This window comes from Sphingomonas sp. (genome assembly GCF_041661825.1).
In the GTDB taxonomy this organism is placed as follows: Bacteria; Pseudomonadota; Alphaproteobacteria; order Sphingomonadales; family Sphingomonadaceae; genus Sphingomonas.
This window is the reverse complement of record NZ_JBAZTU010000002.1, coordinates 1-115343: the sequence shown is the minus strand read 5'-3', so window position 1 is coordinate 115343 and position 115343 is coordinate 1. Positions and strand designations below refer to the sequence as shown.

89 protein-coding genes (1 of these 89 running past the window's edge) are annotated in these 115343 nt (G+C 65.8%); 33 read left to right on the top strand and 56 right to left on the bottom strand.

The features are described from left to right. From accD to WC729_RS07490, 14 genes are all read right to left on the bottom strand, one after another. Positions 1-151, bottom strand: partial view of an acetyl-CoA carboxylase, carboxyltransferase subunit beta gene (gene accD / locus WC729_RS07555; RefSeq protein ID WP_372851211.1) — the beginning only. Its footprint begins 704 nt before the window's first position; the window shows 151 of its 855 coding nt (coding positions 1-151); the start codon lies at positions 149-151; its stop codon lies beyond the left edge, outside the window. Further along, entirely contained in the window at positions 148-960 is an 813-nt protein-coding gene (gene trpA / locus WC729_RS07550) for a tryptophan synthase subunit alpha (RefSeq protein ID WP_372851209.1), read from the bottom strand. Before trpA ends, accD begins: the two co-directional genes overlap by 4 nt. After that, positions 957-1151, bottom strand: coding sequence for a hypothetical protein (locus WC729_RS07545; RefSeq protein ID WP_372851207.1), 195 nt, complete (start codon positions 1149-1151; stop codon positions 957-959). Before WC729_RS07545 ends, trpA begins: the two co-directional genes overlap by 4 nt. Continuing rightward, the gene (gene trpB / locus WC729_RS07540; RefSeq protein ID WP_372851205.1) at positions 1148-2377 is read right to left on the bottom strand and encodes a tryptophan synthase subunit beta; all 1230 of its coding nucleotides are present in this window, start codon (positions 2375-2377) and stop codon (positions 1148-1150) included. The genes WC729_RS07545 and trpB overlap by 4 nt, the downstream gene beginning before the upstream one ends. Before the next feature lie 74 nt (positions 2378-2451). Further along, positions 2452-3090, bottom strand: a complete 639-nt coding sequence (locus WC729_RS07535) for a phosphoribosylanthranilate isomerase (protein ID WP_372851203.1) — start codon at positions 3088-3090, stop codon at positions 2452-2454. Between the two features lie 16 nt (positions 3091-3106). Next, positions 3107-3616, bottom strand: coding sequence for a GNAT family N-acetyltransferase (locus WC729_RS07530; RefSeq protein ID WP_372851201.1), 510 nt, complete (start codon positions 3614-3616; stop codon positions 3107-3109). A gap of 3 nt (positions 3617-3619) precedes the next feature. Further along, complete coding sequence (gene pyrF / locus WC729_RS07525; protein WP_372851198.1) at positions 3620-4294, bottom strand: orotidine-5'-phosphate decarboxylase; 675 nt, start codon at positions 4292-4294, stop codon at positions 3620-3622. After that, positions 4291-4635: a hypothetical protein gene (locus WC729_RS07520; protein ID WP_372851196.1), complete on the bottom strand. Its 345-nt coding sequence runs from the start codon at positions 4633-4635 to the stop codon at positions 4291-4293. Before WC729_RS07520 ends, pyrF begins: the two co-directional genes overlap by 4 nt. Positions 4636-4825: 190 nt before the next feature. Further along, positions 4826-7120, bottom strand: coding sequence for a patatin-like protein (locus WC729_RS07515; protein ID WP_372851194.1), 2295 nt, complete (start codon positions 7118-7120; stop codon positions 4826-4828). Beyond that, the gene (locus tag WC729_RS07510) at positions 7120-7815 is read right to left on the bottom strand and encodes an endonuclease/exonuclease/phosphatase family protein (RefSeq protein WP_372851192.1); all 696 of its coding nucleotides are present in this window, start codon (positions 7813-7815) and stop codon (positions 7120-7122) included. Before WC729_RS07510 ends, WC729_RS07515 begins: the two co-directional genes overlap by 1 nt. 117 nt (positions 7816-7932) lie before the next feature. Beyond that, positions 7933-9420 (bottom strand): tryptophan halogenase family protein, encoded by a 1488-nt coding sequence (locus tag WC729_RS07505; RefSeq protein ID WP_372851190.1) that lies wholly within the window; start codon positions 9418-9420, stop codon positions 7933-7935. Between the two features lie 16 nt (positions 9421-9436). After that, positions 9437-10465 carry a cupin-like domain-containing protein gene (locus tag WC729_RS07500; protein ID WP_372851188.1) on the bottom strand — a complete coding sequence of 343 codons (1029 nt, stop codon included), beginning with the start codon at positions 10463-10465 and terminating at the stop codon, positions 9437-9439. Positions 10466-10481: 16 nt separating this feature from the next. Beyond that, positions 10482-11198 (bottom strand): SapC family protein, encoded by a 717-nt coding sequence (locus tag WC729_RS07495; RefSeq protein ID WP_372851186.1) that lies wholly within the window; start codon positions 11196-11198, stop codon positions 10482-10484. Between the two features lie 175 nt (positions 11199-11373). Next, complete coding sequence (locus WC729_RS07490; protein WP_372851184.1) at positions 11374-14553, bottom strand: TonB-dependent receptor; 3180 nt, start codon at positions 14551-14553, stop codon at positions 11374-11376. 545 nt (positions 14554-15098) lie between these two features. Here WC729_RS07490 and WC729_RS07485 point away from each other — a divergent pair. Further along, positions 15099-15443 carry a RidA family protein gene (locus tag WC729_RS07485; protein WP_372851182.1) on the top strand — a complete coding sequence of 115 codons (345 nt, stop codon included), beginning with the start codon at positions 15099-15101 and terminating at the stop codon, positions 15441-15443. A gap of 34 nt (positions 15444-15477) precedes the next feature. On the opposite strand, the gene WC729_RS07480 is transcribed toward WC729_RS07485, so the two are convergent. From WC729_RS07480 to WC729_RS07445, 8 genes are all read right to left on the bottom strand, one after another. Continuing rightward, complete coding sequence (locus WC729_RS07480) at positions 15478-15948, bottom strand: GNAT family N-acetyltransferase (RefSeq protein WP_372851180.1); 471 nt, start codon at positions 15946-15948, stop codon at positions 15478-15480. A gap of 46 nt (positions 15949-15994) precedes the next feature. Next, positions 15995-16462, bottom strand: a complete 468-nt coding sequence (locus WC729_RS07475; protein ID WP_372851178.1) for an N-acetyltransferase family protein — start codon at positions 16460-16462, stop codon at positions 15995-15997. Then, complete coding sequence (locus WC729_RS07470) at positions 16459-16743, bottom strand: hypothetical protein (RefSeq protein ID WP_372851176.1); 285 nt, start codon at positions 16741-16743, stop codon at positions 16459-16461. The genes WC729_RS07475 and WC729_RS07470 overlap by 4 nt, the downstream gene beginning before the upstream one ends. Further along, positions 16743-17807, bottom strand: coding sequence for a Glu/Leu/Phe/Val dehydrogenase (locus tag WC729_RS07465; RefSeq protein WP_372851174.1), 1065 nt, complete (start codon positions 17805-17807; stop codon positions 16743-16745). Before WC729_RS07465 ends, WC729_RS07470 begins: the two co-directional genes overlap by 1 nt. 319 nt (positions 17808-18126) lie before the next feature. Beyond that, entirely contained in the window at positions 18127-19767 is a 1641-nt protein-coding gene (nagE, locus tag WC729_RS07460; RefSeq protein ID WP_372851172.1) for an N-acetylglucosamine-specific PTS transporter subunit IIBC, read from the bottom strand. Beyond that, a complete protein-coding gene (gene ptsP, locus WC729_RS07455) occupies positions 19767-22217 on the bottom strand; it encodes a phosphoenolpyruvate--protein phosphotransferase (RefSeq protein ID WP_372851170.1) in 2451 nt (816 codons plus the stop codon). The genes nagE and ptsP overlap by 1 nt, the downstream gene beginning before the upstream one ends. Continuing rightward, positions 22214-24397, bottom strand: a complete 2184-nt coding sequence (locus WC729_RS07450; RefSeq protein WP_372851168.1) for a family 20 glycosylhydrolase — start codon at positions 24395-24397, stop codon at positions 22214-22216. Before WC729_RS07450 ends, ptsP begins: the two co-directional genes overlap by 4 nt. A 122-nt stretch (positions 24398-24519) precedes the next feature. Further along, positions 24520-27216, bottom strand: a complete 2697-nt coding sequence (locus WC729_RS07445) for a TonB-dependent receptor (protein WP_372851166.1) — start codon at positions 27214-27216, stop codon at positions 24520-24522. A 212-nt stretch (positions 27217-27428) separates the two neighbouring features. On the opposite strand from WC729_RS07445, the gene WC729_RS07440 reads away from it, so the two are divergent. The 3 genes from WC729_RS07440 to nagA are packed head-to-tail and all read left to right on the top strand — an operon-like array spanning position 27429 to position 30339. Next, a complete protein-coding gene (locus WC729_RS07440) occupies positions 27429-28172 on the top strand; it encodes a GntR family transcriptional regulator (protein WP_372851164.1) in 744 nt (247 codons plus the stop codon). Then, the gene (locus tag WC729_RS07435) at positions 28169-29203 is read left to right on the top strand and encodes an SIS domain-containing protein (RefSeq protein ID WP_372851162.1); all 1035 of its coding nucleotides are present in this window, start codon (positions 28169-28171) and stop codon (positions 29201-29203) included. The genes WC729_RS07440 and WC729_RS07435 overlap by 4 nt, the downstream gene beginning before the upstream one ends. After that, on the top strand, positions 29203-30339 hold the full coding sequence (gene nagA, locus WC729_RS07430) for an N-acetylglucosamine-6-phosphate deacetylase (protein ID WP_372851160.1): 1137 nt from the start codon (positions 29203-29205) through the stop codon (positions 30337-30339). Before WC729_RS07435 ends, nagA begins: the two co-directional genes overlap by 1 nt. 6 nt (positions 30340-30345) lie before the next feature. On the opposite strand, the gene WC729_RS07425 is transcribed toward nagA, so the two are convergent. The 6 genes from WC729_RS07425 to WC729_RS07400 all read right to left on the bottom strand — a co-directional run bounded on the left by WC729_RS07425 (position 30346) and on the right by WC729_RS07400 (position 42260). Beyond that, complete coding sequence (locus WC729_RS07425; protein ID WP_372851158.1) at positions 30346-32808, bottom strand: TIM-barrel domain-containing protein; 2463 nt, start codon at positions 32806-32808, stop codon at positions 30346-30348. A gap of 33 nt (positions 32809-32841) precedes the next feature. Next, complete coding sequence (locus WC729_RS07420) at positions 32842-33879, bottom strand: cupin-like domain-containing protein (RefSeq protein ID WP_372851155.1); 1038 nt, start codon at positions 33877-33879, stop codon at positions 32842-32844. Further along, on the bottom strand, positions 33876-35357 hold the full coding sequence (locus tag WC729_RS07415; protein ID WP_372851153.1) for a tryptophan 7-halogenase: 1482 nt from the start codon (positions 35355-35357) through the stop codon (positions 33876-33878). Before WC729_RS07415 ends, WC729_RS07420 begins: the two co-directional genes overlap by 4 nt. Then, on the bottom strand, positions 35354-36883 hold the full coding sequence (locus WC729_RS07410; RefSeq protein ID WP_372851151.1) for a tryptophan halogenase family protein: 1530 nt from the start codon (positions 36881-36883) through the stop codon (positions 35354-35356). The genes WC729_RS07415 and WC729_RS07410 overlap by 4 nt, the downstream gene beginning before the upstream one ends. A 68-nt stretch (positions 36884-36951) precedes the next feature. Further along, entirely contained in the window at positions 36952-40365 is a 3414-nt protein-coding gene (locus tag WC729_RS07405; protein ID WP_372851149.1) for a TonB-dependent receptor, read from the bottom strand. 353 nt (positions 40366-40718) lie between these two features. After that, positions 40719-42260 carry an MFS transporter gene (locus tag WC729_RS07400; protein ID WP_372851147.1) on the bottom strand — a complete coding sequence of 514 codons (1542 nt, stop codon included), beginning with the start codon at positions 42258-42260 and terminating at the stop codon, positions 40719-40721. Positions 42261-42315: 55 nt separating this feature from the next. Between WC729_RS07400 and WC729_RS07395 the strand changes: the two genes are divergently transcribed. Further along, complete coding sequence (locus WC729_RS07395) at positions 42316-43329, top strand: LacI family DNA-binding transcriptional regulator (RefSeq protein ID WP_372851145.1); 1014 nt, start codon at positions 42316-42318, stop codon at positions 43327-43329. Positions 43330-43504: 175 nt separating this feature from the next. On the opposite strand, the gene WC729_RS07390 is transcribed toward WC729_RS07395, so the two are convergent. After that, positions 43505-44005 carry a DUF5681 domain-containing protein gene (locus WC729_RS07390; RefSeq protein ID WP_372851143.1) on the bottom strand — a complete coding sequence of 167 codons (501 nt, stop codon included), beginning with the start codon at positions 44003-44005 and terminating at the stop codon, positions 43505-43507. 15 nt (positions 44006-44020) lie between these two features. Between WC729_RS07390 and WC729_RS07385 the strand changes: the two genes are divergently transcribed. The 5 genes from WC729_RS07385 (at position 44021) to WC729_RS07365 (ending at position 49512) form a co-directional block, all read left to right on the top strand. Beyond that, positions 44021-44305, top strand: a complete 285-nt coding sequence (locus tag WC729_RS07385) for a hypothetical protein (RefSeq protein WP_372851141.1) — start codon at positions 44021-44023, stop codon at positions 44303-44305. Positions 44306-44597: 292 nt separating this feature from the next. Continuing rightward, positions 44598-45236 carry a RibD family protein gene (locus WC729_RS07380; RefSeq protein WP_372851139.1) on the top strand — a complete coding sequence of 213 codons (639 nt, stop codon included), beginning with the start codon at positions 44598-44600 and terminating at the stop codon, positions 45234-45236. After that, entirely contained in the window at positions 45233-45991 is a 759-nt protein-coding gene (locus tag WC729_RS07375) for a hypothetical protein (RefSeq protein ID WP_372851137.1), read from the top strand. The genes WC729_RS07380 and WC729_RS07375 overlap by 4 nt, the downstream gene beginning before the upstream one ends. Before the next feature lie 10 nt (positions 45992-46001). Then, a complete protein-coding gene (locus tag WC729_RS07370) occupies positions 46002-47843 on the top strand; it encodes a WD40 repeat domain-containing protein (RefSeq protein ID WP_372851135.1) in 1842 nt (613 codons plus the stop codon). 67 nt (positions 47844-47910) lie between these two features. Further along, entirely contained in the window at positions 47911-49512 is a 1602-nt protein-coding gene (locus WC729_RS07365; RefSeq protein WP_372851133.1) for a hypothetical protein, read from the top strand. A 37-nt stretch (positions 49513-49549) separates the two neighbouring features. Here WC729_RS07365 and WC729_RS07360 read toward each other — a convergent pair whose 3' ends face one another. Continuing rightward, entirely contained in the window at positions 49550-50770 is a 1221-nt protein-coding gene (locus tag WC729_RS07360) for a hypothetical protein (RefSeq protein ID WP_372851131.1), read from the bottom strand. Positions 50771-50895: 125 nt separating this feature from the next. Between WC729_RS07360 and WC729_RS07355 the strand changes: the two genes are divergently transcribed. Beyond that, positions 50896-52047, top strand: coding sequence for a glycosyltransferase family 4 protein (locus WC729_RS07355; RefSeq protein WP_372851129.1), 1152 nt, complete (start codon positions 50896-50898; stop codon positions 52045-52047). Here the strand turns inward: WC729_RS07355 and WC729_RS07350 are convergent. Further along, positions 52044-52796, bottom strand: a complete 753-nt coding sequence (locus WC729_RS07350) for a hypothetical protein (RefSeq protein WP_372851127.1) — start codon at positions 52794-52796, stop codon at positions 52044-52046. The genes WC729_RS07355 and WC729_RS07350 overlap by 4 nt on opposite strands. A gap of 98 nt (positions 52797-52894) precedes the next feature. Here WC729_RS07350 and WC729_RS07345 point away from each other — a divergent pair, with 98 nt between their 5' ends. From WC729_RS07345 to WC729_RS07325, 5 genes are all read left to right on the top strand, one after another. Beyond that, positions 52895-53572 carry a class I SAM-dependent methyltransferase gene (locus WC729_RS07345; RefSeq protein WP_372851125.1) on the top strand — a complete coding sequence of 226 codons (678 nt, stop codon included), beginning with the start codon at positions 52895-52897 and terminating at the stop codon, positions 53570-53572. Then, on the top strand, positions 53569-55701 hold the full coding sequence (locus WC729_RS07340; protein WP_372851123.1) for a GNAT family N-acetyltransferase: 2133 nt from the start codon (positions 53569-53571) through the stop codon (positions 55699-55701). The genes WC729_RS07345 and WC729_RS07340 overlap by 4 nt, the downstream gene beginning before the upstream one ends. Continuing rightward, positions 55698-56561 carry a hypothetical protein gene (locus WC729_RS07335; RefSeq protein ID WP_372851121.1) on the top strand — a complete coding sequence of 288 codons (864 nt, stop codon included), beginning with the start codon at positions 55698-55700 and terminating at the stop codon, positions 56559-56561. Before WC729_RS07340 ends, WC729_RS07335 begins: the two co-directional genes overlap by 4 nt. A gap of 311 nt (positions 56562-56872) precedes the next feature. Then, a complete protein-coding gene (locus tag WC729_RS07330) occupies positions 56873-58435 on the top strand; it encodes a hypothetical protein (RefSeq protein WP_372851119.1) in 1563 nt (520 codons plus the stop codon). Positions 58436-58661: 226 nt separating this feature from the next. Continuing rightward, a complete protein-coding gene (locus tag WC729_RS07325; RefSeq protein ID WP_372851117.1) occupies positions 58662-59261 on the top strand; it encodes a hypothetical protein in 600 nt (199 codons plus the stop codon). A gap of 98 nt (positions 59262-59359) precedes the next feature. On the opposite strand, the gene WC729_RS07320 is transcribed toward WC729_RS07325, so the two are convergent. Both WC729_RS07320 and WC729_RS07315 read right to left on the bottom strand, forming a co-directional pair. Beyond that, on the bottom strand, positions 59360-59680 hold the full coding sequence (locus WC729_RS07320) for a hypothetical protein (RefSeq protein WP_372851115.1): 321 nt from the start codon (positions 59678-59680) through the stop codon (positions 59360-59362). Then, positions 59655-60275 (bottom strand): alpha/beta hydrolase, encoded by a 621-nt coding sequence (locus WC729_RS07315; RefSeq protein ID WP_372851113.1) that lies wholly within the window; start codon positions 60273-60275, stop codon positions 59655-59657. The genes WC729_RS07320 and WC729_RS07315 overlap by 26 nt, the downstream gene beginning before the upstream one ends. A 96-nt stretch (positions 60276-60371) precedes the next feature. On the opposite strand from WC729_RS07315, the gene WC729_RS07310 reads away from it, so the two are divergent. Next, on the top strand, positions 60372-61955 hold the full coding sequence (locus WC729_RS07310) for a M28 family metallopeptidase (protein WP_372851111.1): 1584 nt from the start codon (positions 60372-60374) through the stop codon (positions 61953-61955). Positions 61956-62340: 385 nt separating this feature from the next. Here WC729_RS07310 and WC729_RS07305 read toward each other — a convergent pair whose 3' ends face one another. From WC729_RS07305 to WC729_RS07280, 6 genes are read right to left on the bottom strand one after another with little or no spacing between them, the layout of a single operon-like run. Beyond that, a complete protein-coding gene (locus tag WC729_RS07305) occupies positions 62341-62760 on the bottom strand; it encodes an aconitase X swivel domain-containing protein (protein WP_372851109.1) in 420 nt (139 codons plus the stop codon). Next, positions 62757-63986, bottom strand: coding sequence for an aconitase X (locus WC729_RS07300; protein WP_372851107.1), 1230 nt, complete (start codon positions 63984-63986; stop codon positions 62757-62759). The genes WC729_RS07305 and WC729_RS07300 overlap by 4 nt, the downstream gene beginning before the upstream one ends. Next, positions 63983-64918 (bottom strand): ornithine cyclodeaminase family protein, encoded by a 936-nt coding sequence (locus WC729_RS07295; protein ID WP_372851105.1) that lies wholly within the window; start codon positions 64916-64918, stop codon positions 63983-63985. Before WC729_RS07295 ends, WC729_RS07300 begins: the two co-directional genes overlap by 4 nt. An 8-nt stretch (positions 64919-64926) precedes the next feature. Then, entirely contained in the window at positions 64927-65829 is a 903-nt protein-coding gene (locus WC729_RS07290; protein ID WP_372851103.1) for a 3-keto-5-aminohexanoate cleavage protein, read from the bottom strand. 2 nt (positions 65830-65831) lie between these two features. Further along, on the bottom strand, positions 65832-66590 hold the full coding sequence (locus WC729_RS07285; RefSeq protein WP_372851101.1) for an SDR family oxidoreductase: 759 nt from the start codon (positions 66588-66590) through the stop codon (positions 65832-65834). A 20-nt stretch (positions 66591-66610) separates the two neighbouring features. Then, entirely contained in the window at positions 66611-67060 is a 450-nt protein-coding gene (locus WC729_RS07280; protein WP_372851099.1) for an acyl-CoA thioesterase, read from the bottom strand. Positions 67061-67195: 135 nt separating this feature from the next. On the opposite strand from WC729_RS07280, the gene WC729_RS07275 reads away from it, so the two are divergent. From WC729_RS07275 to WC729_RS07265, 3 genes are all read left to right on the top strand, one after another. Further along, entirely contained in the window at positions 67196-69316 is a 2121-nt protein-coding gene (locus tag WC729_RS07275; RefSeq protein ID WP_372851097.1) for a TonB-dependent receptor, read from the top strand. Positions 69317-69377: 61 nt separating this feature from the next. After that, on the top strand, positions 69378-71372 hold the full coding sequence (locus tag WC729_RS07270) for a prolyl oligopeptidase family serine peptidase (RefSeq protein WP_372851095.1): 1995 nt from the start codon (positions 69378-69380) through the stop codon (positions 71370-71372). After that, complete coding sequence (locus WC729_RS07265) at positions 71350-72642, top strand: spinster family MFS transporter (RefSeq protein ID WP_372851093.1); 1293 nt, start codon at positions 71350-71352, stop codon at positions 72640-72642. The genes WC729_RS07270 and WC729_RS07265 overlap by 23 nt, the downstream gene beginning before the upstream one ends. On the opposite strand, the gene WC729_RS07260 is transcribed toward WC729_RS07265, so the two are convergent. Continuing rightward, complete coding sequence (locus tag WC729_RS07260) at positions 72639-73385, bottom strand: GntR family transcriptional regulator (protein WP_372851091.1); 747 nt, start codon at positions 73383-73385, stop codon at positions 72639-72641. The two genes, WC729_RS07265 and WC729_RS07260, sit on opposite strands and share 4 nt — an antisense overlap. 11 nt (positions 73386-73396) lie before the next feature. Continuing rightward, on the bottom strand, positions 73397-74593 hold the full coding sequence (argE, locus tag WC729_RS07255; RefSeq protein WP_372851089.1) for an acetylornithine deacetylase: 1197 nt from the start codon (positions 74591-74593) through the stop codon (positions 73397-73399). A gap of 188 nt (positions 74594-74781) precedes the next feature. Here argE and WC729_RS07250 point away from each other — a divergent pair, with 188 nt between their 5' ends. From WC729_RS07250 to WC729_RS07225, 6 genes are all read left to right on the top strand, one after another. After that, positions 74782-76131 carry a peptide MFS transporter gene (locus tag WC729_RS07250; protein ID WP_372851087.1) on the top strand — a complete coding sequence of 450 codons (1350 nt, stop codon included), beginning with the start codon at positions 74782-74784 and terminating at the stop codon, positions 76129-76131. Further along, entirely contained in the window at positions 76128-76661 is a 534-nt protein-coding gene (locus WC729_RS07245; RefSeq protein WP_372851085.1) for a GNAT family N-acetyltransferase, read from the top strand. Before WC729_RS07250 ends, WC729_RS07245 begins: the two co-directional genes overlap by 4 nt. A 13-nt stretch (positions 76662-76674) precedes the next feature. Next, the gene (locus tag WC729_RS07240; protein ID WP_372851083.1) at positions 76675-77427 is read left to right on the top strand and encodes an SDR family oxidoreductase; all 753 of its coding nucleotides are present in this window, start codon (positions 76675-76677) and stop codon (positions 77425-77427) included. A gap of 403 nt (positions 77428-77830) precedes the next feature. Further along, positions 77831-79009: a family 16 glycosylhydrolase gene (locus WC729_RS07235; RefSeq protein WP_372851081.1), complete on the top strand. Its 1179-nt coding sequence runs from the start codon at positions 77831-77833 to the stop codon at positions 79007-79009. Between the two features lie 42 nt (positions 79010-79051). Then, positions 79052-79309: a hypothetical protein gene (locus WC729_RS07230; RefSeq protein ID WP_372851079.1), complete on the top strand. Its 258-nt coding sequence runs from the start codon at positions 79052-79054 to the stop codon at positions 79307-79309. A 16-nt stretch (positions 79310-79325) separates the two neighbouring features. Next, entirely contained in the window at positions 79326-80348 is a 1023-nt protein-coding gene (locus WC729_RS07225; protein ID WP_372851077.1) for an alpha/beta hydrolase, read from the top strand. Positions 80349-80354: 6 nt separating this feature from the next. On the opposite strand, the gene WC729_RS07220 is transcribed toward WC729_RS07225, so the two are convergent. Genes WC729_RS07220 through WC729_RS07205 form a run of 4 tightly spaced genes read right to left on the bottom strand, consistent with a single transcriptional unit; the run spans position 80355 to position 84498 of the window. Further along, positions 80355-81629 carry an MFS transporter gene (locus tag WC729_RS07220; RefSeq protein ID WP_372851075.1) on the bottom strand — a complete coding sequence of 425 codons (1275 nt, stop codon included), beginning with the start codon at positions 81627-81629 and terminating at the stop codon, positions 80355-80357. 2 nt (positions 81630-81631) lie between these two features. Next, on the bottom strand, positions 81632-82354 hold the full coding sequence (locus WC729_RS07215) for an IclR family transcriptional regulator (RefSeq protein WP_372851073.1): 723 nt from the start codon (positions 82352-82354) through the stop codon (positions 81632-81634). Positions 82355-82408: 54 nt separating this feature from the next. After that, on the bottom strand, positions 82409-83575 hold the full coding sequence (locus WC729_RS07210) for a mandelate racemase/muconate lactonizing enzyme family protein (RefSeq protein WP_372851071.1): 1167 nt from the start codon (positions 83573-83575) through the stop codon (positions 82409-82411). Between the two features lie 2 nt (positions 83576-83577). Next, a complete protein-coding gene (locus WC729_RS07205) occupies positions 83578-84498 on the bottom strand; it encodes a dihydrodipicolinate synthase family protein (protein ID WP_372851069.1) in 921 nt (306 codons plus the stop codon). 207 nt (positions 84499-84705) lie between these two features. Between WC729_RS07205 and WC729_RS07200 the strand changes: the two genes are divergently transcribed. The 6 genes from WC729_RS07200 to WC729_RS07175 are packed head-to-tail and all read left to right on the top strand — an operon-like array spanning position 84706 to position 92090. Then, entirely contained in the window at positions 84706-87375 is a 2670-nt protein-coding gene (locus WC729_RS07200) for a TonB-dependent receptor (protein ID WP_372851067.1), read from the top strand. A gap of 32 nt (positions 87376-87407) precedes the next feature. Continuing rightward, positions 87408-88145, top strand: a complete 738-nt coding sequence (locus WC729_RS07195) for an SDR family NAD(P)-dependent oxidoreductase (protein ID WP_372851065.1) — start codon at positions 87408-87410, stop codon at positions 88143-88145. Then, positions 88129-89040, top strand: a complete 912-nt coding sequence (locus WC729_RS07190; protein WP_372851063.1) for a 2-dehydro-3-deoxygalactonokinase — start codon at positions 88129-88131, stop codon at positions 89038-89040. The genes WC729_RS07195 and WC729_RS07190 overlap by 17 nt, the downstream gene beginning before the upstream one ends. A 19-nt stretch (positions 89041-89059) precedes the next feature. Beyond that, positions 89060-89881, top strand: coding sequence for an SMP-30/gluconolactonase/LRE family protein (locus WC729_RS07185; RefSeq protein ID WP_372851061.1), 822 nt, complete (start codon positions 89060-89062; stop codon positions 89879-89881). Beyond that, positions 89878-90873, top strand: a complete 996-nt coding sequence (locus WC729_RS07180) for a glycoside hydrolase family 88 protein (protein ID WP_372851059.1) — start codon at positions 89878-89880, stop codon at positions 90871-90873. The genes WC729_RS07185 and WC729_RS07180 overlap by 4 nt, the downstream gene beginning before the upstream one ends. Next, on the top strand, positions 90870-92090 hold the full coding sequence (locus tag WC729_RS07175) for a mandelate racemase/muconate lactonizing enzyme family protein (RefSeq protein WP_372851057.1): 1221 nt from the start codon (positions 90870-90872) through the stop codon (positions 92088-92090). Before WC729_RS07180 ends, WC729_RS07175 begins: the two co-directional genes overlap by 4 nt. A 35-nt stretch (positions 92091-92125) precedes the next feature. Here the strand turns inward: WC729_RS07175 and WC729_RS07170 are convergent, their stop codons facing one another. The 11 genes from WC729_RS07170 to WC729_RS07120 form a co-directional block, all read right to left on the bottom strand. After that, positions 92126-92740 carry an OmpH family outer membrane protein gene (locus WC729_RS07170; RefSeq protein ID WP_372851055.1) on the bottom strand — a complete coding sequence of 205 codons (615 nt, stop codon included), beginning with the start codon at positions 92738-92740 and terminating at the stop codon, positions 92126-92128. Positions 92741-92744: 4 nt separating this feature from the next. Beyond that, entirely contained in the window at positions 92745-93557 is an 813-nt protein-coding gene (locus tag WC729_RS07165; protein WP_372851053.1) for a SapC family protein, read from the bottom strand. Positions 93558-93597: 40 nt separating this feature from the next. Next, the gene (locus WC729_RS07160; protein WP_372851051.1) at positions 93598-105993 is read right to left on the bottom strand and encodes a filamentous haemagglutinin family protein; all 12396 of its coding nucleotides are present in this window, start codon (positions 105991-105993) and stop codon (positions 93598-93600) included. A 37-nt stretch (positions 105994-106030) separates the two neighbouring features. Beyond that, on the bottom strand, positions 106031-106549 hold the full coding sequence (locus tag WC729_RS07155) for a hypothetical protein (protein WP_372851049.1): 519 nt from the start codon (positions 106547-106549) through the stop codon (positions 106031-106033). Between the two features lie 11 nt (positions 106550-106560). Next, positions 106561-108108, bottom strand: a complete 1548-nt coding sequence (locus WC729_RS07150) for a putative porin (RefSeq protein ID WP_372851047.1) — start codon at positions 108106-108108, stop codon at positions 106561-106563. Positions 108109-108139: 31 nt separating this feature from the next. Continuing rightward, positions 108140-108835, bottom strand: coding sequence for an energy transducer TonB (locus tag WC729_RS07145; RefSeq protein WP_372851045.1), 696 nt, complete (start codon positions 108833-108835; stop codon positions 108140-108142). Between the two features lie 6 nt (positions 108836-108841). Then, positions 108842-109249, bottom strand: a complete 408-nt coding sequence (locus tag WC729_RS07140; protein ID WP_372851043.1) for an ExbD/TolR family protein — start codon at positions 109247-109249, stop codon at positions 108842-108844. Positions 109250-109258: 9 nt separating this feature from the next. Continuing rightward, on the bottom strand, positions 109259-111043 hold the full coding sequence (locus WC729_RS07135) for a DUF2341 domain-containing protein (protein ID WP_372851041.1): 1785 nt from the start codon (positions 111041-111043) through the stop codon (positions 109259-109261). Positions 111044-111077: 34 nt separating this feature from the next. Then, positions 111078-112718: a ShlB/FhaC/HecB family hemolysin secretion/activation protein gene (locus WC729_RS07130; RefSeq protein WP_372851039.1), complete on the bottom strand. Its 1641-nt coding sequence runs from the start codon at positions 112716-112718 to the stop codon at positions 111078-111080. 361 nt (positions 112719-113079) lie between these two features. Continuing rightward, positions 113080-114054, bottom strand: a complete 975-nt coding sequence (locus WC729_RS07125; protein WP_372851037.1) for a FecR family protein — start codon at positions 114052-114054, stop codon at positions 113080-113082. Next, on the bottom strand, positions 114051-114533 hold the full coding sequence (locus WC729_RS07120; protein ID WP_372851035.1) for an RNA polymerase sigma factor: 483 nt from the start codon (positions 114531-114533) through the stop codon (positions 114051-114053). The genes WC729_RS07125 and WC729_RS07120 overlap by 4 nt, the downstream gene beginning before the upstream one ends. 665 nt (positions 114534-115198) lie before the next feature. Between WC729_RS07120 and WC729_RS07115 the strand changes: the two genes are divergently transcribed. Next, on the top strand, positions 115199-115343 hold a 145-nt coding region (locus WC729_RS07115), incomplete at its 3' end, for a 1-deoxy-D-xylulose-5-phosphate synthase N-terminal domain-containing protein (protein WP_372853276.1).

Here is a 115343-nt window from a genome sequence, read left to right as displayed (position 1 = left end):
GGCAGTTCGGGCAGACATGGAGGTTGTCCTCCAGCTCCTTCACGAAGACCATCTGCCCGCATCCCTTGCACTTGTGCCAGAGATTGTCGGGCGAATCCTTCTTGGGAACGACGAACGACAGTGCGTTCCGGACGCTGGTGAGCCAGCTCATAGTGTTTCCTTTCGGGCCGCGGCGATCGCCGTGGACAGGGAACGGATATAGGCCTCGACGGGCGCGCTTGCACCATCGCCGTGCTGGCCGACCAGCTCGACGATCGCCGAGCCGACCACGACGCCGTCGGCGACGCGGGCGATGGCGGCCGCCTGATCCGGCGTACGGATGCCGAATCCGACCGCGACGGGGATGTCGGTTGCCGCCTTGAGGCGCGCGACGGCGCTCTCGATCGAATCCTGCGCTGCCTGTTGCAGGCCGGTGATGCCGGCGACCGAGACATAATAGAGGAAGCCGCTTGCCCCATCGAGCACCCTGGGCAGGCGCGCCACGTCGGTGGTCGGGGTGGCGAGGCGGATCAGGTCGATGCCGGCGGCGCGCAGGTTCGGGCCGAGCTCGTCATCCTCCTCGGGCGGCAGGTCGACGCAGATGACGCCGTCGACGCCCGCATCGCGCGCGGCGTTGGCGAACCAGTCGGCACCACGGCGGAGCATCGGGTTGGCATAGCCCATCAGCACGACCGGCACGCCAGGATGGCGTTCGCGAAAGGCCTTGGCGATGGCGAGGATGTCGGCGGTGGTGGTGCCGGCGGCGAGGCTGCGCAGATTGGCGGCCTGGATCGCGGGGCCGTCAGCCATCGGATCGGTGAAGGGCATGCCCAGCTCGATCACGTCGGCGCCGCCGGCGACCAGCGCATCGAGTATCGCGCCGCTGGTCCAGGGTGCCGGATCGCCGGCGGTGACGAAGGTGACGAGCGCAGCGCGACGCTGTTCGCGGGCGCGGTCGAAGGCAGCGGAGAGGCGAGTCATCGTGCGGAGCGCCATTGGCTGAAGAGTTGGGAGAGAATGCCGACCAGGGCGCCCATTTCGACGGCTTCAAGCCCCCGGGGCAGCGGCAGGCGCCAATCGGAAAGGGCGAGGCCATATTGGTTCAGCTCGCGCACGATGAGCGCAGCCGCGGCACCCACCACGGCACCGGTCAGCAGGTTCGGGATGTTCATATCTCGACCCCCAGCGCCTCGGCGACGGTGAAGATGTCCTTGTCGCCGCGGCCGCACAGATTGCACAGGATGATTTGCTCGCGATCCATCTCGCGCGCGACGCGGGCAACGGCGGCGATGGCGTGGCTCGGCTCGAGCGCGGGGATGATGCCCTCAGTGCGGCAGAGCAGCTGGAAGGCGTCGAGCGCCTCGGTGTCGGTCGCGCTGGTATATTGCACGCGGCCGATCGAGTGGAGCCATGAATGCTCCGGGCCGATGCCGGGATAGTCGAGGCCTGCCGAGATCGAATGCGCCTCGGCGATCTGGCCGTCCTCATCCTGAAGCAGATAGGTCTTGTTGCCGTGGAGCACGCCGGGCGACCCGCCGGCAAGGCTCGCGGCATGCTGTTTGTCGAGGCCGTGGCCGGCCGCTTCCACGCCGAGCATCGCGACATCGGCGTCATCGAGGAACGGGTGGAACAGGCCGATCGCATTCGATCCGCCGCCGATCGCCGCGACGAGCAGGTCGGGCAGGCGATCGATGCGGCTCAGCATCTGCGCGCGCGCTTCCTTGCCGATCACGCTCTGGAAGTCGCGGACCAGCTCGGGATAGGGATGCGGGCCGGCGGCGGTGCCGATGATGTAGAAGGTGTCGTGGACGTTCGCGACCCAGTCGCGCAGGCCCTCGTTCATCGCGTCCTTCAGCGTCATCGCGCCGGAGGTGACCGGGCGAACTTCGGCGCCGAGCAGCTTCATGCGGAACACGTTCGGCTGCTGCCGCTCGATATCGCGCGCGCCCATATAGATGACGCAGGGCAGGCCGAAGCGCGCGCAGACCGTGGCGGTGGCGACGCCGTGCTGGCCGGCGCCGGTCTCGGCGATGATGCGGGTCTTGCCCATGCGCATGGCGAGCAGGATCTGACCGACGCAATTGTTGATCTTGTGCGCGCCGGTGTGGTTCAGTTCGTCGCGCTTGAACCAGACTTGGGCACCCTTGCCCTCGGGCGCGCTTTCGCGGAGCGTCTCGGTCAGCCGCTCGGCGTAATAGAGCGGGCTGGGGCGGCCGACATAATGTTCGAGCAGATCCTCGAACTCGGCGGTGAAGGCGGGATCGGCCTTGGCGGCGCGATAGGCCTGATCCAGCTCGAGGATCAGCGGCATCAGCGTCTCGGCGACGTAGCGGCCGCCGAATTCGCCGAAATGCCCGCGTTCGTCGGGCTGGGCGCGGAAGGAATTGGGGACGTTCATGGTGCGGGCGCTTTAGCACCTCGGATGAGCGTGTCGAGTTGAGTAAAACTCTTCGCCGGCGAAGCCCGGCCGCGTCAGAGGGTTTTGACGGTATCGAGGAAGGCGGCGATCTTCGTCACGTCCTTGATGCCGGGCGCGGATTCCACGCCTGAGGATACGTCGACCATCGTCGCGCCGGTCACCGCCACGGCTTCCTCGAGATTGAGCGGGTCGAGCCCGCCGGACAGCGCCCAGGGGAGGGGGTGGCGGAAACCCTGGAGCAGGGTCCAGTCGAAGCGCACGCCCATGCCGCCGGGCAGGGTTGCGCCGGGCGGGGTCTTGGCGTCGTAGAGAATGCGGTCGGCGGCGCCCGCATAGGTCGCAGCGGCGGCGAGATCGGCGCGGGTCTTGACCGCGACGGCCGCCCAGATGGCGAGGCCGGTGCGCGCCTTGATCGCCGCGGCGCGAATGGGGCTGGTATTGTGGAGCTGCAGCGCCTGGAGTTGGCCGGCGCCGATCGAGGCTTCGAGCAACATATCGTCGGGATCGACGAACACGCCGACGCGGGTGACATGGCCGGGCACGCGCGCGGCGAGCTGCGCAGCGCGTTCGCGGCTGAGAGTGCGCGGCGAGGGCGGGAAGAAGACGAAGCCGACATGGCTCGCACCGCCGCGGATTGCGACATCGAGGGTTTCGGGCGTCGAAAGGCCGCAGATCTTGGCGGTGACGGGCATGGCGCTGCCATAGGCGTCAGGCGAGGGGCTTGACCAGTACCGTCATGTAGAGTGGGGGCTCGACCAGTACCGGGAAGTCGCGCCGCTCCACTGTGCGGTGGTATCCGCGGCGTTCGTAATAGGCGATCAGCTCTGCCCGGTTTTCGATGACGGTCATCTCCATCGTCGAGGCGCCGAAAATGTCCCGGGCGAGCGTTTCCGCCGCCACGATCAGCTGCTTGCCGAGGCCGGCTGCCTGAAGCACGGGCTCGATGCAGAGCAGGCCGAGATAGGCGAGGCCGTCGCCGCGATCGGTGACCTCGACGCAGCCGATCGGCGTGTCGCCGTCGAGCGCGATCAGCAGGCGTTCGGCCGGGTTGGCCAGAGCGGCCTGGAGCGTGGCGAGCTCAGTGCGCGTTCCGTCGAGCAGATCGGCCTCATGCGTCCAGCCGGCTCGGGCCGTGTCGCCGCGATAGGCGCGCTCGATCACGGGATGCAGGCGCGGGAGATCGTCCGGCACGGCAAGGCGAATCACGGGATCGGACATGGCTTAAAGCGTCGCGCCGATCTCGCGCGCGGCGGTGTCGGGATCTTCGGCCTGAGTGATCGGGCGGCCGACCACCAGGATCGAAGCGCCGGCATCGAGCGCCTGGCGCGGCGTCACAACACGCTTCTGGTCGCCGGCAGCGCCATTGGCGGGGCGGACGCCGGGAACGACGAAGAAGCCCTTGGGCCACAACGCCTTGGCTGCTGCCACTTCAGCGCCGGAGCAGACCACGCCATCGACGCCAGCCTTCATCGCCAACTCGGTCAGGCGCAGCACCTGATCGTGCGGATCGTCCGGGCAGCCGATCGAGGCGAGATCGCGCGCGTCGAGGCTGGTGAGCGTGGTGACCGCGACGACCTTGGTCCCGGTCGGCGCGGCGGCCTTGGCATCCTCGAGCATTGAACGGCCGCCGGCGGCATGCACCGTCAGTATCGCCGGCTCGAGCGGGCGCAACGCCATGATCGCCTTGGCGACGGTGTTGGGGATGTCGTGGAATTTCAGGTCGAGGAAGATCGGCAGGCCGAGTTCGGCCATCTCGCGCACGCCGGCGCGACCGTTGGCCATGAAGAATTCGAGGCCGAGCTTGATGCCGCCGACATGGTGATGGACGCGCTGGGCGATCGCCTTGGCGCGTTCGAGATCAGGCGTGTCGAGCGCGACAAAAATGCGGCTGGTCATGCGCCCCCCGGCGGAACGGCAGTGGGCACGGCCGCAGGCGGGATGACCGGCGCATCGGGCTCGAGCGAGGCGGGCGCGGCCGGGGCGAGCACGCCGCGCAGATCGGCGAGAGTGCGTTCCGAGGTGGCCAGCCGGTTGCGCAGCCGCCAGCGGATCGCGTTGTAATAGAGCATGGTCGGCACCAGGCCGATCAGGAAGGTGACGAACAGCAGCAGCGGCAGGTTCACCTCGGCGATCAGGCCGCCCCATAGCTTGATCGGCACCGTGGTCCAGTTGCCCAGCGTGAACACCGCGGCAACGAAGGCGAGCAGGCACCAGAACAGGATCTTCAGGAACTGCATCGAGCGCTGTGGCCTCCAAAATTGCCCATATAGGGTAATTCTTACGTCTCCGGTGCCGCTTTGACCAGCCTAGCCCCCAAGTTCGTCATGCCGGACTTGTTCCGGCATCCATCGTGCCACAAGCGCCGTCACCGCGAGTGGAGAGATGGACCCCGGAACAAGTCCGGGGTGACGGGTGGAGAGGCAGTGGCTAGCCGATTTCCTTGCGCAGCGACGCAATCAGGCCCGGGATTGCCTGCAGCTTGGGTTCCTCCTCGTCGAGGATGGCGCAGAAGGCGGCGCGTTTGATGGCGGCGACGCGGCCGGGTTTCAGATTGGCGGTGGCGGGGAGTGAGGACAGCACGATGTCGATCATCCGCTCCGCACCATGGAGGCGGCCCCAGAGATAGTCGTTCTCGCGGTACGCGCGGCTGAAAAAGGCGCCGAAGCTGTTGAACTGGATGCCCTTTAGCGTCGCCTCGGCGCCGCCGGCGCGGATCGACTTGGCGTCGTCGGGCGCGATGCGATCGACCTTGATCGGATCGAACTCGTCGAGCCCTTCGCCCTGGAGCAGCGGCAGGGTGGCGACGTCGAAATAGGGGAAGCCGAGATAGGTGAGCAGGATCGGCCGCTTCAGCTCGCGCGCCAGGCCAGTGAAGGCGGCAGCGAGGCGCTCCTCCGTATCGGTATCGAGCTGTTTCAGGTCGAGCGACTCGGCGAGCCTGTCGAGCAGCGGGCCGGCATCGCCACGCAGCAGTCGCACATCCTTGCGCAAATGCGCGTGGCGGTCGGTGCGCTTGCATTCGAGATAGTCGGCGAGCGAGGCATAGACCGCGTCGCGGATCGGCTCGAGATCGGCCTCGTCGTGATCGGCTTCCAGCTCGGTCAGGCGGCGGGCGAGCAGGCGCAGGCGGCGGATGCGGAAGCCGAGATCATAGGAGCGCAGAAAGCCGATCGTGACCGCGCTCGCGCCATCCGAGAAGCTGGGCTTCAGATCGTCGAAGCCGCGTTCGCGTACGGCGTCGGCGATATGGCCGCGAATGCGTTCCCAGCGCTGAGGCCCCGGTTCGCCGCCGGCATGGTAGAGTAACGAGCTCAGGGCCTCGATCACGCCGGCGATCTTGAGATGGCCATAAGCGGCATAGCCATAGCCGGCGGCCTTGGCCGCGGCGGATTGCGCCCGGGCGCGCCATGTCGCGAGACGCGAAACGGTCGGGGAATCGAGGAACAGGGTATAGCCGAACAGCGCCTCGACGCGTGCCTCGACTTCGGGCCGGATGCTCGCGACGATGCCGCGCATCCGCTCGATCGTGCGGGAGCGCTCGGCGATATCCTCCAGATTGTCGCGGATCGGCTGCTGGCGCGGCAGCTCCGACACGGCGCCGATGATCGTCTGGAAGAAGCCCGGCGCGTTGGGGTTGTGCGGGCCGAAGCGCAGCTTCACGTTGGGCGAGGGGTCGATATAGACGAAACGGCGGTCGATCTCGCGGCGCGCGGGCCGCTCGCGCAGGGCCTCGATCGCGGGGCGGAACGGCGCATTGGCGAGCACCGAGCCGTCGATCAGCACGGCCTGGTCGGCCGCATTGGCGGCGAACTGGCGCGGCAGGACTCGCTTCAGGAAATCGGCGCGTTCGGGCCATTCGACCTTGCGATGCTTAAGCACCTTGTCGAGCTCGCCGACCATGAAGGGCGGGAAGGCACCGGGGAAGCTGGAGGTCGAGCGCGCGGCGAAGGCGAGCTCGGCCGGATGGGCGAGGGTGTCGCCGGCCGTGCCGTGATCGGTGAAGGGGACGACGAGGCGATGCTCGGTCTCGAGCACCTCGGGTGGCGAGTTGAGCATCAGGCGCTCGGGATGGCCGCGGAAATCGGTGACGGTGACGAACAGGTCGAGCGGTTGGCCTTCCGGCAGCAGGCGCGCGCCGCGTGGCGCCGACGCCATCGCATTGAGCGCGTCGAGGATCAGGCCAGTAAACAACGCGCCGCCAAAGGGCGGTTCGAACCAGCGCGAGCGGATGAAGTGCGACAGCTTGGCGCGCACCTCATCGCGCGCGCCGGCCTCGACCAGCTCGTCGATATTGTCGCCGCTGCGTTTCTCGGCGTACCAGGCGATCGGCAATGCCCATATCTTGGAGAAGCGCGAGGACGGCGCCTGGTGCGTGTCGATCAGCGCCTCGATATCGGCCGAATCGAGCCATAGCTTGGTCAGCGGCTCGAGCGACTGGCCGGTCGAGATCGCCTGGGCCAGGAACACGCCGTTGATGCCGCCGGCGCTGGCACCGGCGATGATGTCGACCAGCACGCGCATGCGCAGCCCGGTCTCTTCCTCGATCTCCTGGAGCAGGTCGCGATAGACGCCCTGGCTGCCGCCCGCCGGCGTCTCGCCCTTGTGGAAGGCCTGGCTCGCCCGGGCGAGGCGCCAGATCTCCTTGGTGATGCCATGCATGTAGACGGCAAGGCTGATGCCGCCATAGCAGACCAGCGCAAGGCGAAGCTCTTTCTGCCGCATCAGGTCAGCTCCACCGTCGCCCAGATCGGGAAATGATCCGATGCCTTGCGCGCGGTGGCGCTGTGATGGACGCCGCAATCGGTGATGCGCAGGTCGGACGAGACCATGATGCGGTCGAGCCGGACGACCGGGCGGCGGACGTGGAAGCTCGGGCCGGTGGCGGCGAAGCTGTAGTCGCGGCCGAAATCGCGCAGGCAACCGCTCTGCGCGCTCCATTCGTTGAGATCGCCCATCAGCACGGTCGGGCGGCGCTTGGTGCTCGAATCGACATGAGCGAGGATCGCATGCGCCTGGCGGCGGCGCCACAGGCCCGACAGGTCGAGATGCATGCCGACAATACGGACCGGCACGCCATCAGCGCGGACATCGGCCATCACCGCACCGCGCGGTTCGAGCGCGGGGAGGTGGATCGCCTCGCAGTCGATCACGACGGAATCCTTGCGGATCAGCAGGACATTGCCGTGCCAGCCCATGCTGCCGCTGTGCGCGCCGAGCGGCACCGCTTTCCAAGGACTATGCTCCTCCAGCGTGTGGAGGGGGATGACACCGGCCTTGGTGCCGAAGCGGCGATCCGCCTCCTGCAGGGCGATGATATCGGCATCCACCTCGCGCAGCACCTCGAGGATCCGGTTGGGATCGCGACGGCGGTCGAGGCCGATGCCCTTGTGGATATTGTAGCTGGCGACCTTGATCATGTGCGTAGTGCAACGCCGATCGGTAAAGTTGGTTCGCCGCGCGTCACGATACGCCCGGCTTTCCTGTCGTATATGCCCAGTTTCGCGCCAAACCAGCGCGAAAATCGCAGACGTGCCTTACGCGGCGGTGGCGCAGTAGCGCTGAAGGAAATCCTGGTGACTTGGCATCTTCGCCACCGCGCCCGAGATGCCGGTCTTCAGGTCTCCCAGCGCCTGGCGGAGCTGGCCCGGCGGCATCAGGCGGGCAAGATGGTGATAGCCGCGCGGCTCGATCCGCTGGCCAAGCATGACCTGCACCCAGGAATCCACCCGGAACAGCTCGTCCGATGCCTGATAGGCCTGCGCGTTTTCGCGGAACAGGGCAATGCGCCGCACCAGCGATTCCGGAAGCTCCATGGTCCGGCATCGCTGCCAGAAGGCACTGTCGTCGCGTTCGGTGAGGCAATAATGAAGGATGACGAAGTCCCGCACGCCCTCCAGCTCGGTGCGCGAGAGCTGGTTGTAGCGGTCGATCAGCGCCTCATCGAAGCCGTTGAACGGGAAGGACTGCATCAGCCGCGTCACCGCGATCATGATGAGGTGGATGCTGGTGGATTCGAGCGGCTCGATGAAACCGCTGGCCAAGCCAAGGGCGATGCAGTTTCGGTTCCAGACCTTGCGACGCGCGCCGGTGCGATAGCGGATCAGGCGCGGATCGAACAAGGGTTCGCCCTCGATCTGATCGAGCAGCAGGGCCTTGGCGTCTTCATCGGCCATATGGTCGCTGGAGAAGACCAGCCCGTTGCCGACGCGGTGCTGCAGTGGGATGCGCCAGCGCCAGCCGGCCTGGTGCGCGATCGCACGGGTATAGGGGACGGCGGGGCCGACCGATTCCGTCTGCACCGCATAGGCGCCGTTGGTGGTGAGCCAATGGCCCCAATCCTCATAACCGGTCTGAAGCGTCTGCTCGATCAGCAGCGCGCGGAAGCCAGTGCAATCGATGAACAGGTCGCCCGGGACGATTTGTCCGGACTCCAGCACAAGTGACTGGATAAACCCGGTTTCTGCGTCCTGTGCGACTCTGGCGATCTTGCCTTCTACGCGCTTGACCCCATCCGCTTCGCTGCGGGCGCGGAGGAAGCGGGCATAAAGCGTCGCATCGAGGTGATAGGCATAGTTGATCTGGCTATTCTCGCCCGTCGCGAACTTGCCCGCTTTCGCTGCCTGCAGCTCGAAGCAATAGTCGCCGATCTCGCCGCCAAAGCCTTCGGCGCGGGCCTGCAGCCAGAAATGGTGGAAATCGGCCATCCAGGTCGACTTGCCGAGCACGCCGAACGAATGGAGATAGTGGTCGCCGACCCTGCTCCAGTCATCGAAAACGATGCCCAGCTTGAAGCTCGACTGGGTGGCGCGCATGAAATCCTGCTCGTCGATGCCGAGCAGCGAGTGGAAGGCGCGGACGGTGGGGATGGTGGATTCGCCTACGCCGATCGTGCCGATCTCGTCGGATTCGACCAGGGTGATGTCCAGCAGCCCGCCGAGCTGTTTGGAGAGTGCGGCGGCGGCGAGCCAGCCGGCAGTGCCGCCACCGGCAATGACGACCTTGCGTACGACTTGTCCGTCCATGCCGGGGCTTTCCATGTCAGCGATTCAGGCGATTGAGCAGCATGGCGCGCAAGCGGCGCGCCCTGATCTCGTCGAGCGGGGCGAGGTTGCCACGGGCCGCCTCGGGCAGATGAGCGCCCGCCTGGTCGGCGGGACCGAAGACATAATAGTCGAACAGCGCGCGCCAGGCGCGCTTCTCCGGCTCCGGGCGGTCACGCAGACTGAGCAGCGCATGCAGCAGCGTATTCTGCGGCGTGTCCATGAAGGCGGGGGAGGCGTTCCACCAATAGTTGATCAGTATGTTGAAGCGATCGAGCGCCTCGACATGATGCCACCAGAGCGCCGGGTAGAAGAGGATGTCGCCTGGCTCCAGATCTGCCACCTGGCCCGCCGCCAGCGCCTTGGCGAAGCGGGGATGGCGATCGAGATCGGGATTGCGGAAATCGACCATGGAGACGACCTGGCCGCCGGGGGTCGGCTCGAGCGGCCCGGGGTAGAGATTGTGCACTTGTTCCGGCGGGAAGAGCGTGAAGCGGCGCCGGCCGACCATGCAGCAGGCGATGTTGTTCGACATGTCGTAGTGCGCCGACGCGGTCGTGCGATTGCCGATCCAGATGCTGACGATGGGCGGGCTGTCGCCAAGCTCCGCCTGATCGAGGCCGAGGTCGTTTTCCTGCCGCAAGCCCGGCAGATAGGTGTCGAGATCAGTGGAGCCGACATAATAGGAGGGCGGCCGGTCCTGGTGCCATTCCGCCTGAAGCCGGTCGAGCAGCTCGTCGAGGCGCACGCGGCCGGCCTCGAAATTCATCGCCGTCACGTCGTCATTGTAGAAGAAACGGCCTTCGATCTCGGGCTGGCCGACAAAACCGACAACCGGGTTTCCGCCGTAGTAGGATTTCAGATAAGCGATCGCGGCTTCCGGCGAGTCCAGTCCCGCGCGCACCAGCGGCCAGTCGCGGGCGACACCCTTCAGGATGACCGGCTCCTGGGCCTCCATCAGCGCGTCGAGCGGGATATCGTCCGATGCGACACCCTCGATCATCCTGGTTTTGCGGAGGCTGGTCATGATCTGTTCGCGCCGGTCAGGCGGCGCCGGCCTTTCGGTTCTTGAGATCGATGAGACGGCTCATATTGCCCATGGAAGCGATCACGAAAAAGGCGAGGGGCAGGAAGCCGCTGGCGTTCAACTGCTCGAGCCGGGCGCCGTCGAGCTGCGCCAGGGCGTTGCGGGAGATGGTGAAGAGATCGGGCAGGACATATTTGCGCGTCTCGTCCAGCTCGATCTCGACTGCTACGGCTTCGATCAGACCAGCCCGGTCGAACATGTCGAACATCGGCTGGTTGGCCTCTATTCCGGCATAGATCGTCCGTAAAATTCCAGCGATATGTTCAAGATAGGGTGCGTTCCCGCCATGAGGCAGGAAGAGCGGCAGCCCGTCGCTATGGCTGACGCGGGGATGGTCGAGATCGATATGGATCATCGGCTCGCCTTCTGTCCCGCCACCCTTGAAGCCGATCAGGAACGGCCCACGCTGCAACGTGGCCGGGACGTAGCGGCCCTGCCAGCCCGTCTCGCCAAGGAAGAGATTCTCGTCGCGGTCGAGCCCGAGCAGGGCGACTGCCTGGAACATGCCGCTTTCCTCGCGACGAAAGAAGATCGGATATTCGCGCTGGAGTTCCTCGAACTCGGTCGGGAAGACCAGCACCTGGTTGACGCTGTCGCCGAACTCGGCCCGATGATGGGCGATCACCTTCAGGTCCGGGTGATCGACATTGTTCAGCGGAACGCGGTTGGTCATGCGATACTATCCAGCCCATGCAATGTTCGGTCATGCAACCGGGCGGTTCTCCAACCGCCTGGACGGGCATTTGCGGCCATGATGGGACAAAGGGCGGCGAAGCTCAATTCCGGGCGGGAAAAAAGGCCGCTGCGAACAGCGGCCTTTCTCCCCCTCCTGGTGTCGGAACCTCGGATCAGAATTTGAACCGGGCACCCAACATGAAGCGACGATCGAGTTCCTGCGCGAACCACAGCTCGGATTTCGCGCGCGCATAGGTGCGGACGCTTTCCTCGAGCAGGTTGATGGCTTCCAGCGTGACCGACACGTTCTTCGTGACGTCATAGCTGATGTTCATGTCGAGCTGACCGAACGGTGCCGTAAACTCCGGATTGCGCGAGTCCTGGCGATTGATCCCCGAGAGGAACTTGTCGCGCCAGTTATAGGCAAGCCGGGCCGAGAGGCCGTTCTTGTCGTAGATCAGCGTCGCGTTGAACGTGTCGCTCAACCCGAGCAGCGCGAACTGGTCCTCGCTCGGGCTGGCGCCCAGGTTGAAGCCGACATCGCCCCGAACCATCGTATAGGCCGCCGATACACCGAAACCGGTATCGCCGAGGAAATACTGGCCGGCGACTTCGATGCCCCAGATCTTCGCGTCCTTGTTGTTGATCGGGCGCGATACCTGGAACTGGTAGAGCGGATCGGTCGCGTTCGCGTTCACGTCCAGCGTGCTGTTGATCGTCTGGACATAGGCGTCGTCGAGCGAGTGCGTCACGGGATTGAAGTGCGCATTGAACTGGGCCGTCGCCGCTGCCACCGAGCCGGTGCTCTGGATCAGCGCCGTCATCGCGAACAGGTTCACGTCGCTGGTATCAGCCCCAAGCCCCTGGAGCGCCGCCTTGGCGGCGCCCGAACGGGTCCCGGCCGCGCCCGAGCTGGGATCCCGAAGGCCGAACAGGTCAGAGGTGAACTGGCCGCGGCCGATGAAGTTGTGCACCCGCTTCTCGAACAGACCGACCGAGATGTAGCTGTCGGGCTTGAAATAATATTCGAGCGAGACGTCGAAATTGTCCGAGGTCAACGGGGAGAGGCGTGCGTTGCCGGTATTGCCCGAGGCAACGCCGCCATTGTTGATCGGCCGCGGCGGTCCGCCCACCGTGGTTGAGGTGAACAGGTCGCTGTAATTGGGCCGGGCGATCGTCTTGCTGAACGAGAAGCGTGCGATCAGGTTGTCCACCGGCTCGATCTGGAAATCGAACGAAGGCAACAGGTTGTTGTAGCTTCCCTTGTCCGTCAGGAAGCTGTTCTGGTTCGAAATGACGACGGTGAAGTCGTTGTCCGACACCCAGTTGATGGCGGCGGGGACGGCAACCAGCGAGGTCGATGTCGATTTCGTGCTCTCATAGCGCACGCCGGCGACCATGGCGGCCTTGCGCCCGGCGATTTCGCCCTTCCACGTCATCTGGCCATAGGCGGCCCAGATGGTTTCCTTCACACGGTTGTCCTGATTGGCGGTGACGCCGACGGCATTGCCCGCCTTGGCGTAATAAGGCGACAGGATGGAATAGATGTCGGACGCATTGCCGCGGAACGCGATCTGCGACGCCGGGTCGCCCCCCGGGTTGTATTGGTTGAACTTGCATTCCAGGCAGAAGCTCTGGAGCGCGCCCGGCGCAAGCTGGTTCACGTCGCCGGGGTGGGTGATACCCCAGTCGCCGAGCGTCTGCTGCGTGGCGACGAAGGTCTGGTGCATGTCCGAGCTGCGATAATTGCCGCCGAAATCGAAGCGGCTGCCGCCGCCGAGATCCCAGCCGAAATCGGCGCGGCCCTCGCGGATCGTCTGATCCTGGGTCGACCGGAACGTGCGTCCGACCTGCGAGCCGACATCGTTGATGTCGAGCTGGCCGTTCCCGTTGCTGCCGATGGTGATCGCCTGCCGCGGAATGCCGCCGCTACCATAGTCGACCGAATGCGCGGCAACGACGTTGGCGCCCATGCCGACCAGCGTCGAGCTGTTGCCGTTCGGATTGTCCGGCCGGCTCGACGACTTGCTGATGTGACCGTCCAGGTTCAGCGAGAAATTCTCTGCAAAGTCCCATTTGGCGTTCAGACCATAATCCTGGAGCTTGCTGCGCTGCGCGCGGTTCTGCGCCTCGAAGCCCTCGTCCTTCTGGCCGTTGATCGTCTCATGCAGATAGGTGGCGGTGGCGACCGTCGAGTTGCCGTCGAAGGTCACGACATCGAACGGCCGGCTGAACCAGTTGGACAGATCCGAGCGGACTTCGCGTTGCCTGTTCTCCGCATAGAGAGCGTCGGCGGTCAGCGTCAGTGAATCGGTCGGGCGGAATTGCAGGACCGCCTGGCCGTTGAAGCGCTCGCGCGTGCCCTCGGCATAGTGATACCGGCTGTCGTTCGGGATCGCGACCAGCTGGTTCGCGTTGGTCGGCGCCCCGTTGACGACGGTGCAGCCGGCGGTCGGCGTGCTGCCGGCGCAGATTGAGGGTACAGGGGCATCGTTCGGATTGGGCCCGGGCTTGGTGCGTACGAAGCCCCCCGAGAGAAAGGTGCTGTACGGAATTATGTTCCAGTTGTTCGACGTTGCGGCGATCGAGGTATAATTGCGCTTCTGATAGCTGCCGAACAGCGAGACGCCGAACATCTCGGACGGATCGGTCCAGTTCAGGACGCCGGAAACCTCGGGCGTGACCTTGGAACCGCAGTCGAGGCAGCCGTTCACGCTGGTGTCGTAGACCGCCTTGGCGCCGATGCTGCCCGAAATGCCGGAGGGGCCATCGAGCGGATGGCGCGAGACCACATTGATCGTCGCGCCGATGCCGCCGGACGGGATCGCGGCGCGGCCCGTCTTGTAGACCTCCAGCGTTTTCACGCCTTCCGCGGCGAGGTTCGAGAAGTCGAAGGAGCGGCTGGTGCCCTGCGCACCGTCGGAGTTCTGGTCGCCGCCAACCACCGACACGATCGAGGTCGCCAGGGTGCGGCCGTTGAGCGTGACGAGGTTGTAGTTAGGGCCGAAGCCACGCACCGTGACCAGCGCGCCCTCGCCGTTGGTGCGGTTGATCGACACGCCGGTGATGCGCTGAAGCGACTCCGCCAGGTTGGTGTCGGGGAACTTGCCGATGTCCTCGGCCGAAATCGCATCGACCACGCCCGACGAGTTGCGCTTGATCGCGATCGAGCGCTCCAGGCTGGCGCGGATGCCAGTGACAACGATGTCCTGCTCGCCATCGCCGGCCTGTCCATCGGCCGTTGCCGCCGGCGCGGCCTGCGCCAGCGCCGCACCCGGCATCATCAGACATACAGCGACCGCGATTGCGGATGTGGACCGCGCAAACGCCGACGAACGCCCAAAGTTTTTCATATTACCCCTCCTCAACGGCGCGCTGCGAAGGCGGCCGATATTGTTTTCTGCAAGCAGGATTCGCGCTGCTTGATGGTAACGGTACCAAAATGTCTGACGTTGTCAATCCGGCGGAATCGGGTTTTGCGGCGGTAATAAAACCAGAATGGCCACGTTTTTCCGGAAGATCAGCCTTGATCGAAAAAAGTTAGCGTGCGCAGCAAAGGCCATGGCACGCGCCGGTCAGTGTAAATCCCGCACAATTGCGCGGGTTGGCGTGTTGCTCGCGACATGAACCGCACCGCGAACGACGCGGCGCCACATTGTTCTACCCCGTTCTTCCTCCCAGGCTCAGTGTGGCAAGATCGCAACGCTGCCGATATTTCCGCCAGCGGCTCCAGCGCGCGGGATCACCCCTTCAATTCTACAGGCGCGTGCGCCTATCCCCCGTCAGGGGCGTTGCGCGCCGATGGCATCTCCGGCAGGCAGCGCGCGATCGACTCGCGGAATCGCGCGATCGTCCGTTGCACTTGTAAGAGAGCGCCCTGCGCCGGGAGATTTGAAGCATGACTATCACTCGCATCGACTCGGGCTCGCGGATGAGTCAGGCCGTGATTCACGGCGATACCGTGTATCTCGCGGGGCAGGTCGGTGCGCCGGGCGAGAGCGTGACGGCGCAGACCAAGGCAGTGCTGGCGCAGGTCGAGGATCTTCTGGCGCGCACCGGAAGCGACAAGTCGAAGCTTCTCTCGGCGACGATCTGGCTCGCCGACATGGCCGATTTCGGCGAAATGAATGCGGTGTGGGACGCATGGATCGGCGGCCAGGGCGCCCCGACGCGGGCCACCGGTGAGGCAAAGCTGGCGACGCCCGAGTACAAGGTCGAGATCATCATCGTCGCCGCGCGCTAAGCTGAAGGAGGCGCGGGGCCAGCACGGCTCCGCGCTATTCTTCGAGCGCCTTGCGCTGGGTCACCACCGGAATGCCATGCCCGTCGACTTCGAAGCCGGCGACATGGAAACCGTGGCGCAGGTTGAGCAGGATCATCGGGTTGTTCGCGGCGCGCGTGCGGGTTTCCACATGACGATAGCCCAGCGCCCGGGCCTCCTCATGCTGCCGCTCCATCATCAGCGCGGCGAGGCCGATACGGCGCGCCTCCGGTGCGACGCCGCCAAGCCAGCTGTAGAACAGGCTCTCGCCCCGCCGATAACCGAGCTTGAAGCCCACGGGCACGCCGTCCTCGCGCCGGGCGAGCAGCAAATGCGGATCGGCGACATGTGGCAGCCGATTGGCCAGATAGCCGGGGTCGAAACCGGGAAACACTGCCTCGCAGAGCGGCAGGAGCAACGCGACTGCCTCCGCCGCGGTGCCGGTGAACGTCTCAATGCGCGGAGCGTCGGTGGGAGAGAAGGGCATGGAGTCTTTCTGCCTTCTGATGCGGCCTTTCGCCAGTCTATGATGGTCAGAGGCGGACTTCGTACCGCCAGACATCGAGGCGGAAGATGCCGTCCGGGGTCGGCAGCTCGCTGGTGAAGACACCGGCGCGATGCCAGCCCGATTTCTCGTAGAAGCGCGCCGCGCGGTCGTTGCCGATCGCGCAGGCGAGCCATGCAACCTCCACGCCGGCCGCGCGCAACTGCTCCACCGCATCCGCCATCAGCGACGGGGCAACGTCGCTGCCGCGCGCTTCGGCCGAGACATAGAATTGATAGAGTTCGTCGCCCTTGAGCATCGAGAAGCCGAGAATCTTCCCGTCGCGCTCGCAGACGCGCACGCTGGTTAGTGCTTCCACGAGCCGCTTGCGGAAGCTCTCCAGCGTGCGCAGCCGCGCGAGTTCAGCCGGCAACACGGCGGCATGGCCGTCTTGCCAGCCATCGAACCACAAACGGGCGAGGGCGGTGACATCTGCTTCAAGCGCGTTCCTGATCATGCCGTCACACTGTCTCCACCATCTCCACCATCTCCACCATAGTCGAGCGTTACTTCCTCGATCAGGAACTGGGAACGCAAGGTCTCTGCGAGGATATGCGCGGTATGAGAGTCCGCGACGTCAGCCTCGATCTGCATCCTGATCAGCCCGGCTGAGCGGCGGATCAACGCGAATGCAGGCACAAGGCCGCGCCGCGCGAACTGGCCGAACACGCGTGGGACCAGTTCTGGATCGTCGGCACCGTGCACCCGGTACCGCGCGACGGGGCGCTGAAGCTCCATCACGGAAGCGCCATGGCCGGCGATCGGCCACGCGCGATGGTCGCGCGCGCCAGGCGGTCGGCGGCGACGTTGACGGCGAGGCCGTTGCGTTCGGCATCGGCCCAGACCTGGTGGAGGCGATCCGGGATCGCGTCGATCCGCGCGGCGACCTCCGCGCTGTCCCAGCCGAGATATTCGGCGCAGACATTGATGATCCCGCCGGCATTGACGACATAGTCCGGCGCATAGAGCACGCCGCGCTCGGCCAGCGCCGTGCCGTCCTCCTCGTTGCCGAGCTGGTTGTTCGCCGCGCCGCAGACTACGGTGGCGCGCAGCTTCGGGATGCTCCGCGCATTGAGCACGCCGCCCAGCGCGCAGGGCGCGAAGATGTCGCACCGCGCCTCCAGCACACCACCTAGCGACGCGACGTCAGCGCCGGTGCGTGTCGCCACCGCGGCGACGACAGCCGAGCGGGGTTCGGCGACGATCAGCCGTGCGCCGGCATCATGGAGCAGATAGGCCAGCGCCGCGCCGACCGAGCCGAGCCCCTGGATCGCGACCGTGCAGTCGCCGATCGGCCGTTCGAGCCGGTGCTCGGCCGCCGCCTGCATCGCGCGGAAGACGCCGAGCGCCGTCCAGGGCGACGGATCGCCGCCGGGCCGGCCATCCTGCGGCGGCAGGCCCGCGACATGGCGTGTCTGTCGCGCCACCTCGGCCATGTCGCCGACGGTGGTGCCGACATCCTCGGCGGTGACATAGCGGCCGCCAAGCTCCTCGACCGCTTCGCCAAAGGCACGGAACAGCGCGGCACGATCGAAATCGCCCTCGGGGCGGCGCAGCACTGCCTTGCCGCCGCCGAGCGGCAGGCCGGCCAGCGCGTTCTTGTAGCTCATCCCTTCGGCGAGGCGGAGCGCGTCCAGGGTGGCATGGTTGAAGTCGGGATAGGTCCATAAACGGCAACCGCCGGCGGCGGGGCCGAGATGGGTGGAATGAAGGGCGATGACGCCGTCCAGGCCGCTGGCGGAATCCTGCAGGCGCACGACCTGTTCGGGCGGATGCGCGTCACGCGCACGGGAAAAGTCCATGATGAAGCTCCGGGAATCACTGAATTATATAAGTCGGCGTGGCGGATGCGTCCCGCGCCAGCGCCTGTGACCGATGGGGTCAGATCGTCGCGATCTGCCCGGTCATAATTCGGGTCCGGATAATAAGTCGGATCGAGGCGCGAGCGGGGACGCCGGGCATTCGGGCGTGCGAAGACAGGGCGGAAGCCGCTGCTTTCTTCGTCACTGCCAACATGCCCTGCACGGTCCGGTGGTCCTCGTTTCGACGGCGCGATTCTTCATCGCTGGCGCAATCATAGACGGGCGAGAACGAAAAATCCGTAACTTTTTTCGAAAACGCTCACGTCAAGGCGTGTACGATACCGGGCGATACCTCGCTCCAGCCCCGCTGCGCGGCCTTGTCCAGCGCCGCGCGATCGATCGCTGCCATATCGGCGATCCGCGCTCGCACCCGCCCCGCGTTCACTGCAATCTCCAGGACATTTTGCCGGCCGCCGAGCGCTGCCAGCCACATGTCGTCCTTTGCCTCGATGACGGGGGTGGTTTTCCCCAATGCCCGCATTTCACCGGCGACCCGGTCGGCGATGGGGCCGAGCACGACCTGCAGCGCATTGCCGCCGGGACGCACGACACCGCGCGCGCCCAGCGCCTTGAGCGCGGCTTCATCGACCTTGGCCGGATCGACAAGGATCAGCCGCAGGCGCGTCGTGCAGGCGTCGATCGACTGGAGATTGGCGGCACCGCCCAGCGCAAGCACCAGTCCGGCCGCCTGGTCGCCCGCGGTGCCGGAGCCGGCTGGCTTGTCCACCTCCATTTCGCGCCCGGGCGTCTTCAAATTGAAGCGGACGATGCAGAAGCGGAAAGCGAAATAATAAATGGCGAAATAGGCAGCGCCGACCGGGAGCAGCAACAGCGGACGTGTCGCCAGGCCGTAGTTGAGGACATAATCGAACAGCCCCGCCGAAAAGCCGAAGCCGAGCCTGACGCCCAGCGCGTCCATGATCACCATCGCCAGCCCGGTCAGCACTGCGTGCACCGCATAGAGCAGCGGCGCGAGGAACATGAAGGTGAACTCGATCGGCTCAGTCACGCCGGTCAGCAGCGAGGTAAGCGCGAGGCTGAGCAGCATGCCGCCGACCGCCTTGCGCCGTTCCGGCAAGGCGGAGCGGTACATGGCGAGGCAGGCAGCGGGCAGGCCGAACATCATCACCGGGAAGAAGCCGCTCATGAACGCGCCCGCGCTCGGGTCGCCCGCGAAATAACGCTTCAGGTCGCCGGTCGCGCCGTTGAAATCGCCAAGGATGAACCAGGCGATATTGTTGAGGATATGGTGCAGGCCAGTGACGATCAGCAGCCGGTTGAGCGCGCCATAGATGAACAGGCCGACCGGGCCAGCGCTGACCACCCAGCGGCTCAGCGTATCGATCGCGGTTTCGAGTGCCGGGAATCCGAGACCGAACAAGGCCGCGCCGATCAGCCCCGCGAACCCCGCCGCGATCGGCACGAAGCGGCGTCCGCCGAAAAAGGCGAGATAGTCGGGCAGCTTGATTCCGGAATAGCGGTTGTAGAGCCAGCCCGAGACCAGCCCCGAGAGGATGCCCGCCGGTACGCTGAGCTTGCCCAGCTCCTTCGCTTTCCACGCGGCGGTGGCGAGATCGCGGGCGGCCTGGTCGGCAAAGGCGGCGGTTACCTCGGGCGGGACAGTGAGCAGGGCCTTGCCGCCCTCGACGGTGACGAGGAAGGCGACCGCGCCGGCCAGGCCCGCTGCGCCATTATTCTCGCGCGCCAGCCCGACCGCGACGCCGATCGCGAAGATCAGGCCGAGATTGGAGAAGATCGCCTCACCCGCGGCGGCGATGAAGGCGATGTCGAACATGTCCGGCTGGCCAAGGCGGAGCAGCAGGCCCGCCACCGGCAGCACCGCGATGGGCAGCATCAGCGCGCGGCCGAGCGGCTGGAGGGCGTCGATCCGCAGGCGCATCATCCGGTTCCTTCCAGCAGCTTGCGTACCCCGGCGGCGGTGGACATCGACAGCGCCTTTGCCGCGAGGGCGCGGCAGGTGGGCATGTCGAGCGCGCGGACCGCTGCCTTCAGCCCGGGGATGGTCGCGGGCGTTGCCGAGAGTTCAGTGACGCCGAGGCCGATCAGGATCGGCGCGGCGGCCAGATCGGAGGCGATGCCGCCGCACACGCCAAGCCAGCGGCCATGCGCTTTCGCACCTTCGGCGGCACGGGCGATGAGGTGGAGCACGGCCGGATGAAGCGCATCGACCATTGCCGCCACCGCCGGATTGCCGCGATCGGCGGCCAGCGCATATTGGGTGAGGTCGTTGCTGCCGATCGAGAGGAAATCGGCGTCTCGTGCGAGGCTGTCGGCGAGGAGTGCGGCGGCGGGCGTCTCGACCATCACACCGAGCGGGATGGGGATGTCGATGCCGAGGTCGGCCCGCACCCTGTTCAGGATCGCACGCGCGGCGGCAAGCTCGCCGGCATCGACCACCATCGGCAGCATGATGCGGCATTGCCCTGCCGGCACGCCGCGCAGGATCGCGCGGAACTGGATTGCGAGCAGGCCGGGATTGGCCAGCGAAAAGCGAATGCCGCGCGCGCCGAGCGCCGGATTCTCCTCGTGCGGGAACGGGAGATAGGCGACCGGCTTGTCGCCGCCGATATCGAGGGTCCGGACGATCAGCGGGCGGCCGGCGAGCCCCGCGGCAACGGCGGCATAAGCGGCGCGCTGCTCTTCCTCGTCGGGGGCCGAACTGCGATCGTGGAAGAGGAATTCAGTGCGCAACAGGCCGCAGCCCTCGGCGCCGAGCGCCACCGCCGGCGCCGCGTCTGCGCTGGCCGCAAGGTTGGCGAAGATCTCGATCCGCGTGCCATCGGCCATGACACACTCGTCCTGCGCGGCGGCGGTCTCGGCGGTGGCGCGGTCGCGCTGACGACGCAGCTGCGCGGCTGCTGCGTCACGCGCGGCGGGCTGGGGCGCTGGATCGAGTGTGGCGCGATCGGCATCGAGCAGGACTTCATTGCCCTCTTCCAGCTCAAGAACGGCCGTTCCCGTCGCGACGAGCATCGGGATGCCCGCCGATGCGGCAAGGATCGCGGCGTGTGCCGTCGGCCCGCCATAAGCGGTGCAGATGCCCGCGACTCCTGCGTCGGTGAGCGCGGCGAAGTGCGAGGGAAGCAGCTCGTCGGTGATCAGGATCGCGCCGCGCGGCGGTATGGGCATCGCGGTATCGGCACCGACGAGCAGCGCGACAATCTGGCGCTCGATATCCTTCAGGTCGGCGATGCGCTCGATCAGCAGGCGGTCGCCGGTCGCGCGGATCGCCTCGGCATGGCCGCGGATTGCGCCACGCCAGGCAAAGGCGGCGCTCTTGCCCTGAGCGATGAGGCGCTGCGCGGCGGCGAGCAATTCCGGGTCGTCGATCAAGGCGCGGTGCGCGGCCGCGATGTCCGCGCCGGGGCCATGGCCATTTCCGGCGGCCTGCAATTGCGTTCGGGCGGCGGCGAGGGCCCCACTCTCGGCGGGCGCACCGTTGCCCTGTTCCGGTACGGCGACGTCAGTGGGCCGGAACTGGAAGACCGGGCCGATCGCAAGGCCGGGAGCGGCGCGGACGCCGTGAATCAGACCGTCGGGCGCGGGCGCCGCGACGGGCGCGACAGGCTGGTGCGCTTCCTCGCTCATGCCCTTTTCGATCAAGGTGGCGAGCGCGGCGATGGCAGCGCGGGCATCGGGTCCGCGTCCGGCGATCTCGATCTCGTCGTCATGGCGGATGCCCGCCGACAGCAATGCGACGATGCTGCGCGCATTGGCGGTCTTGCCGTGCGCCGAGAGAGTCACCTCGGCGGTGAAAGGCTTCAGTGCGGTGACGATGCGGGCAGCGGGGCGGGCATGGATGCCGCTCGGCAGGGGCACGCGGATCGTGCAGCGGGCAGTGTCCTCACCTAGGTCGGCCGCTACGTCGGCGGTGGCGAGCGGGGCGATATCGGCAAGCGGGTCGCCCGCCTTCACGCGGGCATCAAGGCCGTGGAGCGTAACGGCAAAACCTTCGCTGGTGACGGTGATTGGGGTGATCAGGCTCCTGGCACGCGCTGCGACCGGATCGAGATCGACCTCCAGCAACACCTGGCCGAGCGTGACCGTTTCCCCGTCGCGCACTCTGGCGGTGAAACCGTCTCCGGCCAGTGCCACCGTCTCCAGCCCGACATGGATCAGCAGTTCGGCGCCGTTCGCCAGCTTCAGGGTGACGGAGTGGCGGGTCGGGGCGACGGCGATGACGGTGGCGTCGCAGGGCGCCCGGATGACTCCCTCGAGCGGGTCGATCGCGAAACCCTCACCCATCATGCGCTCGGCGAAGACCGGATCGGGCACCTGGGCCAGATCGAGCGCCCAGCCGGCCATGGGCGCGTGCAGGTGGACGATCACGGCGCGGTCACCAGTTGCACCGCGCTCACCGCCCAGAGCGGGTTCACGCCTTTGGCGGTATAGGTGACGCACAGGTCATGATCGCCTTTGAGCGGAGCGATCGGTGCGGTCAGCCGCGTGATCCCCGGCCGGAGGGCTGCCGGGGCAAGCGGGAGGGTAGCGATACGCGCACCGTCGCAGCCGTCGCGTATCTCGATCTCGCCGGCGGGCGTGGCGGGCGGGCGGAATCTGATCTTGTCCTTGTCCGCGCCGATCTGGAAGTTGAACGGCACTTGCCCGACCGAGACGGCGATCGACCGCACCCCGTCCATCGGTGCGGCATCGTAGATCCAGCAAGGATTGGCGACGTCGATCATCAGCGCAGCGCGCGGCTCCCTGGCCGGCGCATCGTCGGCCAGTCGCAGCGCGATGCCCTGCGAGCAGAGCTTGAGCTGCGTATCGTCGCGTCGGCGGATCGACCCGGGCGTGAGGGGCAGGTCGATCGCACCCGGCAGCGCCGCGCCGTCCAGCATGGTCGCGGCACGCAGGCGGGCCGGCATCTTCAGCGTCACCGGCCCTGAATAGAGCGGTGATGCGGGCCCGGGGAGAGTGCCGTCGATGGTATAGCGAACCGGCAGGTCCGATTGGCCGCTGAGGATGACCTTCGCGCCGTCGCCGTCCGGGGCAAGCCTCGCCACCGGACGGAACACCGCGGCACTTGGTTCGATGCCGAGCTTGCTCAGGCGTTGCATCTGTGGCGCGAGGCGCCGGACGAAATCGCCGAAATCGCGCTTTCCGCTCGACCAGCCCAGTTCCGCTATCGCTGCGCCGCGCGGGAAGGCAGCGGCCGCAACCAGGGACTCGTTGCGCAGATGCTCGGCCCAGATGTTGCCCTGAAGGCCTAGGATATGGCGCTGCTGCTCTGCGGGAATCGAGGCGGGCGCCGGATCGAAACCATAGACGGTCGCCAGCGTGATGAGATTGCCGCGCCCGGTGCCCTCGGCTGCGCTGACGCCCTGGCGGTTGTCGAGATAAAGCGTCGGCGCCGGGCTCAGCACGGCATCATGGCCGGCCTTGGCTGCGGCGACCGCGCCATCCAGACCGCGCCACGACATCACGGTTGCGTCAGGCATGATGCCGCCGTCGAGGATCTCGTCCCAGCCGATCAGCCGCCGGTCATGCGCGGCGAGATAGCGACCGATGCGCTGGATGAACCAGCTCTGCAATTTGTCTTCGGACGTGACGCCGAGCGCCTTCATCTTCGCCTGGATCGCGGGCGAGGCGGCCCATTGCTGCTTCACCGCCTCGTCGCCGCCGACATGGATATAGCGCGACGGGAACAGCGCCATCACCTCGTCGAGCACGTCCTGCAGGAAGGTGAAGGTCGCGTCGTCGGTGTTGTAGAGCCAGGGGAACACGCCCCAGTCGCTCTCCGTGCCCGGCGGGATCGGAACGCCCATGCCGAGCCGCGGATAGGCGCGGATTGCGCTCAGCGCGTGACCCGGCATCTCGATCTCGGGCACGATGGTGATGCCGCGCGCGGCGGCATAAGCGACCACGTCACGGATCTGCGCGCGGGTATAGAAACCGCCGATGACGGGCAGGGCGGGAGCGCCGGGCGCGGTGGCCGGGCGGCGCCATGCGCTGACGCTGGTCAGGCGCGGATATTTGGGTATCTCGATGCGCCAGCCCTGATCGTCGACCAGGTGCCAGTGCAAGGTGTTGAGCTTGTTCGCCGCCATCGCGTCGATCAGGCGCTTGACGAAGGCGGGCGACTGGAAATGCCGCGCGCTGTCGAGCATCAGCCCGCGCCATTTGAAGCGGGGCGCATCGTCGATCGTGACGGCGGGAATGAAGGGGCTGGCCTCGCCGGCGCTGGCGAGCTGCCAGAGCGTGACGGCGCCATAGAGAAGGCCGGCATCGTTGCTGGCGCTGATCGTCGCGCCATTGGCCGACGTCCTCAGGCGATAGCCTTCGGCGGGAAGGCCCGTGATACGTTCGAAACGGACCGTGCCACCGCTCGTCACCGAGAGTTTGGGGCCGCCAGTACGTGACAGCAGGTCGATCAGACGGTCGGCCGCGTTGCGTGCGCCGCTGTCGCCCGGTGGAACGAAGATGCCGCTGGTCGCCGTCAGCGTGAAGCCGCCCTCCGCCTGGCTCAACGATTGGGGTGCGGGCAGCAAAGCGACCGGCTGCGCCATCGCAGCGGAAGAGAGAAAGGCCCCGACTAGCGAAAGGGCCCGGAGGATCTGAATGCTCGACACGCCGGGCGCCTTTACGAACCTAGGATAGCGGGCCGGCACAGCCGGCCCGCTTATTCAGATCAGAACTTGAAGCGCGCGCCAACGAAGAACTGGCGCCCATTGTCGTAGATCGCCCGAACCCGGTCGCGCGTGCCCGAATATTGCACGATCTTCTGGTTGGTCAGGTTCACCGCGTCGGCCGTCAACGTGATGTTCTTCGTCACGTTGATGCCGAGCGACGCGTCGAGCGATGACAGTGCCGCCTGGTTGAGCGGTGCCGAGCGATCGATGTCGATGAAGAAGGCCGAACGGTAATTATACGAGAGCCGGGCGGTGAGCAGGTCGTTCTCGTAATAGCCGGTCACGTTCGCCGAATGCTTGCTGTTGCCGGGGATCTGGTCGCCGTTGCTCGCCTTGGCATCGGAGTAGGTATAGTTGGCGATCGCGCCGAACCCGCCCCAGATCGGCCGCGAGATCTGGAACTCGAAGCCCTGGTTCCGGCCCCCGGCGCCGTTGGAGCGGCGGTTGATCTGATAGGGGCAGTTGAACAGGTTCGGGTTACCGCCAGGTGCCACCACGCAGGATGCGGGCTGGGTACCGGGGACGAACACGCCGGGAAGGGTCTCGGTCGAGGTCCGGTTGACGATGTACGACTGGATATCCTTGTAGAACACCGCCAGCGCTACGATCGTCTCGTTGTCGGGGTACCATTCCAGCGACGCATCATATTGATTGGCGCGATACGGCTGGAGGTTCGGGTCGCCGCCCTGGCCGGTGAGCAGGGTGCCGTTGAGGTCGACGCCCGGGGTGATGTCGACGAAGTCCGGTCGCGTCACCGTCTTGCCGGCGGCAAAGCGCAGCACGAATTTCGGCGACAGGTCGATCGACAGGTTCGCGCTCGGCAGCACGTCCGTATAGGATCGGTCGGACGTGATCGGGGTGAAGCCGCCGAACGGGTTGGTGAACTGCGGGTTCGCGCCGCCGATCAGGCTGCCGGTCGATGTCTGGTCGGTCTTGATCACGCGGACGCCGACATTGCCGCGCCATCCCTCGCCGCCGAACTTGGCCATGGCATAGCCGCCATAGGCCTTTTCGTTGATTGAATAGGTGTTGCCGGGCACGACGAACTTCCCGCTGATCGCGGCTGCCTGCGATCCGTAGATCTGGCGGAGACGGGCGGGGTCGACCGTCCAATAGTCCTTCAGCGTTCCGGACGCCCCGATACCGTCGAGGAAGTCATCCGGCGTGCCGTGACCGCTTGCGAAACTGGCGGCGGTGCAGGGCGCACCGCTGCAAACCAGGCCGGGCGTGAGCGCGCCGCCATTGGTGGCAAGGCGAAGCGCCGTGCGATCGTGATCGGTATATTTCACGCCGACTTTCAGGGCGGTCATCGGGCCCCAATCGACCTGCTGTTCGAAATCGAGATAAGCGTATTTTTCCTCGTCCTTGTTGGTTACGGACTGGATGCGCGCGAAATCGATCAGTGCGCCGGCCGGCGAGGTCGGGTTGGGCGAAGTGAAGTGTACCTGGGGCGTCCCGCCGCGCAGATCATAGGTGAACGAGCCGGTGGACGCCGTTTCGAGGAAATTCTCGTTCGACGTTTCGCCGGTGGCCTTGGTCCAGCCCGCCTTGAGATGCACGGTCAGCTGGTCGGTCGGCTTGTAGTTCACGTCGAGATCGGCCGAATAGGTTTCGGCGAAGGCCTGGCGATCGATCGCGTCGAACACCATGGCACGCGCGCCGCCGGCGGCATTGTTGGTCGAAGTGACGGTACCGGCCACGGCGGTGCCGTTCTGGACGGTCACATTGGTGATCGTGCCGCCGCTGCCGAGCGCCCGGTCAGGCCAGGCGAGATAGTTCTGGTTGAAATTGTCGGCGCCGAACCGCGAATAGAGGCCCGTGACATTGATCTCCAGCGCGTCCGACGGGCGGAACTGGATGCCGATATTGCCGCCGTACCGCTCGCGCTCCTGCTGGAAGATCGTCGAGCCGATGAGCGTCGGCACATTCGCGGTCGCGCCGCCGCCGATCGCGAAGGGCGCGTAACCGAAGATCTCGATGCCGTCGCGGCGCGTCTGGCGTTTCTGGTAGATGCCGCCGATCAGGATGCCAAACGTCTCATCGGCATTCTTCCAGCTCACCAGGCCGGAAACCTGGGGATCGAATTTCCCCGACAGGTCGGAATAGACGCCCTGCACCGATGCTGAGAGGGTGAGCGGCTTCAGGTCGAGCGGATTGCGGGTGTGCACGTTGATCGTGCCGCCGACGCCGCCTTCCTCGATATCCGCCTGCGGGCTCTTGTACACTTCGAGCTGGCCGACGATTTCGGCGGGCAGGGTCAGATAGTTGAAGCTGCGGGTCGAGGCGACCTGATCGAGGATGAACCAGTCGGCGGTGGCGATCGAATGGCCGTTGACCAGCGTCTTGGTCAGGTTCGGCGCAGTGCCGCGCAGCGATACGCGCTCGCCATCGCCGAATTCGCGATTGATGACGATGCCGGGGATGCGCTGCAGCGCCTCGGCGACGTTCTTGTCGGGGAATTTGCCGATGTCTTCGGCCGTGAGCACATCGGAGATGACGCTCGAGTCGCGCTTGGCGGCAATCGATGCCTGGACCGATGCGCGGATGCCGGTGACGACGATGTCGGGCTCGGCGGTATCGCCCTCTGCGGTCTGGACTGGGCCGGGCTGTGTGTTGTTGGCGGTGCTCTGGGCCTGCGCGGTGGCGGCCAATGCTAACGAACTCACGGATGCAGCCAGAAGTCGTATTGCGGTCATTGCCGTTCTCCCCTTCTTATCCCTGTTGGCATGCCAATTGCGGACCAATCGCAGACCAATTATTGAAACATGTGTCATACCAATGACAGCGTCAAGCAGGATTTTTGCAAGTCCAGTCGAGTTGGTGCAATTTTCTTGTGGAAAATGGTATTTGATTGGTCTTATAGAGGTTGTGTCGGCAGTGGTCGGCGAACAGGAGCGGGGATGCGCGGATGACCAATCTGGCCGACAGGATCGGGTCGCTTGACGGCAATGCGCGGGCGCCGCTGTATCAGCAGATGCAGGATGCCTTGCGCCGCGGGATCGAGACCGGGTCGCTGCGGCCGCAGGAAGCGCTGCCGCCCGAGCGCGATATCGCCAAGGAATTCGGCATCTCGCGCATCACGGTGCGCAAGGCAGTCGACGGGCTGGTTGCCGACGGCATGCTGACCCGACGCCAGGGCGCGGGCACCTTTGTCGGCGGGCGAGTCGAGAAGCAATTCTCGAAGCTCACGTCCTTTTCCGAGGACATGGCGGCGCGTGGTCGCACCGCGCGCAGCGAATGGATCATGCAGACCGAGAGCACGGTGAACTCGGACGAATCGCTCACTTTGGGCCTCAGCCCCGGATCGCGCGTGTTCCGCTTCCACCGCATCCGCTATGCCGACGATCAACCCATGGCGCTGGAATATTCGACGGTGCCGGGCTTCGGTCTGCCGGGGCTCGATGTGGTCGGCGTGTCGCTCTACGAAGCGCTCGAAGGCGCCGGTCACCGCCCGGTGCGCGCGCTGCAGCGCTTGCGGGCGGTGCTGTTCGACAAGGACCAGGCGGCGCTGCTCGGCATCGAAGCCGGCGCGCCGGGCCTGTTCATCGAGCGCCGCGGTTTCCTGGAGGATGGCCGTGCGATCGAGATGACGCATAGCTGGTATCGGGGTGACGCTTATGATTTCGTCGCAGAGCTGAACGCGACGGCATGAGCATCGCGCCCGATTCCACATTGATGTTCGCCGAGGCGGCCGAATCGGCCGTGGTGATCACGCGTCAGCGCTCGGCCAATCGCGCCGTAGTCGATGCCCTTGTGACGCGGCTGCGCGCCGCGCCGCCACGCGCGGTAGCGACCTGCGCGCGCGGCTCCTCGGATCACGCGGCGACCTTCGCCAAATATCTGATCGAGACGATGATCGGCGTGCCGGTCAGCTCGGCCGCGCCGTCCGTTTCCTCGGTCTATCATGCCGCGGCGCAGCTCGACGACACGCTGCTCCTTGCCATTTCGCAATCCGGCCGCAGCCCCGATCTGTTGAGCATGGTCGAAGCGGGCAAGGCCGGCGGCGCCTATCTGGCGGCGATGGTCAATGACGCCACATCGCCGCTTGCGGCACTAGCCGATGCGTCGCTGCCGCTCCATGCCGGCGCGGAGAAGAGCGTGGCGGCGACCAAGAGCTATATCGCCTCGCTGGCGGCGATCGTCGGGCTTGTTGCCGCCTGGGCCGAGGACAGCGCGCTGTCGGCGGCGCTCGACGAAGCGCCGGCCTTGCTGACCCGGTCCTGGCAGGCGGACTGGAGTCCGCTGGTCGACGGACTCGCCGGCGCGCGGGGCCTTTATGTGATCGGGCGCGGCCTCGGTCTCGGCGTCGCGCAGGAAGCCGCGCTGAAGTTCAAGGAGACCTGCGGGCTTCATGCCGAGGCGTTCAGCGCGGCCGAGGTGCGGCACGGTCCGATGGCGCTGATCGGCCCCGACTTTCCCGTGCTGGTGTTCCGCCAGGACGACGAGACCGCGCCTGGCATCGACGATCTGGTGCGCGAGGCACTGGGGCAGGGCGGTGCCGTCTATTGCGCCGGGGGTGATATTTCGGGCGCGGTCACGCTGCCGACGGTCGACGCGGCACCGGCGATCCAGCCGATGCTGCAGATCCAGTCCTTCTACCGCGCGGTCAACGCGCTATCGGTGCGTCGCGGGTTCGATCCCGATTCGCCACCCCATCTGCGCAAAGTGACCGAAACCGTCTGATGGCCACTGCCCTTTTCAACTGCCGCATATTGATCGACGACGCGCTGGTCGACGGCCTGGCCGTCCTCGTTGAAGGCAGCTCCATCGCAGCCGTCATCGCCGAGCGGGACATCCCCGTGTCGGCCGAACGGCACGATCTGAACGGCGCGGTGCTGGCGCCGGGCCTGATCGATACGCAGGTCAATGGCGGCGGCGGCGTGCTGTTCAACGACGCGCCGACGGTGGAGACGATCGCGACGATCGGCGCTGCGCACCGGCGCTTCGGTACGACCGGGTTCCTGCCGACCCTGATCAGCGACGATCTCGCCACGGTGCGCGCCGCCGTCGCCGCCGTGGACGAGGCGATTGCGCGGGGCGTGCCCGGCGTGCTCGGCATCCATATCGAGGGCCCGTTCCTCAATATCGACCGCAAGGGCATCCACGATCCCGACAAGATCATCACCCTGGACGATGAGGGTTTTGCCGCGGTCACTGGCCTGAAGAACGGCGTCACGCTCGTCACGCTCGCGCCGGAAAAGACCAGCCCGGCGATGATCGTGCGACTGGCCGTAGCCGGCGTGATCGTCGCGGCAGGCCATACCAACGGCAGCTACGACGCGATCCGCGCTGCGCTGGATGCGGGCATGACCGGCTTCACCCATTTGTTCAACGCCATGTCGCCGCTCGCCTCGCGCGAGCCCGGCGCGGTCGGGGCGGCGCTCGAGGACCGGGAAAGCTGGTGCGGGCTGATCGTCGACGGACGGCACGTCCACCCCGCGACGATGCGCGTGGCGGTGAATGCGAAACCAGACCGTATCATGCTCGTCACCGATGCGATGCCGAGCGTCGGGCAGACCGACAAGAACTTCATCCTGCAGGGCCACCGCGTCGAGGTGATCGACGGGGTCTGCGTCAATGAGGACGGCACGCTTGCCGGGTCGGACCTCGACATGGCCCAGGCCGTGCGCAACGCCGAAACCATGCTGGGCGTATCCCAGGCGCAGGCGCTGACCATGGCGGGGCGCAATCCCGCACGTTTCCTGCGCCTCGATGGAAGCCATGGCCGCATCGCCCCCGGATACGCCGCCGATCTCGTCGCGCTCGATTCGGACGGGCTTACGCTGGCGACCTGGATTCGCGGTCACCTGGAAGGCTGATCGCTCCTACTTCACACCGCCGATGACGATTTCCGAAGTACCCGGCGTATAGGGCAGGGTGAAGCCGAGCGTTTGTGCCGCACCGTCATGGCGTGCCGCGACGATCTTTCCTCGCACGGAGATGCTGGCCTTTGCCGACATGCCATGCACCGTGACGGCGACGTCACGCCACCACGGACGGTAGGTGCCCTCGCCCTTGGCGAAGGCGATGCGCAGCCCGGTGTCTGACACCTCGCAGCGAATCGACTGGCGCAAATAGGCGCCGCGTTCGAACGCCATGCTGTGGCCGTCATCGGCATAGAGCGTGCCGGTGCAATCGGGCCCCGGATAGACATCGAGCGTCAGCGGCCCGGACGGCGTTTCCGACGTGCTTTGCACCAGCGGCTGGCGGGGCAGGATGGTGCCGGCTCGCACATAGACCGGCAAGCGGTCGAGCTTCGGCGTCTCCTTGATCGTATCGAACGCCGCGCCACCTGCAGCCGCTTTGGTCACCGGCATCCCGGTCCAAAGATCATACCAGCCACCCGAGGGCAGGCAGATGTCATATTGCTGCGGCGATTCGGGCTTGGGCGGCGGCGCGATCAGCAGCGCCTTGCCGAGCGTGAAGGCCATCGACTGGTCGCAATGCGCCGTGAGCGCTTGCGGATAATCGTAGAACACTGGCCGCATGATCGGATCGCCGGTGCGGGCATTCACATCGCCCAGTCCATAGAGATAGGGCATCAGCCGATAGCGCTCTTCGACGAAGCGGCGGCGGATCGCGAGATGCTCCGGCCCGTCCAGCCACGGCTCCACGCGCGGCGTATCCTTGGCGGAATGGTTGCGGAAGACCGGCGTGAAGGCAGCGATCTCGTACCAGCGAGTCAGCAGGTCCGGGCTCGGGCCGCCCGTGAAGCCGCCGACATCCGCGCCGGCGTAGGAGAAGCCGGACAGGCCCAGATTGATCAACTGCTGCACCGACAGCTTCAGATGGTCCCAGGTCGCGCTGTTGTCCCCGGTCCAGGTGGCTGAATAGCGCTGGCCGCCGGCATAGCTGGCGCGAGTCATGACGAAGGCGCGCTCATCTGGTTTCAGCGCGCGTAGCCCGTCATAAGTCGCCCGCGTATTCTGCATGCCATAGACATTGTGGATCTCGGCATGGCTGGCCGAACGCGGCGCGAAATCGTCGCTGGCGACTTTGTGCACCGTATCGAGCGGCATCGTCAGGTTCGGGGACTCGAACACCGACGGTTCGTTCATGTCGTTCCAGATGCCCGCGACCCCGTCGTCCAGCAGCGATGCGTGGAGCTTGCCCCACCAACTGCGCGTGGCCGCATCGGTGAAATCGGGAAACACCGAAGGCCCCGGCCACACCTTGCCGACGAAATTCGAGCCATCGGGGTTGTGGACGAAATGATTGCCCGCCGCACCGCTGTCGTACGGCGCATAGCCTTCGCCCGGTGCGGCGGCGACATGGAGATCGGCGATGGTGACGAGGCGGATACCCTGCTTGCCGAGATCGCTCGTCAGCCCCTTCAGGTCGGGAAAGGCAGTGCGGTTGATCGTGAAGGGCCGGTTGCGATCCTGGAAGTCGATGTCGAGCCAAACCACGTCGGTCGGGATCGCGTCTTTGCGCAGCCGGTCGGCGATCGCGCGGGTCTCGTCCGCAGACATATAGCTGTAGCGCGACTGCTGGTAACCGAGCGACCAGAGTGGGGCGAGCGGCGCCTTGCCGGTCAGGTCGGTATAGCGGCGCACCACCTCGGCGGTGCTTGGCCCGGCGATGACATAATAGTCGATCGGGCCGTCGGGCGCGCCGAAGGCGGTGACCTCATCCTCGCGGTGGCCGAAATCGAACCAGGCGCGCCAGGTATTGTCGAGCAGCACGCCGTAGCTGCCGCCCGCGCCGCCTGCGCTGACGAAGAAAGGGATCGATTTGTAGATCGGATCGGTCGATCCGGTGAAGGCATAGGCGTCGGTATTCCAGTCGACGAAGCTCTTGCCGCGGCGGTCGAGCCCGCCGGTCTTGTCGCCCAGCCCGAAGATATGCTCAGCCCGCGCCAGCGTCTTGCGCAAGGTGAAGCCCTTGCCGTCGAGTTTGATCGGCGCGGCATCATCGGCGGTGATGAGCTTGCCGTCCTTGTCCTCGATCCTGAGGCGCAGGTCGGGGCCGACATGAACCCGAAGCGCCGCCGTCGCAAAGCCGTCCGCCGTTCGCTGGACGGCAACCGATTGCGCGCGGAAATCCTTGGATACCGCCCAGCTCGCATCCTCGGGGAGGGTGCCGTCGCGCCCGATCCGCACCCGCAGGATCGAGTCGGTCAGTGCCTTCACGCTCAACAGCATCCGGCCCTGGCGGACCTCGATGGAGTCCGGCCGCGCCGCGAGACCCGTCGGCGCGGCCTGGCCCGCCTGCGCCAGGGCGGGCGCTGCCATGACCATCGCCGTCCCGAGCAGCAGGGAACGCAGGCACAGGCTCGATACGGACATGGAAAACTCCCGGTTACGGATACGCATCGGCGATCACGAGGATTTGAGGATGGTCAAACGAAGCTGACGCTTGAGCTCGGCCCGCTGGTCGGCGCGCATGTCCCCCAGCGGACCGCGCAGGGCAGGCGGGATATGAGCAACGGCCTCGCCGCCATCGTCGAACACATGCGCCTCGAACATCGCGCGCCAATATTGCCGCTCGCCCGGCGGCAGTGCCTTGATCGCGAGGATCGCGGTCAGGAACGCGTCCTGCGCATGGCCGAGCCCGCGCGGCACATCGCCCCACCAATAATTGACCATCGCATTCCACGGGGAGCGCGAGGTGACGTGATGCCACCAGTAGCGCGGCATCAGCAGCGCATCGCCCGGCCCGAGATGCGCCACCTGCGCAGCCTCCAGCGCCTCGCGGAAGCGCGGAAAGCGATCGAGATCGGGCGCCTCGGGGTCTACGAGCGAGAGTGGCGGGGGATTGTCGATCGGGCCGATATAGAGATTGGTCACCTGCTCTGGCGGGAACAGCACGAAGCGGCGTTGGCCTGCGATCACACAGGCGAGATTATGGTCGCGGTCATTGTGGATCTGAGTCTTCACCGCCCCGCCAAGCCACAGCCGCGGCTCGGTCCCCGGCGGCACGAGCGGCATCGGATTGTCGCGAACGAAATCCGGCAGCTGCGTCGCGAGCGGCAGCATCTGGACCGCGATATAAGGCCCGCCGGGTGCGGTGGTCGCACGCTCGATCCGGTCGAGCGTCTCGCCGAGTGGGCGCTGGCGCTTGGTGAAGCTGAACTCGCGCAGATCGGCGGCATAGCCGAACCGTCCGCCGCTGGCCGGCGACGCCTCCATCACCGGCACCGGCGCACCGCGATCCATCGCCCGGAGATAGGCGCCGAGCGCCGCCGGCGAACGGCGCCCGGCGGCCAGCGCCGGCCAATGTTCGGTCAGTCCCTTGAGGATCACCGGCGCCCCGGCGGTGAGCAATGCGTCGATATCCGCGGCGGATTGCACCGTCGCACTCGCTACCGGTGGCAACGCGTCGAGTGGATCGACGGGCGTGGCGAGCGCCGCGGTCATGCCGCTTCGCTCCGGCACAGGCTGCGCAGATAGACGTCGTGAGTCGGCTGCTCGAGCACCTTGCGCTTGATGAAGCTCAGGATGCGGCGGAAATCCTCCTTCATGCGCTCCGGCGGCGTGCGGTCGATCGCCGGCGGCCAGCTCTCCGGCACTTCCCCCAGCCCGATGAACAGCGCCTGCCAGAGGTCGGGCGCGAAGCTCTCATCCTCCATCGGCGCGATGTCGCCGCGCGCGCGGAACGTTGCGATCTTGTGCGCGACCGAGGCGGGGGCGGTGGCATTGTGAGCGGCCGACCAGAAGCCTGACGAGCCGAAGCGATTGACCGCATAAAAAGCCGACTGGAAATCGCGCACCCGCTCGAACGCGGATCGGGTGATGCGGTTATATTCGGTGCGCTCGGCGGCGACGGTGGAGGCCACCGGAAACAGCGACAGCAGATGCACGATGCCGAGCTGAATCGCGTGAAGCTCGACATCGAACAGCGGATCGAACACGCAGGCCGAAGCGCCGATCGCCACGCAATTGGCAGTCCAGGCCTGGTTCCGGATGCCCGGTTCGACGGAAGAAATCGACGCGTCCGACAGCTTCAGGCAGGTCAGCGCCTCGGCGGCAGCGAACGCCGCCTCGTCGTCCTGATCGCGGGAAGCGAAGGCGTGTGTGACATAGGTCCCGGCCTGCGTCGCATGGAGCGCGGCCCAGCCGGACGAGCCCGCCCGGATCTCGGCATAGGCCGGAACCGACGCGAAAGGTGCGGCGCGCGCCGTCAGGCGGCGGTCTGTGACGAAGGCGGAGCGCCAGCTGTCGACGGACTGGTCGGTCAGCACCGCCTCGGCGCCGCTTGCATCGACGAACAGGTCGCCTTCGATACGCGTGCCGTCGTCAAGCCGGATCGCGCCGATTGCGCCGCTCTCCGCCTGCCGCTCGACGTCGATCGCACGGCTATGGCGCACCCGGATGCCAAGCTTCGACGCGCGCGCCTTGAGGGTGGCGACATAGGCGAGGGCAGGCAGGTGATAGCCGTAATCGGTCCGGCCGAAGAGCTCGGTCTCCTCGTCCGGCAACAGCATGCGGCCCTGCCGCGCGGCCATCGCGGTCAGGCAGAAATCCTCGAACGCTGCCTCGAGCCCGAACTGCCGTGCCTTCAGCCAGAAGGGGAAGAAGCCCCCGCCATCGATCGGCGCGCCATAGGAACCATGGGCGAGGAAGAAGGGGCGGGACGGACCAACGATATTCTGCCCAAGCGAGAAGCTCCCGCCGGTCGCGCGAAGGAGCGCGGCTTCGTCCAGCCCGAGCTTGTTGTGCAGCGCCTCAAGCGGCGGGAGAGACGCATAAGCGCTCGCAGGGGTCAACTCGGTCGGCAGCTCGACCGCCACGACTGACACCCCCGCCTGCGCGAGCGCACGCCGCAACACCGTCGCGCTCAGCCACAGCGCCGCGTCGCGGCCGACGATGACGAGGCGGGTCGGCGCGCCGCTCATGCGACCGCTTCCGCCGCGCAATAGCTCGCGATGAAATCGGCATGCGATGGCATCGCCGCGACGCCGCTGCCGATCCGCCCCGCGAAATCGTCGAGCCTCGCCGCGACCATGTCGAGATCGAACGTGTCGGCCAGCCGGTCATATCCCTCGGGCATCACACCCTGGCCGACCAGCACCGACAGCCAGCTGTCCCGCGCGAACAGGCCATATTGGTAATTGGGCGCCGTCGCACGGGCGCGGAACAGCTCGAGCTTGTGCGCCAGGCTGTCCGGGATCGGCATGTGGCGCAGATAATCCCAGAACGGCTCGCCCTCGCGCCGGTTGGCGATGTAGTGCAGCACCAGGAAGTCGCGCACCCGTTCATATTGCATCACGGTGAGGCGATTGAACTCGTCTGCCAGCCGCGGATCGATGCCGTCCTTCGCCATGCGCGGCGTGGGCATCAAATTGATCAGGTCGATCACCGCCGCCTGGATCAGATAGATGCTGGTCGATTCGAGCGGTTCGAGGAACCCGCTGGCCAACCCGATCGCGACGCAATTGCTGCGCCAGGACAGCGCTCGGCGACCCGGTGAGAAGCGCAGCAATCGCGGCTCGGCGAGCGCCGCGCCGTCGAGATGGGCGAGCAGTGTCTCCTGCGCTGCCTCCTGCGACAGGAAGTTGCTCGAGAAGATATAGCCGTTGCCGATCCGGTGCTGCAGCGGGATGCGCCATTGCCACCCGGCCGGCCGCGCGGTCGCGCGGGTATAGGGCGTGAAGTCGCCGCCATGCGCACATGGCACCGCCAGCGCGCGGTCGCAGGGAAGCCAAGAGGTCCAGTCCTCCCAGCCCACGTCGAACTGACCCGCCAGCAGAAGCGAGCGGAACCCAGTGCAGTCGATGAACAGATCGCCCGGGATCGACTGGCCCGATTTCAGCGTGACCTGCGTGATCGCGCCCGACGTCGCATCGCGGTCGATCGCGTTCACCTGGCCTTCGATCCGCGTGATGCCGCGCGCGGTCGCCCAGCGCCGCAGGAACTCGGCATAAAGACCCGCATCGAAATGATAGGCGTAGGAATAGGTCGACCGGATCGACTTGGGGTTCTCGTCGGGCAGCTCGAACGCGTTGGCGCGCGCCGCGGCGACGGCATAGGAATAGGCCTCGAACGGCGCGCCCGCTCGCCCGCTCGCTCGGGCGCGAAGCCAGTGGTTCTGGAATTCGACCCCGCCCCAGGGCTCGCCGAACGCCCCGAACGGATGGATATAACGGTCGCCAGGCCGGTCCCAGTCGCAGAACTCGATGCCCAGCTTGAAGGTCGCCCGGGTCTCGCGCATGAACTGCGCCTCGTCGAGCCCGAGCATGTCGTTGAACAGCTTGATGTGCGGCAGCGTCGCTTCGCCCACGCCGACGGTACCGATCTCGTCGGATTCGACCAGGGTGACGCTATAGTCGGCCCCGGGCAATTGCCGGGCGAGGCCCGCGGCGGTCATCCATCCGGCGGTCCCGCCGCCGATGATGACGATGCGATATCGAGTGTCCTGCATCAGACTAACCTCTCACAAGGGCTGCGCTGCCGTCCATGGGACGACAGCGCAGTTAGGGAGGTGCCTCATCAGAACTTCGCGCGCACCCCGAACTGGAAGCGGCGGTCGACCCTGCTCCAGGCGGAGTCGCGGTAGACCGGCTTCGCGCCGGGCGTGACGGGGGAGTCGCCGAAGATCTGCTGCTGATAGACGCTGGTCGTATTCAGCAAATTGGTGCCCTCGACCGACAGCTCGATATAGCGGTTGACCGAGAAGCGGAGCGACCCGTCGAGGAACCCGGAAGCCTTCTGGAACACCGGCAGGCCGATGCAGCAGTCGAGATTCTGGGTCAGGTAACGCGACCGCCAGTTGTAAGCGAGACGGAAGCCGATCGGGCCCTTTTCATAGAGGCCGACCACGTTGAACGTGTGCTTGGAGATGCCCGCCAGCTGGTGCGAGTCGATCACCGGGCCGGCACCGCCGGCAGCCGGGATGCCGATGCCCACCGCGCCGACGTCGCCCCCCGAGGTCGCGTTGATCAGGTTCGAGTTGTTGATCCCCGATTGCTGCACGAAGGTGTAGTTCAGCTGCGCGCCCAACCCGTTCAGCAACCCGGGCAGGAAAGTGAAGAAGGTTTGGTACGACGCCTCGAAGCCGTACAGCTCGCCGCCGTTCTTGACGTTCTGCGGACCGTTCACCTGGACGAGCTGAGTCGTGCCGTTGTTGGTGAAATTGCGGAACGACTGGCCGTAGGCGATGCTGTTGCTCAGCTTCTTGTAGAAGGCGTCGATCGTGAAGGACGAGCTGTTGCCCATATAACGTTCGAACGAGAGATCGAACTGGTCCGCCATCATCGGCCGCAGCGCGGCGTTGCCGGCATTGGCCGAGAAGACGAAGTTATAGCCCGTGACATTGGCCGGAATATGCGCCGCCGTCGGCGAACTATAGACGACATAAGGCGAGTCCGGCGTGGTGTTGTAGGTCGGCGGGTTGATCGCGACATAGTTGCGCAACAGGCCGATATCGGGCCGTGACAGCGCCCTCGAATAGGCGAAGCGCACGAAGTTCTTGTCGTCCAGCCCGAACCGCACGTTGAAGCTCGGCAACCAGTTGGTGAAGGAGCTCTTGTACGTGTTCGGTGCCCCGCCGCCATTGGCGAAGTTGCGGAGCGCCTGGGTGACATAACAGCTCGGATTGACGACGCTGTTGCCCGACAGGGGCGTGCCGCAGGGCTGAAGCTGGTCGAAGATGTTGCTCTGCGGGAAACCCGCTGCGCCGTCGCTATGCTCCACCGTGCGGATCACGCGGACGCCGACATTGCCGAGCACGCTGACACCGCCGAAGATCGTCTTGTCGTCTCCGCCGAAGCGCAGCATCGCATAGGCCGCTTGGGTCTCCTCGCGCAGATGCATCACCTCGGACGGGGTGAAGCATTCGTCCACGGTCGCCTCGGGGCGGTCGCAGATCGGCGTATAGCCGGTGCCGAGCGGAGAATTGGTCGTCGCGCCGCTCAGGCCCGTCATCAGCGCCTGATAATTCGTCAGCATGTTCTGGTTGACGAAGGCGAGCGACCCGTTCGGGAAGACATTGCCGTCGTACAGGCCGCCCATCGGATAGGGGCCGAAGATGCCGGCGCCATAGCCTTTGAACGGCGCATGCCCGGCGGCGCAGGCGGGATAGGCGCCACCCGTCGTGTTGTCGGCATTGAAGCCCGGGCCGTTGCAGTTCCAGTTCGCCGCGATCGGCGTCCAGTTGAAGGTCGAATAGCGCACCGTCTGCTTGCGATCGGCATACCGCACGCCGACCTTCAGCGAGTCGAGCCAGCCGCCCTCGGCGAAATCATAGGCAACGTCGCCGCGGATCGCGAATTCTTCGGCGTCATTGTCCTCGACATGGCCCTGGATGAACGGGATCCAGTAATTGTGCGGGTTGGCCAGGCCGCCGGCCGCATAATTCACGTTGGAACCCGGCAGCATCTTGACCTGCGGCGTACCGTCCTTGTTCAAGCTATAGTCGAAATTGGCGATCGAGCCCGTCGCGACCAGGATGTCGTTGTTATAGGTCGACGCGGTGATGCGCTGGACGTCGAGATTGGCGTGGAGCCGGTCGCTGACATCCCATTGGATGTTGCCCGACAGATCCCTGGTGCCCTCGCGATGATCGAAATCGCGCGATTCATTCTGCAGATACAGGCCGTCGCGCAGCGTGGCGCAGTTCGCTCCGGCGCCGCAATAATTCACGAACGGCATGCCGGGGACGGCCGATCCCGTATTGATCGCGTCCTGGACGCTTGAATAGGAGCCCGCCCAATCGCCGTGCGGCCGGGTAAGCACGCCGGACCGCAGCATGCCGTCGGCACCGAAGGACAGGGCCGGGGTCCCGTCCGCCGCGCCCAGGACGCTTCCCGTGCGTGGATTATAGGAAGGCGTGTTGAAATAGCCCCCTTCGAAGATCGTGTGGCTCGCGCGTTCGAGCCAGGCATTGCGATATTGCGAGTCCGTATATTGCACCGACGCGCGGAAATTGCCGGCCGTGTTCTCGAACTGTCCGGCGATGACGAAGCCATGGCGCTTGCGGTCGTAATCGACTTCCGAAAAACGCACACCGTCCGGGACATAGGCCCAGCTGCTGCCGCCGAACGGATTGCCGCCGCACTGGGGCACGCCGTTGACGACGATCGCCTTGCCGTTGCCGTCGACCGCGCCCGTCGTGCAATAAGTGTCGATCTTGTCCATGATCACGCTCTCGGTGCGCGTGATGACGTGCGACCAGGCATAATCGCCGAGGAGGCCGAAGCGGCCGATGCCGGTTTCGAAGGTCTTGCTGATCAGGCCGGAGAATTCAGGCGTCCATTTGCCCGAGCGATCGGCATAGGTGGCCCGGGCGTTGACCGCGATGACCAGCCCTTTCTGGTCGAGCGGCATGCGGGTGCGCAGATTGACCGTACCGGCGATGCCGCCTTCGATCATCTCAGCGGTCTGGTTCTTGTAGGCATCGACGCCGGCCAGAAGCTCGGGCGAGATGTCGTTGAAGTTCAGCCCGCGCGCTGAATCGGCGGAGAAGCTGTCGCGCCCGTTGAACTCGGTGCGAACCTGAGTGAGGCCGCGGATGAGCACGCCGGTCGGTTCGCCCGAGGGATGGGTGCTGTCATCGGCCGACTGGAGCCGGTTGACGGTGATGCCGGGAACGCGCTGCAGCGCCTCGGCGGCCGATTTGTCGGGGAAGGCGCCGATATCGGTCGCGGTGATCGAATCGACGAAGGTGTCGGCGTTCTTCTTGATGTTCTGCGAAGTGGCGAGGGCCTGCTTCACGCCGACCACCACGATGTCCGATTCCGGCGCGGGGTCGTCTTCCGGCGCGGTGGTGGCGGATATCTTTTGCAGCCGGGCCGAATTGTCGGCCGTTTGGGCAAAAGCCGGTGCGGCAAGCGCCATCGCGGTGATGGCCAGCAGCGAAGCACTGCCCTGCAAGCCATAGCGACGCGTCGAAACGATGCGATTCATCCCTCTCCCCTCTCTTTTTCGCCCTTGTCGGGCTGTTGGCGCGCGAAAGACGAATCTGCCGCGGCTCAATTCTATTTGCGTAAATTTGCGCAAATTTGCTTTCTGCGCAAGCGTAATTGCGAGATTCAATTTTAGCGACTTGTTATCAGATGGATAATACAAGAATCACGCTCGGTCAGGTCGAGTCGTGCGGCAAAAATGCAACGCTGCTTTGCATCAGGATCGATCCAGAAACGGAGTTTATGCAAAAGTTTGCATAAAATGGAGCGTCGCGGTAAAGCGCAGGAATGAAGTCGATCCCTCTTTTCGACGGGAATGCCGGCGCGCGCCGGCCGCGCACCCGGCCTGCGCGCTCAGTCGCGGGCGCGGGGCCGGCCGGCGCGATCGGGGATGGTCAGTGCGATGACGGCGGCCAGCGCGAGCGAAACGCCGGCAAGCACCAGCGCGCGCGCCGGCTCGCCGCCCAGCAGGCGATCGACCGTCCAGCCGAGCAGGGCGGCCGCGACGAGTTGCGGCAGCACCAGGAACACATTGTGGATGCCCATATAGACGCCCATCCGGCTCGGCGGCACCGCACTGGAGACCATGGCATAGGGTGCGGACAGGATCGATGCCCAGGCAATGCCGATGCCCAGCGCCGGCACCCACAGCCATTGCGGATCGGTGATCAGGGCGAGGCCGAGCAGCCCCGCTGCGCCGAGCAACAGGCAGGCGGCATGCGCCTCGCGCCGGCCGATCCGCGCGACGAGAAAGGGCAGGGCGAATGCCCCGATCGCCGCCACACCATTGTAGAAGGCGAACATCACGCCGACCCAGTCGGCGCTGGCATTATAGGCGGCACTGGTCGGATCGCTGCCCGCGCCGCTGTCGACGGCGATCGCAGGCACTGCATAGATCCACATCGCGAACAGGCCGAACCAGGTGAAGAACTGCACCACCGCGAGCCGCCGCAGCACGTCGGGCATATGGATGATATCGTCGACGATCTCGAGCAGGCCGGTGGGCCGGATGCCGTGCCGCGCGCTCCAGGCCGTGGCCCATTGCCCTATCCCGAGCAGCCCGATGATGCCGGCGACCAGATACAGCTCGCGGCGATATCCCTCGAGTCCGGTGGCCAGCGCGATCGCGACGCCCGCGAGCAGCCACAGCGCCCCGTTGCGGACGAGCGAGGCCTGGCTGCCGCTCGCCCATTCGGCGCGCGCGAGCGGGGCGGGATCGGCGATAAGGCTTGCCGGCGGTCGCTCCCGGGTCGTCGCGACGGTGATCCCGACGCTGACGAGCAACCCGACCGCGCCGATATAGAAAGCGGCGCGGAGCGAGGGCGGCAGGATGCCGGGCGGTGCCTCGCTGGACAGGCCGACCCAGTTCGACAGCATCCACGGCATGGCCGAGGCGAACACCGCGCCCACGCCGATGAAGACGACCTGCAGCGAGAAGGCAGTCGTGCGCTGCTCCTCGGGCACGACATCGGCGACCAGCGCGCGGAACGGCTCCATCGCGACGTTGATCGATCCGGTGAGCAGCCACAGCATGACGCTGGCCGCCCACACGCTCTGCACATTGGGCATCAGCACGAGCGCGATCGCGCTGACCAGCGCCCCGCCGAGCAGATAGGGCCGCCTGCGGCCGAGCGGTCCCCAGGTCCGGTCGCTGAGATGGCCGATGATTGGCTGCACCAGCAGCCCGGTGATCGGCGCCGCGATCCACAGGATCGGCAGCTCGTCCAGATTGGCGCCCAAGGTCTGGAAGATGCGGCTGGTGTTGACGTTCTGCAGACCCCAGACGATCTGCACGCCGAGCAGGCCGCAGCACATATTGGCCAGCGCGATCCGCGAGAGCGCTGGTCTGGTGGCCGGATTTCCGGCTTCGCGCTCCGACGCCGCCCCCGCTTGCAAAGCCGCCCCTTCGGTGTCCTAAGTCCTCATCCTCTTACGGTTCAAACTGATCGCAATGACCGATAACAGCAACAGCAAAACGACCCTCGAGGATCTGGCCCGGCTCGCCGGCGTCTCCATCTCCACGGTGTCGCGCGCACTCAACGACCAGCCCCTGATCAGCATGCGCACCAAGCAGCGCATCTGGGCGCTGGCGCGCGACCACAATTATCCGTTCCGCGCCTCGATGCCGACCGCACCGATCGGGGCGGAGGGCTCGATCGCGATCGTCACGCCGCATATGCGCGGCCGGGCGCTGCCGCTGTCGCACCCCTTCTTCCTCGAACTGCTCGCCAGCATCGGCGAGGCAGCGCGCGCGCGCAGCTGCGATTTCACCGTCAGCCATGTCGCGCCGGCGAGCCTCGACGATCTGGTGCTGGCGACCACAACCAGCCGCGCCAGCGGCGTGATCTTCCTCGGCCAGAGCATGCTGCACGAGGAATTCAACCAACTCGCCGAGACCAACGCCCGCTTCGTGGTGTGGGGCGCGCATATGCCGGGGCAGAAATACCGTTCGATCGGGTCGGACAACCTGCTCGGCGGCCGGCGCGCGACCTCGCATCTGGCCCGGCTCGGCCGCAAGGCGATCCTGTTTATCGGTGGCAGCGATCCCGAGGCCGAGCAACGGCGGCGCGGCTATCTCGAGGCGCTGGCGGAAAACGGAATCGACTTCGACCCGAAGCTCGTCGCCCAGGTCGAGTTCGAACTGGAATCCGCCGAGGCGGCGATCACCCGGCTGCTGCGCCGCGGCATTGCGTTCGACGGCGTGGTGGCGGCCAGCGACCTCATCGCGCTCGGCGCGATCCGCGCCTTGCGCCAGGCGGGCCTGTCGGTCCCGTCCGACGTGTCGGTCGTCGGCTATGACGACATGCTGCTCAGCCGGCTCAGCACGCCGGCGCTCACCACGATCCGGCAGGACACCTTCCATGCGGGGCAATTGCTGGTGACCAGCATCCTCGAGCCGAGCCAGGACCGCTCGCCCGGCTATCTGCCGACCGAGCTGATCGTCCGGGAATCCTGCGGCGGGTAGGGCGCGCTGCCCACGAGCCTCCTTCTATTCTTCCCCGGCGAAGGCCGGGGTCCAGGTGGGGGACGCTGGCGAGGTGCGTTGCGCGCCGTTTCCTCTGCCATCCCACCTGGACCCCGGCCTTCGCCGGAGAAGAGCAAGGGCCGCGGCGCGCTCCGATCGCTCGGATTAAAGCGATCTACCCATCGCCCTCCTCACCCGACGCACCCCTGATCACCACGCGACCGGAGCGCGAATCCACCAGGATATCATCCTCATAGGAAGCCTCCGGCTCGCGGCCATAAGGCGCCCGCTCCATGAGATTATACAACGCGAGCTGGTCGCGCATCTGGTCGTTCTCGGCCTGCTGAACCATCTGGGTCCAGCGGCGCAGCGCGGCCTGGTTGCCCTTCATCGCGGCCTCGGTCAGTGATCGGAAGACGGCCCGATGCGCCGGCAGCTCGGTCGCGCCGTCGCTCATCGTCACGCGGCGATAGGCTTCCTCAAGGATCATCGCGCGTGTCGGCTGATCCGATCCAGGCAGGCGATCGCCCGGCGCACCCGTCGCGCGCCGCCCTGGCGGTCGCCCGGCCGGGTTGCCCGAACTGCCCTTGGCGAACCTCCCTTGGACGCGAAGCGCCCGCGGCGCATCGTCGTCATCCGCGTTGTCGACGCTTGATTCAAATCTGTGCCTGGTCATGTCATCGTTCCGGCCATGGTTGATCCCACCGCCTTCAGACCCCATTCCGCCGATGATTTGAATCAAGCCGCACCTGTTCCGGCGGCGATCTCACCTGTTATCGCACCTGTTCCCGCCTGTTCCGCGAATAACAGGTGGCGGGGCATAAGGCCTTCGATCAACACGATAAATCGGCACGTCGAATCCAACATAACAGGTGCAGAAAAAAATTCGGCCGAAAAACAGGTGATAACAGGTCCGCGCGATCGATTCGGCTCATCGACCGACCTTCGACTGAAGGAGTCCGGCACGGCAGCCTAATGTATATCTATATAGTAGGAAATGATCGCTGCAAATAAGCAAGCGAAAGTCTATACAAGATGTCACATGAATGGCGGTAATATATCACATAAATGGTGGTAAAATCCCGATCAACTATGACGCAGTAGTCACATTTGGCCGGCAATGCGCAGTTTCATTCTAAAGTGGTTGCAACACTTCTTTCTCGCTTTTCTCTCCATGCTATCCAGCCCCGGTGTGGTGCCCTGTTTCCTTCAAGAGCCCATTGTCACCGGCGACGGTGCTCCTGGACGGAAAAGCATTGGAGAAGTGAATGCGGAGGCCCTTCATCCACATCAACTTCGCCACGGAAGACGTGCGCAGCGTGTCCCGGCCGCAGGGCATTTCCGGGAACATCTCCTGCGGCGCCGACTGGCACCGGGTGCACATCCTGCGGGAACGCTACGACGCCATCGCCGTCGGCGGGAAGACCTGGAACATCGATCGCCCGCGGCTGACGGTTCGCCCGGAGAAACTCGGCCGCGAGCCGCGCCGCCAACCGAACCGGGTCATCTTCGCCGGGTCGCAGCCCTGCGCGATGTCGCACCCCGGGGCGCCCGCCTTCGTGATCAGCTCGCACGACCATGTCGACCCGAGCGCTGTCGCGCTGACGATGAGCGGCCATGACCTGCACGGGCCGCTGACCTCGCTTTACGATCACGGCATCGAAAGCCTGTTGGTCGAGGGCGGCCCCACGTTGCTGCGGTCCTTCTTCAACCAGGGGTTTGCCGACCGGGTGACGATCTATGTCCGCGCCGGCAATGCGGAAGGCGCCGACCGCGGCGCTCGCGATACGCTCGGCACCTTGCCCGTCGCGTTTCGGGCAAGCGCCTTCGGTGAGGGCTTCCTGCTTGAGTCCGGCCCCGAGTCCGGCAATGTGGAGGTTGCGGTCGCGGCGGGGGTGGGGCGATGAACGCTGGCCAGCCGGTCCGGTTCGTTATCTTCGCGGCGCCACGCACCGGCAGCAACCTGCTGTGCAGCCTGTTGAACGCGCATCCCGAAATGCTGTGCCATCACGGCCTGTTCAATCCCGACGGAATCCATTGGGCGCGGGACTGGCAGGGCAGTGGCAGCATGGCCGATCGGGATCGTGATCCGGCGGCGTTCATCGCCTCGGTCTGGGCTTCGGGCGGCGACGCCCGGGCGATCGGATTCAAGATGAACCGGGACGAGAATGACGACGCGGTCGGTGCCCTGCTGCGCGATCCGACGGTGCGCAAGATACTGCTCAGACGGCGCAATCGCGTGCGGACCTATGTGTCCGAGGAGATCGCGAAACTGACCGGCATCTGGGAAAGCTACGATGCGAGCGATGCGTCGCTGCCGGCGGTGCATGTCGAGGTGGACGACCTGATCCGGCACAGCGCCCTGAACGCGGTCTATTATGCTGCGATCGAGGACTCGCTCAGCGCGACCGGACAGCCCTGGCTCGACACGGATTATGAGACTTTGGACGATCCCGGCGAGATGGCCCGGATCCTCTCCTTCATCGGGGTAAAGGCGCAAGCGTCGCTGTCGGCCGCCAGCCACAAGCGCGGGCCAGCCGATCTGGGTGCCGTAGTGGAGAATTTCGACGAGCTGGCCGGCGCCCTGCGGGGAACGGCGCTGCTCGACGACCTCTACCGCCGCGACATGCCCGAACTCCATCACCATGACTTCACGCCGTAGGACGCCGCCGATGCTCAACGCCAGTCTTGCCCCGATCGCAGCCGATGGCTTCACCCGTCACCGCGGGCCCGTCACCTCGGTCGCCGCCATTCCAGGCCGCGCCGCGGCAGTCGCGGTCGCCTATGACGGCGCGGTCTCCCTGTTCGACCTGGATGCCGGCACCGCGGAACTGCTCGGCTATCACCGGCACCTCGCCAATCACGTGACGGTGAGCGACGACGGCGCCTGGGCTGCTTCTTCCTCCTCCGATTACGACATCCATGTCTGGGACCTCAGCGAGCGGAAGCTGGCTCTGGTGCTGCGCGGGCATAGCGACGACGTCGAGGGCTTCGCCTTTGTCGACGAGTCGACCGGCGTCTCCGCCTCGCGCGACCGGCGGATCATCGTGTGGGATCTCGTGACCGGTGCCATCCGCCGGACGATCGAGGGCCATGAGAAGGACGTGCTGTCGGTCGCCTGCCGCGATGGGCTGATCTATTCGTCGGGCGACGACATGACGCTCCGGCAATGGGATCTCGCCACCGGCGCGCTGATCCGCACCTGGGGGCCGTTCGAGACCGAAACCGACACCTGCGCCATCGACATGCTCAACGGCCGCGTAGTGCTGGGATGCGACGACGGCGTCATTCGCATCTTCGACAGCCGCGACGGCACGGCGCTGGCCGCGATCGAAGCGCATGGATCGGGGATCAAGAAGGTCGCCGTCTCGCCGGTCAATGGCGACATCCTGTCCTGCGCCTATGACCAGCGGATCAGGATCTGGGATGCGGCAACCTTTTCGCCCAAGGGCGATCTGGAAAACCATGCTGCAAAATGGGAGCGGTCCTTCGGTTGGTCGCCCGACGGCTGCACGATCCTGGCCGGCACCTTCGACGGCACCGTCGTGCAATGGGATGCGGCATCCGGCCGAATCCTGCGCGAGATCGGCGGTGCGCCGGGCGACCAGGGCAATGCCTGTTTCAACGAGGCCGCCGCTGCATCGGACGGCAGCGTCGCGCTGGTCGCCGACGATGGCATGGTGCGACTGATCCGCCTGACCGATCATGAGGCCGCCCTCGTCGCGCGCACCGCACCGCCGGGCGGGCGCCGGCTGATGAACGCGATCACGCGAGATCCTGGATCGGGCCGGGTGATCGCGGGGACGCACGACCACAAGCTGCATGTCTTCGGTGCCGGGCTGGAAAGCCAGGTCGAGGTGGCGCTGGGGCAGGGGCCGATCAATTCGATCCGGGTGGCGCAGTGCGCCGGCCATGAGGGCGCGATGTTCGCTGCCTGTTATAGCGGCGCCATCGTCCGCGTCTCGCCCGACGGGCGCGATGTGCAGGCGCATGCCTTGCACGACGGTGCGGTGAAGGCGCTCCGCCTGCATCCGAGCGAAGCGCTGGGCGTCAGTTGCAGCGCCGATGGCGGGCTGCTTTCCTGGACCCTCGACGGCGAGATCCTCAACCATTTCCCCGGCCACACCGCGATCGTCGACGATGTCGATATCTCGCCGACGGGCGACCGGATCGCCAGCGCGTCGCGCGATTTCACCCTGAACGTCTATGACGTGGCTGATGCCCGGCTGACTCATTCGATCGAGCTTGGCCGCCGTTCCCCCAAATCGCTCTGCTTCTGGGACGCCGATACCGTCATCGTCGGCGATTATTGGGGCGCGCTGGTCAAGGCCGATCTGCGCACCGGCCGGGTTACCCGCCAGACCATCGCCGCCAACGGCATCAGCTCGCTGTCGCGCAGTGGCGATGGGCTGGTCGCCTCCTCCTATGACGGCGGGGTCTATCTCGTGTCGATCTCCGATCTCGCCGTGCGCAACGTCTACCGCGCGATGACTCAGCGGGTCGGCGGCACCTAGCCCGGCAGCAATCGCCCAATCGTGTCAGCGTCCCAGATTTTCATCGGTTCTTGAAGGAGCAAACGAAATGAAACCGAGCAAATGGCTATTGTCGGCGTGCCTGTTTCTGTTCGTGGGCGTCGCCGCCAAATCATCCGTCCAGTCCCAGACGCCGGTCGGCCCCGCGCCGCTCTGCGCGGTCAGCAGCACGGAATTCGCCGGCTGGAAGGCCGGTGGCAATTTCATCCCGCCGGACAGCGCCAGCTTCGATCCGTCGTCCGATTGCGCTTTCTACAAATGGTCGTCGCAGATGTTCCTGTGGCTGACGACCAAGGACGCGCGCGGTAACCTGCTGATGTTCTCGCCCAAGTTCGACAATGCGGTCGAGGATGTCAGCACCGGTGCCTTCCAGCTGGTCAACAGCACCGGCCTCGATGCCCAGGGCAAGTCCAACGTCTCGTTCCGGGTGCGCGTCAACAAGGCCAAGGTGCTGCTGCTCAAATCAGCCAACACCGCCACCAACCTGGCCGCTGGCCCGGCGGGCGACACCGACTCGACCGGCCAGGCGGGCGGCGGCGTGCTGGTCGTCAATGGATCGCCCATCGCTGCGCCTGGCAAGCCCGGCCTCTCGACCTATCCGGTCGTCTATTATGCGATCCAGGAGAGTGACGTCTTCACCGCGCTGAAGGAGGATTGGCGCAAGGTGCCCTATTATCGGGCCGGCCCGAACAAGACGAATTTCCCGATCACGCTCGACCAGGCCAAGGAAATCCAGAAGGCCTCGGGCAAGACGCTTCCCAATCTCAGCCAGCTGGCGATCGAGGTGAAGAGCGCCTGGGTCGATACTGCCTATCTCACGACCGCCCAGGCCGGCAGCCTCATCCGGATCAAGTCGGACGTCCCGGCCTTCACGCAGTCGCTCAACGGCAAGGGGCAGTTGGTGCTGAGCTGGGACGGCGAGACCATGGTCACGCGTACCCTGGCGATGGTCGGCATGCATGTCGTCGGATCGGTCAACCATCACCCGGAAATGGTCTGGGCGACGTTCGAATCGAACTTCAACAGCCCCGATGCGACCTATTCCTATCTCAACCAGAACTACGATCCGACCGCCAAGGCGTGCAAATCGGGCACGACCTGCCTCAACACCGTCAGTTTCAGCACGACGAGCAGCCAGCCCTCGATTTTCTATAACGGGCCGAAGGGGGCGACGACCGCACCGGACGTGATCACCGAGACGGCGTCGTCCGGCGACGACAGCAGCGTCGTGTCGGCTGGCGCGACCCTGACGGCAACCAGCGTGGCGCGCCTCAATCCATGGGGGAGCCAGCAGCCGGCAACGCCGTCACCAACTGATCCGGCTGTGCTCAACAACACCCTGCTCGTCTCGCTGATGCAGTCGCTCCAGCCGAAGCTGGCCGCATCGGGTGGTGCCGGCAAGGCGCTGTCCAATTACTTCCTGGTCGGCGCGCTCTGGAGCAACCGGATCATCCCGCCCCAGCCGGGCAGCAAGCAGATCGGCTCGCTGTTCGTGGCGAACACCACCATGGAGACCTTCCAGCAGGTGCGGCCGGGCAACCCCGATCCCGAAGCAACGGCAAGCAACTGCTTCAGCTGCCATGGCGACTTCAACGGAACGCAGGGGACGAGCGTCAGCCACGTCTTCCCCAACACAGTGACGTTCCGCTGATCCTTACCTGACCCTGACCCCGCCGTTCGCGGCGGGGTCAGAACCTGATCGAATGCCGATGGAAAGCGCGGGCGAGCAGGGGGTCGCCGCCATGCGCGAAATAGCGGTCGTGATAGTCGCCCGCGGTGATGGCGTTGACGCTGCTGTTGCTGTGGTCCGATCCGTAGAGGAAGATGTCCGGCGCGGTCTCGGCGAGGCGGACGATCCAGTCCTCATAGATGCGGCGCTTCTGCTCCAGGCTGTAATGCGTCGCGCTGAAGATCGTGCAAAAGGCGTTGCTCCACCAGATCAGCGCACCGGGCTCGTTGCGAATCCGCGCGAGCAGCGCGTCGGCTTCGAGGATGTTGCAGAGCAGATACTCGCGCTTCAGCGTGCGGACCTGCTGCCAATGATGTTCGAAGCTTTCCACACCACCCCAGCGCGCCAGCTCGGCGGCCCATAGCCGTTCGAGCTCGGCCCAATCCATGTTGTCCGGCGAGGCACCCGGCCAGAGATAATAATGTGCGCCGTTTTGCTGCTCGAACAGGCCGCGCAGGAAATGGGGATAGTCGCGCCCGTCCCATTCGCCGTCGAGCCGGCGCCGGAAATCCAGCGCCTGTTGGCTGTAGTCGAAGAACACGACCTGGCTGTCCGCATCCACACCATGTGTCGCGAGGATGCGGTTGGGCTTCAGCCCGGCGGCGACGCAATAGAGGGTCGACACGGGCGCCGCGAAGCCGGGTGGGGGTTCGGCGACATCGTCATAGGATTCATAGTTCAGCACAAACACGCCGCGACTCGCCTTTTCGGACATCTCGTCGAGAAAGCCGAGGAATCCCGCCGCGTTGGTGAGGTCGGGCCGCAGGTCGATCAGATGCCCTTCCAGTCCGGGCCCGAACGGCGTTGTGGCGTCGAGGCCCGGCTCTCCGTTCCGCGTCCACGCATCCAGATCGACCAGCAGGCATCGGCCGGGCACGCCGGCGAAGATGAACTCATGGTCGCCGGTCCATTCCTCCAGCGCGTCGAAGAAGCTGCGCGCCTTGCCCCCATTCGGGCCGGCATGCTCGGCGACGACATGGCCGTAACCTTGGACGAGACAATAGCGGCAGCCCGTCTGCCGCGCGCGAGAGAGGATGGTGCCGAGATCGGCATCCTCGATGATCTCGCCGAAATAATGCCAGCGCAGCCACGATACGGTGAGGTCGCGCGCCCGGCCCGCCGCCGCACCTGCACCCGCGCTTTCCGGTGAACCGAGCAATCCGCAGATCAGGTCGCGCACATGTCTCTCCCCAGGTCGATGCCGAACTCTACCGGCCCGATCGGGCGAGACGCATAGTCGATGCCCCCATTTTGACCGGTAACCCGACTTGACCGCGGCGCGTGGCCAAAGGCCTAGTGCGGGCAATGGGCGCCACGATACTTCTGCTGCAGGATGCCGCGTATTTTCCGTCCTATGGCGGGGGCAACAAGGCCAACCGCCTCTTGCTGGCGGCGCTGGCCGCGCGCGGTTTCGATTGTCACGCCGTGTCGCGGATGCCCGCCGCTGGTCGGGTCCTGTCCGACCGATTCAGCGCTGAGGCTCTTGCTGCGCGCGGTATCGAGGTCGAAACCGGCCCGCGCAGCATGTCCTATCGCCACGACGGCGTGAGCGTTGAGGCACTCGATCTCGGCGCCCCCGAAGCGGCCGAGCGGACCGCTGAAGTGATTCGGAGGATCGAGCCCGACTGGATCCTCGTCTCCGACGATCGTCCCGCGATGCTGCTCGACATCGCGCTGGCCTGCGCGCCTGACCGGGTGGTGGCGCTGGTCCACACCCATTTCCACCTGCCGTTCGGCCCGGAGGCGGAAACCCATGATTCCGCGCAGCATGAGCGCTTGCGACGCGTGTGGGGCATCGTCGCGGTGAGCGAACACAGCCGCGCCTATCTGCGGGAATTCGGGGGCTTGGACTCGGTCGTTCTGCACTTCCCGGTCTTCGGCGACGGCCCGTTCGAGCCGCCCGAGCATCCCGACTCCGGCTATGTGACGATGATCAACCCCTGCCTGGTCAAAGGGCTGCCGATCTTCCTCGAACTGGCAGCGCTCTTTCCGGACACCCCCTTCGCCGCGGTGCCGACTTGGGGCGGCGATGCGGCCGTTCTGCGGGAGCTCTCCCATCTCCCGAACATGACGATACTCGATCCCGCCGACGATGTCGGTGCCGTGCTCCGAGACACCCGGATTCTGGTGGCGCCGTCGCTGGTTCCGGAAACCTTCGGCTATGTTGCGCTCGACGCAATGCTGCGCAGCATTCCGGTGCTCGCGGGCAATCTCGGCGGCCAGCCGGAAGCCAAGCTCGGGCTGGATTTCATCCTGCCAGTCGCGCCCGCCCGGCGAACGGCAACAGGCTATGCCGCGCCACCGCAGGACATCGCACCCTGGCAGGCCGCATTGCACGGCCTGTTGTCGGACGGCGAGACGTATCGACGCTGTTCGAGCCTCTCCCGGGAAGCAGCCTTGCGCTTCTTGCCGAAGACCGATGCCGGCCATTTCGCGCGCTATCTGGAATCGCTCTAGCGCGCGGTCTCATGCAATTCCGCTTCGAGCACGGTGCCCCGCAGTTCCTTGCTGAGTGCATCGAAATTCGCGATGGTTTCCCGCAGCGCGACCGGGGTCAGTTTCCAGGTCTGGCCTTCCGGCTGCGCGGGCCGGCCTTCGGCGCCCAGAAAGGCGAGGGCGGGCTCTACCCCGGTCGGAGAGAACAGGTCCTCATACCAGAGCAGTACATGCTCCTGACCTGTCTCGTGCAGCGCGCGCTCGGTCTCGGCATAGAAGCGCTCGTGCAGCGCGATGTTCTCGAACAATGCCGCCGGATCGACATGGACCTTCGGGCGGGGCGCAGGTGCGCCGCGATCATCATAGACGACCCATTCCCCGGTCTGCCGCGCCAACAGCAGCGACACGAAGCTCTTCACCCGGTTACGCCGCTTGAGGATGATCTTGCGCACCGAAGCGTCGGGCACGACCGCGTGATAGGCGGGTTCGTGCTGCCAGAGGCACATCTTGAACCCCACCGCGGCGCGCCCGAGGTCCGTGCGCCAGACCCGGTCGAGGAATGCCACCGGATCGCTTTCCCGCTCTTCCATGCTGCCCAGCCTGAAATCGCTGCCCTGCAGATGCCGGGCGACCCCGATTACGTGCGGGTTGAAGATTTCGTGATGGCACAGGATGCCCGGGTGAGAATTCAACACCGTGCACAGGAAATTGCTGCCGGTTCTGGTGGCATTCAAGATGATGAATCGAACCGCTTCCGGTGGTTTCGTCATCTTTCGCTCCAGGGAGGACTGCGCCAACAAGGCATGAACTGTTCGAGCGGGAAGTGTAGCCGCGCTCGCGGTGTCGGAGAAAGGGCCTTCTTCCTGTCATGGCGATCGAAGAGCATTATGCCGCGGCAAGCGTCTGGGATACCCGCTTCCGCAGGATCATTGTCGAGGGCGAGCCGGATCGGTCGAGCCAATGGCTCGAACCCTTCCTGCCGCTGCTGAACGAGCATGATTGCCGTCGCGTATTCGATCTCGGTTGCGGCACCGGCTATGACGCGCTGGCGCTCGCGCGGCGGGGATTCCAGGTCGAGGGCATGGATTTCGCGCAGGTCGCGATCGACCAGGCGAAGCGGCTCGCTGACAGCGAGGGGCTGGAGATCGATTTCCGCCAGGGCGATGTCGGCATGCCATTGCCCTATGCGGATGCGGCGTTCGACGCGGTGATCAGCAATCTGGTGCTGCACAGTTTCGACGACATTGCGCTTCGCCGCATCGTCGACGAGGTCGATCGCATCCTCCGGCCGGGCGGGCTTTTCCTGTTTCACGCCAATTCGACTGAGGATCTCGAACGGCGGCTCGCGGTGCAGCCACCCGAACGTCAGTTGGGGGCCCGATCCTATGTCCTGGCCGGCGGCCAGACCATGCACTTCCTCGGCCGCGATACGTGCGAGGCCCTGCTCGCCGATTGGGAGCAACTTGTGCTGGAGCCGGCAACGAGCTTCGATCCGGACGGCAACCCGATCAAGAATGTCTGGCGCGGGGCCTTCCGGAAATCGTGACAGTGCGCGCGGTCGCCATTGTCGATCCTTATGATGCGGGCTCGATGCTCGCCCCCGCCTTTGCCGAGCACGGCGTTGCCGCGGTGATGGTGGGAAGCGCGGCGGAGGTCCCCTCGGAAGCGCGCGCGGCGTTCGATCCCACCGCCTTTCGCGACCTGCTCTTCTGGCACGGCGATATCGCCGAAACTGTCGCCGTGCTCCGCGACCATGGGGTCAGTCACGTCCTCGCCGGCTCGGAGCGCGGCGTGATGCTGGCCGATCGGCTGAGCGAGGCGTTGGGCGTGGCGAGCAACGGCACGCGCCTTAGTCAGGCGCGTCGCGACAAGGCCCGCATGATCGAGGCGGTCGGCCGGTCCGGCGTCCGGGTGCCGCGGCAGATCGAATCCGGCAACCTCCATGACATCATGGCCTGGATCGATGCCGGCGGCCACTGGCCCGCCGTGCTCAAGCCGCGGCTGGCGAAAGGATCGGACGGCGTACATCTGTGCGCGACACGCGAGGAAGTGTCGCGCGCCTTTCATGCCGTTCACGACCATATCGACCGGCTCGGCTATCGCAACGAGACCGTGCTGGTGCAGGAGTTCCTGGTCGGCCGGGAATATGTGGTGGACACCGTCAGCCATGACGGGCGCCATCGCCTCGCGGCGCTGTGGGCCTATGGCAAGCCGGCGCCGGGCTTCGACTCGATCGGCCTCCTTTCCACCAAGGAGTTGCTGCCGTCGCAGGGTGAACTGGCCGATATGTTGTTCGGCTTTGCCGTGCGCGTTCTGGATGCGCTGGAGATCCGTCACGGCGCCGGGCATTGCGAGGTGATCGTCGATAAGGATGGCCCCGCCCTGGTGGAGATCGGCGCCCGCTTGCATGGCGGCCCCCCGGCGCATCTGATGTGTCGGGCGGCGACGGGGACCAGCCAGCTCGACCTGCTGGTACAATCCGTGCTCGATCCGACGGGTTTTCTCGACGGTATTTCGCGGCGCTACACGCTGGCGAGCGGCACCGCGATGGCGCTGCTGCGCGACGATCGTCTCAGGGGGCAGATTGAAGATCTTCCTTCCGCCCAGCGCATTGTCTGGAACGCCCCGCCCGGGGAGCCCCAGCCTCCCGTGGCGGGCGTCGTCACGCTGATCCATGCTGACCGGGACATGGTTTCGGCCGACCTCGAGATTGTCACGGGCGGGATCGCTTGCGAGCTGCTCGACTGCCGCGACGCGGTCGAGGCCATCGCGCCCGAGTGGCGCGCGCTGATCGGGCGCTCGCGATGCAACCGTGCCTTTGGCGGGCACACCTGGTATCTCGCGGCGCTCGACGCCTGGCCGGAGCTATCACCGCGAGTGATCACCGCTCGGCGAGCCGGGCGACTTGCCGGCATTTTCCCCCTGGTCTCGGATCCGAAGGATGAAACGGCGCGCTTCGCCACGCTGCTGAGTGATTATAACGACCTGATCGTGGCGGACGGCGACGTGGCGGCTGCTCGGCGGCTCATGATCTTCGCGCGGCACCACTTCCCGCGCCTCGACCTCACCTGCATCCGCGCCGACGCGAACTGCGCGACGGCCGAGGGCAGGACGCCGGTGCTCGTCGACAAGAAATTCACCTGCCCGATTGCTGACCTATCCGGTGGCTATGACGGCTGGTTCGCCGCGCGGACCCCGGGCTTCCGGCGCGAGCTGGCGCTGGTCGTCCGCCGAGCGGCGCGCAACGGCCTCATCGCTCGCCGCCTCGATCCCGCGCGTGACACGGCGGTCGACCTCGGTGCTTTCTTCCTCGAGATGCAGCGCGCGCGTTTTGGCGAGCGCAGCCTGTTCCTGCGCGATCCCGCGGCGCGGGCCTTTGCCACCACCATGCTTCCGGCGCTGTGGCGCGAAGGCACCGCACCGCTGTTCGGGCTCTGGGCCGGGGAGCAATTGATTGGAATGAACATCTGCATGCTGGGCGCCGATAGTCTCGGCAATTGGAATGCGGGGTTCGTCGCCGACTTCGCGACTTATTCCCCCGGCATGCTGATGGCCGATGCCGCGGTGCGCGAGGCGTGCGCGCTGGGCCTGGCCGAGTTTGACTATCTCCGCGGTCTCGAAACCTACAAGCTGCGCTGGTGCTCCGGCCGCCGCGAGATCGGGCGGCTGGAATGACCGACGCGCTTCCCCAGGACCCCTGGTCGATCGGTCTCTATGCGGGCCCCGATCCGCTTCACCTCGCGCCGCCACCCGGACTCGCGAACCCGGTCATGACGCGCGAACAGGTGACCGACGTGACGGCCGCATTTGTCGCCGACCCGTTCCTCCTGCCCTATCGGGGGGAATGGCACCTGTTCTTCGAGGTGCTGAACCATGACCGCCGAACGGGCGAGATCGGCTGGGCGAGCAGCCCCGATGCGATCGTTTGGACCTATCGCGGGATCGCGCTGAGCGAACCGTTCCATCTGTCCTACCCCTGCATATTCGAGCATGAGGGCGAGGTCTTCATGGTCCCCGAGACGCTCGATGCCGGTGCGGTTCGTCTCTACCGCGCCGACCCGTTTCCGACTCGCTGGGTGCCGGTCGCCGATCTGATGCCGGGCCGGTTGGCCGATCCGACGCCGTTCCGGTTCGAGGGGCGCTGGTGGATGTTCGCCTGTCCGGCACCGTCCAGCCACGATGCGCTGTCATTGTTCTGCGCCGATGACCTTGAAGGTCCTTGGCGCGAACATCCCGCCAGTCCGCTGCTGACCGGCGACAGGAGCAGGTCCCGGCCGGGCGGGCGCGTGGTCGCTTGCGATGGCCGGCTCTACCGTTTCGCGCAGGATTGCGGGCCGCGCTATGGCAGCGGTGTACGGATGCTCGAGATCACCTGCTTGACGCCCGATCTTTATGCCGAGCGGGAATGCGCCGAAAGCCCGATCCTGGGCCCGGCGGGCGCGGGATGGAACGGCAAGGGCATGCATCATGTCGACGCCTGGCCGATCGCGCCGGGCCGATGGATCGCCGCTGTCGACGGCATCCGGATCAAATGATTTCCGATCCGGTTACCATCGGGCAAGAGTTTCCTTCGCGGATGTAGCCATTCTGGCCTCTTCTTCGATTGCTGCCAGTGGGGCCTCATTATAGGCTGCAGCAATATAGATATTTTCAGAATTTAAAGGCGCTTATCGATCTCTCTAAAATGGGGACCGTTATGAAGGCTCTTACTTTGCTGCTGTGCGCAGGATCGCTGGCGGCTGTCGCCGCTGTGGCTCAGGACTCTTCGTCATCTTCGTCCGCCGCGCCGCCACCGCCGCCGTTCGGGCCAGCGGTTGGACCGGGCCGGACTCTGCAGACGGCGGATATGACGAACGCCAATCCGCTAATCCCCGGCGATATCTACCGTAGTGGCGCGGTCGCGCATCAGGATCTGGCGACCTTCGCCTGGCTCGAGTTCATCTCCGCGGTATCGCCTAATGCAAATGGCCTTCGCGGCGTGCCCGGCGGCAGCTTCGCGGCCTCGGGCAGCGGCGCCAGCAACGGGCCTTTGGTCTGGGAAACCTATCAGCACCGGACCGAACTGCTCCCCTGCAATGCAGTCAGTTCCCCGACGGGCCCGACCACGTCGCCGATTGCACCGCAGCCTTGGGGCGCGCCTCCCAAATATGTCACGACGGCCTCGAGCACGCAGCTCTGCAGCACCATCACGCTGCCGGGCGGCGGGCCGCTTCCCTTCAACAATCTGGATGAAGCCAACCAGATCGGACAGAACACGCTGTTCTACCCGACCACACCGGGAAAGCCGCAGCCGAACACCGATGCTCAGGTGCTGTTCGAGGCCAAGGTGAACCAATATGAATCCAATTATGTGAACCAGAATTATGCGAGCTTCATTCCGAAGTTCGGCCCGTTCCACCTGTCCCCGGGAATCACCCTCCCGAACACGACGGTGGAAGTGAAGGCAGCCTGGCGCCCGGTGTCGTCGATCCCGTCGAACCAGCGCTATCGCTATCATATCGCGAACGTGCTCACCTATGCCGGCACCGACGCCGCACCAGTGCCGAAGGTGGTGCCCTATGCGCTCATCGCGCTGCACATCATCCACAAGACGCCCAACTATCCCTCCTTCATCTTCGCGACCTTCGAACAGGTCGATGATTTCACGAACCAGACCACGGGGCAGCCGACCGGCGTCTATTATGTGCCGGCCTATGGCGCGGTCGCCTACACGACTCCGCCCACCACGACCTTCCCGCCCAGCGGCCAGACGGTGCAGAATCCGAACATCGGCTTCAACACCGCGGCGCCGAAGGCGATGCCTTACGGCGTGCAGGGCGGCGTGGCCTTGCCGCTCGGCAACACCCTGGGCTTCCCCGGCGCGAAGCCGGTGTCGGGCGGCAGGGTGGCCATTCCGGTGACCTCGCCGGTCCCGACCGTGCCTGAGGTCGCGACGGTGAACGGCCAGGCGCTTACCGCGATGAAGGGAATTCCGGGCTTCAACCAGAATTTCAAATGGCAATATTACAAGCTGACGGGTGTTCAGGCAGTCCCGACCAATGATGAAACCACCAGGGACTTCTATCTGGCCAATATCGTGGTCGAGAGCAGCCAGCCAGGCATTCAGCTGTTCCGGGGCTTCCCGCCGATCGCGCCGAACCCCAAGACCAAGGTCCCGACGCTGACCAATATCCGCAACCAGGTGAACGTCATCGACTATCACACCGGGGCCTCGACCCTAGCCCCAACCCTGACCTCGAGTGGCGGGTGCCAGGGCTGTCATGGTATCGCCCAGACCCAGAATGGGTTCGATTTCAGCTTCCTGTTCTTCGGGGTGAACGGAGGCGGCTTCACACCGGAAACGGCGGGCCTGCCGACGCCCCAGGTTGCGGCGGTGCGGCTGGCGAACAAGAAGTATTTCCAGAAATAGCTGTCGGATCAACAGGGGCGGCCTGCAAAACAGTCGCTCTCCGGGCAAAACAGGGGCCGCCTCCGTGGAGCGCGGTCCCTGTCGCGTTGAGCACGGTCGCCCTCGCGATTCCAGTACCGTCAAATTGCGCGAGACCGCAGTGCCCATAATGTGGCAACGGCGGCTATCAGGAGTATGTTTTCGTTCGTTTTCTCGAACGACTTGCGGATGCGGTACGGAGATCCAGGTGTTTGCAGTCGGTACGGCCCTTGTGTTGGCGTTGGCGCCGGCGTCCCTCCAGACTGCGGATCGGGCGGAGAGTGCGCGCAACAATCCGGGCAAGGTGGTGTGTCGGAAGTCGGTGCAAACCGGCTCGATCCTGAAGCAGCGCATCCTTTGCCGCACACAAGGTTCCTGGAATGGCTCAGGCGTCGAGCGGCGCATCGAGGACGATTACTCGTACGAGAACGCCCTTCAGGTCGATCAGCCGGCGCCCGATCAATCCATCTCCATCGGCACCGCGGTCTGGGAGAAACTGCCGGCCCTCAATCTTCGTGGGCGCCTGCCGTACACGCAGCTCGTTCTAGCCGTGGATGAGTTGCTGAAGAAAGGTGAGTGCAAGCTTGCGGGCCAGACCGAGAAGTCGTTCGATATCGAGGTCCGGTTCGCCGTCCGGGTGGCTCCGGGCGGGCGCGCCACGCAGGTAGTGGTGTCCGATACTGGCTGTACCGCGCTCAACACGATGGTGGGGCTGACCATATTCGCGCGATCGAAGCGCGGCGATATCGAACCGGAAGCGACGAGCGCGCGGTGGTTCGCGGGTGCGATGAACTTCACCTTGAGATGAGCCGGCCCGGACGCTCCCAGGCAAGCGTCCGCTTGGACAAGGCCAGCCCTCGAGGAAGGCGACAAGGTCGTTGACGGCGTCGCGACAAGCCCGTGTCCCTAGGGCTGCGCTTTCCCGAAGGCCCGCCGGAGTGCTTCGCGGATCGCGGGGAAATCGCCGGTCGCATGGGTTTCGCCCGGCACCACAGCGAAATCGATGGAGAGGCCGGCGCCCCGGAGCGGCGCGAGCCGGCCCGCCAGTTCGCGCGCATTGTCCACCATGCGCGCCTTGAGGCTGAAGGCCGCGATCTCGAGCCAAGCCGGATCGTTTTCCATGCCGGGGGCGGGGGATTGCTCATATTGGCCAGCGCTGAGGAACAGATCCACCTTCTGCCCGCCCTTGCGCATCCGGCTCTCAAAGGCGGGGAGGGCGGTGAGCACTGCCCTGTCGGCATACCAAATGGAAGGGCTCGCCGCGACATAGGTACGGAACAGCTCGGGCCGGTTGAACAAGGTGTGGAGGGTGAACAATCCGCCCAGGCTGTAGCCCGTCAAGGTCCCGGCGGCCGTGATCGGTCTTGTACGCGGCGTCGATCGTCGGGACCAACTCGTCGGCGACGAAGGACAGGAAGGCATCGGCACCTCCCGTCGGGCGCGTGGCCGGCACGTCGGGACCGGGATCGCCCTTTGGCGTGTAGTCGAGCGATCGTCGCGACGCCGAGGGATAGCCGATCGCCACGACGATGCCGGGCTCAAGTGCCCAATAGCGGCCGAAGCGGTTGGCCAGTTCCGCGGTCGCTGCGAAACTCTCGTCGCCATCGAGCAGATAGAGCACCGGATAGCCGTGCGGCGGCGGCGGCGCCTCGGGCAACGCGATGTAGATGCGATAGGGGGCGCCGGCCTTCGAGATCATGGCCTGCACTTCGGAGCGTGGCATGACGTAAGGGGCGGACGCCGGGGTGGTCTGCGCACGTGCCTGCGCGGGCGAAAACCCCGCAATGAGCGCAGCGATTACCGATAGACGTTGCCAGATCACTTGCGCCTCCCCTAATTTTCGCCAAACTGTATAATCTGTGTGGACATGTCAATTAAGCGTTGGACGGCCCTCGATGCATAAAGTTACACCTGCTCAATGATCCGCGCTCTTGCTTCGCTCGCCCTGCTGTCGCTTGCCGCGGCATCCTCGCCCACGCTGTCCCGGGCAGATCAATGGTGGGCGGACATCGCGACCATTGCCGACGATGCGAATGAGGGACGGGAGACCGGATCGGCCGGCTATCTCCGCGCGGCCGACTATGTCGAAGGCCGGCTGCGCGCGATCGGGCTGACCCCGGCGGGCGACACGGGTTTCCGGCAGGATGTCGCTTTCGAGGAGCAGCGGGTGGATTATTCCGCCTCGTCAGCACAACTGATCGGCGCGAAGGGCGAGGTGATGTCGCTCGAGCTCGGCGTGGATATGCTGATCTCCTCGGGCGGCGGCCCGCGTCCGGCGATGGTCGATGCGCCGCTGGTGTTCATCGGCTATGGGCTGAACTTGCCCGCCAAGGGGCATGACGATCTTGCCGGCCTCGACCTCAGGGGTAAGATCGCTGTCGCCATCGCCGGCGGGCCGGGGGACATTCCGGGACCGGTCAAGGCGAGCAATCGATCCGACCGGACCGCCTTCCTCGGCAAGGCCGGCGCGGTCGGCCTGATCACGCTGACTCCGCCCAAGCAGATCGAGATACCATGGGAACGGCAGAAGCTGCTGTCGCCGGCGCCGGGCATGTATCTGGCGGACGGGCCGCTCCGCGAGACGCCCAACGGTTTCCTCACCGCAAGCTTCGATCCCGAACAGAGCGAGCGGTTGTTCGCCGGAACGGGCCATAGCTTTGCTGAGCTGGCAGCAGCGTCCGATCAGTCCGCGAAGATACCGACGTTCGCGCTACCGTTGCGGTTGAAGGCAATGATCGTCACGCATCGGCGCCTGCTCACCTCGCCGAACATCGTCGCGACGCTGAAGGGCTCGGACCCCGTGCTGAGCAAGGAGTATGTCGTCGTCTCGGCCCATCTGGACCATATCGGCATCGGCGCGCCGATCAACGGAGACCGCATCTACAACGGCGCAATGGACGATGCTTCCGGCGTGGCGACGGTGCTCGACATTGCCGCGCGACTGAAGGCCGGGCCGCGGCCGAAGCGATCCTTCCTGTTCGTGATCGTCACCGCGGAGGAGAAGGGACTGCTCGGCTCGGGTTATTTCGCGCGCCGTCCGACCGTGCCCGTGGGATCGATCGTTGCCGATCTCAATTTCGACATGCCGTTGCCGCTGTGGAAGCTGGAGACGGTGCTGGTGCAGGGCGACCAGGAAAGCAGCCTGGGCGATCCGGCGCGCGCGGTGGCAGCGCGGCATGGCCTGTCGCTGATCCCGGACCCGCTGCCCAATCGCAACAGCTTCACCCGTACCGATCAATATGCGTTCGTGCGGGCGGGCATCCCGTCGCTCGCCTTCAAGTTCGGTTTCCCGCCGGGCAGCAAGGCCTTCGAGATCGAGCATGACTGGCGCGCCAACCGGTATCATTCGCCTAGCGACGACCTGAACCAGCCCGGTGTGCTGCGCGAGGAAGCGATCAGGCTCGACGACTATGTGGCGGCGCTGGCGGTGGAGATCGCCAATGATCCGGTGCGGCCAAGCTGGCTGCCGACCAGTGTCTTTGCGAAATTTGCCAAGCCATAGGGGCCGGACGGAGCGTCGGGATTTCCCTGTTCCTGGCGATTAACAGGGAAATTATCAGGGAATTTGTTTTTTTTGGCCCTGTTTTGGGCGATTTTCTCCCATAATTATCGTCTTATATCATAGATTTAATAGAAGATTCCCTGTTATTGAATAACAGGGAATTCCGCCGGGATAACAGGGAATTTCCCGTCTGGAACAGGGAACGGCATCGTCGGGGACGTGACCGTTCATGAGAAAGAGCAGGGCCTGAGTCGAAACCTTGGTCCGACGCTATGCTGCACTGATCCGGACGCACGTTGAATCGATCGATATTTCGGCGTCGATGGTTAGGGCGATCTACGTTTCTCCGTTCGCCCGAACATAGTGAGAGGGTCGAAAGCCGCGCTTATACTGAGCTGATTCGAGCCCGGTCGCCGGTGACCAGTAAAGAGACGTGGGTGCCACCGCGCAGGGACGACCAATCGGCCTTGGCGACAATCACGATCGGGATGTCGATCGCATAGAGTTCGGTTGCGACCAGGGCGCCGATCACCAGGATCGGATCGTGCTCGAGCATGATAATCGCCAGCGGCGCCAGCCCGGAGCGCGCAAGCTCGACCAGGGCGCTGGAGGAAGAAGAGGAACCGCGTGCGCTCGGCATCACCAGGACGCGGCCGGCGATCCGCTTGCCGCAGTCGGGGTGACTGCGATCGATGATCTCCCCGCTGTGGAGATCAACCCCGCCCCAGAAGCTGAGCGGCACATCGAGCTTGAGGATCGTGCCGGAAGCCTGGCCTGGCGTCAGCGCGCGCGCGTCGATGGTCATGACGCCACCGTGCCAAGTTCGGCCGAGCGGATGCAGCGGTCGAGCGTCATCAGGCCGATCCGACGCTGGAGGTTGCCGGGGCCGTAATGCGCATATTTGCCGGAGGTGGTGAGGATCGCACCGTTTCGCTCTGCGACCACCGGGGCGAGATAGGTGCAGGTATCGACCACCAGGCGCACGCCGAACGCCCGCAGCGGGGTGAAGTTCTCATCGGCCTCGACCATTGCCGCGATCTCTCGCGAGGTGGAGACGAAGGTGGATATCGATGGCGCCGGCGTTCTGCCGCGTACGGCAGCATTGAGCGCGTGGAATTCGGTGATTGAATAATGGGGTGTGCCGAGGCAGATCGCGGCGACGCGCTCGCCGGGTTCGACCGGACAAAGGCTGGTCACCGCTGCCTGAAGGTCCTCGGCGGTGATCGCGAGGATCGGCAGGCCATCGATATCCTGCTCATCTGCCTCAGGCGTCACACCTTCGGCATGGAACAGGGCGAGGGCGCCCGATGATGCACCGGCCGCACCAAGGGCCTTGAGTTCGTCCTCGGTCGTATCGCCGGGCAACCCGCGTAGCAGTGGTACCTGGCCGATGGTGCGGCGGCCCAGGACATAGCCCATCGCCGCGAAATAGAGATCGCGCGGCATCGCGGCGGCATCGGGGGAGGGAATGGCGACAATGCATTGCGCGCGGCGATTCTCGTCACAGTGCAGGCCGACCATCGGAACGCGACCAGTGAGTGCGGCACATAGATCGGCGAAGTCGCCGTACCGATCGGTGCGTGCGCCGAGCACTGAGTTCACGAACACGATCGCATTGGATTCAGCCCAGGCGACATGCTCGCCCACGCGGGGGCGAAGCATGCGCTGATAGGGCGCGCAGGTGAGGGTGGGGATGCAGCCGAGCTTTTCGTGCAGCTCGGTCAGCTCGCTCTGCGCGGGGATCAGTTCGGGCGGTCCGCAATGCCATTCGGGATGAGTGACATCGACCGCGGCGACATTGAGCGTGGTCGGCACGTGCACCCGCCCGCCGAGATCGACGAAGCGGCGGGTGAAATCGATGCTCGACGGGCCGTGATAGAGGCAGCCGTCGATATGCGCCGACTGGACCGAGACGAAACGGCGCGCGCCCGATGCCTCGCCATAGCGCATCAGGATCGCCATCGCGCGCGCCGCGGCGGCGCCATGCGCGCCGTCGAGCAGGGCGCGGTCGATAGGCTCGAGTGCGATCATCGCTGCGTGCTGGCTAGGGCGAGTTCAGCCGCGGCGAGATCCTCGATCGCAGTGCCGACCGACTTGAACAGGGTGATGGCAGCCTCGTCACCATCGCGGCCCGGATGGGCACCGGCGCAGAGGGCGGCGAGGTCGCCCTGGATATCGCTCGCGGCAAGGTAACCGCCGGCGATCGCCTGAAGCAGGTCGCCCGCTTCCTCCAATGCGCCGTGCATCGTGTCGACGAACACGCGCGACCGGGCGAAGGTGCGGCCATCAGCCTCGCTCATGTCCGGGCGGAAGGCGCCGATCAGGTCGACATGCGTACCGGGTGCAAGCTTGTCGCCCGCAATGAGCGGCGTGGTGGAAAGGGTGGCGGCGGAAACGATATCGGCGCGGGCGAGGGCAGGGGCGATCTGCGGCGTCGCCACCGCCGGATAACCGAGCGCGCGGGCAGCGCCCGCCGCCGCTTCGGCCTTGGCCGGATCGCGGCCCCAGATCTGGATCGCTTCGATCGGGAAGGTGCCGACATAGGCTTCGATCAGCGGCGCGTTGAGGGCACCGGTGCCCAGCAGCAACAGGCGCTTCGCATTCGGCCGGGCAAGACAGGTTGCAGCGAGCACCGAGGCCGCGGCGGTACGCCGGCGGGTCAGCGCCGCGCCGTCGAACAAGGCTCTGGGCGCACCGGTCGTGCGATCGATCAGGACATAGGTCGCGCGGACCGCCGGGCTCGCTTCCCGATCGATCTCGACCATCTTGACGCCGAGGCTGTCGGTGCCGCGCCATGCGGGCATCACCAGCAGGGTCGAGCTTTCGCTCATCTCGGCCGCAAGCCGCGCGGGCGCGACATGGCGTCCCTCAGCAAAGGCCGAGCGCAGCGCCGCGATCAGCGCCGGCATCGGTGTGCTGCGCTCGACCGCTTCGGCGTCGAGATAGGGGATCGAGCGCTGCATGAGCTTCCCTATCGTCCGGGCTGTCGAAGCTGCAAGATGTCGCGCGTCTCGGCCGGGGTCGCGACGCTGTAGCCGCCGATCGCATTGACGATCGAGTAAGCGCGCTCGACCAGCTGGCCGTTGGTCGCCCAGACACCACGCGACATGTAGAGATTGTCCTCCAGCCCCACCCGGATATTGCCGCCGAGCAGCAGGGTCTGGGCGAGCATCGGCATCTGTTCGCGGCCGATGCCGAAGGCGCCCCAGTGCGTGCCGGGCGCCATCAGTCCCTTCTGGTAGAGGATCGTATCGACGCCGTGCGGCGCAGCCCATTGCACGCCGAGCACCATCTGCATCATCGTCGGGCCGTCGATCAGCCCTTCCTCGAGCAGCTTGTTGCCGAAGAGTATGTCGCCCGCTCCGAACACTTCCAGTTCCGGCTTCACGCCCGCTGCCTGGAAGCGCTTGGCCATGGCGCGGAGCGTATGGGTAGGGCTGAAATAGATATAGTCGGTCGGGCCCTCGACCTGGTTGTTGGTGACGATGTCGAGCGTGGCGATCTCGGGCAGCAGCTCCTCGACATGCGCCACGCGCTCGTCGACGCCGACCACGTCGCTGCCGGGCAGCATATGCCCCTCGCGATCGGGATCGGGCAGGAAATAGGCGCCCATGCCGCAGGTCAGGTTGAGCACGATATCGACACCGGTCTGGCGGACCCGGTCGACCACTTCGCGGAAATGCGCGCGGTCGCGATTGCCGGCGCCGGTTTCAGGGTCGCGGACATGGATATGGACGATGCTGGCGCCGGCCGAGGCGGCTTCGATGCACGCATCGGCGATCTGCTTCGGCGTGATCGGCATCGACGGGTGTTTCGGGTTGAACGGTGCGCCGCCGGTGACCGCGCAGGTGAGGATGGTCTTGTTGCCGGTCATCTCTATTCTTCCCATTCCATGTTGCCGCTGACCGCGATCGTCTCGCCGGTGATCTTCCTGCCTGCATCCGAGGTGAGGAATTCGACCATGTCGGCGAACTCGCTCAGCTCGACCTTGGTGCGCAGTGAGACATATTTGAGATAGTCGTTCTCGATCTCCTCGAAGCTGCGGCCCGTCGCGTCGACGTTGCGCTGGACGATGAAGCGGAAGCGATCATTGTTGATGATGCCGGGCAGGATCGCGTTGCAACGGATGCCGAACGGCCCGAGTTCGCGCGCGCTGTTCTTCGTGAGGCCTTCGACGCCGGCCTTTGAGGCGATGTACGGCGCGCGGAACGGGATGCCGGTGCGGGTCGAGCAAGTCGAGAAATTGACGATCGATCCGCCGCCATTGGCCTTCAGCATCGGCACCGCGCGCTTCATGCAATAGAACATGCCGGACAGGTTGACCGCGATGGTCTTGTCCCATTCGTCCTCGTCGATCTCCTCGATCGGCGCGCGGGGCCCCGCCATGCCGACGACATTGACCAGGATGGTAAGCTCGCCGACCGACGCACGGACATCATCGAACAACCGGTCGACATCGGCGCGCACGCCGACGTCGACTGCGCTGCCGCTCATGCCAGGATTTGCGGCGAGCGTTTCCGCGACGGCATCGCCGCGGATGTCGCAGATATGGACCTTGTGGCCCTTGCCGAGAAAGCGCTCGGCAATCGCGCGGCCGACACTGTCGCCGGCACCGGTGACCAATATTCTTTCCATCGTCTTTCCTGTGTTCGGGGTCATGAAAGGTCGGGGGCGGGGAGGCGGGCGGCGACTGCGCGATCCTCCTCCGAGAGCGGGGTGGATTTGCGCGCGCCTAGATCGAAGCGGACCGTCACGCCCTCCATCATCGTGCAGGCGCGCCCATCGGTTCGGCGCGCCATGATGGTGCGGTGGCGCAGCGACGAAGTGCCGACCGAGACGATACCGGAGCGGAGGATCAGCAGGTCGCCCGCGACGAGCTCGTGCAGGTACCGAATCTCGTGCGAGACATCAGCCCAGCCGATGCGGCGGCCGCCCTGTTCCATCACCGAAGGGCCGAACGCGCCGAGCAGATGATAGACCGCATTGTCGAGCAGCGGCATCTGATGCTGCACCGACATGTGGCCCATCATGTCGCAATGCCATGGGAAAACGACGCCGCGGAACGTCTCGATCCCGCTTGCCGTGCCCACCGCGTCGTCGTCCATTTCCGCTCCCTTCGATCAGCCTCGAAGCGGGGTTAAAGTTGATCGCTTGACTTGTCTACACAGATTATACAGGATGTGTTCACCGCGTATTTCATAACGTGCCCAGAGGCGCGAGACGGGGAAAAGGGGAATTCGATGGTCACGAAGCGAGCGATGGGGTTGAAGTACGGCGCGGCTCTGGTCCTGCCCTGGGCGCTGATATCGGCAGCCAGCGCGCAGACCGCGCCGGTGCCCGAGCCGGCAGCGGCGGACGAGCAGCCAGACATCGTCGTCACCGCGCAGAAGCGCAGCGAGCGGCTGCAGGACGTGCCGATCTCCATCTCGGTTCTGGGCGGCGACAGGCTCGACAGCCAGTCGACCGGCGGGGTCACCGATGCGCTGCGCAATGTCGCGGGCCTGTCGATCACCAGCACGGCCCAGGGTGGCGCAACCCAACTCACCATTCGCGGCGTCGCCGCCGCCGGCGCGACGCTGTCGGGATCGAGCACGGCCGCCTATTATATCGACTCAGTGCCGTTCGGCCTGGTGAAGTCGGCGATCCTGCCTGACACCAATGCCTATGACATGGCGCGGGTCGAGGTGTTGCGTGGGCCGCAGGGCACGCTGTACGGCGCGAACTCGCTGGCGGGCGTTGTGCGGCTGATCACCAATGACGCCAATCCCGACAAGTTCGAGCTGAAGACGCGCGCCGGCCTTTCCACCACTGACGGCGGCGAGATGAGCTATCGCGGGGACCTGGCGGTCAACATCCCGCTGGTTCCAGGCAAGCTTGCGCTCCGCGTCGTCGCAGGTGCCGAGGAAGCGGGTGGCTGGATCGACCAGCCCGCGCAGAACAAGCGCAACGCCAACGACCAGCAGTCGCGCTATTTCCGGGCGAAGCTCAATGCGCAGCTGACCGACGAATTCAGTGTAGGCCTGTCGGCCTGGATTTCGAGGATCGACCAGGATGCGCCTAACTACGCCGACGGCAACGGCAACCAATCGTCGCCGGTGCCGCTGCCGCAGACGCTGAACTTCGACGCGTACAGCGCGAAGCTCGGATACGAGCTGCCGGGCGTCAGCATCAGCAGTGCGACCAGCTATCTGGAATTCACCAATCTCAGCCAGCGCGATTATACCTCGCTCGGCGCGGGGCAGCGGCTGTTCACCGAGATCCGATCCAAGGTGTTCACTGAGGAATTGCTGCTCAATTCGACTGGAACCGGCAGCTTGAAATGGTCGGTCGGCGGTTTCTACCGCGATGCGACCGACCTTCTCTACCAGACATTGTTCGTGCTGCCGGCGCCGATCAACACCAACGACAAGTCGAAGTCCTTCGCTGTGTTCGGTCAGCTTACCCAGAGCTTCATGGATGATACGATCGAGTTGACCGGTGGCCTGCGTTATTTCAACGACCGAGTCTCGCAGATCGAACTGACACCGACGACGGGCAATCCGGCACAGGTGCTTGCGCACAAGACCGAGACGTTCGAGGCGATCACGCCGCGTGCGGTGCTCACCTGGCTGCCAAGCAAGACCTTCACCGCCTATGCCTCCTATTCGCAAGGCTTCCGCAGCGGATTCAACCAGAGCCCGTCGGTCATCCGTACCGCGCCGGACCTACCCTCGGTCAAGGCCGACAAGCTGCACAATTATGAAGTCGGCACCAAGGGCAGCATTCTCGACGGCAGGCTGAGCTTTGACGCCGCGCTATTCTACATCAAATGGAACGACATCCAGCAGAACCTGACCCTGCGCTACCTCGGTGCGCCGATCGCGGCCTCGGTCAACGGGCCGTCGGCGAGCGGGTTCGGTATCGACCTGTCGTTGACCGCGCGGCCGGCACCCGGCTTCGCGATTGGCGGCACCTATAGCTGGAGCGGGCTGAAGCTCGACGAGCAGGTGGTGTCGAACCTGGTCGTTTTGTTCAACAAGGGCGAGCGCCTGTCCTTCTCGCCCGAGCATACCGCGAGCGGCTTTGCCGATTACAGCTTCCCGCTGGGCGGGCTGGAAGGGCGGCTCGAGGGATCGATCAACTATCGGTCGGCGATCCCGGCGCGGGCGCTCGTGTCCGGCGTGTCGCGGCTCTATGTCAGCGATGCGCCGCTGACGGCACGTGCGGCTTTCTCGCTCAAGTCGCCGGCCAATTGGACGACAACCTTCTTCATCGACAACATCACCAATGATCACAGCGTGCTGCAGCCGCCGAGCGACATCAGCCTGTTCATGCGCCAGCGCCCGCGCACCGTGGGCCTGCAGTTCGAGTTCCACCTTTGAGGGGTGGCTGGCCGGTCCCTGCAGCGGTTAAGACCGGTATGTGCTGACGATGGGACCGGCAATGCGTGAGGATATGGAGTCGGCGATCCGCGAGAGGGTCGCGGGCTATTTCGAGACGATCTATCGGCCTGGGACTCAGCATTTCCACGCGATCGTCCATGCGGTGGAGAATCCGGCGAGCGGTGTGATTGCCATCGCCGGACCGATCTACGACGCGGGCGGGGGCTTTCCCGTCACGCGGATCGGGGTCATCGGGCGGGACGGGGCGCTGGCGCTGCTCTCCGAAGACGGGGCGAACGATACCGATCCGCACTGGTCGCCCGACGGCTGCACCTTGGCGTTCCTGTCGGATCGTGGGCATGGCGGTGGGAATTTCCAGCTTTGCCTGGCCGATGCGAGCGACCTCGCGTCGCGCAAGCCTGGCCCGGTTCTGATCGGGGAGGCAGTCGAGGCCTTTGCCTGGTCGACGGACGGGCGCCGTATCCTGATCCAGAGCGCCGATGCGGGCGCCGATGCGGCGGGTTCGGCGAGCACCGCGCGGATCGGCAGTGCGACGAAAGAGGCGCGGCCGTCCTGGATGCCGACGGTCGAGACCGGCGGGCACGACAATCTGTGGCGCCGCGCGCGGATCTGGAATGTGGAGAGCGGTACGCTCACCGATCTGGGTGTCGCGGGCCAGAATGTGTGGGAGGCTGAATGGTGCGGCCCCGACGCGGTCGTGGCGATCCTGTCGGCGAGACCGACCGAGGGCGGGTGGTACCAGACCGAAATCAGTATCGCGTCGGCGGAGGGCGGCGCGTTCGTGCCGTTCACCACATCGGATCTTGAACTGGCCAAGGTTTGTGCCTCGCCCGATGGGCGACGGATCGCGGTGGTGCAGGGGCGTTTCCACCGCACCGTCGCGTTGGGCACGCTGCTTCTCTACGACCGCGATGGCGGCGAACCGACCATGCCGGATGTTGGGGCGGAAATCTCCGCGCTGGCTTGGCGCAACGATAAGGCGCTATTCTTCACGGGGTTCCGCGCACCGGGAACGGTTGCAGGCACGCTCGATGTTATGACCGGCGTCGCGACGATCGAGTGGGAATCCGGCGGCACTGCCGGCCGCAAGGTGCCGTATGCCAGTCCGGTGGGCGAGCACGGCGTGCTGGTGCCGGGCCATGGATCGGACCGCTATCCGCATTTGCTGCGGGTCGAGGAGGGGCGCGAGCAGATGGTGCTCGATCTCGCCAGCCCGGGCATTGGCGAGCTGATCGACACGATCGGATCGGCCGAAGCGATCCGGTGGCAAGGCCGCGATGGGCTGGAAGTGCACGGTTATCTGATGAAGCCGGCCGGGGTGACCCGCCCGCCGCTCGTCGCGTTCATCCATGGCGGGCCCTCCCATCTCTTCCGCGATAGCTGGACCTTCGACAATCCACTTGCCGCCCTGCTGGCGAGTCAGGGCTATGCCGTGCTTTTCCCCAATCCGCGCGGCAGCTCGGGGCGCGGGCTGGATTTCGCCAGCCGCGTGATCGGCGATTGGGGCGGCGAGGACCGGTACGACGTGCTGGCCGGGATCGACCATGTCATCGCGCATCACGAAGTGGACGGCGCGCGGCTGTTCGTTACCGGGGGCAGCTATGGCGGCTATATGACGACCTGGCTGGTCACCCAGACCGACCGGTTCAGCGCTGCCTGTGCGATCGCGCCGCTGAGCGACATGCGCTCCTTCTTCTTCACCGCGCATCACCCCGAATTCCTCGAAATCTATTCGAAGGGCGGCCCCTACGAGGTCGGCGGCATCTTCGACATGCGCAGTCCGCTGCGCCACGCCGACAAGGTCTCGACCCCGACGATGCTGATCGCGGGCGAGATGGACAAGACCACGCCGCCGACCCAGGCGACTCAGTTCCACCATGCGCTGGTGCTGCGCGACGTGCCGTCGGAGCTGGTGCTCTATCCCGAGGAAGGCCATGCCGCGGCCCGGCTCGAGGCGCAGATCGACCAGGGCGTGCGCGTATTGCGCTGGTTCAGGACCTGGGAGGACCGCAATGGGGGCGATCGCAGGCGCTGAGCCCACGGTGGCGGACGCGTCGCACCGCTACACGCCGTTGCGGCGCTGGATCTTCCTCGCGGTGCTGTTCCTGGTGGGCACGTCGAGCTCGGTCGACCGGGTAGTGATCTCGGTGCTGCTCGAGCCGATCAAGCACGAGTTCCAGGTGTCCGATGCCGAGCTTGGCCTGCTCAGCGGCCTGTCCTTCGCCTTGCTCTATTCAGTACTGGGCGTGCCGATCGCGCGCTATGCCGATCGCGGCGATCGCAAGCTGCTGATCACCGCCGCGATCAGCGTGTGGAGCGTGATGACCATGCTCTGCGCCGCTGCGACGGGTTTCTGGCATCTGCTCGCAGCGCGGATCGGGGTTGGCGTGGGCGAGGCGGGGGCGACACCGCCCTCGCAATCGCTGATCGTCGATTATTTCCCGGCCGATATGCGGGCGCGGGCGATCGGGATCTTCGCGACGTCCGGCACGGCCGGCTATCTGCTCGGGCTGTCGGTCGGATCGCAGCTGGTGACGGCGTTCGGCTGGCGCGTGACCTTGGTCGCGTTCGGATTGCCGGGGCTGATCATCGCGGCGATCGTCTTCTTCGTGCTCGACGAGCCGAGGCGGCAGGCGGGCGCGAAAGAGGCGGGTGACGGCGAGAGTTTCGGGGTCTCGATCCGGAAACTGGCGGCGAAGCCGGCTTATGTGCGGCTGCTGATCGCCCAGACGTTGTACAGCTTCGCGGCCTATGGCTCGCTCGTCTTCGTGCCCTCCTATCTGATCCGCGTGGTCGGCAGCCCAATCGCTACTGCGGGCCTTTATTACGGGATGAGCTCAGCCTTCGCGGTGCTGGTCGGCAGCCTTGTCGGCGGCTGGCTGTGCGATGTGCTGGTGCGGCGCGACCGGCGCTGGACGGCGTGGTTTCCCGCGATCGGGTTCGGACTGGCCGCGGTGCCGTGCATGGCGATGTTCCTGATTGACGACCTGAGCTGGTTCCTGATCGTCAGCACCGTCGGCGGCGTGCTGCTCTACGCCTCGCTGCCCGCCTCCTTCGCGGCAATCCACGCGGTGTGCGGCAGTGCGCGGCGCGCAACCGCGATCGCGCTCCTGCTGTTCTTCAGCAACCTGCTCGGCTTCGGGATCGGGCCGGTGGTGACGGGCGCGCTCAGCGACATGTTCAGCGCGAGCCATGGTCCGGAAGGGCTGCGCTACGCGCTGCTGATCGTGATGGCGCTGACCATTCCGACCGCAATCGTCACCTTCCTCGCCGCGCGGCACATGCCGGCGGACATGGAGGACTAACGCGCCCTCCGCTCGCCGAGCGACAGTTCCGAGGTCGGCTTGCCGGAGATGAAGGTCTTCATCCGGTCGCGGAACTCGTCGGAGTGGAGATAGGCCAGCTCCTCGGCCCGGTCGGCGTCGCCCGCTCGGATCGCGTCGATCATCTCCTGATGCTGCGCGACGACGATGTCATAGTCGGCGAGGCTCGTATCGTTCTGGCGGAAAGCGAGCAGCGAGAGGCGCATCACGCCGCGCAGCATCTTCGAGCAGTCGGCCGCCATATACTGGTTGCCGCACGCCTGGTTGATCGCGTCGTGGAAGGCCCAGTTGGTCTCGACCACCAGCCGCGGATCGCCCGTCTCGCAAGCGGCGGCGAAGTCGCTGTTCGCGCGTTCCAGTGCGACGAGATGGAGCGGCAGGCGGCGCTGCGCGGCCCACCGGGTCGTCGCGCGTTCGTACAGCTCCAGCGTCTCGATCAGTTGCGGCACCTGGTCGAAATCCAGCGGCGCCACGCGCGCGCCGCGATTGGGGGCGAGCACGACGAGACTGTCGGCGGCGAGGCGGATCAGTGCTTCGCGGATCGGGGTGCGTGAAAAGCCGAGCTCGCGGCTGAACTGTACCTCGTCGAGCTCGGCATTGGGGGGAAGCTTGAGGCTCAGGATCTGCTCGCGCAGCAGCGAGTAGACGCGCTGGCCGCTCGACTGCCTGACCTCGTCCTCGCCGTCCTCGATCTCGATCGGTTCAACGGCCTTGTTCTTCGCCATCCCTGAGCCCCTCAACCAACCCGCACGAATGACACCAGCCTTGAGATGAAGCGGGCGCCCGCCTCCATCTGGCTGAGTTCGATGAACTCGTCCGGTCGATGTGCCTGCGTTATCGATCCCGGGCCACATATGACAGTGGAAAGGCCCGCTTCCTGGAACTGCCCGGCCTCGGCGCCATAGGAAACTGCAGTGCCGGGGGTATTCGCACCGCTCAGCATCGCCGACAGACGCTCGGCCGCGCCGTCTTCCTCGCGGCGGAGTGAGGGTACCTTGGCCAGTCGCTCTACCATGATGCCGGTCTCGTCGCCCTCGGTGGCGAGGCGCTGACTTGCCTGCTCGACCGCGACCCAGAAGGGTGCGAGCACTTCGTCGGCATCGCGATCGGGCACGCAGCGCAGGTCGAAGGTGAAGCGGCACTCGCGCGCGAGGATGTTGGGCGCGGTGCCGCCATGGATGGTGCCGACCGTCAGCGTCGACCAGGGCGGATCGAAATGCGGATCGCGGTGGTGCGTTTCCGTCTCGGCGATCCGGGCGAGCGTCGACAGCAGGTCGATCGCCACCATGTTGGCCGAGATACCCTCGGTGACCAGGCTCGAATGCGCTTCGCGACCAGTGACCACGACCTCATAGAGCTGGATGCTCTTGTGGCTGTTGACGATCTGCATGTTGGTCGGCTCGCCGATGATCGCCGCCATCGGGGTATAGCCGAGATCGAGGATGCTGCGGATCAGGTCGGGCGCGCCGAGGCAGCCGATCTCCTCGTCATAGGAAAAGGCGAGATGCACTGGCCGTTCGAGCTGCTCGTGAGCGAGCAACGGCACCGCAGCCATGGCGAGGGCAAGGAAGCCCTTCATGTCGCTGGTGCCGCGACCAAAGAGGCGACCATCGCGTTCGACCAACTCGAACGGATCGGAGCTCCATGGCTGGTCGACCACCGGTACCACATCGGTATGGCCCGACAGGATGATCCCGCCCGCGGTACCCTGGCCGATCGTCGCCAGCAGGTTCGCCTTTGAACCGTCGGCGTTGGCCACGCGGTGCGCGGTGATGCCGTGCTCCGCCAGGTACGTCTCGACATATTCGATCAGTGCGAGGTTGGAATCGGCCGAGGTGGTGTCGAACGACACCAGCCGCGCGAGAATCTCGATCGCGTCGTGTGCGATCGAGTCGGAGTCTGCAGATGCCGGCTTGTCGATGATGGGCAGCACGATCGATCTATTCCCGGATGCCGGCAGGGACGGGCAGGGCGCGGCGGCGCTCCCCACGACACGATCGATTCATTCTCCCGCCCCCGCAAATCTCTGCAAATCCATGTATACATATTGTATTCCAGTGATACACAGTCAACCGATATTTCGACCGTATCGGTGCAAAAGGCGAAAGGGGGCTGAAGCGGATGCGCGAGGGGAAGACGGAGGACACCGCCTTTTTCGGCCACCCGCGCGGGCTCGGCTATCTTGCCTTCACCGAGGTGTGGGAGGGTTTCTCCTATTACGGCATGCAGGCGCTGCTGGTGCTCTACATGGTCAGCCAGCTGCTTCAGCCGGGGCACTTCGAGCATGTCGCCGGGCTCGGCGGCCTGCGCGCGCTGCTGGAAGGTGCGACGGGCAAGATGACCGTGATCGCCTTCGCGTCGCAAATCTTCGGGCTCTATGCCGGGCTGGTCAACGCCACCCCGCTCCTGGGTGGCTGGCTGGGCGACCGGGTGCTGGGGCAGACCCGGACGATCGTGCTGGGCGCGGTGCTGATGACCCTGGGGCATCTGGCGATGACGTCGGAGCGGCTTTTCCTGCTCGCCTTGTTGCTGTTGGTGCTCGGGGCGGGGTGCATCAAGGGCAATATGGCGGTGCAGATCGGCAATCTCTACGAGGCCAGTGACCCCCGCCGGACGCGTGGTTTCGGCATCTATATGTTCGTGCGCAACCTCGGCGCGTTCGCCGCACCGTTGATCTGCGGGACCCTGGGCGAGACATTGGGCTGGGATTACGGTTTCGGTGTCGCCGCGCTGGCAATGGCGGCCGCGCTGGTGATCTACCTGTCGGGTCGCCGCTACCTGCCGCCCGAACTGCCGGTGCGGCGGCTGCGTGAGGCGCGGTTGCGGCTCACGATTGCGGAACGACGTGCGATCCTCGGCCTGTTCCTCGCCTTCATTCCCTATCTGCTGATGTTCAGTGCGGTCTATCAGGCCTACAATCTCTTCCCGGTCTGGGCGTCGGCGCACGTGAATCGAGAGGTCTGGCGCGCGACGATCCCGGTGACCTGGATGTTCACCTTCGACGGCATCGCTACCATGGCGGGCATCCTGCTGACGGTGCGTTTCTGGCGGGCCCTGCAGGCGCGAGGGCGAGAGCCCGGCAGCCTCACCAAGATGGCGATCGGTAGTGCGATGACTTGCGGCGCCTTCGCGATCCTCGCGGCGGCATCAGCGCTGTCCGCGGGGCCGGTGGCATTGCTCTGGGTGCTGGCCTTTTTCGTGCTGCTCGATTTCAGCTTCATCTGGGGCGAGCCACCCTTGCGGGCATTCGTCTCCACCCATGCGCCGCCGTCGCACGCGACCTTGATGATGAGCCTGTCGATCATGTCGATCGCGCTCGCCAACATCTTTGTCGGCTGGCTCGGGCGCTTCTACGAACCGCTCGGCCCCGCGCTCTTCTGGCTGCTCCATGCCGGCATCGCGGCGACCGGAGTCTGCGCCGCGTTGCTGCTGCGGCCGATGATCCTGCAACTGATCGGGGAACGGACATGACCTTCGGGGAAATCATGACGCCGCGGCTGGTCCTGCGTCCGCCGGGCGAGCCCGACTTCGCCGACATGCTGTCCCTGTGGAGCGACGCGGATCTGCTGCGCCATATCGGACGGCCGAGCACGCGCGAGGAGATATGGGCGCGGCTGCTCAAATATGTCGGGCATTGGGCCCTGTTCGGCTTCGGCTATCGGATCATCCGCGAAGCAGCATCGGGTCGCTTCGTGGGCGAGGCGGGAATCGCCTATCAACGGCGCGCCAATAGCCTGGACGATCCTGAAGCAGGCTGGGCGCTCGTGGGTTGGGCGCAGGGGCGGGGTTTCGCCGCCGAGGCGCTCGACGCGATCCTTGCACAGGCCGATGGCGACCTCGACATGGCGCGCACCACCTGCCTGATCGCCCCTGACAATCTGGCCTCGATCAAGCTCGCCGAGCGCCACGGCTATCGTTCGATCGGAGCGGTGGATATGGCCGATAGCTCAATCGAACGCTTCGAAAGGCTGCGGCCATCCGCTATCGTCGGCCCTGATTGAGGGAGAGACCATGATGTCGGGACGGATCGCGGTTGTGACCGGCGCGGGAAGCGGAATCGGGCGCGCGGTATCGATCGCGCTGGCCAGGCGCGGCTACGGCGTGGTGCTCGCCGGACGCAAGGTCGACACCTTGCGGGAGACGGCCAGGCTGGTCGATGCTGCCGGTGGACGATCGCTCATCGTGCCGACCGACGTCACCGATCCGCAGGCGGTGAGCGATCTGTTCGACCAGGCAGTCGGCCAGTTCGGGCGCGTCGACCTGCTATTCAACAACGCAGGCACCAACATCGCGCCACAGCCGATCGAGGATCTGTCGTTCGATGCATGGCGTCGGGTGATCGACGTCAACCTAAGCGGCGCATTCCTGTGCCTGCAGGCTGCGTTCCGTGCGATGAAGGACCAGACGCCGCGCGGCGGACGCATCATCAATAACGGATCGATCTCGGCGCATAGCCCGCGCCCCGATTCCACCCCCTATACCGCGAGCAAGCATGCCATCACCGGGCTGACCAAATGCGCTTCGCTCGACGGCCGGAAATACGACATCGCCTGTGGGCAGATCGACATCGGCAACGCATCGACCGACATGGCCGCAGCGATGACCGCCGGGGTTCGCCAGGCCAATGGGTCGATCGCGGCGGAGCCAGTGATGGACGTCGCGCGGATCGGAGAGGCGATTGCCTATATGGACAGCCTGCCACTGGACGCGAACGTGCAGTTCATGACGATCATGGCGACCAAGATGCCCTTTGTCGGGCGGGGATAACCAGCGCCGCGCCTTATCGCTGCCGCCCGTGCATTCCGTGATCGACGTGCCTTCCATGAAAATGTATCGCACATAGCAACATTGTTGCTTCATACCGGCTCTATTTATCGCTTTTCCTTAGTATACTCCCTACGGGCGCACTTGTTGTGTTGCTGAATTAGCTATAAGTGTTGCCGCGTTGAAATAGGCAGCAGGGAGAGGGATAGCGTCAGCGACCGGCCTTTGATGGCCATTCCGATCCCGGCACGGCCGCAACCGGCGCGCGCAATTTCCACCATCATTGTGTGAGGCGATCGCGCGGAGGGCATGACTGCTCCGTCGCGTTCCAACTGTGTTCGATCTCCACGCAAGAGATCGGGAAGCCGGCACCGACGATAAAAGCCGGCAGGAGAGGAGAAGCGACATGAATAGCATTTTCGCGTCCCGTGCCCGCCGCACCTTGCGGCCGGTGCTTGCTCTGGGAGCCGTCGCCGCGGCGATCGCGCCGGCCGGGGCTCTGGCCGATCCGCCATCGACCCTGTACGGACTCGCCTGGGAAGAGACCTTCAGCGGCACGTCGGTCGACACCAGCCGCTGGAATTTTCGCACCGATGTGAAAGCGCTGAGCGCACAGCTGGCCGCCAATGCGGTCATCGACAATGGCCAGCTCAGCCTGTTGATGAAACAGGAGAGCGTGAGCGGCAAGGCGTATACCGGCGCCGGCGTCATCAGCAAGCAGCAGTTCGGCTATGGCTATTACGAAGTCCGCGCGAAGAACACCACCAACACCGGCTGGCACAACAGCTTCTGGATGATGGCGGGCGACGGCAGCGATACCTTTGCCGCGGGCCGCTATCTCGAGATCGACCAGGCGGAGATCGACACGGCGGACCAGACCCATGTCCCGAGCGGGCTGCAGATCTGGAATGGCCAGGCGGGTTCGGGCGCCAATATCGGCGGCCCGCGTTGCGCCACCTATGCGCCCGGTGTGAACCTGACGGCCGCCTATCACACTTATGGCGCCGACTGGCGCGAAGGCGCGGTCGACTTTTATCTCGACGGTACGAAATATTGCACGGTCGCCTATTCGACGACGCAGTATCGTCAGGATCCGGTGAACATCTGGCTGACTGCCATTGCCTATCGCGCGCCCGTCTCGGTCGGCGGCACGCCGCAATATTACGACACGGTCCGGTTCTACAAACGCGACCAATATGTGATGAACGGCCGTTATGGATATAGCGAGAGTGGCACAGGCTGGCTGGACAGCACGCTGGCCGGTTTCGGCCTGATGCCGCAGCGCTATTCTTGCACAGCGGGTGCCAAGGCGATCTTCGCGCCGGGATTCAACCAGTCGGGCGACTATCACGTTTATATCTGGAAGACCGTCAACGCGAACGCCGATACGCAAGCCGAAGTCCGGGTCCAGGCGGCCTCGGGAAACACCACGACGACGATCAACTTCACGACCGGCACCTCGGGTTGGGTGGATCTTGGCACCCACAGCTTCAATGCCGGCACGACCAACCCCGCGATCGGCGTAACCAACACCGTCCATACCGGCTGTCAGCGCGCCGGGGCGGTCAAGTTCGTTCGCGTGTAGCAGATGGCGACGACCATGCGGCGCGGGTTTGCCCTGGGAACGATGGTGGTTGTTCTAGGGGCGACTGCTGGTCTCCTGCTCGCTCGTTCCGAAAGGATCGTGGAGCAGGATGCCATCCGTGTCGTCGCCGCGCCGGCACGCTACCCCGTAGCGGTTATCACGCCGGTTCCGGTAGCGTCCCCGACGCCGCCGGAACCGGCAGAGGCCGGCAACCGCTATAATTCGGGAGTCGATCCACCGGCTCCGCGAGAGGCAAACGCGCCCAATTATGCCGATCTCGGCGTGTTGCCTGCCATCTGAATGAGAGAATGAGCGAATGACGAGCGACATGAGCGGATCGAGGCGGCGTTTCCTGACCGGGGCGGGGGTGCTCCCGCTTGTCGCGATCGCGGGCCGGGCGGAGGCACAGGAGGCCCCGCCCGTCTCGCCCTTCACTGCCTTCTCGATCGATCCGCGCGAGCCGGATCTGGTCATGCCGCTCTGGCCCGAGGGCAAGATGCCGGGCGGCCCAGTCCCGGCCATCACCGAGACGATTGACGATCAATGGGACACGGCTGGCCTGCGCTACCGGGTTGGCGTGCACGTCACGCGACCGACCATCGCCTATTTCGCGCCCGCCAACCCCAGTGGCGCGGCGGTGCTGATCTGTCCGGGCGGCGGCTATTCGCGCGTGGGCATCGACCGCGAAGGGTATGAATGCGCACGCTGGTTCGCGTCGCTCGGTATTGCCGCGTTCGTGTTGCGCTACCGGCTCCCCGCAGATCGCTGGGGTGCCGGGGCGGCGGTAGCATTGCAGGACGCGCAGCGCGCGATGCGGCTGATCCGCGTAGGCGGGGCAGGGCGCTGGCGCGTCGACCCCAAACGCGTGGTTGTGATGGGCGGCTCGGCCGGCGGTCATCTTGCGGGAAGCCTGTGCGTCAAGGTCTATGACCGCACCTATGCGCCGATTGACGAGGCCGACCGCCTGCTGACCCGGCCTGATGGGGCGATCCTGCTCTATCCAGTGGTGTCGATGGGCCCGGCTGGCCATGCCGGCACGCGGCTCGCCCTGCTTGGACCGAGCCCTTCCGCAAGCGACATGACCGCATGGTCGCTCGACGGCCCGTTGCCGGGCATCACGCCGCCGATCTTCCTGGTCCATGCCGTGCACGACCGCGTCGTGCCGGTCGATCAGTCGCTGGCGCTGTTCGCGGCGGTGCGCGCCTCAGGCGGCGTCATCGACCTGCACCTGTTCGACGAAGGCGCGCACGGTCTGGGATTTCGCGGCGATCCGGCCTGGCCGATGTCGGACTGGCCGACCCTCGCGCGGAAGTGGCTGGTGCGAAACAATCTGGCCTGAAGCCGCCTATGCGGGCCGGAGCCGCGAGCGCGGCTGGCTGCGCAGTGCGCCCCAGGCGACCAGCGCTGCGACTGGGTGAAGCAGCCCCATCAACAGGAAGATCTGCGGGTAATTACCCGACTGGACCAGTTGGCCGACGATCTGGGTCGAGAAGATGCCGCCCAGCCCGCTGCCTGCGGCCACGAAGCCGAACACGGTCGCCACGACGCGTGTCGGATAGAGATCGACGATCAGCGTACCCATGTTGATCTGGAAGATCAGGTGCGCGAACGCGACCAAGGCGGCGACCGCGAGCGTCAACGGGACGGCCGGCGTGGTCGAGATCAGCATGCCCAGCGGCGCCAGCACTGCGGCAATCCCGATCGCGGTGAGACGGCTGCGGACCGGCGTCATGCCACGACGGATCAGCCAGCCGGAGAAGAGCCCACCCCCGATGCTGCCGAAATCAGCGGCGAGATAGACGATCCAGGCAGTGGCGGCGACGCCCGCGAGATCCATCCCGCGTTCGTCGGCAAGATATTTGGGGAACCAGAAAAGATAGAAATACCAGACCGGGTCGGCGATCAGCCGCGCCAGGGCGAAACCCCAGAGCGGCCGCTCCCGCAGGATGGCCGCCCAGGGCGTGGGCTCGCGCGCGACTGCGTGCGCCTGCCGGTCGCGTGGATAGATGGCGAGCCAGGCGACCAGCCACACAAAGCCAAGCGCACCGGTCGCGACAAAGGCGGCGCGCCAGCCATGAGTCAGCGCCAGCCAGCCGATCAGCGGTGGTGAAATCGTCGCGCCGACCATCGCGCCCGCGGTATAGGCGCCGAAGGCGAAACCGCGCTCGGGCGGTGGGAAATGTTCGGAGATCGCCTTGGGGCCGGCGGTGTAGTTCCCGGCCTCGCCGAGGCCCAGCATCGCGCGCGCGCCGCCAAGGGCCATCGCGCTGTTCACCAGGCCGGTCGCCATGTTGGCGAGCGACCACCAGCCGACGAACAACGCCAGCGACAGCCGCGTGCCGAGCCGGTCGGTCACCCAACCCGCGCCGAGATAGGCGAGCGTATAGGCGATCAGGAAGAACTGGACGATCCGGGCATAGCCGAGATCCGAGATATTGAGGTCGCGCTGGACGAGCGGCGCCAGGATCGAGAGAGTCTGCCGGTCGACATAGTTGAGCACGGTCGAGGCGAACAGCAGCGCCAGGATCGCCCAGCGCATCCGGCTCACGCCGCGCGGCGCGGTACCGGCCGCCGCGACCTCGTCGGCCGGCCCGACCTGTTGCGCGGCCTCGCCTGTCATTTTCAGCCGCCGATCTCGGGCGTGGCCTCACGCAGGGCGGCGACGAGTTGTTCGGTTCCCGATTCGGGTATCCAGCCCGACAGCGCGATGCCGGCATGCGCTGGATCGCCAGTCGAGACAGCGACGACATGATGGTCGCGCTCATCGGCGACATGGACGCGGGCATAGCCGAGGCGCCGCACCTCGGCGAGCTTGGCGAGGAGTTGGTCGATGCCCTGGGGGAACATCGGGATCTCGCGATCCTTGTAGAGTTCGCATACCTCATCGTCCTCAAGTTCCGAGAGCAGGACGATGCCGATGCCGCTCGTCGTCGCCGGCAACAGGCCGATACGGCCGAGCCCGCGCGACGCCTCGATGCCTGGTGGCGCGTGGAACAGATAGCTCACGCTGTCGCCCCACAGCACGCCGAGCGCGACCGTATGGCCGAAGCGGCGCAAGCCCTCGAGCACCGGCAGCGCACGTCGAATCAGGCCCGATGCGAACAGGCTCTGAGCGGCGAGCACATGCATCCCCGGACCCGCGGTATATTTGCGGTTGGCGGTCTGTCGGGCGATGCCGAGATAGGCCAATGTCTTGAGCAGCCGGTTGATCTTGGTCGGATCGGCGTTGAGCCGTCGCGCCAGCTCGCGGCAGCCGACCGGCTCGGGCGATGTCGCCAGCGCCTGGAGCGTGGTGATGCCGTCGATCAGGCTCTGATTGGGCTGGGCGTTGAGTTTAGGTCGCACGGTCGCATCCTATGCACCAAGGCGCGGTTCCCGCCAAACGAAGCGTGGTGGCGCTCACGCGACCTGCTCGGCATGCTGCCAGAAGCGGGCATTGGGCTCGACCCCCAGGCCCGGTCCGGTCGGGAGCTTATAGCCCGCGTTGTCGTGACTCATGTCGGTATCGAGCAGCGCGAGGTTCCGCTCGAACACCGAATGCTGCCATTCATGTTTCCAGAGCTGCGAGATCGTCGCCGACGCGTTGAGGCTCGCGGCGAGGAAGATGCCCGTGCCGATCGTCGCGTGTGGCGCTATCGCCACGCCGTGCGCGGCCGCCACCTTCGCGATCCGCAGGAACTGCGTGATCCCGGTATGGCCCATCTCGGGCTGGATATATGCCAGCGGCCCCGCGGCGAGCCGGTTGGTCGCTTCATAGTCGGTGTACCATTCCTCGCCGGCCGCGATGGGGACCGGGCTCTCCGATGCCAGACGCGCGAGACCGGCCATGTCCTCGGGCTTCACCGGCGCCTCGGCGAAATGGGGGCGCAAGGGGGCCAGGCACGCGAGCAGATCCCGCGCGGCCGCGACGTCGAACTTCCAATGGAGATCGACCATGATCGCGGCGTCGTCGCCGAGCGCGGCGCGCAGCGCGGCCATTTCCTCGATCACGCCTTCATGGCTCACCACTGCCGCGAACTTGAACGCGCTGACGCCGCGTGCCTGCCATTCGCGGGCAAGTGTCACGCGCTCCTCGAGCGTGGCGGCCGGCAGGCCGGAAAGATAGCTGGCGATCGTCGAATGTACCGACGGGCCGAGCAGATCGCGCACCGGAACGCCTGCGCTCTTGGCCTTGAGGTCCCACAACGCGATGTCGATCGCGGCGATCGCATCGACATGGAAGCCGCCCCAGCACCCGCGCACGCGCATCAGGCCATACAGCATGTCCCAGGTCGCACCGATATCGACCACGTCATGCCCTATCAGGGCTGGGACGAGCAGGTCGTTGATGATCTCGCAGGTCGCACGTGGCGCGCAGATTCCGTAGGTCTCGCCCCAGCCGATGCTGCCGTCTTCAGCCGTGGCCCGCACGACGATCGAGCGGTCGACGGTCGGATAGATCGTCCCGTTGCCCTGTCGCACGATATAGCCGCGCGCGTTGACGCTTTCATCCGGCCCGAGCGGCCCGAGATAGGGCGTGTCGCGCGGGACGGTGACGATGAAGGTGTCGATCGCGGCGATACGCATGATCAGGCAAGGGCTCCCTGTGGGGCTTCGGACGGCAGCAGGTCTGCCAGCCGCGCCAGCAAGGCGTCCAGCTCCGCGCGATCATGGCGGTCGAGCTCGGGGCCGGGCGCGCGGACAAAAGCGTTGTCGATGAGGCCGCGCCGCTGGAGCACTGCCTTGGTGAGCCGCCAGCGGAAGATCGCCTGCATGTTGAGCAGTGGCAGCGTGCGCTCGAACAGGTCGCGCGCCGATTCACGCTCGCCCGCGGCGAAAGCGTCGAGCATCCGGACATGAAGCTCGGTGATCTCGCAGGCCGGCATGGTCCCGCGCGCGCCGCGGACCAGCTCGTCGATCACATGGCGCGCGCCCGCGCCGCCGAACACTGCGTCGAGCGAGTCGCCGGCAAGCTCGGTGAGGCGCGTGATGCGTTGGCCGGAAGGCGGCGCCTCCTCCTTGACGAAACGGATGCCCTCGACACGGTGCGCCAGTTCCGCGACCTGCTCGAGCGGCAGGCCGATGCCCATGGGGGCAGGGGCGTTCTGCAGCATGATCGCGATGCCCGAGCCCCGGTGCGCCGCACGGAAGAATCCGGCCATCGCCTCGGCATCGCCGGCAAAGGTCTTGGGGGTGAGGATCATCGCGGCCATCGCACCCGCCCGGGCGCCGGCCTCAGCAAAGGCGATCGCCTCCTTCGTGTCGCCGGTGCTCGCGCCGACCACGAAAGGGAGGCGTCCATCCAGCCATTCCCCGATTCGGGCGGTCAGGTGCAGGCGCTCTTCCGTGGTGAGCGTATCATATTCGCTGGCAAGCCCTGGGAAGACCACGCCCTGCGCCCCGGCCGAAACGATATAGTCGAGCACGCGGTGCATGCCGGCCTCGTCCACTGCGCCGTTGGCAGTGAAGATCGTCGGCAGAATCGGTAGCACCCCCTTTAGCTCAGCCACGTCCACTCCCATCTTTGTGTTGCTATATATGTAATCTTTGCGCGGTTGGGGCGCAGTGTCAACTACAGTGTTGCAGCAATCTAAAGGCCAATATGGACCATATCGAGGGTATTGCGTGTTCATAGTTGTTGCTTTAATAGAGACGTATCGAGGGCGCCAGAGCGTAACAGCGCAGCGCCCTTCGTGAGAGGATGAAAGGGGAGAGGCATGAAGAATCGCGCCGTTAAGGGACTGCTGGCGACCACTATATTGGCGTCGGCCTTCGTGGTTGCCGGGCCCGCCTGGGCCCAGACCGCCAGCGCGCCGTCGGACACGGCGGCCCCGGCTGGTCAGGAAGGTCCCGACATCGTCGTGACCGGCATCCGCCAGAGCCTGGGTGCCGCGCGCGACATCAAACGCGATTCCTCGCAATTCGTCGATGCGATCGTCGCTGACGACATCGGCAAGCTGCCTGACCGTAATGTGGCCGAATCGCTCGCCCGCGTCTCAGGCATCCAGGTCGATCGCGGCATTGCGGAAGGCACTAACGTCTCGGTGCGAGGCCTTCGTCAGAATGTCTATCTGTTCAACGGGCGTGAGATCGTCGATGCGACCGGCCGCGGCGGCACGGGCCTCGACCAGCTTGGCAGCTCGACCTACGGCATTCTCGCGCTGGTGCCCTCCGAACTGATCTCGCGGCTGGAAGTGACCAAGCTCGCGGGCGCCGACCAGATCGCCGGCGCGCTCGGCGGCGTCATCGACATCGAGACCCGCAAGCCGCTCGACGGGCCCAATCAGATCGCCGCCAAAGCCGGTATCACCTATGACGACCTGAGCGAGAAGCCGAGCTACGAGTTGTTCGGCCTGGCCTCGCACAAATTTGCGGGCGATACGCTGGGCGTGCTGCTCTCGGCATCATGGGGCAAGCGTCGTCTGTCGCAGCAGGGCCTCGATACCTTTGCCGGCTATACGCGCTTCACTGATGGCGGCGGCGTCGCCCATTTCGGCAATTCGGACGTCCGCCCAGAAGAGATCGACGAACGCCGAAGCAAGATCGGCCTGGATGGCGTGATCCAGTGGAAGCCCTCGCCAGGTGTCGAGTTCACGCTCGACAGTTTCTATTCGAAGCTCACTTCCGACCGTGATCGCTATTGGTTGTCGTTCAATCCGCTCACCGGGCTCAGCAACGCGAAATATTCGCCGAACAATGTGCTGCTCTCCGGCACCGCGGCGACGCCGGTGCTGACCAACACCGAATTCGCGGACACCAAGGCGGATACCTGGTCCTCGGCGTTGCGCGGCAAGTTCGACGTGGCCGACGGCGTGAAGGCGAGTGCTGAAGTCTCCTACAATCGTTCCTCGTCCAGCTATCGCCAGATCTATTTCCGCCTTCAGCCGATCGCGTCGATCACACCTAACGTCCAGTTCGATCTCTCGCAGGGCGATTTCGGATCGTACAATATCAGCGGGATCGACCTGACCGATCCGGCGCAGCTGCGCTTCACGATCTTCTTCCAGAACCTCTACCGCGCAGAGACCAAGGCGACCGCCGCGCGCTCCGATTGGGACGTCGATCTGGGCGGCGGTTTCCTGAAGAATCTGGGCTTCGGGGCGCGCTACCAGAATCTCGATACGCAGACCCGGCCGTCTCTGGCGGATATCCGTCCTGCCGGCGGCATCCCGGCGACTCAGCTTGCCTCCTTCCTGACGCTCCATTCGAACCCCGATTTCGCATCGGGCGATTTCCAGGGCCTGCCGCGCTCGTTCCTGACTTCGAGCGAAGCGGTCTCTCCGGGATGCAGCGTGTTCACTGCGTTCCCGGCGGTGTCGCAGTCGGCCGCGTGCCTCAATCCGACAGGCACGACCAATGCGCTCGCGGGCACCTATGAGATCAAGGAGAAGTTCCTCGAAGGCTATGGCAAGGTGGATTTCGGGACGGCGCTTGGCGGCATGGACCTGAGCGGTAACGTCGGCGTGCGATATCTGCACCGCGACATGGACTCGATCGGCAACCTGATCAGCACGTCCGGTGCAGCGACGCCGACCGTTTTCAAGCGCAGCGACGATGAATGGCTGCCCTCGGCCACGATGAAGCTCGACCTGAGCGGTGGCATGCTGTTCCGCCTGGGCGCGGCCAAGGTCGTCGCGTTTCCCAACACCGCCGACCTCAACAACGGCCTCACCCTGTTCAACACCGCGGTGTTCGTCGGTGGCGTGCAGGTGACGCCGGGCACCGGCAACGGCGGCGCACCGAACCTCAATCCCTACAAGGCGAACCAGATCGACGCCTCGCTCGAATATTATTTCGGCAAGCAGGCGCTCGTGTCGGTCGGGCTGTTCTACAAGGACGTCTCGACCTTCATCGTCTCGCAGCAAAGCGCCGAGACCTATGCCGGGGTCAACTATCTGATCAATCGCCGCATCAACGGTGCCGGTGCCAAGGTGAAGGGTATCGAGGGGCTGTTGCAGCTGCCCTTCTACTTCCTGCCGGGGGCGCTCGACGGCTTCGGCATGGTCGCCACCTATTCGTATATCGACTCGACCACGCCGATGCGGGATGGCGTCGGGCGCGTGCTGCCTTTCCCGGGGCTGTCGAAGAACAACGTCAACCTCATCGGCTATTACGAGAAGGGCCCGGTGAGTCTGCGTGTCGCCTATAATTGGCGCGACGATTATCTGGTCAGCTTGTCGGCCGCCAACACCGGTATCTACAACGATACCTATACAGATCTGTCGGCGACCTTCCGCTATGATTTCACGCCGAACCTTTCGCTCGGCCTCGAAGTAAACAATCTCCTCAACGAGAAGCAGCGCACCTATGACGGAAGCTCGGAGGCGTTGCGGACGAACCTGTTCTTCGGCCGCATGTTCAAGGCGAGCGTCAGCGCCAAGTTTTGAGGCGTTCGCAGCGCAGGGTGAGGGAGAAACGAGTGGCCGGCGAACTTGACGGACGGGTCGCGCTCGTGACCGGGGCGGCAAGCGGAATCGGTGCGGCGATCGCCGCCCGGTTCCGCGCCGAGGGCGCCAGGGTCGCGGGGCTGGACGTGGCACCGTCCGCGGCCTGCGACCTCGATCTGATTGCCGACCTGCGGTCCGACACGGCGCTGGCAGAGGCGTTCGCGCGAATGACTGAGAGGCTCGGCGCGCCGGACATTCTCGTCCATGCCGCGGCCGCCTCGGTTCCCGGTGGCGCCATCGACACCGATCCGGCGGCATTTGCCGATATCTATGACGTGAACCTGATCGGTGCGGTGCGACTGTTGCGGCTGTGCGTTCCGCCGATGCGAGCGGCCGGAAGAGGGGCGATCATATTGCTCTCCTCGATCAACGCCGACTTCGCCACGCCGACGCTGGCGGCCTATGCGGCGTCCAAGGCGGCGCTCGATAGCCTGACTCGGACGGCAGCGCTGGAATTCGCGCCCGACTATATTCGGGTAAATGCGATCGCGCCGGCGTCGATTGACACACCCTTGTTACGGAGATCGTTCGATCTGCAGCCCGATCCCGAGCGCGCCCGTGCGGAGAATGCGCTGCGCCACCCGCTCGCCCGGCTGGGGACGGCTGAAGAAGTTGCCGAGCTTGCCCTGTTCCTGGCATCCGATCGCGCGTCGTGGATCACCGGCGCCGTCCATCCGATAGACGGAGGCGCGCGTGTCACGCGGCGATGACGCTGGCGAGATCGTCGGGATCAATTGGGGCAGCTCGAACTTCCGCGCCTATCGTATCGCGGCGGATGGATCGGTAATCGACGACTATGCGGCGCCCGCTGGCGTCGCCGCGCTCGATCGTTCCGGCATGGCGGCACAGGTCGACATGCTGGTCGCGCGCTGGCCCGATCACGGGCCGATCTATGCGTCGGGCATGATCGGATCGAATATCGGCTGGACCGAGATACCCTATGCCGAGGCGCCCGCCGGGCTGCGCGAACTGGCCGGGGCGGCGACGCCTGCCGAGATTGGGTCGGCGACGGTGCGGATCGTGCCAGGTATCGCCTGCCGCCGGGCGTTCGACGGGGCGCCGGACATCATGCGCGGCGAGGAGATCGAACTGCTCGGGCTGGCCGGGGGCGATGGCCTGGTCGCACTGCCGGGCACGCATACCAAATGGGCGCGGCTGGAAGGGGGGCGGATCCTCGACTTTTTTACCAGCATGTCGGGTGAGATATTCGATCGGCTGACCGCCCAGGGCCTGCTCGCCTCGATCGTCGAGGGCGAGGCGGTAGACGGCGCTGCCTTTCTTGACGGTGTCGCGGCGGGCAGGGCGGGCGGACTTGGTCTTGGCACTTTGTTGTTCGGTGCCCGCGCGCGCGTGATCCGGGGCGACCTGCTCCGTGCCGATGCTGCTTCCTATATCCGCGGGCTGCTGATCGGATCGGAGATTGCCGATGCGCTCGCGCTGAACCCGGGTCTTGCAAGTTCCAGCGTGCCGCTGGTCGGCAACCCTGCGCTCTGCCGGCTCTATGCGAGCGCGCTCGGCTCGATCGGCGTTTCGACCAGGGTGGTCGATTCCCGCGACGCCTGCCTGACCGGCTTTCGTGCGCTGCACGAAGCGCGGGCGGCATGATCGGGCGGCGGCGGTGAGGTTGTACGCGACTCCCGCGCGTCTCGTCTGCAATCCCGAGGCGGCGATTGGCGAGTCTCCGGTTGCCGATGGCGACGGCATCATCTGGGTCGATCCGATCACGCCACGGTTGCTGCGGTTTTGTGATGGACGGCTTGAGGAAACCCCGCTCGTCCGGCCTTTATGGTCGCTCGCCGCAACGCCTTCGGGTGCGCTGGCCGCTACACTCGATGGCGGCTTCTGCACGGTCAGCGCAGATGGCGGCATTCGACCTGGGCCGGCGGCTGCGGTGCGTGCGGGTTGCCGGTTCAACGACATGGCGGTCGACTCCAAAGGCGGCCTCTGGGCGGGCGCGATGCACAAGGGCGTGCTCGCCGCGCGCGGCGCGCTCTTCCACGCACGCACATTTGATGCCGAGCCGCTGTGTGTCGCGGAGGGATTCGGCGTGCCCAACGGCATGGCCTTCTCGGCGGATGGCGGCACGCTGTTCGTGATCGACACGCTCGCGCGTACGCTGCTCGCCCTTCCGGTGCTTGGCGGCGGATTGGGCGAACCGGTGATCGTTACCGACTTCATGAATGTGCCGGGCAAGCCCGACGGGATGACGCTTGCCCCCGATGGCAGCTTCTGGGTTGCGATGTGGGGAGGCTCCTGCGTCGTCCGTATCGGTGGCGATGGCGCGCTACTGGAAACGCTCGCGATTCCGGCGCCGCATATCAGCAGCCTCTGCCTCGCAGGTTCGATCCTGTTCGTCACCACGTCACGCATGCGGCTGAGTCCGCAGCAACTGGCTGACCATGGTGGGTCGGGTGGACTCTTTGCGATCGATCTGGAGGGCGTGTGACGGACGCGAGAAACGAGCGCCTGCGCGACGTACTAGCGGTGACGATGCGGTGGAACTTCCGCGTCTGGGGCTTTGGCGAAGGGATCGCACTGCGCGGGCTGCTGCGTGCCGGCGACCTGCTCGGCGACCTCGAGCCCTTTGGTTTCGTCCACGGTATCCTGCGTAGCTGGCTCGGCCGGGGCGTTGCGCGTAGCAACGAAGATCATGTCGGTGCCGGTCGCGAGTTGGTCGATCTCTATCGCCGCACCGGCGACACGCGGTTCCTCGACGCCGCGCGAGCGCTTGCCGCGCTTAACGCCGGTTTTCCCCCGGGGCCGACCGGCGCACGCTACCATCGCTGCGACACGCCTGGCTGGCGCTGGCAGATCTGGGTCGATTGCATGGACGTGGATGGTCCGTTCCTCGCCGAGCTCGCGCGAGAGACCGGGGAGCAAGCTTATTTCGATCAGGCAGCGGAAGAACAGCTCGGCTATGCCCGCGCGCTCCAGGGCGAGGGCGGGCTGCTGATGCACGGTTTCGAGCGCGACTGCGGCCGGAATGGCCAGCTCTGGGCCCGTGGCAATGGCTGGGCGCTGATGGGGCTGGTCGATACGCTGGCGACGCTGCCGCGCGAGCACGCAGCCCGGGCGGAGCTGCACCAGCGCACGATTGCGCTGGCCGACGCGCTCGCCCGCACGCAGGACGAGAGTGGTCTGTGGCACACCGTGCTGGACGAACCCTCGACCTATCTCGAATCGACCCTTGCCGCGATGGCGGCCTATGCGCTCCGCGAGGGGTTCACGCACGGTCTGCTCGATGCGGCCGCCTATGGCGACATGGAGCGTCGCGCCCGCGCCGCGATGCATGCCCAGATCGCGCCCGACGGCACGCTCTCGCTGGTTAGCGACGCGACGCCGGTCGGCGCGCTTGCCACCTACGCCACACGCCCGTTCGGCGTGTTCCCCTGGGGGCAGGGGCCCCTGCTGCTCGCCTTGTGCCAGGAGTTCGCATGAAGATCGTCAGGGTCCAGGCCTTCCCCATCCAGGCTGAGCCAACCGACACGCGCCCTTATTGGGGCAGCCGCGCCTGGGGTACCGAGCGCGCGGCCGGCCAGGCCGAGCTTTCGACCGAATATCCCGTGCCGCTGCGCCGCCGTTTCCTCTATTCGCGCACGATCGATACGGTGGTGGTGCGGATCGAGACCGACACCGGCCATATCGGCTGGGGCGAGGCCAAGGCACCGGTAGCGCCGCAGGCGACCGCGACGATCATCGACCTGCTGCTCACCCAGATCCTGATCGGTGCCGACCCCCGTGAAGTCACGGTGCTGTGGGAGCGGATGTATGCCGGCATGCGCGTGCGCGGTCACCGCGCAGGCTTCTACCTCGAGGCGATCGCTGGCGTCGACATCGCGCTCTGGGACCTCGCAGGCCAGGCCGCGAATGCACCGATCTGCTCCCTGCTTGGCGGGCGCATGCGCGAGTCCGTGCGCGTCTATGCGTCGGGCATTCCCTCACTCCCGCTCGAAGCGCCCGACGCGGCGATCGCCGAATTGGTGACGGAGGCGAAGTCGCTCGAAGCGGCAGGCTATACCGGGGTGAAGGTCGCGATCGGTCGCGGCGTGCGCGGCGATCTGCGCGTCGTCCGGGCGCTGCGCGATGCGATGGGCGACGGCTTCGCCATCTATGTCGATGCAGCCGGCGTCTATTCGCGCGCCGATGCGCTCCGGCTGGGCCAGGCGCTCGAAGAGCTCGATATCGGCTTCTTCGAGATGCCAATCCCGCCGGAGGACGTCGAGGGCTATGCCGAACTCGCACAGAAGCTCGCCATCCCGATCGCGCTCGATTCGATCATGAGCCGGCACGAGACGGTGGAGCTGATCCGCAATCGGGCGATCGATGTGGTGCAGCCCGATGTCTGCCGTGCCGGTGGGATCACGGAGTGCCGCCGGATCGCGGAACTGGCGGATTGCTTCGGCCTTGCCTACCAGCCGCATGTCAGCATCGGCTCGGCGATCCATGTCGCCGCCAGCGCGCATCTTGCCGTGGCGATGCCGAACGCGCTGGTCTGCGAATATTGGATCGGCAGCAATCCGATCGGCAACGCCGTGATCGAGCAGCCGATCGAGCTGCATGACGGTCACCTGTCTGCGCCCGACAATCCGGGGTTGGGTATCAGCATCCTTCCGGACAGGCTGCTCGCGCACGTCAGCAGGATGCGACCCGAATAGGCCTGGTCCGGCTGGTTCTCGCGGCAGCTAGTCCCTCAGGGCCTGGTGGCGCCCTCAGCGACCGGTGGCAGCGTCTCACGGTTGAGCGAGATCGTGGTCACCTTCGCGTCGAGCCCCTTTACCACATCGGCGGTGAGATCATTGGCGAAATTGCCGCCCATCACGGTGCTGCGGTCGATCAGCAGGCCGCAGCCACGCTGGCGATAGACCTGGGCGATCACCGGCTGGGCCTCGGTCGAGATCTGCTGCAGGCCCTTGTTGCGGGTTGCCTCGATCTCGCGCGAGCGCTGGGCCGCGAGCTGCTGGACCGGCTGCAGCCGCGTGGCGAGCGCCTGCTGACGCGTCGTGCGCTGCTCGGGAGTGAGCTTGGCCGCTTCCTTCTGGAACGCCTGGACGTCGGCGTCGACGGGCTTGCGCTGGGCATCGACCTCGACCTGCGCTTCGTCGGAAATCTGCTTGAGCCGGGTGGAGGCCGCCACGCCGATCTTCGCGTTGGCGAAGATCGCTTCACGCGACAACAGGCACACGCCGGCGACCACCGGGCCACCGAGACCGGCATTGCCGGCGCTGGCCGGGGCGGCGGTCTGCGCCGAGGCAGGGTTGGCGGCAAGGAGAGCGAGGGCGAGGGTTACGCAGGTGATACGGGACATGGATTCAGGCCTTTGTCGGTTCGAGGGGCGCGGCGGCGGCTTGGCCGCCATCGGTTTCAGGATGATGACTCGCGCCGGACGCCGCCTGCCGCGCCAGCAATGCCGGGAAGCGTTCGAGCGAGGCGAGGTGGAAATGGACGAGCGCCAGCCAGCCATTGCGGTGCCAGGCCAGCACCGTCGCATCGTCGAGCGTCGCGAAGCGCTCGACATCGACGATCTGAAAGCCGTGCAGGCCCAGCTTGCGGCCGTCGGGCAGGGTTGCGTCGGCGCGGCGCTCGATCAGCAGGTCCTGCTCATTTAGCGCGGCAGCAAAGGCTTCGGTGGCCTGCGCCTCGATGCGGAAGCCGTCGCAGAATTGCAGCGCCTGGCGCGTCAGCGCGCTCGGCCGGCCATCCTCGAACAGCGCCCCGCCCTCGTCGCCCGACTGAAGCACGCGCGGCGAGCCGGCGTCGATCGCCAGCACGAAGCCGTCCGGCTCGGTCGTCGCGATGAAGCCGAAGGGGTAACGTCGGACATAAGCGGGGATATAGGCATCCTCTGCCCATTGCCCGTCCGCGGCGAAGAGGTTGCCGCGCTCCAGCCCGAGGACCGCGACCGGCGCCGCATCGCCCGCGGCGAACACCACCGGATAGCAGCGCGCGGCCGAGACCATCTCGCCGTTGACGATCGGCACGAACGGCGCTTCCTCGGCGAAAGCGAGATCGCCCTCACTCAGCCGCCAGTCCGCATGATGCGTGGACGAAAGCGGCTGGGGATCGCGGTAGAAAAGCGGCAAGCGGCCGGGCGACGCCGCTGCGTCGCTGGTGGATGACGACATCACATACTCTCCGATAAGATGATGGACTGGCCGGGGACCCTCAGGTCACCCGGCGCGGCCGGATCACGATCGTGCTGGGGCCGACTCGCTCGACCGTTACATTGGTGCCCTGCAACAGCCTGGTCAGCGCCTGTTCGGGCGTCATCTTGCCGCGCAACGGCGGCAGCTTGCGATCGGCCAGCGTACCCGAATCGTAGATCACGCTGACATTGGCGCGCCGCCCGATCGCCTGCACCGCTTCGCTCGCGCGCTGGCTCGGCAGATCGAAGGTGACGTCGTTCATGGCATAGCTGACCGACTGGCGCATGGTGCCGGCCGGTGCCGCGGAAGCGACCGACGCGGGTTCCGAGGCGCTGGCGCTCGGTGCCGGCTCGATATCGCAGCGCACGCTCTCGTCCGGGCAATCGCCCTTGCCATAGCCGGTGACGTGCACCTCGATCAGCGAGGGCGACTTGACCGTGGCATTGCGCCGGGCTCCCTCGATCGCGCTTTCGATCGTCTTGCGCACGTCGTTCGATTTCGCCGACAGGTCGTCGAGCTGGATCGGCGGCACCGCCGGCGGCAGCGGCAGGCCGGTCGCGATACCGGCAACGTCGATATTGTCGGTGCCCAGAATCTGCACCGCAAAGACGTTGAAGTTGCCCGACACCCGGATGCCCGCGTCACCGGCATCGACGATGCCGTTCGGCGCGATCAGGTCGACATCGGCGACGGGCGCGCCGGGCACGCTGGCGACGGTGCCGATGCCCGCGCCGCTCGGCAGGCCGACCGGCGTGCGGTTCATCAGGAAATAGCCGTCGAGCGTATAGTCGAAGAAGGTCGGCGTGATCGACGTCTTGGCACCCTTGCCCGCGGCGATGTCGCCATAGCTGGACCAGATGAAGATGTTGCCGCCCTTGGCCGTCAGGATGCGCGACTGGTTCACGATCGCGCTGTCGTGCGTGAACACGTTGATCTCGCCGCCATTGACCGAGAGCAGGCCCGACCGGGTCGCGTCGCCGCGGCCATTGTTGGCGGGCGGCTGGCCGACCTGTTCCGGCAGCGCGGCGATGTTGGCGAGCTTCAATGAACCGCCCGGCGCCATCACCGCGATGCTGCCGCCACCGGTCGAGAGCACACGGCTGGCATAGGTCTCGAAGTCGCCGGTCCAGCGGGATTCACCCGTGGCCAGCGCTTCTTCGGCGCGCTTCTCGGCGCCCGGATAGAGCGTCGCAATCGCTTCGTAACCACGGAAGGTCGTGCCCGAGCGCGGGTTTTCGGTCGCATTGACCTCACGCCCGGTGGTGCGCAGCTCCATCGTCAGGACTTCGCGGTAGAAAGGCACCTTGAACGCGTCGGCCAGGCCATCCCAATAGGACAATGCCGTGTCGAGATACGCGACCTGTTCCGCCTGAGTGGCCAGCGGCGCGAGGCCCTGGAGCCCGCGGACATAATTGACCAGGCCCTGGCGTTCCTCCGGCAGGTAGAATTCGGGCTTGGCCCCCGCCAGCGCCACGGCGCCCTTGGGGAAGAACATGTCGTACGGCGTCGTCTCCGAGGTCGGGATGCCGCTCCAATATTGATAGGCGGTAGGGAGATATTCGTTGCGCTCGCCCTCGGTCTCGAGCGGCGCGAGGCCCTGGCGCTCGCGCACCCAGTTGACGAAGCCTTCGCGCAGCTCGGGGCTCATGAAGGCGACGTCGGGCTCACGGTCGCCGCGCGAATAGAGCCGGTCGAACAGGTAGATCGACCGCGTGCCGCCCTTGCCGTCGTCCTTGACGAGATAGTCGGCCATGCCTTCGCCACTGAGATAGGCGGAGTCGAACGCCTCGTAATCGGGCCGCTGATTATAGCCGACCGAGATGCCGATATCGGCGCCCTTCTGGCCGGGGTTCAGGATTTCCGCGGGGACGGTGTCATAGGGGTTCGCGTCCGGCAGCATGACCTGGCCGCTGGTGATCCCCCTGGCGTTGCTCGGGATCCAGAGATCGGTGCCGGTCTCGATCTCGAGCCGGCCCGGGCCGACGATCGAGATGAAGGAGGCGTCGCCGAGATACAGCCCCTTGCCTGCGCGGATCAGGCTCAGGTCGTTCATGTTGTTGTGCTGGATCGAATAATTCGGGAAATAGATGTTCCCACCGGCCTGGAGCCAGAGCGACTTCGGAATGGTCAGGCCCGCCGAGGTCACGATGTCGCCGTCGCCGGCATAGATGCGCACCGGCTTGGTATCACCGACATGCAGGTCGGGCGGAACGAGCCGGCTGAAGCCGACCGTGCCGAGCGACGTCTGGCCGGCCTGGAGGAACTGGTCGCGCGAGAGATTGCCGCCGTAATCGTCGTTGAAGAACGGGTTGAGTGCCGTCCGCAGCAGTTCGGGCTTCGCCTGGCTGAGGAAAATGCCTTCGAACCCGCTGCGATAATTGGAGCGGTCGCCCAGCCGCGGATCGACCTGGAAATCGTCCTGCGCATGCGTGTTGTAGCCGACAAAGACACTGCCGCGCGCGAGCAGGTCGAGCGAGCCGTCCTGGGCCGGCGCCAGCAGCAGCCCGCCGAGTATGTTGATGTCGCCCGAGGCGGCCACTGCGCTCACCTCGCTCGGCCAGAGCTCCCAATTGGCGTTGGCGGCGCCGGAATAGGGATATTCCGCCGTGCCCGCGACATAGGTCGGGTTGGCATAGATGCCGAACCGGTATTGCATGTCGATATTGGTCGAGTTGTTCCACAGCGTCACGTCGCCGCCCGCCGAGAACAGATTCACCTTCGCATTGGGCGTGTAGCCGAGGAAGCCGGCGGAGGCATATGGTACCGGCAGCAGCGGATCGAGCACGGCGTCGATGTCGAGATCGCCGCCGCTCTGGAGGCGGAATTCGCCATTGGTGGTGAACAGCGTGGTGTAGACTGCATGCTGGACGAAGCTCTGCGGGCCGTAATCGTAATAATAGAGGTCGTTATAGCCCTGGCCGCGGATGTCGTTGGTTGCGACGCTGGTGGACGTGGTGAAGGCACCGCCCGCGGTGATCGCGCCGAGCCCGTCGGCCACGAAGAACTTGCCACTGCCGATATCGCCCCCGGCGCGGATGTTGAGGTCGCCGCCGCCATAGGTGGTCAGCGCCATCGCCTCGTTCGGCTGGGTATTGCCAGTCACCCGCCCGGTGGTCGGCAGGTTGACCGAGAGGTTCAGGATGTCGCCGCCCGCCGTGATGTCGACATTGCCGCCACCGAGCGCACCGATACCGGACTGGTAGTTGGCGAAGCTGATATACCAGGTGCTCTGGTCGAAGGCGCGATCGGCCACCGGCGCGAACAGCCCGTTGGGCAGCATGCTGATGCGGCGCATGAGCCAGTTGCCGGGCAGCTGGGGACTGGTCGACCCGATGATGTCGCCGGCGACCGAGATATCGATGTCGCCGCCATTGACCGCATAGCTCGACCCGGCCGGCGCATAGAAGCCGGGCAGATCGGGCGCCTGGCGCCCGGCGGTGTAGATCACCGATGGCCGGTATTTCAGCTCGAGGTCGCGGCCGGCCGCGATGTTGATCCCCGCGGTACCGGTGCGGACCATGTAACCGGTCGAATTGTCATATTGGATATAGCGGCGCGCGGTCTGGTAGGGCTGGCCGTAATTGTCGTTGTAGAAGCCCGGGATCGCGCCGTCGTCGCGCATCCGGTCATAGGCACCCCCCTGATCGAAATAGATCCAGGGCAGCGGCCGGCGCGCATAGGTGGTGGTATCGGCATAGTCGCCCGTCACCGGATCCTTGGCGATCTTGGCGCCCGTCAGCGGATCGAGATAATCGCCGTCGGCGTCACGCTCCAGCTCGATCCAGCCGAGATGGTAGCTCTCGCCACCGCTCTGCACGAACCGGCCTTCGCCATCCATCAGGTAGAGCCGGTGCTCGTTGCCGTGCGCCGGGTCGTAATAATATTCGATCGTATCGGCGGTGCCGCCGACGATCAGCGACCCCTTGCCCGAAGCGAGCTGGCCGAGCGGCAGCACCGCGAGCGAGTTCGGGCTGATGATGTTCGCGCCGGCAGTCAGGTTGAACGCCCAGCTCTGCCCGTCGAGCAAGGTCGCGGTCGGCAGGCTGCCGTCGAACCCGTCGCTAAGGTTGGCATTGATCAGCAAATCGCCCCTGGCACGAAGCGTGAGCACGCCCGCCGCGCCGTCGAAGCGCAGATTGTGGAGATCCCAGTCCGTCGCCAGCTCCATGTCGCCGTCCGAGCGGAGCTCGATACCCGGCGCCACGGTGACGCCCGAACCGAGCCGCGCGCGGATCGCCCCGGCATTCGCCATGAAGGCTGTCGCGTCGGCGGAGACCTGGTCGATCAGCGGTCGATCGATCTTGGTGATGCCGTCATAGGTGCGGAACGCCTCGGCGACGACCGAACGAGCGCCGGTGATCGTGCTGCCGATCCCGCCGATCGCCATGTCGTTGCCGATCTGCGGCGCGCGCAGGCGGACCAGGCGGCCTCCCTCGCCCGTGCCGGACACGTCGATCGTCGAACCCGTAGCGAGATCGATCTTGCCGCCATCGCGCCCCACCGTCTCCAGGAAGACGTTGCCGCCCGATCCGGTCGCGCTGTTCGCCCTGGCGACGATGTGGCTGCCGGCGAGCAGGTTCACGCTTTTCGCTGCCGAAAGCTGGACCCGGCCGCCATTGTCGCCGAGCGTCTCGATGGTCCCGGCAAGGCTGATCGAGCCATCATTCGCGACCATGGCGAAATCGCGCACCTTGATGACGCCGTCGATCACGGCGTCGCCGGTGTTGAATTCGAAATGCCGCGCCTGGCGGAAGCCGCCGACATCGAGCGCCGCGTTGAGGCCGGTGAAGTCGCCCAGCGACTTGCTGACGAGCTGGAAGCTGCCCGAGCGATAGCCGTCATTGGCGGTGCCTTTGACCCCGCCACCGAGCGTGACCGCGCCAAGGCCGGCCGAAATGCTCAACAGGCCGGCATCGCCGCCCGCGCTGGTGCCCGATACGTTGATCCCGGCATTGCCGAGCAGGGTCACGTCGCCGCGGTCCGAGACGAGCGACACGGTGCCCGCGCCGACGCCGACCTTGACGTCGAAGATCTGGCTGATGTTGCTGGTCACGTCGATCGTCGACCCGTCGGCCAGGATCACATTGCCCGACCGGGCCCGCAGGTTCACCGTGCCGCCGGTCAGCGCGATATTGCCCTGGCTGCGGATCGCGGCGCCGGTGATGCCGAGCGTCGCGCCGAACGTCTCGAAATCGGCGAGCTTCGCGCCGCCGAGCGTGGCGAGATCGACGTCGCCGCCGGCATCGAAGAACAGCCGCGAGCCGCTTTCCGCAGTGATCGCGCCGGCTTTGACCGAGAGCGTGCCGGGCACGAACAGCGTGCCGTCATCCTGGCCGATCACGCGCTGCGTGGCCTCGATCGAGACCGAGCGGGCGCCCGAGATGCGCTTGTCGCCCCCGGAGAAATAGACATTGTCGCCCTGCAGCAGCAGGTCGGCATTGCCGATCGCGGCGGTGGCGCCACCGCCATTGCTGTTGGCGAGCGTCAGCGTCTTGCCCGCGATCGTCACGGTCTTGCCGTCGGCCGCCAGCACCCGCACTTCGCGCGTGTCGAGCGTCAGGCTGCCATCGGCGCGCAGGGTCGCGCCGCCGAAGAAGTCGATCGTCGAATAGCTCTTGAGCGCGATATCCTCGGCCGCCCGGAGCGCGCCGAGCGATCCGCCCGCGAACACCAGGCCTTCGGTACCGGCAGGCACGTCGCCTACGCTGACGCGCGACGACGCCGCACTGATCTGGCGCGCCGACAGCGATGCGCCGCTGGCGAGCGAGGTGTTGTGCGTCGCATCCATCGCGAGCGAGCGGGAACTGGAGAGGCTCGCCCCGTCGGAGATGGCGAGGTTGCCGCCCTGCACCAGCGGGGCAAGCCCCTTCGATACGCGCACGGCGTTGACCGTAGCGAGCCGCGCCGGATCGGCGAACAACGCGTTCAGGTCATCGACCGCCGCGATGTTGCGCAGGATGTCGACCTGCTCGCTCGACGACAGGCGCAGCACGGCGCCCTGGTCGAGCACGCCGTGGATCGGCACATCGTCATAATCCCAGGGCGTCCCCATATCGTCCTTGAAAGCCGCGATCGCGGGCAGGATGCGCAGATCGCCCGAGCTGCCGCTGATCTGCCCCTCGGTCTTGATCGCCGCGCCCTGCTCGACGCGGATGCCGTTGCTCGCCGCCAGCAGGATTTCCGGGCCGCTCAGCACGGAGCCCTTGTTGTCGACCACCACATCGGTTGCACCGATGGTGAGCTCGAGATTGACCGCGCCCTGGTGCCTGACGCCGCCGAGTAACAGGCTCTCCGCGCCGAAGCCGTTGAGCCGGTCGCTGTCGAGCAGCAGGTAACCGTCATATTTGCTGACATCGGTATCGGCGCCGATCACGGCGATCTTGCCGGCCTTGATGTCGGCGAAGCCGCCGCGGCCGCCCTTGCCAGCCTTCGACTTGAGCGTCGCATCGAGGACCAGCTGCTTGCCCGCCTCGATCACCACGCTGCCGCCGTCGATCGGGATACGCGGGATTTCGCCGAGCGGGCTGTTGGTCCGCAGTGCCTTTTTCAGGAACGCGGGCGAGATGAAGAAGGTGCTCGCGTTCGCTTCCTGATAGCCGGAGCGCGTGCGCAAGGTTGCGCCGTTCATCACCAGATAGCCGGTATTGTACGGATCGCGGACGCTGGAGCCAGCGGTGAAGCGATAGCCTGCCTGAATGGTCGACCCGTCGAGATTCTGCTTCACCTCGCCCAGCGCCATATCGGTATAGTCGCCAGCATAATGCTGGTTGGCGCTGACGCGGTATGCGCCGGGCAGCATGGCATAGGCAGCGGGCAGCAGCGTGTAATAGCCCGCCTTCAGGCCGCTTCCGCCTGAGAGATAGATCTTGTCGCCGATGCCCAGGCTGTTGCCGCCCAGGCCGAACGGCGCGATGTCGCCCTCATAATCGGGCAGCACCGCGAAGACCTGGCTGCCGTCCGCCACCCAATTGTAATCCTGGTCGCGATAGCCGGTCAGCCAGTCATAGCCGCCGCCGATGCCGGGGATGAATTCGCGCGCGTAGAAATCGCCGCTGCCGGCGACGTCGAGGATCGCCCCCGACTGCAGGTCGACCATGTCGCCCTTCAGGTTGATCGCCTTGGCGGGAAGCGAGCGCAGTTCCTTGCCCGTGATCGGATCGATCCAGGTGTCGCCATTCTGCAGCACGCCGTAGGGGATGACATGGCCATCGGCGTTGACTGAGGTCATGCTGCCGCTGAGCAGGGTGAGCGTGCCCGAACCGGCGGTTCCATCGACATAGGCGTCGAAGGTGATGGTACCGAGCGGCGAGCGCAGCGTGCCGCCCTGGGTGATGCGCGGCGCGTGCAGGGTCAGCTGCGCGGCTGCCTCATAAGGCGTGCCGTTGATCGACGTGCCGGCATCCTGAGGCAGGATGTTGATCGCGCGATCGGAGGCGATGGTGAAGATCGCCGCAGTGTTGGCGTAGATCTGGTCGGCCTTGAACGACAGCGTGCCGGTGGAATGGATCTGGCCCATGCCCTGAGTTGTCGGGCCGGGCACCGCGATCAGGCGGATGTCGCCGGCGCTCGCCAGCAACGTGTCGCCGATACCGTAGAATTCGGCACCGCGAACCTCGAGCAGCGGACCCGCCGTGATGGTAAGGCGCGTGTCGGCACCGCTGGCCGAGACGCCGTTCGCCGTGAGCGCGTTGATATAGGTCGCCATATCGACCGCGCCGTCGACTGACCCGCCGCTCTGATTGAGCGAGACGATGCCCGCCTCGATTCGCACGTCCGAGCCCTGCGTCGCGGTCAGGACGGGCGCGCTCAAATTGATCCGGTCGAAGACAAAGCTGCCATCGGCGCGGCGCCCGCCAAGCGTGGTGTCGCCGGCGAAGATCACTGCCGGGCTCGACGAGATGGAGAGTGTCGAGAAGCCGCCCCGCGCAATCCTGTCGGTCGACAACACCGTGACCGACGGTGCGGTGGTGCTGGTCTCCGGGAAGATATAGCCGAACACTTCGAGGAACTGGCGAAGCCCGGTGTCGACCAGAACCGGCGGGCCGATCTGCGGCACGGGCGGAGTCAGATTGTCGCCGATGAGGAACAGCGGCGGCGCACCGGCCGCGGCACCGTTGAAGCGGTTGAGCAGTTCCTCGAACGCGGCGCGGCTCTCGACCTTGAAGCCTGGGGCAAAATCGAGATGGATGCCGAACTGGCTGTCCCAATCGATGTTGCTGAGATCGGTCCCGAAGAAGCTGGTGAGGGTGTTGCCGTCCTTGTCGACCACATAACCGTAGTCGAACAGATAGGAGAAATAGTCGTAGATCTGGTTTGCGCCTGGGCCGTTATTCGACGGCGCGCCATAGGGTACGCCCCAATTGATCGAGAAGGCGCCGCCGCGCGCGCCCGGCGCCCCCGCCGCCGCACGGTAGTCCGCGCCGTCGACTGACAGCACGGCGCCCGCGACGAGGATAGAGCCGCCGTTCGACCCGACCAGGGTCGGCTGCCGCGCCCCGCCGGCACCGGGCAGATCGAACAATGCGTGCGCGCCCGACACGTCGAGGATCGCGCCGTCGCCGATCATCAGGCTCTTGGCGCCCAGGCTGATCGTGCCGCCCGGCATCACGATACCGCTCAGCAGTTCGCGGCCCTCGGCCGATAGCGACCGGTCAGTGATCAGCGCCACGCCCGGCGCGAGCAACTGCGCCGAGGAGTGGATGTTGATGCTGCCATTGCTTGCCTGGATGTCGATCTTGCCGCCCGGCGCCGACAGCGTACCGGCGATGTCGCTGGAGCGAAGCACGATGCTGCCACCCGCTTCGACGCCGAGATAGGCGCCCTCGCCGAGGGTGGTGAAGCCGCCGAAGTTCAGGTCCATGCCGCGGCGGAGCGCCGCGCTGCGCTGCTCGACCGGCAAGGTTCCAATGGTCGCGACGTCATAGATGTCGGTGCCCGACCTGAAGTCGAGATAGCTCGTCCCGCTGCCGTCGAGCGAAGGATAGCCGAGTTGCAAGGTCGCGCTGCGCGCCTCGACCTTCACGCCGTCGCCGATGGTGACGGTCGGCGCGCTCAGGCTAATCTTCGAGAAGCCGCTGTTCGCGAAGAAATCCGGCGTCAGCAGTAGCGGTGCCAGGCCGCCCTGGGCCTCGTCCGGCAGCGCATCGCCGATATAGACCGCGCGGTTGATCGAGAGCGAATAGGCGCCGTTGCCGCCCAGGCCATAAGCGCGGGCATGCGACAGGGCGGAGAGATCCACCGCGTCGTCGGCCTGATAGGCCATGCCGATCGCGATGTCGCCGCCCCGGCCGAGCTTCAGCTTGCCGTCGCCATCGACCCAGCCGCCGCCCGAGCTGTCCAGCACCATCGTATCGGGCAGGATGAAGCTCGCGTCGCCAACCGGATGCTCGCCGGCGTTCGACCCGGTGATGCTGATACTGCCGCCATTGACTCGCGGCGCGAGGAGCAGGCCGGCTGCGTCGGCATTGGTGTCGTTGTACCAGGAGCCGCGCGTGTCGATCCGCGTGTCGGCGCCGAACTTGACGCTGATGCCGCGGAGCGAGAAGGCGCCGCCCTCGCTGCGGAAGCTGCCGAGGAATTCGACGCGCTCGCCGGCCGCGATGGTCAGCGAGCCGCCATTGGCGAGGTTGAGGTTCGCGCCGGCCTCGACGGTGACCGCCGTGCCGTCGGCCGGCGGGAAATTGGGAAGATTCTCGGCGACGCGGTTCTGCTGCCGGAAATAATAGCTGCCCATCGTCGACCGGTTGAACATGTTGGCCGAGGTGAGCGTGGTATTGTCCGACGTGCGGCCCGAAGTGCCGCGCTTCTGCGTCTCCGGATCGAACTCGACCCCGAAGGTATCGCCGAAGCTGTCGCTCAGCTTGGTATCGAGCCCGAAATTGTCCGGCAGCGCCGCTTCCATCGCGGCGACGATCACGTTGTTGCTGGAATATTCGCCTTCGCTCTCGCCTACGTCATTGAGCGAGAAGGCGCCGGCGGTCGGCAAATTGTTGCGCTGATATTTGCCGACGGTCACGCCGCCGAGCAAGGTGCCCTGAAGCAGGGTATCGGGCGCGATGATGGTGATCGATCCGGCGTTGCCGCCCTCGACATAGCCGTCCTCGTAGCGCCCGATGGTGCTCGACATGAACGGGATATAATAGTTTTTCTGGGTGCGCCATTTGGTGTCGTAGACGACAAATTGGTCGGCAAAGCCCATATAGAGCTGGTCGGGATCGGCCTCGCGGATGTCGATCACGCGGTTGTCGAGCGTGCGGATCAGGGTCGTGTTGATATAGCCGGCCTGGTAGGTCACCTTGCCGCCCGAGACGTCGATGACCGAGCCCGCTTTCATGATGAAGTCGTCGTCCACGTCCATCGTGAACGTGCCGCCATTGATCAGGAATTGGGCGAGCGTGCCCTGGTTGAGATTGTCGAAGCTCTCCCAATTGGCCAGGTTCGTGCCGTAGCGGCGATCGACGGTGATCTCCTTGCGGTAGAAGGGCCCGTCGCGTTGCAGCGGGGAATCGGCGAGCTGTGCCGCGAAGAGCTTGCCGGTGACCTGGTGGAAGCCCATCGGCAGGATCGTCTCCTGCCAGCCTGACAGGTCGATCGTCGCGCCGCGGTCCATCAGGAAGCGCGTGCCGCTTTCATTGTTCTGGTTCGCACCGGCGCCGCGGTTGCCGCCAAAGACGAAGCCGGCGTCGTCGAGCAGCACGTTGAGCGTACCGCTCGGCATGTAGAGGATCGAATCCTCTTGCATGTGCACGCGCGCCGCATTGATCCGGATCGTCCCGACCGACTGTGCGCCCGAGCTGAGCGGAATGGTGTCGATCGCATCGAGATCGGGCGTGATCTGGGTCAGGCTGCCCTTGCCGAAGATCACATCGCCATTGCCCGGCGCGATCGGCCCATTCTCGCCGTTGTTGACATATTCCTGATAGTCGTAGGCGGTGGTGAGGAAGCTCACCGATGCGCGGAACAGCGCCGTCGAGGTCATCTCGATCGCGCCCATCTGTTCGAGCTGGAGCCCCCGGAAGTCGACGCGTCCGCCGCCCGTCGCGCGGATGATGCCCTCGTTGCGGGCATGGAAGCCGACTGCTGCCTCGCGGTCGTACTGGATCTGATTGAGATAGGCCAAATAGCGCTGGCCTGCGTCGGGCAGATAGTCGCCGATATGCAGGCCAAGATTGGCGACCCGCTTCCAGAAATCCACCTGTTGCTGGCTGTTGATGCTGCCCAGGCCCATATAGGGGATGTTGACGCGCATGAACGAGATCGGATTGAACGCGCCGACGACGGCGTTCACATTCTTGCCGTCGCCGGTCAGATAGATGTTATCGCCTGCGGCGAGGATCACCTGGCCCTCGTCGCGCACGCTGATCAGGCCGCGATTGGTGACGGCGGGTCCGAACAGCATGACCTTGCCGAACGAGCCGGTCTCGATCGACCCGTTCCTGCCGATGGTCAGCTTGTAGCGCAGCGGATCATTGGGATCGTCGACCGGCGGCGGCGGCGTGAGGATGTCGGTATAGGGCGATCCGCCGAAAATACCCTTGAAGTTCCAGCTGTTGCTGAAGGTCGGGTCCCAGCGGTTGTTGGCATCGCCGAGGAACGTGGTGAGCCCGGCATTGAACTGCGCATCGCGGATGTCGAGCGCCGAGGCGATCACCTGCTGGGCCTGCACCTTGCCGTCGATCGAAAGGCCCTGCGGCGCGACGAGATAGATTTCGCCGTCCGCCTTGATATCGCCCCTGAGGACCGTGGTGCCCTGCGCCAGCGACCGGTTGAGCGCGATCCAGTTCTTCTTCTCCTGCTGGAACCGCAGCACGTCGCCCGCCTGGCTCGACATGTCGGACCAGTTGAGGATCGCCTTGTCGCGCGACTGGACGATCGTCGTGACCTTGCCGTCGACATTGACGTCGGAGACGCCCGCGCCGGTGACGAGCTGGCGGACGTTGATCTTCGCGCCGTCGCCGATCAGCACGCCATTGTCGTTGAAGATGAACACCCGGCCCGGCGCGCGAATCTCGCCGTCGATCCGCGCCGCCGCCGTGCCGTGCACGCGGTTGACCGCGATCCAGTCGGCCGATTGCTGCTGGAATTCGAGCACCTCGTTGGTCTTGAGTTGGAACTGTTGCCAATCGAGCAGCGCCTTGGCCTTGGTCTGCTGGATCGTCATCGTCGGCCGGCCATCGGCCCCGATGCCGGTGGAGGGGGTGTTCGCGCCGGACCATTGCGAGACGGTGCCGTCGGGCAGCACGACCCGGCCGGCCTGCATCGCGACCATCGAGTTGAAATCCTGCGCGCCCGCCCGCCCGGCCCCGGCAAAGCTCGCGGCGACCGCCAGCGCGGCAAGGCTGGCGCTGTTGAGCAGCTTGGCGCCGGAAGGGCTGCGCTGGCGGTCGGTCGGGCGGGTAAGGCGGGGATGAGTCACGATATGCTCCAGGGTCTGGTCTGGCTGGACCGAAGGATCAGTTTTGCGGGGTCGCGGCGGGGGTTTCCCCGGCAGGTTTCTGGAGATCGCGCTTCATGCGCTCCTCCACGCTGGGCGGCAGCGTCGTCTCGGTGAAGCGCGCGGCGCGAAGCTTGTCCTCATAGTCCTGCACGAGATTCTCGAGCTTGACCCGGCTGGTCTGGAGGAACGGCTCATTGCCCGAAATGACCTTGCCCAGCCCCTTGTGCTGATACTGATCGAGGATCTCGGACCCGAGCTTGTAGAGATCGGCATTGCGGTTGCGGCCGAGGACGAGCAGTTCGTCCTTCAGCTTCGCCTCGTCCCGCAGCGTCTCGACCTGCTGGCGGGCATTGTCGGCGATCATGTCGGCGCGCGCGATCCGGACGGTGAGCTCGGCATTTTCAGCACGCAGCCGCGCGATCTCGGCAGCTGGCGTTTCGGGCGCGGCAACGGGCGCGGCGCCGGCGGGGGATTCCGCCTGGGGGACGGGAACCGCGGCCTGCAAGGCAGCCGCGATCATGATCGGGATCAGCATCGGGGCGGCTCCTAGAATTTCGCGGTGAGATCGAGCTGGAGCACGTCGATGTCGAACGGCGCGCGTTCGATCGATTTGGTGCTGTACCAGGAGAAGCCGAGCGCGGTGTTCTTGTAGACGCCCAGCGACCCGCGCAGGATGTATCCCTCGACGTCAGTGCCGCCGAACCCGAAATCATTGTCGGTGAAGATGTCGAGCACGGCGTCGGTCTCGATCCGCTTGTACGCGGCGGAGACCTGCCAGTCGCCGAACTTGGTCAGATCGGGATGGCCGACGTCGAGCCGCGCCTGGAAGCCGGTATTGCCCGAGGGGACGCTGCCCGGCTCGCCGATGCGGCGCGCGGCGATCTCGGCGCGGTTATAGCCGAGGTTGCGCACATAGTCGCCGGTCAGCGCGACCCTGATCGGGCCGAAGCCGGTATAGCTCAGGCTGCCCGTCACATCGAGCAGCTCGAAGCGCGAGGCGAGGCCGGCGAGCGAGGTCAGCCCGTCATTGCGGATGTTGAAGATCGAGTTGCCCTTGGCCAGGAACGGCGGCGCGGTGAAATCATTGGCGCGCGACGCCGGCTTGTCCTTCTCGCCCTGAACGTTCTGGAAGTCGTAATAGGCGCCGGCGAGCTTGATGGCGACATCGTCCGCGGGCGCGACCGAGAAGCCGGCCTGACCGGCATAGAGCCAGCGATTGGCCTTGCCGCCGCCGCGTTCCTGCAGCGGGAAAGCGCCGCCGGTGCCGAACACCGTCAGGCCCATCAGGTCGTCGCCGAAATCATAATGCGCGGAAAGCGCGACGCCTTCCGGATTGATGTCCTGATCCCAGACCAGGTCGGTCGAGACGAACGGGTTGGGCATGCGCCCGCCGGTCAGCTCGAGCTGGTCGACCGGCTTCACGCTGATGAAGGCGCGGTCGATATACAGGCCGTCCTTGCGGAAATAATCGCCGAAGGTGGCATCGGTCGAGACCGGGCCATTGTCGTCGCCCGAGGCGACCCGGAAGCCGACGCGGACATGCTTCGAAAGCTGCGCGTCGACGCCGATCCGCGCCCGGTACTGGATGCGCTTGCGATCGACCGTCGAATTGAGCAGCGGGAAGCTGGTGTTATTCACCCCGCCCGCCGCGTTGATCGCGTTGATGTCGGGGAACTGGTTGAAATTGCCGTCGGCATAGAATTCGGACTGGTGACGCAGCCGGAAATCGCCCGAGAGGCTGATGCGGTCGAGCCAGCCGGGCAGGATATCGGGGGCGATCCAGCGCTGCTTCTTCGCATCCTCGGTCAGCTCCTTGCGGACTTCCTCCTTGATCTCGTCGCGCACCGTCTGCGGCACGTACCCGACGTCGATCGTCTGCGAGGTCGACGGTGCCTCGCGCTGCTTGCGCAGCTCCGCGGCGCTTTTGGCGCGGGCGAGCAGGTCCTGCGCCTTGGCGGCGGGGACGATGCCCTCATCGACCAGGAGCTGGAGAATTTCGACGCCGATATCGTCGCTGGCCTGGGCCTGAGCGGCCGTCGGCAATACTGTAAGGAGCGAGGCTCCCGTCAGCAGGGCAAGCTTGCGTGCGAACATGAGGGTATTCCTTTGGTCCTGATGGGCGGGGTCAGCCGCTGATCCGTTTCATGTCGATGGTCGTGTAGGTGAGCCCGCCGATCGCCGTGGGCCGGCCCCGGGCAAGCGGGGGCAGGGACGAGAGGACGTTGCGGATCGCGGCATCGAGGTCGGCGTTGCCGGTGCTCGAGCGGAGCGCCGCCCCGCTGATCCGGCCCGACGGCTCGATGTTGAGCGTCACCCGGAGCGAACCCTGCGCCGAGCGCGTCCGCGGATCGAGCCGGAGGGCGCGCCGCACATGCGTTTCGACATAGGCACCCCAGCCGCCATCACCGCTGCCGCCGCCACCGCCGCCGCGCCCGAACAGGCCGCCGCCACCACCCGCCGCGAGGCGGAAACTGTCCGATCCAGTGTCGGCCGGCTTGTCGAGACCCGAAGGCTCGCTCGCCTGCTCGACCGGCTTGTCGTTGGTCGGCTCGTCCTTGGGCGGCTCGACGTCCTTCTGCTCCTGAGGCTTGTCCGTCGGCTGGACGATCTCCTCTTCCTCCATGATCTTCTCTTCGGGCTCGGGCGGCGGCGGAGGCGGTGGCTGCACCAGCGTGATCTCCTGGATCACCCGCTGCCGCATCGGCGTGTTGCCCGTCGGCCAGAGCAGCCAGGCAAGCAGGCCGAGCACCAGCACCACGCCGGTGACGATCGCCGCGAGCCGCCAGTCGAACCGCTGCGGCTGGGGAAGGGATGCGGCCATGACGGCTCAGCCCTTCTTCACGCGCTCGGTGACGATGCCGAGCTGGGAGATGCCCACCCGGCCGCACACGTCGAGCACTTCGGTGACCCGGCCGAACTGAGTGACCCGGTCGCCCTTCACCACCACCGGGAAGTCGGGCGTCACCGCCTTGAACGACCGCAGCTGCGATTCCAGCTCGTCGAGCGAGACCGGATAGGTATCCAGGTAGATCTGGCCGTTCTGGTCGACCGTGATCGCCTTGGTGGTCGGCTTGGCGAGGCTCACCGAGGAGCTCGCCTTGGGCACGTTGACCTTGATCCCCTGCACCGCAGCGGTGGTCATGATGATGAAGATGACGAGCAGCACATACGCTAGGTCGAGCATCGGCGTGATGTTGATCTCGTCGTACGGCTTCTTCTTGGACGTTACCTGCACGATCGCCCCCTATTCAGCAGCCATGAGGGTGGGGGCGGGGCGATAGGTCTCGGCCAGGCGCTTCTCGAGCTCGTCGACGAAGATCAGATTGTCGGTGGCAACCTCGTCGACCTGCGAGAGAAGGTAATTGTAGCCGAACAGCGCCGGGATCGCGACCGCGAGGCCGGCAACCGTCGCGAGCAGTGCCGCGGCGATACCCGGGGCGATCGCGTTGATGTTGACGTCGCCTGCCGCGGCAACCGCGGCGAAGGTGATCATCACGCCGAGCACCGTGCCGAGCAGGCCGATGAACGGGCCGCCCGAGATGGCGATCGTCAGCAGCACCAGCCGGCGGTGCAGCAGTTGTCCCTCGCGGGCCATGCCGGCATCGAGCGCCGAGCGGATCGCCGCGACCGACTGGGGCGCCAGCGCAAAGCGGCTCGTGCCCTGTTCGGCCTGGCGATTGTTCACTTCGCGCCTGCCGATCGAGAAGAGGCGGGCCAGCGAGCTGTCGCCCGACCAGCGGGCCACATCGGTATCGGCAAGGCCGTCATGCGCACCCCGGCCATCGTTTGCCTTCTGATAGGCAGCGAGGAAGCCGGTATTGGCCTTGCGGATGCGCGAGAGCGTCAGGCCCTTGGAGATCATCACCACCCAGGACAGCACCAGCATGACCGCGAGCAGGCCGATCACCACCCAGGCGTCCGGGGTCAGCGCACGGAAGAGCACGCCGAGATAATTGGTCGATTCCGACCCGGCTTCCTCGGGCTCGTTCGCGACTTGCGCGAAGGTCGCCGTACGGCCCTGGCTCTGCGCGGCGATCGCCATAGCCGAGGCCGAGCGATCGACATTGGCGCGGCCGAACTCGTCGACATCGCCGGCAAAGCCCGCCTGCTGGTCGTTTGCGCCGATCATCTCGCCGCCGCCAAGCTCGGGCAGGCCGCCCGGCAGGGTCGCAACCGCCGTGCCGTCGACATAAAGCGCCAGCGTCTGCCCCGCGCTGATCGCGACATGGGCCCATTGGCCGCCCGCGAGCGGTGCGGTCGAGGATGCCTCGCGCACCGCCCCTGCCGCATCGACGACGCGGATGTAAGGAACGCCGGCGCGCAGGCCGACGACCAGCCGCGACTGGCCGGCACCGAGCTTGGTATAGACCGCAGCATCCTGTGCAGGCGCCTCATTGGCGAGCTTGATCCAGAAGGACGCGGTCGCACGGCCATTGGCGGCGATCGCGAGCGACTGGCTCGGCGCCACCTGGAGCTGGCTGGCCGGTGCGAAGCGTGCACCGCCCGCGATCAGCCCCTCGACGGTCGGCTGACCGGTAAAGGCGGTCGCGTTGTTGCGGTTCGCGGTCGAATCCGCCGGAAGCGCGCCGTCGCTGAAATGATAGACCAGGCTCTGCTCGCCATCATAGCTCGCAGCGGGATCGGCCACCGGCTTCGCATTGGCGCTGCCATAGTAGAGCCAGATCTCCTGGCGCTGGCCGGCGGCGACCTGCGGTACGTCGACCCACACCAGCGCAAGCTCGGCGGCAGGATCGAAGCGCTCGATATGGAAGGCGAGCGGGGTCTTGTCGTCACCCGCGACGAAGCGGAGATCGGCGCCGTCCTTGCGGACCTTGCTGAAATCCAGCACGCCGCTGTGCAGCCGGATCAGCACCGGCACCCGCGCCGTCGACCCATCGACACCGCGCAGCACGCTTGCGTCCAGGGTTACTTTGCGGCGTTCCGCCCAATCCTTGTTCCACCAGGCGTTCGCCATGCCCGGCATGCCGAGCAGGAACAGGAACGCCAAGGCCAGCAGCTTCTTCTTCACGGTGATTGCTCCCCCGAAACGATTGATCAAAAAGTCAGAAATCGGCCCAGACCCGGAACTGGGCTCGGACGTTGTTGTTGAAATCGATGAGTGTCGTGCTGCGCCGGCGCAGCGGTACGGCAAGCAGGCCGCTCGCATTGAAGCGGTTGAAGAAGCGCGCGTTGATGCCGCCGCCGACGCTCATCAGCGACGCGCTGGCAGTGCTCGGATCGAGCGGCTCGTTGACCCGGACCAATGCACCGTCGACAAAGGCGAACAGCCGCAGCTCGTGGCGACCCTTGGTGTCGCCGAGCAGCGACGGCGAGATCGCGTCGACCTGGAACGAATAACCATCGTCGCCCAGTTCCTGGCTCTCATAATAGCCGCGCACGCTGTCGAGGCCGCCGGCACCGAACTGCTCGTTGGAGATCAGCGGCTGGCCGGAGATCTGGCCGGCGAGCTTCAGGTTGAACCGGAAATCATGCGGCAGGCGCCACAGATAATCGAAATCGGCGCGCAGATAGGCATAGCTGGCGCTGGCGCCCGAGCGCTTGAGCTGGAATTCGATATCGTCCGCATCGAGCCCGCGAAGGCCGAAATTGAGCGAGACGTTGAAGTCCAGATCGGTGTTCTTGGTCCGCTGGGCCAAGGCATATTGCAGGGTCAGCGGGATGTAATCGATCGGCGTCTTCGCCGTATTGTCGCCCAGCAGCAGATTCTCGCCGAACGACTTGTAGTCCGCGCCGAGCGTGATCGTGTGGAACAGCGTGTCGCTGCTCTGGAAATTATAGATGCCGCGGATGCCGGCAATGTCGCCGCTGCCGAGCACGTTGATGCCGCCGATCGCAGCCACATCACTGTTGGAATGCACGCCGTACGCGACCAGCGTGAAGGGCGTGCCGGCGATCGGCGCGACATAGGAGCCCGACACGACCCAGGACTGGCCGGGATCCTCGGGCGCGAACTGGCCCTGCAGGCTCAGGCTGTGATCGCGCTGGAACAGATTGGCGTAACGGACCGAAGCGCTGGCGCGCAGCCGCTTGGTACGGGCGCTGGTGCGGTCGTTGATCTCGAGGCTGCCGTGAAAGGGCATGCGATCGTCGACGTCGAGATCGACGTCCACCGTGCCGGGCGTATCGCCGGCGCGCAGAGCCGGCGTGATCGTGCGCTCCTGCGACTTGTTGAGCGCGGCGATCTCCTGCGCCACTGCCTTGTAGTTCGGCACGCTTCCCTCGGCGAGCGACGGCGCGCGGTCCTTGATGTCCTCGGGCGAATACCAGCGGGCATTGGTGACGCGCAGCCGGCCGACGCGCAGCTCGGTGACGTTCAGCCGGACGATGCCCTTGCGAACTTCCTGTTCGGGAATCTCGACCGCGACTGTCTCGTAACCGGCATCGCGATAGGCCTTTTCAAGCGCCGCGCGGGCCAGCTCGACATCGCCGGTGCTGCGTTGCGGGCCGAGATAGGGCAGCACCGCGCGTTCGACCGAGCGGCGATCGAGCACGCTGTTGCCCTCGATCCGATAGTTCATGATGTCGATCAGACGCTGCGGCTGCCCATCGTCGGCAGCGGGCGCCGCGCCGGCATCGGCCTGCACCGCCGGCTTTTCGCCAGTCGCCTGCTGCGCCCATGCGGACGACCCGTGAACCAGATTGACGGCGGCAATGATGCCGGCCGCGCCGCAAAGACGTCTCACGTGAAGCATTCCCCCGTCCCCGAACCGCTTGAGCGCTGTTCTTCGACTCGATGTCAGGGTCAACTAGGTCGCTATTGTGACAATCTTGCGTAATTCTTCAGAGAAAATTTCCAGTACTTAGACTAACTTATGGACAGTTTAACACCAATTGCCACTTCGGCAAAACATGCCGAAATGGTACGGGAGATCTATTCTTTTATTTATGACTTTTCGACTTCGAGGTGACTCGAAGTACAACTTGCAGTCGTCGTAATTCTCTGACGCGACATTTCTCGCCTACGCCGCAACCGCGCCGTATCGCTGTTTTTATCGTGCCTATCGAAGTAGACGACCGGCGCGGCGGAAACCGCACCGATTCGCATCAATTTTTTTGCGGGCGCTCACCAAGCGTCAGCGAGTCGCCGCGCTCGCGCAGCGGCAGGCCGTACAAGGCACTGAGCGTGCGGGCGAATTCCGTGCTGTGACCAAGCTTGTACACGCCGGTCAGCCGGGCCTGGGAAGCGCGGGGCGCCTCCAGTTCGATGCGTAACTGGCTGTACCGGTTCATCTCGCGCACGGCCTCGGCGACCGGCGTGTGGCGCAGGATCAGCTCGCCGCGCTGCCAGGCAGTGACCGTGTCGATCTGCGGACGATCGCGCAGCGCGACCGCATCGGAGCCGAGCACCACCCGGTCGCCGGGTTCGAGCAGGATGGGCGCAAGCGCATCCTTGCGCACCGCGACCTTGCCCTCGAGCAGAGTTACCGCAAGCCGTGCGCCGTCGCGGCGCACCATGAAGCGCGTGCCGATCGCGCGCACCTCGCCGCCATCTGCGCGGACGAAGAAGGGCCGGCCAGCATCATGCGCGACATTGAACAGCGCCTCGCCCCGTTCGAGCCGGATAACGCGATCCGTCTTGTCGAAAGCGACCGCGATGCGCGTGTCGGTGTTGAGCGTGACGCGCGACTCATCCTCGAGCACGATGACCCGCCGCTCGCCCACACGCGTATCGAAAGTCTGGCCGTCGCGGCGCAGCGACAGCACGCTGACCAGACAGAGCAGCAAGGTCGCGGCGATCGCCATGGTGGGCGCCAGCCAGGCCGGGCGCCGCCTTGCCTGGGCCGCGGGGTGAAGCGGGACCACATTGGCGCTGGCGCGCGGCGCGCGGACGACCGAATCGAGATCGGCCCAGATCGCTTCCGCGCGGCCATAGGCGCCCTGGTTCGCCGGATCCGCCCCGACCCAGTCGGAAAAGCCCTCGTCGCGCGCGGACTCGCCGAGCACGCGCCGCGCCAGCCACTCTGCCGCTGCAACCGCGCGTGCGTCCTCCGCTGCCATGCTGGCCGTTCCGCTCGTCATCGTTCTTCCATCCAGGCCATCAGGAACACCATGCCGCGGGCGAGCCGTTTCTCGACGGCGCTCACGCTCAGTCCCTGACGCTCCGCTATCTCCGCGACCTTCAACCCTTCCATCTTCTTGGCGACGACGATCGCCCGCGTCACCGAGTCGAGCGCCTCGAATCCGGCACTCAAATGAGATAGACGTCTGCGGGAGGCCAGAACCTCATCAGGCAATGGCGATTCATCTGTGAGGCCCAGTTCCTCGACCGGCGTATCGGCGGTCTGCCAGCGGCGATGGTGCCGCGAGGAATCGATCGCGATGTTGAGCGCGGCGCGGACGATATAGCCTTCGGGATGCTCGACCACCGTGCCGTCGCGGGCGCGTTCCTCGAGCCGCAGATATGCTTCCTGCACGAAATCCTCCGCGTCGTGCACCGACACCCCGCGCCGCACGAGTGTTTGCTTCAGTCGCGAGATGCTATCCCGGATCGACCGCACGTGACGCGCACTCCCGCTCGGACAGGGACCGCCGAGGCGCGCCTGCTATCAAGAAGTGCCCGGGGTGGGAAGCCATCACCCTATCGTCTGGACGTGGCGGCAAGAGGTGGGCTTGCGCTTCGATTGAGCAATTGCGCGCACCCAGCTCAGCCGGTGGGCGATCCGGAGCGCGGGGCCAGGGCGGCTGCGGCGCACCATCTGCTCCACCCTTTTTCCACTTCGGTCCGGGCTTCACCCGCACTCGTGACGTGACCGTCGCATCGTGTCAGTCGGTTCATGACGACACCATCGAGCGTATACCACCATGCGCCGGGGGCGTGGCCCAGTGGACCGATCATTCCGACGCATAGGTCACCGCTGAATGCCCGTTCGGCATTGTCGAGGCTTTGCTCTCGCTCCCAGCGCAACATCATTCCTACTCCACAAGCATTTGGCCGCGGTCAGGCGTGTCGGCGACCGAGTCGCCGTGCCAAAACCGCTCGTGTGCGAACTCCGAAATCTGACCGGATTGTCAATGCTCCCGAAAGGGTGGGGCGACCCGAATCGCCAGGCGGAAGCGATACCGGGAGCAGCCGTTGCGTCCGATTCTTGTCACAGAGTGACGTCTTGCGTTGCGCGCGCGGTCGCTTCGATTAGGAAGGAGGGATGAGGAGATCCGGTTTTATATGAATCCTGATTTCAAGACGCCGTTGCTGGACACGGTGCACACGCCCGCCGATCTGAGGGCCCTACCTGCGGCGAAGCTTCGGCAGTTGGCGGACGAGCTCCGCGCCGAGACGATTGCGGCGGTGGGGGTGACGGGCGGTCACC

What these genes read in the sequence shown, in the direction of transcription:
- WC729_RS07370 (WP_372851135.1), top strand. Translation starts at nt 46,002, where the DNA reads ATGCTCAACGCCAGTCTTGCCCCGATCGCAGCCGATGGCTTCACCCGT.
- WC729_RS07345 (WP_372851125.1), top strand. Translation starts at nt 52,895, where the DNA reads ATGGCGATCGAAGAGCATTATGCCGCGGCAAGCGTCTGGGATACCCGC.
- WC729_RS07380 (WP_372851139.1), top strand. Translation starts at nt 44,598, where the DNA reads ATGCGGAGGCCCTTCATCCACATCAACTTCGCCACGGAAGACGTGCGC.
- WC729_RS07375 (WP_372851137.1), top strand. Translation starts at nt 45,233, where the DNA reads ATGAACGCTGGCCAGCCGGTCCGGTTCGTTATCTTCGCGGCGCCACGC.
- WC729_RS07410 (WP_372851151.1), bottom strand. Translation starts at nt 36,883, where the DNA reads ATGCAGGACACTCGATATCGCATCGTCATCATCGGCGGCGGGACCGCC.
- WC729_RS07465 (WP_372851174.1), bottom strand. Translation starts at nt 17,807, where the DNA reads ATGGACTTTTCCCGTGCGCGTGACGCGCATCCGCCCGAACAGGTCGTG.
- WC729_RS07510 (WP_372851192.1), bottom strand. Translation starts at nt 7,815, where the DNA reads ATGATCAAGGTCGCCAGCTACAATATCCACAAGGGCATCGGCCTCGAC.
- trpB (WP_372851205.1), bottom strand. Translation starts at nt 2,377, where the DNA reads ATGAACGTCCCCAATTCCTTCCGCGCCCAGCCCGACGAACGCGGGCAT.
- WC729_RS07240 (WP_372851083.1), top strand. Translation starts at nt 76,675, where the DNA reads ATGTCGGGACGGATCGCGGTTGTGACCGGCGCGGGAAGCGGAATCGGG.
- WC729_RS07145 (WP_372851045.1), bottom strand. Translation starts at nt 108,835, where the DNA reads ATGGCCGCATCCCTTCCCCAGCCGCAGCGGTTCGACTGGCGGCTCGCG.
- WC729_RS07235 (WP_372851081.1), top strand. Translation starts at nt 77,831, where the DNA reads ATGAATAGCATTTTCGCGTCCCGTGCCCGCCGCACCTTGCGGCCGGTG.
- WC729_RS07165 (WP_372851053.1), bottom strand. Translation starts at nt 93,557, where the DNA reads ATGTCGTCATCCACCAGCGACGCAGCGGCGTCGCCCGGCCGCTTGCCG.
- WC729_RS07330 (WP_372851119.1), top strand. Translation starts at nt 56,873, where the DNA reads ATGACGAACGCCAATCCGCTAATCCCCGGCGATATCTACCGTAGTGGC.
- WC729_RS07155 (WP_372851049.1), bottom strand. Translation starts at nt 106,549, where the DNA reads ATGCTGATCCCGATCATGATCGCGGCTGCCTTGCAGGCCGCGGTTCCC.
- trpA (WP_372851209.1), bottom strand. Translation starts at nt 960, where the DNA reads ATGACTCGCCTCTCCGCTGCCTTCGACCGCGCCCGCGAACAGCGTCGC.
- WC729_RS07495 (WP_372851186.1), bottom strand. Translation starts at nt 11,198, where the DNA reads ATGACCAACCGCGTTCCGCTGAACAATGTCGATCACCCGGACCTGAAG.
- WC729_RS07350 (WP_372851127.1), bottom strand. Translation starts at nt 52,796, where the DNA reads ATGACGAAACCACCGGAAGCGGTTCGATTCATCATCTTGAATGCCACC.
- WC729_RS07450 (WP_372851168.1), bottom strand. Translation starts at nt 24,397, where the DNA reads ATGGCGCAGCCGGTCGCTTTGCTGCCCGCACCCCAATCGTTGAGCCAG.
- nagA (WP_372851160.1), top strand. Translation starts at nt 29,203, where the DNA reads ATGGCCACTGCCCTTTTCAACTGCCGCATATTGATCGACGACGCGCTG.
- WC729_RS07275 (WP_372851097.1), top strand. Translation starts at nt 67,196, where the DNA reads ATGGTCACGAAGCGAGCGATGGGGTTGAAGTACGGCGCGGCTCTGGTC.
- WC729_RS07305 (WP_372851109.1), bottom strand. Translation starts at nt 62,760, where the DNA reads ATGACCATCGACGCGCGCGCGCTGACGCCAGGCCAGGCTTCCGGCACG.
- WC729_RS07365 (WP_372851133.1), top strand. Translation starts at nt 47,911, where the DNA reads ATGAAACCGAGCAAATGGCTATTGTCGGCGTGCCTGTTTCTGTTCGTG.
- WC729_RS07535 (WP_372851203.1), bottom strand. Translation starts at nt 3,090, where the DNA reads ATGCCCGTCACCGCCAAGATCTGCGGCCTTTCGACGCCCGAAACCCTC.
- WC729_RS07270 (WP_372851095.1), top strand. Translation starts at nt 69,378, where the DNA reads ATGCGTGAGGATATGGAGTCGGCGATCCGCGAGAGGGTCGCGGGCTAT.
- WC729_RS07480 (WP_372851180.1), bottom strand. Translation starts at nt 15,948, where the DNA reads ATGCCCTTCTCTCCCACCGACGCTCCGCGCATTGAGACGTTCACCGGC.
- WC729_RS07335 (WP_372851121.1), top strand. Translation starts at nt 55,698, where the DNA reads ATGACCGACGCGCTTCCCCAGGACCCCTGGTCGATCGGTCTCTATGCG.
- WC729_RS07545 (WP_372851207.1), bottom strand. Translation starts at nt 1,151, where the DNA reads ATGAACATCCCGAACCTGCTGACCGGTGCCGTGGTGGGTGCCGCGGCT.
- WC729_RS07250 (WP_372851087.1), top strand. Translation starts at nt 74,782, where the DNA reads ATGCGCGAGGGGAAGACGGAGGACACCGCCTTTTTCGGCCACCCGCGC.
- WC729_RS07150 (WP_372851047.1), bottom strand. Translation starts at nt 108,108, where the DNA reads ATGTTCGCACGCAAGCTTGCCCTGCTGACGGGAGCCTCGCTCCTTACA.
- WC729_RS07390 (WP_372851143.1), bottom strand. Translation starts at nt 44,005, where the DNA reads ATGACCAGGCACAGATTTGAATCAAGCGTCGACAACGCGGATGACGAC.
- WC729_RS07520 (WP_372851196.1), bottom strand. Translation starts at nt 4,635, where the DNA reads ATGCAGTTCCTGAAGATCCTGTTCTGGTGCCTGCTCGCCTTCGTTGCC.
- WC729_RS07500 (WP_372851188.1), bottom strand. Translation starts at nt 10,465, where the DNA reads ATGACCAGCCTCCGCAAAACCAGGATGATCGAGGGTGTCGCATCGGAC.
- WC729_RS07260 (WP_372851091.1), bottom strand. Translation starts at nt 73,385, where the DNA reads ATGGCGAAGAACAAGGCCGTTGAACCGATCGAGATCGAGGACGGCGAG.
- WC729_RS07485 (WP_372851182.1), top strand. Translation starts at nt 15,099, where the DNA reads ATGACTATCACTCGCATCGACTCGGGCTCGCGGATGAGTCAGGCCGTG.
- WC729_RS07425 (WP_372851158.1), bottom strand. Translation starts at nt 32,808, where the DNA reads ATGTCCGTATCGAGCCTGTGCCTGCGTTCCCTGCTGCTCGGGACGGCG.
- WC729_RS07445 (WP_372851166.1), bottom strand. Translation starts at nt 27,216, where the DNA reads ATGACCGCAATACGACTTCTGGCTGCATCCGTGAGTTCGTTAGCATTG.
- WC729_RS07280 (WP_372851099.1), bottom strand. Translation starts at nt 67,060, where the DNA reads ATGGACGACGACGCGGTGGGCACGGCAAGCGGGATCGAGACGTTCCGC.
- WC729_RS07395 (WP_372851145.1), top strand. Translation starts at nt 42,316, where the DNA reads ATGACCGATAACAGCAACAGCAAAACGACCCTCGAGGATCTGGCCCGG.
- WC729_RS07475 (WP_372851178.1), bottom strand. Translation starts at nt 16,462, where the DNA reads ATGATCAGGAACGCGCTTGAAGCAGATGTCACCGCCCTCGCCCGTTTG.
- WC729_RS07435 (WP_372851162.1), top strand. Translation starts at nt 28,169, where the DNA reads ATGAGCATCGCGCCCGATTCCACATTGATGTTCGCCGAGGCGGCCGAA.
- WC729_RS07490 (WP_372851184.1), bottom strand. Translation starts at nt 14,553, where the DNA reads ATGAAAAACTTTGGGCGTTCGTCGGCGTTTGCGCGGTCCACATCCGCA.
- WC729_RS07470 (WP_372851176.1), bottom strand. Translation starts at nt 16,743, where the DNA reads ATGGAGCTTCAGCGCCCCGTCGCGCGGTACCGGGTGCACGGTGCCGAC.
- WC729_RS07210 (WP_372851071.1), bottom strand. Translation starts at nt 83,575, where the DNA reads ATGCGTATCGCCGCGATCGACACCTTCATCGTCACCGTCCCGCGCGAC.
- WC729_RS07295 (WP_372851105.1), bottom strand. Translation starts at nt 64,918, where the DNA reads ATGCAGCGCTCGATCCCCTATCTCGACGCCGAAGCGGTCGAGCGCAGC.
- WC729_RS07515 (WP_372851194.1), bottom strand. Translation starts at nt 7,120, where the DNA reads ATGCGGCAGAAAGAGCTTCGCCTTGCGCTGGTCTGCTATGGCGGCATC.
- WC729_RS07225 (WP_372851077.1), top strand. Translation starts at nt 79,326, where the DNA reads ATGACGAGCGACATGAGCGGATCGAGGCGGCGTTTCCTGACCGGGGCG.
- WC729_RS07440 (WP_372851164.1), top strand. Translation starts at nt 27,429, where the DNA reads ATGACCAATCTGGCCGACAGGATCGGGTCGCTTGACGGCAATGCGCGG.
- WC729_RS07245 (WP_372851085.1), top strand. Translation starts at nt 76,128, where the DNA reads ATGACCTTCGGGGAAATCATGACGCCGCGGCTGGTCCTGCGTCCGCCG.
- WC729_RS07230 (WP_372851079.1), top strand. Translation starts at nt 79,052, where the DNA reads ATGGTGGTTGTTCTAGGGGCGACTGCTGGTCTCCTGCTCGCTCGTTCC.
- WC729_RS07175 (WP_372851057.1), top strand. Translation starts at nt 90,870, where the DNA reads ATGAAGATCGTCAGGGTCCAGGCCTTCCCCATCCAGGCTGAGCCAACC.
- WC729_RS07405 (WP_372851149.1), bottom strand. Translation starts at nt 40,365, where the DNA reads ATGAATCGCATCGTTTCGACGCGTCGCTATGGCTTGCAGGGCAGTGCT.
- WC729_RS07355 (WP_372851129.1), top strand. Translation starts at nt 50,896, where the DNA reads ATGGGCGCCACGATACTTCTGCTGCAGGATGCCGCGTATTTTCCGTCC.
- WC729_RS07285 (WP_372851101.1), bottom strand. Translation starts at nt 66,590, where the DNA reads ATGGAAAGAATATTGGTCACCGGTGCCGGCGACAGTGTCGGCCGCGCG.
- WC729_RS07505 (WP_372851190.1), bottom strand. Translation starts at nt 9,420, where the DNA reads ATGGACGGACAAGTCGTACGCAAGGTCGTCATTGCCGGTGGCGGCACT.
- WC729_RS07420 (WP_372851155.1), bottom strand. Translation starts at nt 33,879, where the DNA reads ATGACCGCGGCGCTCGCCACGCCCGTCGATCCACTCGACGCGTTGCCA.
- WC729_RS07265 (WP_372851093.1), top strand. Translation starts at nt 71,350, where the DNA reads ATGGGGGCGATCGCAGGCGCTGAGCCCACGGTGGCGGACGCGTCGCAC.
- WC729_RS07220 (WP_372851075.1), bottom strand. Translation starts at nt 81,629, where the DNA reads ATGACAGGCGAGGCCGCGCAACAGGTCGGGCCGGCCGACGAGGTCGCG.
- WC729_RS07530 (WP_372851201.1), bottom strand. Translation starts at nt 3,616, where the DNA reads ATGTCCGATCCCGTGATTCGCCTTGCCGTGCCGGACGATCTCCCGCGC.
- WC729_RS07385 (WP_372851141.1), top strand. Translation starts at nt 44,021, where the DNA reads ATGGTTGATCCCACCGCCTTCAGACCCCATTCCGCCGATGATTTGAAT.
- nagE (WP_372851172.1), bottom strand. Translation starts at nt 19,767, where the DNA reads ATGCGCCTGCGGATCGACGCCCTCCAGCCGCTCGGCCGCGCGCTGATG.
- WC729_RS07200 (WP_372851067.1), top strand. Translation starts at nt 84,706, where the DNA reads ATGAAGAATCGCGCCGTTAAGGGACTGCTGGCGACCACTATATTGGCG.
- WC729_RS07170 (WP_372851055.1), bottom strand. Translation starts at nt 92,740, where the DNA reads ATGTCCCGTATCACCTGCGTAACCCTCGCCCTCGCTCTCCTTGCCGCC.
- WC729_RS07415 (WP_372851153.1), bottom strand. Translation starts at nt 35,357, where the DNA reads ATGAGCGGCGCGCCGACCCGCCTCGTCATCGTCGGCCGCGACGCGGCG.
- WC729_RS07300 (WP_372851107.1), bottom strand. Translation starts at nt 63,986, where the DNA reads ATGATCGCACTCGAGCCTATCGACCGCGCCCTGCTCGACGGCGCGCAT.
- WC729_RS07310 (WP_372851111.1), top strand. Translation starts at nt 60,372, where the DNA reads ATGATCCGCGCTCTTGCTTCGCTCGCCCTGCTGTCGCTTGCCGCGGCA.
- WC729_RS07290 (WP_372851103.1), bottom strand. Translation starts at nt 65,829, where the DNA reads ATGACCGGCAACAAGACCATCCTCACCTGCGCGGTCACCGGCGGCGCA.
- pyrF (WP_372851198.1), bottom strand. Translation starts at nt 4,294, where the DNA reads ATGACCAGCCGCATTTTTGTCGCGCTCGACACGCCTGATCTCGAACGC.
- WC729_RS07125 (WP_372851037.1), bottom strand. Translation starts at nt 114,054, where the DNA reads ATGACGAGCGGAACGGCCAGCATGGCAGCGGAGGACGCACGCGCGGTT.